The sequence below is a fragment of the Variovorax sp. Varisp36 genome, assembly GCF_047304235.1.
GTDB lineage: Bacteria > Pseudomonadota > Gammaproteobacteria > Burkholderiales > Burkholderiaceae_C > Variovorax.
Map to the genome: position 1 here is coordinate 1 of NZ_JBGLYU010000018.1, position 96,846 is coordinate 96,846.

Consider the following 96,846-nt stretch of genomic DNA (forward strand, 5'->3'; position numbering starts at 1 on the left):
GTGCAGCATTGGCCCGCCATGACGCCCGTCGAGAAGCGCGCCCCGTGGCGCCGCCGCACGATGGAAGATTACGCCTGGCGCGTCAACCGCTATGCCGAACGCGCACGCGAAGCCGAGCCCCCCCCCCCCACCCCGGCCGCGCCCGCAATAGCCCCCCCCCCCCCCCCCCCCCCCCCCCCCCCCCGGGCCCCCCCCCGCCCCCCCCCCCCCCCCCCCCCCCGGGCGCTTTGGCGCTCCGCTTCCCTCGTGGCGCCGCTTTTCCCGCCTCCTAGGACGACGACCGAGGGCTTACCCCATAACTCGGGCCCGCATATTGCTTAAGACTGTCGTCGGTTGACTGTCGACAGTTTGCAGTCAACCCGATGAACCCCAAACAAGGGCTTGGCCTGCCAGCCAGGCCGGTGAAAAGGAACGCGATATGCAACTGCACGCAGTGGACCGCAAGGCCCCGCCGGTCTCCGACGCCGAGCGCCAGGTTCGACAGGACCTGGCCGCGGCCTACCGGCTGGTGGCGCACTACGGCATGGACGACAGCATCTACACGCACATCTCCGCGCGTGTGCCGGGCACCGAAGACCAGTTCCTGATCAACCCCTTTGGGATGCTGTTTCGCGACATCACGGCCTCGTCGCTGGTCAAGATCGACCTTGCGGGCCGCATCCTCGACGACTCGCCCTACGACGTGAACCCGGCCGGCTTCACCATCCACAGCGCGGTGCACGGGGCGCGCCACGACGCGGCCTGCGTGCTGCACACGCACACGGTGGCCGGCGTGGCGGTGTCGTCGCTGGCCGGCGGGCTGCAGCCCTGCAACCAGTGGGCGCTGCAGTTCTACCAGCGCGTGGTCTATCACGACTTCGAGGGCATCGCGCTCGACCCCGAGGAGCGCGAGCGCCTCGTGGCCGACCTTGGCCCGACGGCGCGCGCGCTCATCCTGCGCAACCACGGCCTGGTGACGCTGGGCCGCACGGTGTCGGAGGCCTTCATCCTGATGCTGAACCTGGAGCGCGCCTGCCGCGTGCAGGTGGCCATCGAGTCGAGCGGCCAGCCGGTCTACCCGGTGCCGGCCGAGGTCTGCGAGAAGACCGCGCAGCAATACGAAGCTGGCGGCGGCAGCCACCTGCCCGGCCAGGCCGACCCGAACGCGCGCGAATGGCGCGCGCTGCTGCAGCGCATCGAGCCCGCGCCGGCCACCTCGTTCCGCGACTGATCGCCCCGCTTTCCCCTCCCGTTCCCTGACCCTGTCCACCACCTCGAAAGAGCCAGAAGGAGTTCGCCCCATGAAACGTCGCAACCTCATCCAGATGGGTGCCGCCGCCACCGCCGGCCTGACGCTGGCCGGCGTTCCCCTGCACCTTCTGGCCGCGGGCAGGAAGGGCGGCACGATCAACGCCGTCGTCCAGCCCGAACCGCCGGGGCTGATGCTGGGGATCACGCAGAACGGCCCGACGCAGATGATCTCCGGCAACATCTACGAAGGCCTGCTGCGCTACGACGAGAAGATCACGCCGCTGCCTTCGCTGGCCACCGCGTGGACCGTCAACAAGGAAGGCACGCTCTACACCTTCAAGCTCAAGCCCGGCGTCACCTGGCACGACGGCAAGCCCTTCACCTCGGCCGACGTGGTGTTCTCCGCCGACGTGTTCCTGCGCAAGACGCATGCGCGCCTGCGGGCCAACCTGGCTGCGGTGGAAAGCATCCGCGCAGTCGATCCGCTCACGGTCGAGTTCAAGCTCAAATACCCCTTCGGGCCCTTCATCGGCATCTTCGAGGTCGGCAGCATGCCGATGATCCCGAAGCACATCTACGAAGGCACCGACTTCGCGACCAACCCCGCCAACGCCACGCCCATCGGCACCGGGCCGTTCAAGTTCAAGGAGTGGGTCAAGGGCTCGTACATCCAGCTCGTGGCCAACGACAAGTACCACGTCAAGGACGTGCCGCTGGTCGACAGCGTCTACTTCCACGTCATTCCCGACGCGGCTTCGCGCGCGGCGGCGTTCGAGTCGGGCAAGGTCGACTTGGTGCCCGGCGGCGCGGTCGAGTACTTCGACGTGCAGCGGCTGTCCAAGCTGCCGGGCGTTGCCGTCACCACCAAGGGCTGGGAGTTCTTCGCGCCGCATTCGTGGCTGTGGCTGAACAACCGCAAGGCGCCGATGGACAACGTCAAGTTCCGCCAGGCCGTGATGTTCGCCATCGACCGCGAGGCCATGGCCAAGATCGCGTGGCAGGGCTTTGCCAAGCCGGCGACGGGGCCGTTCAACAGCAACATCAAATTCCACAGCACCGACGTCGCCAAGTACCCGCGCAACGTTGAGACGGCCAAAAAGCTGCTGGCCGAATCGGGCTACAAGGGCGAGACCCTGCGGCTGCTGCCGCTGCCCTATGGTGAGACATGGTCGCGCCAGGCCGAGATCCTGAAGCAGAACTTGGCCCAGGCCGGCATCAAGGTCGAGATGACCGCCACCGACGTTGCCGGCTGGAACCAGCGCCTGAACGACTGGGACTACGACCTCGCCTTCACCTACGTCTACCAGTACGGCGACCCGGCGCTGGGCGTGGCGCGCAACTACACCACCGCCAACATCGCCAAGGGCTCGCCGTTCAACAACGTCGAGGGCTACTCGAACCCGAAGCTCGACGAGCTGTTCGATGCCGGTGCGCGCGAGACCGATCCGGAAAAGCGCAAGGCCATCTACCTGCAGGCGCAAAAAATCCTGCTCGACGAGGTGCCCGTGGCCTGGCTGCTGGAGCTCAACTTCCCCACGCTCTACCGCACCAAGCTCAGCAACATCGTGAGCTCGGGCATCGGCCTCAACGACAGCCTCGGCAACGCAAGCGTCGGCTGACGCGCGGAGTGACGACCGAATGAAACGTACGCAGTTCATGTTGACCCGCGTGCTGCAGGGCCTGGTGGCGATCCTGCTGATCGCCACGGTCAACTTCATGCTGGTGCGCGCCGCGCCGGGCGATCCGGTGTCGGTGCTGGCGGGCGAGGCCGGCGCGTCCGATCCGCAGTTCGTCGCGCAGCTGCGCGCGCAGTTCGGGCTCGACCAGCCGCTGTCGACGCAGCTCGCCACTTATGTCGGCAAGGTGGTGCGGCTCGACCTCGGCTACTCGTACCGCCAGCAGCAGCCGGTGCTCAAACTCATCATGGACCGGCTGCCCGCAACGCTGCTGCTCACCGGCACAGCCTTCGCGCTCTCGCTGCTCTTCGGCATCACGCTGGGGGCGCTCTCGGCGCGGCGCGCGGGCACGTGGGTCGACAGCGCCATCACCGTGGTGGCGCTGCTGTTCTATGCCACGCCGCTGTACTGGCTCGCGTTGATGGCGGTGCTGGTGTTCACGGTGCAGCTCGAATGGCTGCCGGGCTTCGGGCTCCTGACCGTGGGCTCGGGTGCCACCGGCTTCGCGCTGGCGCTCGACGTCGCGAAGCACCTGGTGCTGCCGGCGCTCACGCTCGCACTGTTCTACATGGCCGTCTACGCACGCATGACGCGCGCTGCGATGCTCGAGGTGGCGCAGATGGACTTCGTGAAGACCGCGCGCGCCAAGGGCGTGAAACCCGGCCGCATCCTGCGCGCGCATGTACTGCGCAACGCGCTGCTGCCGGTGGTCACGCTGGCGGGCATCCAGGCCGGCGGAATGATCGGCGGCGCCGTGCTCACCGAGACCGTCTTCGCCTGGCCCGGCATCGGCCGCCTGATGTTCGACGCGCTGCTGCAGCGCGACTACAGCCTGCTGCTCGGCGCCTTCCTGGTGACGGCCGCGATGGCCGTGCTCTTCAACCTCATCACCGACCTGGTCTACACCCTGGTCGATCCGCGGATCGAGCTGACATGACGACGATGCAAAGCGATTTCTGGCGGCGCTTTCGCCGCAACAAGGGCGCCGTGGCCGGCATGGTGGTGCTGCTGATCGTGGCAGCCGTTGCACTGCTCGGACCCTGGCTCGCCACCAACGACCCGTGGGCCATGGTCGAGCAGCCCTTCGTGCGCCCCTGGACCGAGCCCGGCTTCCTGCTGGGCACAGACACGCTCGGACGCGACATCCTCGCGGGCCTGGTCTACGGTGCGCGCATTTCGCTCTTGATCGGCGTGGTGTCCACCATCGTGGCGCTGCTGATCGGCGTTACCTTCGGCGCAATCGCGGGCTACTTCGGCGGCTGGATCGACGCGGCGCTGATGCGCTTCACCGAGCTGTTCCAGGCGGTGCCGAGCTTCGCACTGGCCATCGTGCTGGTGGCGATCTTCGAGCCTTCGATCAAGTCCATCGTCGTGGCCATTGCCATCGTCTCGTGGCCGCCGGTGGCGCGCCTCGTGCGCAGCGAGTTCCTCACGCTGCGCCAGCGCGACTTCGTGCAGGCCGCGCTGCTCGCGGGGCAGTCGACGTCGCGCATCATCCTCACGCAGATATTGCCCAACGCCATGTCGCCCATCATCGTGATGGCCTCGCTGATGGTGGCCACGGCCATCCTGCTCGAAAGCAGCCTCAGCTTTCTGGGCCTGGGCGACCCGAACCAGATGAGCTGGGGCTACATGGTCGGCGCCGCGCGCACCGTGCTGCGCCAGGCCTGGTGGATGGCGCTGTTCCCGGGGCTGGCCATCGTACTGACCGTGCTTGCGCTCAATCTCGTGGGCGAGGGCCTGAGCGACGGGCTCAACACGCGGCTGCACGGAAAGGGCAAGTGAATGAACGCCACCGTCACGCCAATGAAACCCCTGCATCCCGTGCTCGACATCGTTGGCCTGAGCATCTCGCTGCCCTCGGGCGCCGACCGCGCGCTGGCCGTCGAAGGCGCCACGCTCTCGGTAATGCCGGGCCAGACGCTGTGCGTGGTCGGCGAGTCGGGCTCGGGCAAGTCGATGATCGCCAACGCGGTCATGGGCCTGTTGCCGCGCCCGCACGTGGCGCCGGTCGCGGGCCGGATCCTGTTCGATGGCCACGACCTGCTGCAGCTCACCGAGCCGCAGATGCGCGAGCTGCGCGGGCGGCGCATCGGCATGGTGTTCCAGGAGCCGATGACCGCGCTGAACCCTGTGATGCGCATCGGTGAGCAGATCGGCGAAGTGTTCGACGCACACGGCAGCGTGCCCGCGGCCGAGAAGAGACGCCGCATCCTCGCGGCGCTGGCCGACGTGGGCCTGCCCGACCCCGAGCTGCTGATCGACGCCTACCCCTTCCGCCTCTCGGGCGGCCAGCGCCAGCGCGTGATGATCGCCTGCGCCCTGGTGCTGGAGCCCGTGCTGCTGATCGCCGACGAGCCGACCACCGCGCTGGACGTCACCACCCAGGCGCAGATCCTCGCGCTGGTGCGCGAGCTGCAGCAGCGCCGCGGTACGGCCGTGCTCTTCATCACGCACGACTTCGGCGTGGTCTCCGAAATTGCCGACCACGTGGTGGTCATGCAGACCGGCCACGTGGTCGAAAGCGGCCCGGCCGCCCAGGTGCTCGGTGCGCCGCAGCATCCCTACACGCGCAAGCTCATCGCCGCCATTCCTGACGGCCAGGCGCAGACCGTGCCGCACGACGACCTGACGCGCGTGCTGCAGGTCCAGGACCTGTGCAAGACCTACCGTTCGAGCGGAGGCCTGTTCAAGCGCGGCCGCGCGGTGCAGGCGGCGAAGGACATCAGCTTCGAGCTGCACCGCGGCGAGACGCTGGGGCTGGTGGGTGAATCGGGTTCGGGCAAGTCGAGCGTGGGGCGCTGCCTGGTGGGGCTCGCGCCCTTCGACAGCGGACGCATTCTCTTCAAGGGCCGCAACCTCGCGCAGGGCAAGAGCTTCCGGCGCGCGGCGGCCGGCAAGATCCAGATGGTGTTCCAGGACCCGTATGCCTCGCTCAACCCGCGCCACCGCGTCGGCGCGGCCATCGCGGGCGGACCGATCGCACAAGGCGTGGGCAAGGCCGAGGCGATGGCGCGTGCCATGGAACTGCTGCAGCTCGTGGGCCTGGGCGCCGATGCGGCGCAGCGCTATCCGCACGAGTTCTCGGGCGGGCAGCGCCAGCGCATCGGCATCGCCCGCGCGCTCGCGATGCAGCCCGAGCTGCTGGTGGCCGACGAGCCGGTGTCGGCGCTCGACGTGTCGGTGCAGGCGCAGGTGCTGGAGCTCTTCGCGCAGGTGCGTGCGCAGTTCCAGCTCGCGATGGTCTTCATCACGCACGACCTGCGCGTGGCCGGCCAGATGTGCGACCGCATCGCGGTGATGCAGCGCGGCGAGGTGGTGGAATACGGCGAGACGCACAAGGTGCTCAACGATCCGCAGCACGCCTACACGCGCAAGCTGATCGACGCGGTGCCACGCCTCGCGGGGCAGGCCGATGTGTCTGCGAAGGTGGCCTGATGCCTTGCGTTGCGCTCTTGAGCGATGTGCTCGACATGCACTACCTTGCGCCCGCCTTTCGCCAGCACTGCCCCGATATCGACCTGCGGCTGGGCGCCGACCTCGGCCCGCTCGAACAGATCGATGCGGCCGTCTGCTGGTATCCGCCGCACGGCCTGCTGGCGAGCTTGCCGCGGCTGCAGCTGGTGCAGTCGCTGGCCGCGGGCGTCGACCACATCACGGCCGACCGGCAACTGCCGCGCGCGCTGCCGCTTTGCCGCATCGTCGATCCGGAGATGGCCACGGGCATGAAGGCCTACGTGTGCTGGGCCGTGATCCAGCATCAGCGGCAGATGCCTGCGTACCTTGCGAGCGCGGCCATGGGGGCATGGCAGGAGCAGCCGATGAGCCCGCCGGGGCGCCACCGCGTCGGCATCGCGGGGCTCGGCACCCTGGGGCTGGCCTGTGCCGAGGCATTGGCCGCAATCGGCTATGCGGTGCGCGGCTGGAGCCGCAGTGCGAAGGCCGGCCTGCCGGCCGGTGTCGCGGGCTTCCATGGCGATGCGCAGCTCGATGAATTCCTCGCGGGCTGCGACACGCTGGTGTGCCTGCTGCCGCTCACGCCGCAGACGCAGGGCTTTCTGAGCGCAGACCTGTTCGCGCGGCTGCCGCGCGGCGCGCACCTGGTCAATGTCGGACGCGGTGCACACCTTGTCGAGGCCGACCTGCTGCGCGCGCTCGACAACGGCCAGTTGTCCGCCGCCACGCTCGATGCCTTCACGCAGGAGCCGCTGCCGGCCGACCACCCTTTCTGGGGCGACCCGCGCATCCTGGTCACGCCGCACATCGCCACCCGGACCGACACGTCGGTGATTGCGCAGCAGACACTGCACAACCTCGCGCTCATACGGCGCGGCGAGCGGCCGGGAACGGCTGTCGACCTCGACCGGGGCTACTGAGCCGCCCTCGCATTTCAAGACAACGGAGCAGGCCACATGAACGCATCCATCCCTACCGCCGCGTTGCAAGCAGCACATGCAGAGCGCGCCGCAAACGACATCGCGGCCCACCTGCACCCCTTCACCGACCTCGCGGCGCATCCGCAAGTCGACCCGCTCGTGATGGAGCGCGGCGACGGCATCTACGTGGAGGACGACCAGGGCCGGCGCTATCTGGAGGCCATGTCGGGTCTGTGGTGTGTTTCGCTGGGCTTCAGCAATGCGCGCCTTGCCAAGGCCGGCAGCGACGCGCTGCACACGCTGCCCTGCTATCACACCTTCAACCACCGCTCGAATGCGGCGGCCATTGCGCTGGCCGAGAAGCTGTTGTCGATGGCGCCGGTGCCGATGTCCAAGGTGTTCTTCGCCAACTCGGGTTCGGAGGCCAACGACACCGCCGTCAAGCTGGTCTGGTATTACCACAACGCCATCGGCAAGCCCGGCAAGAAGAAGATCATCGCGCGCCGCAACGCGTACCACGGCGTCACCGTGGCGGCGGCCAGCTTGAGCGGGCTGGTGCCCAACCACCGCGATTTCGACCTGCCGATCGACCGCGTGCTGCACGTCGATTGCCCGCATCACTACCGCTACGCCGAGCCCGGCGAAACCGAAGAGGCCTTCGCCACGCGGCTGGCCGATGCGCTCGAGCAGCGCATCCTTGCCGAAGGGCCCGACACCGTGGGTGCCTTCATCGCGGAGCCGGTGATGGGCGCGGGCGGCGTGCTGGTGCCACCGGCCACCTATTTCGAAAAGGTGCAGGCGGTGCTGCGCAAGTACGAGGTGCTGTTGATCGCCGACGAGGTGATCTGCGGCTTCTGCCGTACCGGCGAGATGTTCGGCTCCACCACCTTCGGCCTGCGGCCCGACATCCTTACCGCGGCCAAGGCCCTGTCGTCGGGCTATGTGCCGATTTCGGCCGTCATGGTGTCCGAGCAGGTGCATGCGGCCGTGGCCGCCAACAGCGGAAAGATCGGCACCTTCGGCCACGGCTTCACCTACTCGGGCCATCCGGTGACTGCCGCGGTCGCGCTCGAAACGCTGCGCATCTACGAGGACGAGCAGGTGCTCGCGCATGTGCAGGCGGTGGCGCCGCAGTTCCAGGCCGGCCTGCGCCGCTACGCCGGCCATCCGCATGTGGGCGAGGTGCGTGGCGTGGGGTTGATCGGCGCGCTCGAACTTGCGGCCGATCCGGCGAAGCGCATGCCCTTCGATGCGGCGATGAAGGCCGGCGCACGGCTGGCCGAACTCGCGCTGCAGGAGGGCCTGATCGTGCGCGCCATGGGCGATGCCGTGGCCTTCTGTCCGCCGCTCATCATCACGCCCGCGCAGATCGACGAGATGTTCGAACGCTTCGATCGCGCGATGGTGCGCTTCGAGGCTTCGCTGGCGTGAACACCACCGCGAGCGCCGCAGTGCTGCTGCGCCCGCCGGGCTCCAGGAGCACCGGCGTTGCGCTGTTCTTCTGCGCGCTGGTGGCCTTTGCGAGCTACGACGCCTTCTGCAAGCACATGCTGCAGTTCTACCCCGCGCCTTTCGTCAACCTGATGCGCTACCTGTCGGTGATCTGCATTGCCTTCGCGATGCTGCTGCGCCACGGCGACTTGCGCATCTGGCGCGCGCCGCAGAAGAGGCTGCTGCTGTTGCGCGGCGTGATGCTCGCGACCGTGGCTACCTGCTTCATGACGGCGCTGATCTGGATGCCGCTGGCCGAAGCCACCGCCATCTACTTCACCGCACCGCTGCTCATGGTGGCGCTGTCGCCCTGGCTGGTGGGCGAGGCGGTGCAGCGCAGCCGCTGGGTGGCGGTGAGCGTGGGCTTCGCGGGCATGCTGCTGATCGTGCGGCCCGGCGGCAACCTGCCATGGGTGGGCACGATGCTGATGGCGGTGTCGGCCGTCTGCTATGCGATCTTCCAGCTGCTCACGCGCCGCCTTGCGGGGTGGGTCGCGAGCCCGGTGCAGTATGCGTACACGGCGCTGGTGTGCCTGGTCGTCACCGCCCTGCCCGCGCCCTTCTTCCTGCCGGCCGAGCGACCCGCTGCCGGTGCGGTGTTGTTGCTGCTCGCGGGCGGTGCCTGCAGCGGGCTGGCGCAGTGGCTGCTGCTGGCCGCCTTCGAGCGCGTCGAGGCCGCGACGCTGGCACCGCTCAACTACTTCCAGCTGCTGCTCGCGGTGGTCTTCAGCACTTTCTGGTTCCACAGGCCGCCCGATGGGCTGGCGATGGCGGGCATTGCGCTGATCATGGCCGCGGGGGTCTACCTGGCACGGCGGCCAATCAAGAATAAGGCCCCGCTACCCCTCACATGACGAGACAAACACCATGGTTTTTTCTTCTTCCACCGCCGACAGCACCGGCTTCGAGTCCGTCGAGGCGCCCGACCTGGTCGGGCTGGTCGAAGCGCAGCTGACGCGCGCCATCGTCGAAGGGCGCCTCGCGCCCGGCAGCCGTATCGTCGAGGCCGAGATCGCGCGCCGCATGGGCGTGAGCCGCGCCCCCGTGCGCGAGGCCGCGCGCCGGCTCGAGCGCCAGGGCGTGCTGGTGGCGCGCCCGCGCCACGGCTTCGCGGTGCGCACCATCAGCGTCCAGGAAATCGACGACCTGTTCGAAGTGCGCCTGAGCCTGGAGATGACCTCGGTCGAGCTGGCCTGCCGCAAGGCCGACGACGCGGGACTGCAGCGCCTGCGCACGCTGGTGGACGACATGGTGCGCGAGGCGCCCACGCAGCCGCAGCACGTGCGCATCGCGACCGACCTGGCCTTCCACACGCTGATCAGCGAGCTCTCGGGCAACGCGCACCTGCACCGCATCTTCTCGAACACCCAGACCGAGATGCAGATGATCATCGCGCTGATCGACGCGGTCTACCACGACCCCGAGACCATGGCCAACACGCACTACCCCATCGTCGATGCGCTGATGAGCCGCGACGTCGAGGCGTCACGCCTGGCCATGCGCGAACATCTCGACGACGCCTGGCAGCAGGTGCGCGCACTGTTCGTGAAGCAGCACGGCGACGTCGCCCTCACCACTTCCACGCAAGGACCCGCGAGATGAAGATCGTCTACAGCGACGCCCACAAGGACCACGACCCGCAGCTCTTCATGGTGCGCGGCCGCCTGAAGCGCAGCAACGAGCAGCCCGAGCGGGCCTTCCGCCTGCTGTCGGCGGTCGAGCACGATGGCCACGAGGTTGTCGCGGGCGAAGACTTCGGCGCCGGCCCGCGCGCCGCGATCCACACGCCGGAGTACCTGCGCTTCCTGGAGACGGCCTACGCGCGCTGGCGGCTGCTGGACGACCCGTCCGACGAGGTCATGCCCAACATCCATCCCTTTCCGGGCGAGCCCTGCACGTATCCGGAGAGCGTGGTCGGGCAGGCGGGCTTCCACATGGGCGACAACGCGTGCTCCATCGGCCCGCACACCTGGGCTGCGGCCGTGGGCTCGGCCCACGTGGCCACCCACGCGGCGCAGCTCGTGCTGCAGGGCGAGCGCGCGGCCTATGCGCTGTGCCGTCCGCCGGGCCACCACGCCTATGCCGACCGGGCCAACGGCTTCTGCTACCTGAACAACACGGCCATCGCGGCGCAGCACTTGCGCGCGGCGCACGATCGCGTGGCGATCCTCGACATCGACGTGCACCACGGCAACGGCACGCAGGGCATCTTCTACCACCGCGCCGACGTGCTGACGATTTCGCTGCACGGCGATCCGCGCAACTTCACGCCCTTTTTCACCGGCTATGCGCACGAGCGCGGCGAGGGCGCGGGCCTGGGCTACAACATCAACAAGCCGCTCGCGCTGGGCACCGACATCGACGGCTACCTGCCCGCGCTGCGCGATGCCTGCGAGAGCATCCGCGCCTTCGCGCCCGGCGCGCTGGTGGTGGCACTGGGCCTCGACACGCATGAGCGCGATCCCTACAAGGGCATGAAGATCACGACGCCCGGCTTCGCGCAACTGCTGGCCGAGATCGCGCGCCTGGGCCTGCCCACGGTGCTGGTGCAGGAAGGCGGCTACCTGTCGGACGACCTGGGCCCGAATCTCGCCAGCGCATTGCGCGGCTTCGCGAGCGCCGCATGACGGCAACGGCCGGGTTCGACGACGCGGAAGTCCTGAGCGAAGGCTCGCCCGAGCTCGACCCCGACTGGGTGCGCGCGTTCGCGCTGCGCCACTACGGCATCGAAGGCGAGATGCGGCCGCTGACCGGCGAGCGCGACCGCAATTACCGCCTTGAGTCCGCGCGGAGCGGCGAGCGCTTCATGCTCAAGATCTCGCACCCGTCTGAAACGCCGCTGGTGGCGGACTTTCAGACGCAGGCGCTGCTGCACATTGCAAGAGCCGATCCGGGGCTGCCCGTGCAGCGCATCGTGCCCACATGCGACGGCCAGCCTTCGTTGCTCTGCGATCCGGGCGACGGCCTGCCGCGCGTGGCACGGCTCTTCAGCTACCTGCCGGGCTTGCCCCTGCCCGAAGCGCCGCGTACTTCCGCGCAGCAACTGAACCTCGCGCGCGCGCTGGCCCGGCTCGACCTCGCGCTGCACGGCTTCGACCATCCGGCCGGCGCGCTTGCCCTGCCCTGGGACATCCAGCGCGCCGACAGCGTGCGTGGCCTGCTCGCGCACATCGCCGACCCGGCGCGGCGCGCGCTGGCCGAACGCTCGCTCGACCGCTTCGAGCGCGATGCAAAGCCGGTGCTGGCGGGCCTGCGCACACAGCCCATCCACAACGACTTCAACATCTACAACGTGCTGGTCGACCCCGGCGACACCGACCGCATTGCCGGCATCCTCGACTTCGGCGACATGGTGCGTGCACCGCTGATCGACGACCTCGCGGTGGCTGCGGCCTACCAGCTCGATCCGGCGGGCGATGCGCTGGCCGGCATCGTGCCCTTCGTCGCTGCGTATCACGCGGTGCTGCCGTTGACGCGCGAAGAAGTCGACGTGCTGTTCACGCTGATCACCGCGCGGCTCGTGATGGTGGTCGCCATCAGCGGCTGGCGCGCTGCGCGCCACCCCGGCAACGCGGCCTACCTGCTGCGCAACAACGCGCTTTCGTGGGCCCGCCTGCAGGCCTGCGACCGCATCGGCAACGACGTCGCGAGCGCCGCCTTCCGGCGCGCCTGCGGCATGAACCAGAGTCACGAACATGCCTGAAGAATCGCTCCTGGAACGCCGCGCGCGCCTGCTCGGCCCGGCCTACCGCCTGTTCTACGAAGCACCGCTGCACCCGGTGCGCGGCGAGGGCGTGTGGCTCGCCGATGCCGATGGCCGGCGCCATCTCGATGCGTACAACAACGTTGCGTCGGTGGGGCATTGCCATCCGCACGTGGTGGAGGCGATTGCACGGCAGGCCAGCGTGCTCAACACCCACACGCGCTACCTGCACGAAGGCGTGCTCGACTACGCCGAGCGCCTGCTGGCCACCATGCCGCGCGAGCTCGGCCATGCGATGTTCACCTGCACCGGCAGCGAGGCCAACGACCTTGCGATGCGCATCGCCAAGGCCCATACGAAGGCCGAAGGGCTGATCGTCACGCGCTTCGCGTACCACGGCGTGACGGAGTCGATCGCGCAGGCCTCGCCTTCGCTCGGGCGCTTCGTGCAGCTCGGCAAGACGGTGCGCACCGTGCCGCCGCCCGACAGCTACCGCGTGCCGCCCGAAGACCAGGGAAGGGCTTTCGCCGCCGGCGTGCGCGCCGCCATCGCCGACCTGCAGGCGCATGGCATGCGGCCGGCCGCGCTGATGGTCGACACCGTGTTCTCGAGCGACGGCATCTTCACCGACCCGGCGGGCTTCCTGAACGAAGCGGTCGCCGCGATCCGCGAGGCCGGCGGGATCTTCATCGCCGACGAAGTACAGCCCGGCCTGGGCCGCACCGGCGATGCCTTCTGGGGCTTCATGCGCCACGAGAGTCTGGTGCCCGACATCGTGACCATGGGCAAGCCGCTGGGCAACGGCCATCCATTGGCTGGGCTGGCGGTGCAGCCGGAGGTGCTGGCCGCGTTCGGCCGCGAGTGCCGCTACTTCAACACCTTCGGCGGCAACCCGGTGTCGATGGCGGCCGGCATGGCGGTGCTCGACGTGATCGAGCGCGAAGGATTGATGGCCAATGCGCAGCGCGTGGGCCGCCATCTGCGCGCCGGGCTCTCGAAGCTTGCCGAGCGCCACGAGTTGATCGGCGACGTGCGCGGCGCGGGCCTGTTCGTGGGTCTGGAGCTCGTGACAGACCGTCACGCGCGCACGCCTGCCACGGCCGAGACCGTGCGCGTCGTCAACGGCCTGCGCGAGCGGCAGGTGCTGCTGAGCGCCACCGGCGAACACGCCAACACGCTGAAGATCCGTCCGCCGCTGGTGTTCTCCGAAGCCAATGCCGATCTGCTGATCGGCACGCTGGACGAAGTGCTGGCCGGGCTTTGACCCGCTGTCATGGCGGCAAACGCCGCCTTGCGCCAGAATCGTCCGCCTCCCACGACAGTGCCCTCGCCGCCATGAACATCGCCGATTCCTTCCTTGCCAACGCCGCCCGTTTCGTCGAGATCCGGCGCGACATCCACGCCCATCCCGAACTCGGTTTCGAGGAGCACCGCACTTCCGAGAAGGTCGCGAACCTGCTGACCGGATGGGGCATCGAGGTGCACCGAGGCATCGCCGGCACGGGACTCGTCGGCGTGCTGCGCAAGGGCACGGGCTCGCACACCATCGGCCTGCGCGCCGACATGGACGCACTGCCGCTGCACGAGGCCAACGAGTTCGCCCACAAGTCGACCAATCCCGGCCGCATGCACGCCTGCGGCCACGACGGCCACACCACCATGCTGCTGGCCGCCGCGTGGCACCTGTCGCAGCAAGGGCCCGACGACTTCGACGGCACGGTGCATTTCATCTTCCAGCCCGCCGAGGAGATGGGCAAGGCCGGCGCGAAGAAGATGATCGACGAAGGCCTGTTCGAGCGCTTTCCGTGCGACGCGGTCTTCGGGCTGCACAACTTCCCCGTCGGCGACGTGGGCCGCTTTGCGCTCAACGAAGGCGCGCTGATGGCGTCGAGCAACACGTACAAGATCACGCTGCGTGGACGCGGCACGCATGCCTCGATGCCGCACACCGGCATCGACCCGGTGGCCGCGGTGGTCACGCTGGCGCAGCAACTGCAGACCATCGTGGCGCGCACCATTCCCAGCACCGAGCGCGCACTGCTTGCAGTCACGCAGCTGCAGGGCTCGGATGCGCCGAACGTGATTCCCGATGTGGCGACGGTGGGCGGCACGATCCGCACCTTTTCCATCGAAGCCATCGACAAGCTCGAGGCGCGGCTGCGCGAAGTGGCGGCCGGCGTGGCGGCGGCGCATGGCTGCACGGCCGAGGTGTACTTCAACCGCTCCTCGCCGCCGACTGTGAACCATCCGGCCGAGGCGCGCTTTGCCGCCGGCGTGATGCGCGAGGTGGTTGGCGACGACATGGTCACCGACAACTTCCCCGCCGTGATGGGCGCCGAGGACTTCGCCCACATGCTGCTCGCGCGGCCCGGCTGTTACGCCTTCCTGGGCAACGGCGACGGCGACCACCGGCTCGACGGCCACGGGCCCGGCCCCTGCATCATTCACAACACCTCGTTCGACTTCAACGACGAGATCATCCCGATCGGTGCCAGCTACTTCGTGAAGCTGGTGCAGCGCTGGCTGTCGCCGGGCGGTTGAAGTTGTTCCCTTCCTGTTGACGATGATCAAGAAAGTGGCCACACAGATGACCTCCACCCCGCTCACCCGACGTTCGTTGACCGCGCTTGCTGCTGCGGCGGTGCTTGGTGCCATCGCACCGGCCCATGCACAGCAGCGCGTGATCCACATCGTCGTGCCCTTCGCCACCGGCGCGGTGCAGGACACAGTGGCGCGCGCCTTCAACAACGAACTGGGTGTGGCGCTTGGCACCAGCGCCATCGTCGAGAACCGCGCGGGCGCGGGCGGCACCGTGGGCGCGGCCCTGGTGGCGCGCGCGCCGGCCGACGGCAGCACGCTGGTCCTCGCGGCGGCGAGCCACAACATCGCGGGTTTTCTCTACAACAAGCTGAGCTACGACCCGCTGAAGGATTTCGTCGGCGTGGCCAACGTCGGCAACGCGGGCTATGTGCTGGCGGTGGCGAGCGGCATGAACGTGTCGACCACGGCCGACTTCATCAAGGAGGTCAAGGCCAACCCCGGCAAGTACAACTACGCCTCGGCCGGCAACGGCAGCGCGACGCACCTTGCGATGGCGTCGTTCCTTGCGAAGGCCGGGCTGCAGATGACGCACATCCCGACCAAGTCGACCGGCGAGGCCGTCAACGAGGTGCTCGCGGGCCGCGTGCAGGCGGTGATCTCGTCGAGCATCGGCGTGATCGGCTTCCAGGACGATGCGCGCATCAAGCTGCTCGCGTCCACCGGCCAGTCGCGCAGCCCCTTCCTGCCGAAGCTGCCGACGGTGGCCGAGAGCGGCCTGCCGGGCTACGCCTTCGATTCGTGGATCGGCTTGCTCGCGCCGGCCGGCACGCCCAAGGCGGAAGTCGAGCGCATCAACGTCGCGGCCAACAAGGTGCTGGCCGACCCGGCGATCCAGGAACGCTTCAAGCGCCTGGGCGTGGAGCCGCGCAGTCAGAGCGCGGAGGAGTTCCAGAAGCTGCTGCGCTCGGACTGGGATGCGATGGGGGCGGTGGTGAAGGCTTCGGGGGCGAAGATCGATTAGGCGTGAATTACAAGCTGAGCCTTGTTTTGGGTTATTAAAAGCTCAAGCTTGTAAGCTGTAAAAATACTCTAAAGCTTATATATTGACAAAACAAGCCAGGGCCGATATCTTGCTTGCAAGATGGACTTCCCCCTTCGCTTCGTCGACCAGCTACGGCCACACCTGAAGGCGCTGCGGAAAAAACGCGGCCTGACGCAGGCGCAAGCGGGTGCCCTCGTCGGCGTCAGCCAGGCCCGGATCGCAGAGATCGAGGCGAATCCCGGTGCCGTCGGTTTCGAGCAGTTGACGAAGCTGCTGTCGGTGCTGGGGGCGTCCTTCTACCTGCGGGAAGAAACACCTTCAAGCGGCGGCCCCCTGTACGCGATGGAGGAGCGCGTGAAGTACGAGCCTCCACAGGACACGGCCGTGAAAGTCCCGCCAGGGTGGGAAACCCGGAAGATGAGTGGCGGCTCCGTGCTGGTGACGCTGGCCCCCGGGGAGTCGGGCACTCCGGCGCCGCCATCGTTCGAGGACGCGGCGGCTCAGGTTCCATCGACCGCGCCGGGTGCATTGCTCCGGCTGCTTCAAGCGCTGAACCCGGGCATGGACGTCAAGCCGACATCGCGCCGCAGCTTCGTCATCCGGCCAAAGACAGGTTCCTGGTGATGCAGGCGCTGAATGCGTGGATGAACGGGGAACTGGTCGGCACCTGGTCTGTCGATCGCGACTCCCACACCTTCAGGTATCACCCCGGGTGGCTGGAATCGCCGCGACAGCGGTCGCTGTCGCTGTCGATTCCGATCAACAGCACGCTCGAAGTTCAGGGCGAGGTGGTCAGGAACTACTTCGACAACCTGCTGCCCGACAACATCGGGATCCGCGCGCGCCTGGGCCATCGTTTCAAGCTCAAGGACATCAGCACCTTCGACCTGCTCGAAGCCATCGGGCGCGACTGTGTCGGCGCCGTGCAGTTACTGCCTGAAGGCGCCGCGCCCGAAGGCTGGAAGACCATGAACTGCGAGCCTCTCGACGAAGAGGAAATCGCCGAGTTGCTGCGGGCCGTTCCGTCCGACGCCACCCCCGAAAGCATGCGCGACGAAGACCTGTTCCGCATCTCCCTTGCCGGTGCCCAGGAGAAGACCGCCCTGACCCGCTGGAACGGCGCGTGGTGCCGCCCGCACGGCGCCACGCCCACCACGCACATCATCAAGCTGCCGCTCGGGCTCATCGGCGGCTCCAGGCGCGTGGATGCGTCCAACTCGGTGCAGAACGAATGGGTTTGCGCGCAGATCGTCGAGGCGCTCGGCTTGCTTGTGGCGCCCACATCCATGGCGAGCTTCGGCGGCCAGACGGTCCTGATGGTGGAGCGCTTCGATCGCGAGTGGATGGACGGCGGCACATGGATCGCGCGCCTGCCGCAAGAAGATTTTTGCCAGGCCATGGGACTGCCGTCGAACGAAAAGTACGAGCAGCATGGAGGCCCCGGCATGCCCAGGTGCCTGCAGCTCCTGCAGGGAAGCCGCAGCGCTGACGACGGCACCCGGTTCCTGCTGACCCAACTGGCCTTCTTTCTTCTCGCCGGGACGGACGGCCACGCCAAGAACTTTTCAGTCCGCCTGTATCAGGGCGACGTCTACGACATGACGCCGCTCTACGACATCATTTCGATGTGGCCCTATTTCGGCAACGGGCCCAACCATTTCCAGCCGCGGCAGGCGGGCCTGGCCATGGCGGTTCGCTCCAAGAGCAAGCACTACGTTTTTCACACCATCCAGGCGCGCCATTGGCACCAGCTGGCAATGAAGAACGGTGGCATCGACGTGTGGAACGCCATGCTGGAGATGGTGGCGTCGCTCGACCAGGCATTGGGCGAAGTCGAAGCCCTGTTGCCCGGCGACTTTCCCGCGCGGACCTGGGAAGCCATTTCGCAGGGCATGCGAAGCGAAGCCGGGCGCTTCCTCGGGGGGATAGAAAAATCTTGACGATATATCCTTAATATATTTAAAGTGCGCCTGATTTCCACCGCACACCATCAGGAGCACCATCCGTGACCAATCCCCGCTGGCAAGGAATCTTCCCCGCCATCACCACCAAGTTCCACGCCGACGAGAGCATTGATGCCGAGGGCACGGCCCGGCACATCGACTTCCAGATCCGCAACGGCATCCACGGCCTCGTCACCTGCGGCTCGCTCGGCGAAGCCAGCACGCTGACGCTGGAAGAAAAGCTGCAGGTCGCGAAGATCGCGCTGGACGCCGCCGACGGCCGCATCCCGGTGCTGGCCAATGTGTCGGAAACCAGCACGCGCGAAGCGCTGCGCTACGTGGACGGCGCCAACAAGCTCGGGGTGGCCGGCTTCATGGTGATGCCCTCGGTGATCTACGTGGCCGACGCGCGCGAGGCGATGCTCAATGTGCGCACCATCGCCAACGCCGCGCAGAAACCCATCATGGTCTACAACAACCCGGTGGCCTACCGCGTCGACCTCAAGCCCGAGCACATGGTCGAGCTGGCCGACTGCGAGTGGATCGCCGCCATCAAGGAGAGCACCGACGACATCCGCCGCATCACCGACCTGCGCAACACGGTGGGCGAGCGCTATCAGCTGTTCCTGGGCGTGGACGACCTGGCCTACGAAGGCCTGGCCCTGGGCTGCGACGGCCTGCTGGCCGGCGTGGGTTGCGCGTTCCCGCGCGAGACCGTCGCGCTGTACGACCTGATGAAGGCCGGCAAGTTCGCCGAGGCGCTCAAGCTCTACCAGTGGATGACGCCGATGCTGCACCTCGACGTGTCGACCAAGCTCGTGCAGAACCTCAAGCTCATCGACGTGCTGGTGGGCGTGGGCAGCGAGCACATGCGCCGTCCGCGCCTGCCGCTCATCGGCGAGGAGCGCGCCTTCATCGAAGCGATCGTCAAGAAGGCGCTCGCCACGCGGCCTGCGCAGTACCAATCGGTTATGTAATACGCCCCTCTTTTCATTGTCCCAACCTAGGAAGAAGCATGAAGTCAAAAGCAAACATGGTTTCGTTTCTCGGCCTCGTGGCCATCGCCATCGCAGGTCAGGCACAAGCACAGGAGCAGGTGGTCAAGATCGGTCACAGCGGTCCGCTGTCGGGCCCCAATGCCTTCGCGGGCAAGGACAATGAAAACGGCGTGCGCCTCGCCGTCGAGGAACTCAACGCGAAAAAACTCAGCGTCGGCGGCAAGACGCTGAAGTTCGAGCTGGTGTCCGAAGACGACCAGTGCGACGCCAAGACCGGTGTGAGCGTCGCGCAGAAGTTCGTGGACGACGGCGTCAAGTACGTCATGGGCCCGTACTGCTCCGGCGTGGCCATTCCGGCTTCGCGCATCTACAGCGAAGGCGGCACCATGGTCTCCACCGTGGGCACGAATCCGAAGGTCACGCAGGGCGGTTACAAGAACCTCTACCGCATCATCGCGAGCGACAACCAGATCGGCGGCGCCATGGCGGTCTACGCGGCCAAGGTGCTGAAGGTGACCAAGGTCGGCGTGATCGACGACCGCACCGCCTTCGGCCAGGGCCTCGCCGAAGAGTTCACCAAGGAAGCGAAGAAGCAGGGTCTGACCGTGGTCGGCCAGGAGTTCACCACCGACAAGGCCGTGGACTTCACCGCCATCCTGACCAACATGAAGGCCAAGGCGCCCGAGGCCATCTTCTTTGGCGGCTATGCACCGCAGGCCGCGCCCATGGCGCGCCAGATGAAGCAGCTCGCCGTACCCGGCAAGCTGCTGGGCGGCGACACCGTGTGCAGCCCGGCCACCGGCAAGCTCGGCGGCGACGCAGTCAACGACCTCGTGTTCTGCGCGCAGGGCGGCTCCATCCTCGAGAAGGCGCAAAGCGGCCCGGCCTTCAAGGAGAAGTTCAAGAAGCGCTTCAACGTCGATCCCGACGCGTACGCTGCTTCGTACTACGACCAGGTGCTGCTCATCGGCGAGTCGATGAAGAAGGCCAATTCCATCGACCCCGACAAGGTGGGCGCCGAGCTCTACAAGACCACCTACAAGGGCGTGGCCGCAACCTATTCGTACGACGACAAGGGCAACATGAAGCAGGCGCCCATCACCGTCTTCACTTTCAAGAACGCGGCGCCCGTTCCCCTCGCCAGCTACTGATCGGACCCAGCCACATGCAACGCATCCAGGTCATCGATTCGCACACGGGCGGCGAGCCCACGCGCCTTGTGATCGGCGGGTTTCCCGATCTGGGCGGCGGCAGCATGGCCGAGCGCCGTGCGCTGCTGGCCGAGCGGCACGACAAGTGGCGCGCGGCGGCCGTGCTGGAGCCGCGCGGTAGCGACGTGGTGGTGGGGGCGCTGCTTTGCGAGCCCGTGTCGCCGGATGCGGCCGCCGGCGTGGTCTTCTTCAACAACGCCGGCTACATCGGCATGTGCGGCCACGGCACCATCGGGCTGGTCGCGAGCCTTGCGCACATGGGACGCATCGGCGTGGGCGAGCACCGCATCGAGACGCCTGTAGGCACGGTCACGACCACGCTGCACGAAGACGGCTCGGTGAGCGTGCGCAACGTGCCGGCCTACCGGCATCTGCACCAGGTGGCGGTCGAGCTGCCGGGCCACGGCACCGTGCGCGGCGACGTGGCCTGGGGCGGCAACTGGTTCTTCCTGGTGAGCGAGCACGGCCAGCGCGTGGCGAGCGACAACCTCGCGGCGCTGACCGGCTACACCTCTGCCTTGCGCCGCGCACTGGCGGCGCAGGGGATCACGGGCGCGGACGGCGCGGAGATCGATCACGTCGAACTCTTTGCCAACGACGATGAAGGCGCGGACAGCCGCAACTTCGTGCTGTGCCCGGGCAACGCCTACGACCGTTCGCCCTGCGGCACCGGCACCAGCGCCAAGATCGCCTGCCTCGCGGCGGACGGCAAGCTCGCGCCGGGCGAAGTGTGGACGCAGGCCAGCGTGATCGGCAGCCGCTTCGAGGCCAGCTACGAGATGGCGGATGGCAAGGTCATTCCCACGCTGCGAGGCCGCGCGCACATCAGCGCCGAAGCGACGCTGCTGATTGACGACGAAGACCCGTTCGGCTGGGGCATCCGGCTCTGACATCGGGCGGCATGGACGCGGATGTCATCGTCATCGGCGCCGGCATCGTCGGCGCGGCGTGCGCACAGGCGCTCGCACAGGCGGGGCGCAGGGTGCTGGTGCTCGATGCGCGCATCGGCGGTGCCACCGGCGCGGGCATGGGCCACCTCGTGGTGATGGACGACAACGCGGCCGAGCTCGAACTGAGCCGCCATTCGGTCGCGCAATGGCGCGAGCTGGCGCCGCGCATGAGCGACGACTGCGCGTACAGCGCCTGCGGCACGCTCTGGATCGCCGCGAACGACGAAGAGATGGCGGAGGCCGAGCGCAAGCAACAGCGGCTGCGCACGCACGGCATCGGCAGCCGGCTGCTCGATGCGCGCGAACTGGCAAGCGCGGAGCCCGCGCTGCGCAAGGGGCTGTCGGGCGCTCTCGAAGTGCCGGGCGACGGCATCCTCTATGCGCCGAACGCCGCACGCTGGCTGCTCACCCACAACGCGGAATCGATCCGCGTCGAGCATGCGAAGGTCGAGGCCATCGAAGACGACGGCACGTTGCGCCTCGCCGACGGCAGCCGCCGCACAGCGCCGCAGGTCGTGCTGGCCAACGGCATCCAGGCGACGACGCTGTGCCCCGAACTGCCGATCCGCCCGAAGAAGGGCCATCTGCTGGTCACTGACCGCTATCCGGGCACGGTGCATCACCAACTGGTCGAGCTCGGCTACGTGACCAGCGCGCACCACAGCGAGGGCGACTCGGTCGCCTTCAACGTGCAGCCACGGCCCACGGGGCAGCTGCTGGTCGGCTCGTCGCGCCAGTTCGACACAACGGACCCGGCGGTCGAGGCGCCGATGCTCGCGCGCATGCTCCAGCGCACGCTGGACTACCTGCCGGGGCTTGCGAACCTCAACGCGGTGCGCTCGTGGACCGGCATGCGCGCGGCCTCGCCCGACGGGCTTCCGCTGCTGGGCAAGCACCCGTGGCGCGAGAAGCTCTGGCTCGCTGTCGGACATGAAGGGCTCGGTGTGACCACTGCGCCGGGCAGCGCGCATCTGCTTGCTGCCTTGATGACCGGCGCAACCCCCGACTTCGATGCGGCGCCCTACGCGCCGCGCAGCCTCCGGGAGTTCGCATGAGCAGCCACACCCTGTTGAACATCGACGGCCATCTGGTGCGCGTGAAGGCGGGCAGCTCGGTCGCCGCCGCGCTGCGCGTGGCCAGCAGCATGGGCGTGGCGCGCACTTCGGTCACGGGCCAGCCGCGCGCGCCGTTCTGCGGCATGGGCGTGTGCCAGGAATGCCGCGTGCTGGTCGATGGCCGGCGCAGGCTCGCCTGCCAAACCGTCTGCATCGAAGGCATGCGCGTGGAGACGACGGAATGACGACCCGCATGGCACAGGAAGAATGCGAGGTGCTCGTCGTCGGTGCAGGCCCGGCCGGCATGGCCGCGGCGGTGGCGGCTGCGCCCAGCGGTGCATCGATCGTCGTGATCGACGACAACCCCGTGCCCGGTGGGCAGATCTGGCGCGATGGCCCCGGCGCGGCATTGCCGCCTGCGGCGCGCAAATGGCGCGATGCGCTCGAGCGCCATGCCAACATCCGCGTGCGCAGCGGCACGCGCGTCGTCGCCGTGCCCTCGCCGCATGAACTGCTGCTCGAAGACGCCGAAGGCGCCACGCGCATGCGGTGGAAGAAGCTCATTCTCTGCACCGGGGCACGCGAACTTCTGCTGCCCTTCCCCGGATGGACGCTGCCCGGCGTGACCGGCGCGGGCGGGCTGCAGGCGCTCGTCAAGGCGGGCATGCCGGTCGAGGGCGAACGCATCGTCATCGCGGGCAGCGGGCCGCTGCTGCTTGCCGCCGCAGCCACCGCGCGCGCAGCCGGCGCGAAGGTGCTGCGCGTCGCGGAGCAGGCGTCGTTCGCTTCGGTCGCACGCTTCGGCGCCAGCCTCGCTCGCTGGCCCGGCAAGGCCGCGCAGGCGGTGACGTTGGCCGATCCGCAGTACCGCACTTCGTCGCGCATCATTGCGGCGCAGGGCACGGAGCGCGTCGAGTCGGTTCGGCTGCGGCAAGGCGGCAAGGAGACCGAGATTGCCTGCGACCGCATCGCCTGCGGTTTCGGCCTCACACCCAACACGCAGCTCGGCCAGCTGCTCGGCTGCGCGCTGAAGGCACAAGCCCTGTGGGTCGATGCCTTGCAAGCCACCAGCGTCCCCGGCATCCATGCAGCCGGCGAGTGCACCGGCTTCGGCGGCAGCGAACGCGCACTGGCGCAGGGCACGATCGCAGGCCATGCGGCCGTCGGCAACGAACACGCAGCCAAGGCGCACGAAGGCGAACGCGCCCGCTGGAACGCCTTCGCTGCGCAGCTGCACCGCAGCTTCGCGCTGGCGCCGGATATCAAGACGATGCCGCAGCCCGACACGCTCGTGTGCCGCTGCGAAGACGTTCCCTTCTCCGCGCTGGCAGGTTGCACCGGCTGGACCGACGCCAAGCTGCATCGCCGCTGCGGCATGGGTGCCTGCCAGGGCCGCGTCTGCGGCGACGCGGCGCATTTCCTCTTCGGATGGACGCCGCCCGTGCCGCGCCCGCCGCTGTCGCCGGCCCGCATCTCGACACTCGCAGGCTTGGCGAACGACGGCGACCCCCGACAATGACGCCGCCGCATCCGCAGAACAAGACCATGCCCGCCTCGAAGACCGCCTCCCGTCCACCGCCCAAGCGCCGCGCCGCCGACCTGGCCTACGACGCCATCGAGACGCTGCTGTCGACCATGCAGCTGCAGCCCGGCAGCCAGGTCGTCGAGGCCGAACTCGCCGAGCGCACGGGGCTCGGCCGCACGCCAGTGCGCGAGGCGCTGATGCGCATGGTGTCCATCGGACTCATCGTGCAGCAACCGCGCCGCGGGCTGCTCGTGTCGGCCATCGACCTGGCCGACCACCTCGACGTGATCCAGACCCGGCGCGTGCTCGAACGGCTGATCGCCGCCTGCTCGGCGCGCCGGGCCACCGCGCAGCAGCGCACCGACATCGTCCGCTGCGCCCGGACCATGGTCGAGGCCGCGGCACGAGGCGACCTCACCGGCTACATGCGCGCCGACCATGCACTCGACCTCGTCAATCACCAGGCGAGCCACAACGACTCGGCAGTGAGGGCGGTGATCCCGCCGATCGTCCAGTGCCGGCGCTTCTGGTATGCCTACCAGCACGAAGGGGAGATCGTCGAGGGCGCCAACGCGCACCTCGAGCTGGCGCAGGGCATCGCGACCGGCGACGAAGCTGCCGCCATCGCGGGCGCCGAGCGGCTGATGGACTACCTCGAAGTCTTCGCGCGCAAGATCATCGACAAGTAGGCCGAAGGGCCTCGCCTCCACTCGCCGCCGCACTGCGGGGAATTCCGCGTGCCTTGCCCGGGCCGGCGGCGCATACTGGCCCGCATGGCCGCCGCCCCCCGCGCCCAACCCGAAGAGTTCTTCACCGCCGAGGAATGGCAGTCGCTCACTGCGCGTTCGTCGTGGAAGGGCCTGTGGCTGGTGCTGCATTGCTGGGCCGTGATCGGCGCAGCCATGCTCGTGGGCATCGTGTGGCCATGGACCCTTCCGCTCGTGGTGCCGGTAGTGGGTGCGCGGCAGCTGGGGCTGTTCATCCTCATGCATGACGCGGCGCACGCGGGGCTGCACCGCAATCGCAAGGTCAACGACTGGGTGGGCCATTGGCTGTGCTCGTCGACGCTGCGCGACTACCGTCCGTATCACCTGCAGCACCACCGCTTCGTGCAGCAGACCGAAGATCCGGACCTCGTGCTGTCGGCGCCCTTCCCGATCACGCGCGCGTCGATGTGGCGCAAGGTGGTGCGCGACCTGAGCGGGCAGACTTTCTACAAGCAGCGCTTCGGGCATGTTGCCGAAGGCATCCGCAAGCGTGGGCCGGGCGAGTCGGTGCTCGAGGTGTTTGGCCGGGAGCTTGCGAAAGACAGGCGTTTTCTCATTGCCAACAGCCTCGGATTTCTGGCCTTCGCGCTCGCCGGCTGCTGGTGGGCATGGCTGCTGATGTGGCTGCTGCCCATGGCGACGTGGCTGCCGCTCGTGAGCCGCGTGCGCAACATCGCCGAGCATGCGCTGGTCGCGCAGAACGAGGCCGATCCGCTGCGTCAGGCCCGCACCACGCACGCCGGCTGGCTCGAACGCATCCTGGTGGCGCCCTACTGGGTCAACTACCACTGCGAGCACCACATGTTCACCAACCTGCCCTGCTGGGCCTTGCCGAAGGCGCATCGCCTGCTGCAGCGGCAGGGCGCCATCGCGCGCATGGAGGTGCAGCCCGGCTACCTGAGCCTGCTGAAGCGCGCGACTTCGCCCTCGGCTCAGCTGGCCTGACGCGCGGCCGGCACGGCCCGCACCACAGGCTGCGCCCCGCGCTGGCTGAGCCAGATGCTCGCAATGACGATGCCGATCCCCGTCACCTGCCACGCCGACAACGCCTGCTCCAGCAGCGCCCAGCCCAGGATCACCGCCGTCACGGGGCTCAGGAAAGCCAGCGGCGCGATCGCCGAGGGCTCCAGCCGCGCCACGCCGCGGAACCACACGATGTAGGTCAGCGCGGCGCCCACGAGGCCGAGCCAGCCGAAGCCGATCCAGTTCTGCGCCGTCAGCGCGGGCAGAGGCGGCTCCAGCAGCAGCGCCACCGGCAACAGCAGCAGGCCGCCAGCGGTGAGCTGCCACGCGGTGAAGGTGAGCGCCGACACCGGTGGCTGCCAGCGCCGGCTCAGCACCGTGCCGAAGGCCATCGACACCGCGGCGGCAATGGCCGCGGCAATGCCGATGGCATCGAGCGCCGCATTCGGCGTGAGCACCAGCAGTGCGACCCCGCCGATGCCGACCACCGCCGCTGCGACCGACAGCGCGCGCATCGGTGAGCCCAGGAAGACGCTGGCCAGGAACACCACGAGCAGCGGCTGCACCGAAGTGATGGTGGCCGCGACGCCGCCCGGCAGCCGGTATGCCGCCAGGAACAGCATCGCCCAGAGGATCGAGAAGTTCAGCGCGCCGAGGATGAGGATGCGCCCCCACCACGCGCGCTCGGGCAGCTTGCGCACGATCAGCAGCAACAGCAGGCCGGCGGGCAGCGCGCGCAGCAGGGCGACCGTCAGCGGGTAGTTCGGCGGCAGCAGCTCGGTCGTGACGATGTAGGTGCTGCCCCAGATCGCGGGCGCGGTCGCGGTGAGCAGGAGGTCGGTGGTGCGGCTTGTCATGGGTCGAATCTAGTGAATTGACCATGGGTTGTGAATGCCCGAATAATGAATTGATTCTTTACCGCCAGTCGTCAATTCAGCATGGACCATCTCACGGCTCTCAAGGTCTTCCGCACCACCGCCGCCACGGGCAGCTTCGCCGGCGCCGCGCGGCAAATGGGGCTGTCGGCGGCGGCCGTCAGCAAGAACATCGCGGAGCTGGAGGCGCATTTGAAGGTGCGGCTCATCAACCGCACCACGCGGCAGATGAGCCTGACAGAAGCGGGCGCTGCGTACTTCGAGCGCTTATCACGCATCCTCGACGAACTCACCGAGGCCGATGCCGCCCTTGCGCCCATGGGCAGCAGCCCCGGCGGTGTGCTGCGCGTGAGCGCGCCGCTGACTTTTGCGCTCACCTCGCTGTCGCCGGCCATTCCCGAATTCATGAAGCGCTACCCGAACCTGCGGCTCGAGCTGAACCTGCAGGACAGCCGCTCGGACATCATCGGCGAGGGCTACGACCTGGCCATCCGCGGCAGCGACCGGCTGGAGGATTCGAGCCTCGTCGCGCGCCGGCTCATGACCATGGACCATGTGCTGTGCGGCGCGCCCGGCTACTTCGCCGCCTTCGGCCGCCCCGCGCAGCCCGAAGACCTGAAGGCCCACGAGTGCGTGCAGTTCACGCTCTCGGGCCACGCGAACAAGTGGACCTTCAACCGCGCCGGCCGCAGCGTGGCCGTGGCCATCGACGGGCGCTACAAGGTCAGCTCCAGCATCGCCGTGCGTGACGCGCTGCTCGCGGGCTTCGGCCTGAGCCTGATCCCGCGCATCTACGTCGAGGCCGAGCTGGGCTGCGGCCGCCTGCAGGCCGTGCTCGAAGACTGGGAGGCGGACAGGACGCCGGTCTATGCCGTCTACCCCTCGCGCCACCTCCCGGCGAAGACGCGTGTCTTCGTGGATTTCCTTGAGGAACGCTTTTCAGGGCATTGAGTGCCCGGAGCCATCGTGCGACGGCGCGCGTGGCGTCAGTCGTCGGCCCGCTCGGGGCTTTCCCAGCCCAGCAGCTCGGCCAGGCGCTGCACGATCCACGTGGCCTCGGCCGCCGACACGCCCGATTCGGGCGCGGCGAGCCCGGCGTGGATGCGCCGCAGGATCTCGCTTTCGACCGGCACCTCGGTGTGGTGCTGGATCTGCGCGTGGCCCACAAGGTGGCTGGCGAGGTCTTCGCACATCTCGTAGCGCTCGCGCACCAGGCCGATCGGTTCGCTCAGGCGCTGGCGCGCGTCGGTGTAGACCGCGAAGAACGAGGGCGGGATGAGGATCTGGTTGTCGTCGGACATCGCTGCCTTATAGCTGCCCCAACGACAAAACGCGCCCGTGGGCGCGTTCGTCGTGGCTCCGGGGAGCCAGCGGGGGCCGGATCAGCCGCCCTTCTTGGCGCGCTTGCCAGGGTTCTTCTTGCTGCGCGTTGCGGTGCCGCGTTCGAGGCTGACCTTCTGGCCGCCACCGGAGCGAGGCACGGTGTAGCCGGGCATAGGCGTCGGCTTGGGGGTGGCAACGCGTTCGGCTTCGGTACGGAATGTCTTGGGCATGAAAAGCTCGGGTAAAAGTGATGTTCGAACCTGCAATTAGGCCACATCGGGAATTTCATATGCCAATAACCGCAACGGCGGGTGGTGTCGAGCGCGCGCGCTTCGTTTCGGGGTCGTTGATGCGCCATGTCTGCGTGATGGCGGGCACGGGGGCCATCGGGCTGATCGCGGTGTTCGCGGTCGACCTCATCAACCTGTTCTATATCTCGTTGCTTGGGGAGAAGGAGATTGCCGCGGCGGTCGGTTTCGCGGGCGTGATGGGCTTCTTCCATGCGTCGCTGTGCATCGGGCTGACCATCGGCATCGCGGCAGTGGTGTCGCGCACCGTGGGGGCCGGCCGTGGCGAGGACGCGCGCCGCATCGCCACATCGAGCCTGGTGCTGATGACGGCGGTGTCGGTGGTAGCGGGCACCGGCACGGCGTTCTTCCTGCATCCCGCGCTGCAGGCCCTGGGCGCCCAGGGCGAGACGGCGCGGCTCGCGCATCGCTACCTCTCGGTGACGGTGCACACGCTGCCGCTGCTGGGCATCGGCATGGCGACTTCGGCGCTGCTGCGTTCCATCGGCGATGCGCGCCGCTCGATGACGGTGACGCTCGGCGGCGCCTTCGTGACGGCGGTGCTCGACCCGATCCTGATCTTCGGCTTCGGCCTGGAACTCGACGGCGCCGCCATCAGCGCGGTAGTCTCGCGCATCGTGCTCGCGGCCATCGGGCTGCACGGCGTGACGGTGAGGCACCGCATGCTCGGGCGCTTCGAGCCGTCGCGACTGGGCGGCGATGCGCGCGCGCTCGGCAAGGTGGCCGCGCCGGCGGTGCTGACCAACCTCGCCACGCCGGTGGGCGCGGCCTTCGTCACGCATTCGGTCGCGCAGTTCGGGCCCTCGGCGGTGGCGGGCGCGGCCACCATCGACCGGCTGACGCCGGTGGCCTTCGGATTGGTCTATGCGCTCAGCGGCGCGGTCGGGCCGATCCTCGCGCAGAACCTGGGCGCGGGGCAGTTCCGTCGCGTGCAGGAAGGGCTGCGCGACAGCCTGTTGTTCATGATGGCGTCGGTGGCCGTGGCGTGGCTGGTGCTGGCGCTTGGGCAGGGCGTGCTGATCCGCGCGTTCTCGGCCGACGGGCAGGCGGCCGAGCTGATCTCGCTCTTCTGCAGCTGGACGGCCGCGAGCTTCTTCTTCGCGGGCGGGCTGTTCGTGGCGAACGCCTCCTTCAACAACCTCGGGCATCCGCTGCTGTCGACCGCATTCAACTGGGGGCGCGCCACGCTGGGCACGATTCCGTTCGCGTGGTGGGGCTCGCGCTACGGTGCGTCAGGCGTGCTGATCGGGCAGGCCGTGGGCTCGTCGATCTTCGGCCTGCTGGCGGTGATCGTGGCGTTCCGGCTGGCCGCGAAGCTGGCGCGGCAGGAGGCGCCTGCAGGCGCGGCCCCGGCGCTCGATGCGCCGCTGGCACCGACCTCGCCGCAGGCCGGTGCGGCGGCTACTGCTCCAGCAGCCGTACCTTGACCGACTTGCCCTTCACGCGGCCGGCCGACAGCTTGCGCGCGGCTTCTTCGGCGATGGCGCGGTCGACCGCCACATAGGTCGAGAACTCGTTGACGTTGATCTTGCCGACCTGGTCCTTGGCATAGCCGCAGTCGCCGGTCAACGCGCCCAGGACGTCGCCGGCGCGGATCTTTTCCTTGCGCCCGCCCACGATCTGCAGCGTGGCCATCGGCGGCTTCAGCGGCTCGCCCTTGCCCGGCGTGAGCTCGGCCAGTTCGTGCCATTCGGATTCGCGGCCCTGCAGCTGCTCGATCTTTCCGACGAAGCCCATCTCGTTCATGCTGGCCAGGTTCAGCGCCAGGCCTTCCGAGCCGCCCTGCTGGCCCACGCGGCCGGTGCGGCCGACGCGGTGAATGTGGATTTCGGAATCGGGCGTCACGTCGACGTTGATCACGGCTTCGAGGTGCGAAATGTCGAGACCGCGCGCCGCCACGTCGGTGGCAACCAGCACCGAGCAGCTGCGGTTGGCGAACTGCACCAGCACCTGGTCGCGCTCGCGCTGCTCCAGCTCGCCGAACAGCGCCAACGCGCTGAAGCCCTGGGCCTGCAGCACCTCGACGAGGTCGCGGCACTGCTGCTTGGTGTTGCAGAAGGCCAGCGTGCTGACGGGGCGGAAATGGTCGAGCAGCAGGCTCACGGTGTGCAGCCGCTCGCTGTCCTTCACCTGGTACCAGCGCTGGCGGATCTTGCTGCCTTCATGCTGCGCCTGCACCGTGATTTGTTCGGGGCTCTTCATGAACTGCTGCGCGAGCTTGGCGATGCCTTCGGGGTACGTGGCCGAGAACAGCAGCGTCTGGCGGGCCGAAGGGCACTGGCGCGCCACCGTCACGATGTCGTCGAAGAAGCCCATGTCCAGCATGCGGTCGGCCTCGTCGAGCACCAGCGTGTTGAGCGCCTCGAGGTTCAGGTTCTCGCGCTCGAGGTGGTCCATGATGCGGCCGGGCGTGCCGACGACGATGTGCGCGCCGTGCTCCAGGCTGGCGATCTGCCCACGCAGCGCAACGCCGCCGCAGAGCGTGACGACCTTGATGTTTTCTTCGGCACGCGCCAGGCGGCGGATTTCGGTCGTGACCTGGTCGGCCAGCTCGCGCGTCGGGCACAGCACCATCGCCTGGATGGCGAAGCGGCGCGGGTTCAGGTTGGAAAGCAGCGCCAGCGCAAAGGCGGCGGTCTTGCCGCTGCCGGTCTTGGCCTGCGCGATCAGGTCCTTGCCGAGCAGCGCCGGCGGCAGCGCGGCGGCCTGGATGGCCGTCATCTGCGTGTAACCGAGCTGGGTGAGGTTGGCCAGCATCTGGGGCGAGAGCGCCAGTGAGGCAAAGCCGTTGTCGGCTGGGGGGCCGCCGGCTGTGGGGTTGGGTGTGGTCATCGTTCAGCAGCCGGGAAGTGCAAAAAACAAAAGCCTTGCCGGTGCCCTTCGCGGGCACCGCAAGGCCTTTCGTCAGTTGCGGATCAGCGGCGGGGGGAGTTGTTGCCGCCGGTGGTCGGCGGCGGGCCGCGGCGTTCCAGGTGACGGAAGGTGATACGGCCCTTGGTCAGGTCGTAGGGCGAGAGTTCGAGCGACACCTTGTCACCCGCCAGGATGCGGATGTGGTGCTTGCGCATCTTGCCGCCGCTGTAGGCGATCAGCTGATGGCCGTTGTCCAGCGTGACGCGGTAGCGCGAGTCGGGCAGGACTTCGGTCACTGCGCCGTTCATTTCGATCAGTTCTTCCTTGGGCATATGTGGTTACCTCTGACTCGTTCGATGTTTGTTGGAGATGGAATTGGGCGTAATTGTTTCAGCCCGCGCACGGAAGCGCGAGAGGGGTCGTCTTCGAAACCTGGGGGGCGCGTTCGCGCACCCAGCCGAGGCCCTGGTCGATGGCGTAGCCGACGGCGGCGGCGTGGCTGGCAAAGCGCGGCGTGAAGCGCATCACGCGGTCGTGCATGCCGCTGCCGCGGCCGGAGCGGATCGAGACCGAAGCGGCGTACTTGCCGTCGTCCTGATGTCGGATGAGCGGGGAAACAAGGTACTTGCCCACCGCGATACTGTGTTGAATGATGTCCATGAAGCCTTGGCACAGCGCGCAGATGCAAAGCGCGAAGTGCCTGAAAAATAATTGAAAACGGGCGTGGGCCGGCCGGAATGGCGCGGCGGACGCGCTATTCGCTTCAACAGGAACGAAGGCAGTGGTGGCAATCATGGGCGCCCGGTCTGGCGCTCCAACACACTGTAAAAGCCGGCTTGGGAGTGAGAGGCCTGAAGAATCCAAGGGACAGTGCAGGTCAGCCGGCGGTATTGACGAAATTCTTCGTCGTGGTATCGAAACGAACCCGACATTATAGCTTGCAGGGCATGACAGTTGCTTGTCTTTAAAACAACGATCTCATGAAAAAGGCCCCGAAGGGCCGTTGTTCAAGCACTATTTGCTATCAAAAACATAGTTTGACGAGGCGTTGCGGGCCGCGCGCGGCGCGCGCAACAGCAGCATCAGCCCTGTGAACTGGCAGGCCGCCCCCACCCAGCCCACCGCGCCGACGCCGGCCAGTTCGATCGCCATGCCGCCCAGTGCCGAACCGGCCGCAATGCCGAGGTAGATCGCCGACGCGTTGAGCGACAGCGTCATCGGCGCGTGCTCCGGCGCCAGCCGGATCAGCCGCACCGCCTGCGCCGGGCCGAACCCCCAGCCCGCGAAGCCCCACAGCGCCGACAGCCCCACGATCAGCGGCAGTGCCAAACCGCGCGGCAGCATCTGCGCCGAGAACGAGAGCCCACCAAGGATCAGCACCAGCATCAGCGCGAAGCCCTGCGCCATGCGATCGGCGCCGAAGCGGTCGGTGGCCCAGCCGCCGGCCGCGGTGCCGATGGCTGCCGCCACGCCGATGGCGAAGAACACCGCGCTCGCGCCTTCGGCGCCGAAGCCCAGCGTCTCCGAGAGGAACAGTGCAATGTAGGTGTAGAAGCTGAAGCCGCCCGTGGCCCACAGCATGCTGATCAGCAAGGCCGGCAGCACGCCCGGCTCGCGGGCCACGGCAAAGGCCGGCGCGCGCTTTGCAGCCGCCGGGGCCTGCGCCAGCGTGCGCGGCAGCCCGAGGGCGAGGCCCAAGGTGGCAAGCGCCGCCGCAGCCGCGATCAGCAGGTAGGCCGTGCGCCAGCCGCCCCAGCCGGAGATCCACGCACCCAGCGGCACGCCCAGCGCCACTGCCACTGTGCCGCCGCCGGTCACGATGGCCAGCGCCCGGCCGCGCAGCGCGGGCGACACCATGGCGGCCGCCACCGCGCTCGCGGTTGGCAGGAACACGCCGGCCACCAGCCCCAGCGCGACCCTCGCGAATGCCAGCTGCGCAAAGCCGTGCGCCATCGATGCCGCCAGCGTCAGCGCCGAGAAGGCCGCGAGGCTGGCAATCAGCAGCGGCCGGCGACCGAAGCGCCCCAGCAGCGCCGCCATCACCGGCGAGCCGATCGCATAGCTCAGCGCGAACAGCAGCACCAACTGCCCGGCCCGTGCGGCACTGACCTGCAGGTCGGCCGCCAGCACCGGCAGCAGCCCCGCGACCATGAAGCTTTCGGTGCCGATGGCAAAGGCCCCCAGTGCGAGCCAACCCAGGCTCAGGGGCAGGCGTTCAGGCGGTCGCGAGGTCGGGAGATCGGTGCCGTTCATGAGGGACTCCGTTGAAGCTGTGTTCGAGGCCTCCAGAGTACGTTTGCAATTGGCCCTTCAAAAGAACCACAATTAACGAAGTTTATGGAGCCACTTTTCGAACTCGCCATCCACCTGCCGGGCGCCGGCTCGCGCGAACTGCTGCGCGAGGTGCACCGCCAGCTGCGCGGCGCCATCCTCGACGGCCGGCTGCAGCCCGGCGCGCGCCTGCCCGCCACGCGCGCGCTGGCGCAGCGCCTGGGCGTGTCGCGCAACACCATGCTCGCGGCCTACGACCTGCTGCTGAGCGAGGGCTACCTGCTGGCGCGCCCCGGCGCCGGCACCTACGTGGCCGACACGTTGCCGGCCTCCCGGCGTGGCCGCGCCACCAAAGCCTCGCCAGCCCGGCGCGACCCCCGTCTGGTGCCCCTCGCTGTTCCGGGCGCCGACCTCGTCCCCACGCTGCAGCCATCGCCAGCGCGCGACGACTTCCGCGTCGGCCTGCCCGACGTGAGCGTCTTTCCCTTCGACATCTGGCGCCGCGTGAGCGACCGCGCGCTGCGCCGCGTCGCACGCCAGACCGCCGACTACGCCGACCCGCAGGGCCAGGGCGCGCTGCGCGAGGCCATCGCGAAGCACGTGTCGTTCACCCGCGCCGTCGGCTGCACCGCCGGTGACATCGTGGTCACGGCCGGCGCGCAGCAGGCCTTCGGGCTGCTCGCGCGCATCCTCGTCGTGCCGGGGCGCACGGTGGTCGCGGTCGAGCAGCTGTTCTACCCCTCGCTGCGCGAAGCCATGCTGGCCGCTGGCGCGAAAGTGGTGACCGTGCCGACCGATGACGAAGGCATGTGCGTGGACCGCATTCCGCCCGGGGCCCGCGTGGTCTGCGTGACCCCCTCGCACCAATTCCCCACCGGCGTGGCGATGTCGCCGCCGCGCCGTGCCGCCCTGCTTGCCTTCGCGCGGGCGCGCAACGCGGTCGTCATCGAGGACGACTACGACGGCGAATTCCGCTTCGCCGGCCGCCCGCTCGATGCACTGCAGACGCTCGACCGCGCCGAGTCGGTCTTCTACATCGGCACCTTTTCCAAGAGCCTGTTCCCCGCGCTGCGGCTGGGCTTCGTGGTGGCGCCGCCCTGGGCCCGCGCGGCGCTGGTGCGCGCGCGCGAACTGGCCGACTGGCACGGCCCGGTGCTGGGCCAGGAGGCGCTGGCCGCCTTCATCGCCGAAGGGCACCTGGCGCGCCACATCCGCAAGATGCGCAGACTCTACGGCGCGCGGCGCACCGCATTGCTCGAGGCCCTGGCACGCCACGGTGCGGGCCGGCTCGAAGTGATTCCTTCGGACGCCGGCCTGCACCTGTCGGCCCGGCTGCACGGCGGTACGCGCGCCGATGCGGTGGTGGAGCGCGCCGCCGCGGCTGGCATCACGCTGCCGCCGCTCTCGCGTTTCGCGCTCGATCCGCACGCGCCCGGCGTGTCCAACGGCCTCGCATTCGGCTACGGGCTGATCGCCGAGCAGCAGATCGATGGCGCGATCCGTCGGCTGGTCGCGTTGCTCTGACGGTCAGGTCAGCCGATTCCGAGCGTCCGCCTGTTGGCCGCCACGTCCACCCCGCCCGCCGCGAAGTCGTCGAAGGCCCGGTCCGCCACCTGGATGATGTGGTCGGCGATGAACGTTGCGCCCTCGCGCGCGCCGTCTTCCGGGTGCTTGATGCAGCACTCCCACTCCAGCACCGCCCAGCCCGGAAAGTCGTACTGCGCCAGCTTCGAGAAGATGGCCTTGAAGTTCACCTGCCCATCACCCAGCGAGCGGAAGCGCCCGGCCCGGTTGATCCAGCTCTGGAAGCCGCCGTACACGCCCTGCTTGCCGGTCGGGTTGAACTCGGCGTCCTTCACGTGGAAGATCTTGATGCGCTCGTGGTAGTGGTCGATGTAGGCCAGGTAATCGAGCTGCTGCAGCATGAAGTGGCTCGGGTCGTACAGCAGGCAGGCGCGCGGGTGGTTGTTCACGCGCTCCAAAAACATCTCGTAGCTCACGCCGTCGTGCAGGTCTTCGCCGGGGTGGATCTCGTAGCCCACGTCCACGCCCACGGCGTCGAAGGCGTCGAGGATCGGCCGCCAGCGGCGCGCGAGTTCGTCGAAGGCTTGCTCGACGAGGCCCGGCGGGCGTGGCGGCCACGAATACAGGTACGGCCAGGCCAGCGCGCCCGAGAAGGTCGCGTGCGCCGTGAGGCCCAGGTTGGCCGAGGCCTTGGCCGCGAAGTGCAGCTGCTCGACCGCCCACTGCTGCCGCCGCACCGGGTCGCCGCGCACCTCGGGCGCCGCGAAGCCGTCGAAGCCCGCGTCGTAGGCCGGATGCACCGCCACCAGCTGGCCCTGGAGGTGCGTCGAGAGTTCGGTGATCTCCAAGCCATGCTTCGCCAGCGTGCCCTTCACCTCGTCGCAGTAGGTCTTGCTTTCGGCGGCGCGCCGGAGGTCGAACAGGCGCGCGTCCCAGCTCGGGATCTGCACGCCCCTGTAGCCCAGCCCGGCGGCCCAGCCGGCGATGCCGTCGAGCGTATCGAACGGGGCGGTGTCCCCCGCGAACTGGGCCAGAAAAATGGCGGGGCCCTTGATGGTTTTCATCGGCTTGTCTTCCTTCTTCGTTGGGGCGGCGTTGAAAGCATACTTGGCGTGTCGTCCGACCCCGTGCGAGAGGCCAACGAGCCAAAATGGACTTTCCTTTTCGCATCCATCGTCCGGTTCCCACTGACGACAGTCCCGCGATGACACAACCTGTTTCCGCCCGACTCAAGATCGGCCTGTCCGCCTGCTTCTCGCATGCCGACCCGGCCCGCTCGCTCTTCACCAACAAGACGCTGCAGTACGTCGAGCAATCGATCGCGCATTGGCTCATGTCCGCCGGCGCGATGGTGGTGATGGTGCCCTGCCCCACCGGCGAAACCGCGCGCGGCGACACCAAGCTTTCACACTACGCAGAGTGGCTCGACGGTGTCGTGATGCACGGCGGCGCCGACGTCTGGCCCGGCAGCTACGGCGAAGTGCCGCTCAAGGATGCGTGGATCGGCGACCAGATCCGCGACCTCTACGACCTCGCGCTGGTCGAGGCCTTCGAGCAGGCCGGCAAGCCGATCTTCGGCGTGTGCCGCGGGCTGCAGCTCATCAACGTGGCCTTCGGCGGCACGCTCTACCAGGACATCGAGGCCCAGCACGCTGGCGGCCTGCGCCACCGCGACCCGGTCACCTACGACCAGAACTTCCACGAGATCGAGCTGGTGCAGGGCACGCGGCTTTCCAAGCTCTTTCCGCAGGTGCAGAAGGCGCGCGTCAACAGCATCCACCACCAGGGCATCAAGGGGCTCGCACCGGGCTTCGAGATCGAGGCCTGGAGCCTGCCCGACCGCGTGCCCGAGGCCATCCGCCGCCGGTCCGACAAGGGCCGCAGCTACATCGCCGCGACCCAGTGGCATCCCGAGTTCCACAAGTACGGCAGCACCGAGACGGTCGACGACACGCCGATCCTGCATGACTTCTTGTGGGCCTGCGCGACCGCCAGGGTCGCGCCCAAGACGTCGCCGGGGTCCGGCCCCGCCAAGATCCGCGACCGCGCGGCGCGAGTGTTGCGACAGGCGCTGCTGCGGCGCTGACGCGATCGGGAGGATGGCCGCCCGGCCGGACCTAGCGCCGGTCGGAGCGGTTCGTGCTGCCGCTGACGCCGGCATCGATGGTGCCGAACACCGTGACACCACTGCCCGGCGACGCACCGGCGGAGCCCGACGATCCGGCCGAGCCCGTTCCGGCGCAGCCCGCCAGGACGGCCCCCATCGCAAGGGCGAACACAGCTGCAATGAATGACTTCACGGAAAACTCCAGGAGAGGGTGGAACTGCAGACCACTATAGGCCGCAGCCCCGGCTGGCCTTGTAACAGCCCCGGCCCTTGGTTGCTACTCCGGCTTCGCGCCAGAGGCCTTCACCGCCGCGCCCCAGACGCCGATCTCGCTCGCCACGAAGCGGTCGAACTCGGCCGGCGTCGTGGGCGCGGGCTCGGAACCGCGCTCGCGGATGAAACGCGCCATCTGCTCGCTCTTCAGGATGTCCGTGACTTCGCGGTTGAGCCGCTCGACGATGTCGGGTGGCGTGCCGCGCGGCGCCATCAGGCCGAGCCAGCCCACGGCCTCGAAGTTCTTCGTGCCCGCCACACCGCTTTCGCGCACGGTGGGCACGTCGGGCAATTGCGAGGAGCGTGTGGCCGAGGTCACGGCCAGCGCCACCGCCCTGCCCGACTTGATGTGCGGCAGCGCGGCCGTCACCGAGTCGACCATCAGCGGAATCTGGTTGCCCAGGAAGTCCGACTGCGCGGGTCCGCTGCCGCGGTACGGAATGTGCGTGATGAACACGTGCGCCGCCGACTTGTACATCTCGCCCGAAAGATGTTGCGTGCCGCCGATGCCGGCGCTCGCGTAGCTCAGCCGGCCGGGCTCGGCCTTGGCGCGCGTCGTGAGGTCGGCCAGCGTGCGGATGCCGCTCTCGGGCGTGGCGAGGAACACCAGCGGCACCTTGGCGATCAGCGAGATGCCGGCCAGGTCCTTGCGCGGGTCGAAGCCCGGCTTGGCATAGAGCGTCTGGTTCACCGCCATCGCGCTGCCGGCCACCACCAGCGTGTAGCCGTCGGGCTGTGAGCGCACCACGAACTCGGTGCCGATGTTGCTGCCGGCACCGGCCTTGTTGTCGACGATCACCGGCTGGCCCAGCCGTTTGCCGAGCTGTTCGGCGAGCGCGCGGGCGAAGATATCGGTGGCCTGTCCCGGCGGGAAGGGCACGATCAGCCTGACGGGCTTGTCAGGCCAGGCCGCGGCTTGTGCGAGGCAGGCTGTGCCCAGCAGCATCGCTGCAGCCAGGCCGGCGGCGAGATGTCGGCGCCGCATGGCTCAGGGCGCCGAAAGATGCTTGCCGACGATGCCCGCGAGCTCGAACATCGTCACCTGGTCCTTGCCGAACACCGGCTTGAGCTTGGCGTCGGCGTTGATCGCGCGCTTGTTGGCCGCATCCTGCAGGCCGTTTGCCTTGATGTAGTCCCACAGCTTCTTGATGACCTCGGTGCGCGCCACCGGTTCGGCGCCGATCACCGCGGCCAGCGAGTCGCTGGGCTTCAAGCCCGCGCCGGGCTTGCGCGGCGCGGCTGCCTTCTTCGCTGCCGGGGCCTTCTTCGCGGCGGGCGTCTTCTTCGCCGCCGCCTTCTTGGCCGCGGGCGCGGCCTTGCCGAAGGTCTTGCGCGGCGGGAACTTGCTGCCGCCCTCGCGCGGCGCGAACTCGAAGGTCACCTTGCCCTCTTCGGCGTTCCAGGTCAGGAAGGCCTTGAAGGCGCGGCGCGTGCGCATGCTCACGAACTTGTCGAGCAGGTCGGTCTTGCCGGTGGCGAGCAGCTTTTCCATCTGCGCGCGCTCCACCGGCTGTTGCAGGATGATCTTGCCGGTCTTGAAGGTGCAGCTGGGCGTCGGCTGCGCGTTCGTCGGCACCGACTTCTCGCAGACGTAGTTGCTGCCGTGCTCGAACACCGGCGCGCCGCACACCGGGCACGGGCCCACGGTGTCCTGCTCGCTGAAGTCGACGATCTCGCCGGTGTCGCCGTTCTTGTCGTCGCCGAAGTCGAACTCCAGCTTCCAGTTCTTCGCCTCCTCGTCGAACTTGAGAATGATCTCGGAGGTGAAGGGCCAGCCGGCCTTGGAGCGGAAGCCTTCCAGCGGGCCGATGTGCTTGTCGTGCAGCAGCGCCTCGGCCTCGGCCACCTCGAAGGTGCGCCCGGCCGGCGACTTGCCGAAGGAGAAGCCGCAGGCATCCTCGCCCGTGCCGCTCTTGCCGACGCAGCCGTAGCGGCGGTAGTTTTCCTTCACCACGCCGCCGCAGTTGGGGCACGGCGTCTGCAGGGTCGCATAGTCGCCCGGCACGGTGTCGCGGTCGTACTCTTTCGCCTTCTTGACGATGTGCTCCGTCATCTCGGCGATCTCGCGCATGAAGGCATCGCGGCTCAGCGCGCCCTTTTCCATCTGCGCGAGCTTGTACTCCCACTCGCCGGTCAGCTCGGCCTTGGAGAGTTCTTCCACACCCAGGCCGCGCAGCAGCGTCATGAGCTGGAAGGCCTTGGCCGTGGGGATCAGCTCGCGGCCTTCGCGCAGCATGTACTTCTCGGTGATCAGGCCTTCGATGGTGGCCGCGCGCGTGGCTGGCGTGCCCAGGCCCTTCTCCTGCATGGCCTCGCGCAGTTCGTCGTCGTCGATGGTCTTGCCCGCGCCTTCCATCGCGCCGAGCAGCGTGGCTTCGGAGTAGCGCGCCGGCGGGCGCGTCTTCAGGCCCTTGGTGTCGACCGACTCGGCCTTCACGATCTCGCCCGGCTTCACCGGCACGAGGCGCTTGCCGTCCTTGTCGTCTTCCTTCTCGTCGTCCTGGGCTTCCTTGCCGTAGATGGCCAGCCAGCCCGGCTTCACCAGCACCTTGCCGTCGGTGCGGAAGGGGTACTTCCTGCCGTCCTGCTCCACCGTGCTGATGCGCGTGGTCACCTGGTACTCGGCGCTCGGGAAGAACACCGACATGAAGCGGCGCACCACGAAGTCGTAGAGCTTCTGCTCGGCATCGCTCAGGCCGCTGGGCGCTTGCAGCGTCGGGATGATCGCAAAGTGATCCGACACCTTGGCGTTGTCGAAGATGCGCTTGTTGGGCTTCACGTAGTTGCCGTCGACCGCCTGCTGGGCGAACGGCGCCAGGTGCTTCATGCCGCTGTTGGCGAGCATGCCCATGGTCTGCTTGACGACGGGCAGATAGTCTTCCGGCAGCGCGCGCGAATCGGTACGCGGGTAGGTCAGCGCCTTGTGGCGCTCGTACAGGCTCTGCGCCAGCGCCAGCGTGGTCTTGGCCGAGAAGCCGAAGCGGCCGTTGGCCTCGCGCTGCAGCGAGGTCAGGTCGAACAGCATCGGCGAGGCTTGCGTGGTGGGCTTGCTCTCTTCCGTCACCGTGGCAGGCTTGCCGCGCGAGGCGTCGGCGATGGCGCGGGCGTCCTGCTCGTTCCACACGCGGTCGGCGCGCTGCTCGGGATCGGGTTCGCCGTTGGCCAGCAGCGGCGCGTTGGCCTTCTTCCAGTCGGGGTTGAACCACTTGCCCGGGTACTCGCCGGCCTCGGCCGCGAAGCTGGCGTGGATTTCCCAGTACTCGCGCGAGACGAACTTGCGGATCTGCTCCTCGCGCTCCACCACGACGGAAAGCGTCGGCGTCTGCACGCGGCCCACGGTCGTGAGGAAGAAGCCGCCGTCGCGCGAATTGAACGCCGTCATGGCGCGCGTGCCGTTGATGCCCACGAGCCAGTCGGCCTCGGAACGCGAACGCGCGGCGTCGGCCAGGCCCTGCATCTGCTTCTCGGTGCGCAGCGCGTCGAAGCCGTCGCGGATCGCCTGCGGCGTCATCGACTGCAGCCACAGCCGTTTCACCGGCTTGTGCAGGCCCGACTTGCCGCCGGCGTACTGCTCGATCAGGCGGAAGATCAGCTCGCCCTCGCGGCCCGCGTCGCAGGCGTTGATGAGCTGCGTCACGTCCTTGCGCTTGGCCTGCTTGACCACGGCGTTCAGGCGCGTCTTGGTCTTGTCGACCGGCTTCAGGTCGAAGTGCGGCGGGATCACGGGGAGATTGGCAAAGCTCCACTTGCCCCGCTTGACGTCGAACTCCTCGGGCGCCTGGATCTCGACCAGGTGGCCCACGGCGCTGGTCACGACGTAGCTTTCGTTCTCGAAATGCTCGTCGTGCTTGTCGAATTTCCCTGCCACCGGCGTGAGGGCGCGGACGATGTCCTGTGCCACCGACGGTTTTTCTGCGATTACCAAAGTCTTTGTCATCTAAGGGCTCTCTATACTCTGCGGCTTCCCGCGTGTGCACACGCGCACACGCGCATGTGTGCATATTCAAACTAACAGACTTCGGCGATGCCTTCCAAATCCCCACTTTCCGCCGGCCGCGAAACGGAAGCCCCCCATCCCCCCGAGGGGGAGGCGCGGCTTGCCTCGGGGCGGCCCAGCGGCCGCCGCATCCAGATGCGGCGCTCGGATGTCCACGGCAACGGTGTCTTCGCCGTGCAGGACCTGGCCGAAGGCGAGACGCTGATCGAATACAAGGGCGAGGTCATCAGCTGGAAAGAGGCGCTGCGCCGCCATCCGCACGACCCGGCCCAGCCGAACCACACCTTCTACTTCCACATCGACGACGGGCGTGTGATCGACGGCAACGTCAAGGGCAACGATGCGCGCTGGATCAATCACTCGTGCGAACCGAATTGCGAAGCAGACGAAGTCGATGGGCGCGTTTATATCAAGGCGCTGCGAAACATCTCTGCGGGCGAAGAACTCAATTACGACTACGGCCTGATCATCGACGAGCCGTACACGCCGAAACTCCTGTCCGAATTTCCCTGCTGGTGCGGCTCGGAGCAGTGCCGCGGCACGCTGTTGACGCCCAAGGACGACGAGAAGAAAAAGAAGAAGAAAGCCAGGAAGGCCGAAAAGAAAAAGGTCGAGAAAAAAGAAGCGAAGAAGGCTGAAAAGAAGGCCGAGAAAAAAGCCGGCAAGAAATCGGAGAAAAAGTCCGCGAAGAAGGACAAATCCGACAAGGATTGACCATGAGCAGCAGCACAACGGCCGACTGGTTCGAAGACCGGATCGCCGCGGCGGTTGCGCCGCTGCTGCCCGGTTTCGCCGTCGAGGCCGTGGCCGAAATCGATTCCACCAACACCGAGTTGATGCGCCGCGCGCGCGCCGGCCGTGTCGAGCCCGTGCTGCTCGTGGCCGAGCGCCAGACTGCGGGGCGCGGCCGCCTTGGGCGGCCCTGGCAGAGCGCGCAGCAGAACGAAGAGCCCGCGTCGCTGACCTTCTCTCTCGGCCTGCCGCTCGCGCCGGCCGACTGGTCGGGCCTGTCGCTGGCCGTCGGCGTTGCCGTGGCCGAAAGCCTCGACCCCTCGGGCGTTCACAAGACCGGCCTCAAGTGGCCCAACGACGTGTGGGTCGGCGACTGCAAGCTGGCCGGCATCCTCATCGAGACCGCGCTGCCGTCCACCGGCCGGCCGGATGCGTCGCGCTACCTCGTGATCGGCATCGGCATCAACATCGGCGCGCGCGAAGCCGATGGCATGCGCACGCCGCCGGCCTGGCTGCGCCAGTGGCGTCCCGAGGCCACCGCGCCCGAGGTGCTGCACGAACTGGCCGAGCCGCTGGTGCGCAGCGTGCTCGACTTCGAGGCCAGGGGCTTCGCGCCGTTCGCCGAGCGCTTTGCCGCACGCGACGTGCTGCGCGGCCGCGAAGTGGCGCTCAGCGACGGCACCGCCGGGCTGTGCGAAGGCGTGGCCTGGGGCGGCGAGCTGCAGGTGCGCACCGACGCCGGCCTGCAACTGGTCTCCAGCGACGAAGTCAGCGTGCGCCCTCGCGGCATGGGGTTCTGATCCGCATGAAGCTGCGCCTGTTGCTCGTCGTTCTGCTGATTGCCAACGCCGGCTATTTCCTGTGGGCGCGCGGCGAGCTCGCCGGCTTCGGCCTGGCGCCCGCCGCGCTCGGCGAACGCGAGCCGCAGCGCGTGGCGCGGCAGATCCATCCTGAATGGCTGCAGATCCGCAAGGAAGCTAGAACCGGCGCGCCGACGCCCTGATCCAGCGGGTCAGGAGGGCGTCTCGCTCTCGAAGCGCACCGTGAACAGCGCGCCCGGCGGCTGCTTGCCGGGATGCGCATCCTCCAGCTTCACCTGCGCGCGGTGCTGGTTCGCGATCTCCAGCACGATCGGCAGCCCCAGCCCCGAGCCGTCGGCCTCGTTGCCGAGCACGCGGTAAAAGGGCTCGAACACCAGCTCGCGGTCGCTCTCGGCGATGCCGGGGCCGTTGTCTTCCACCTGCAGCAGCAGCACGTGGCCGAAGGGGTCGGCCAGCACGCGCACGGTGATCAGTCCCGGGCGCTGCGGCGTCGAGGGCGTGTAGTTGATCGCGTTGTCGACGAGGTTGCGCACCAGCTCCTTCAGCAGCGTCGCGTTGCCGTCGAACACCACGCCCGGCGCCCCGGCCTCGGCGCCGTCGTAGCCCAGGTCGATGCGCTTCTCGATCGCGCGCGGCACGGCCTCGCGCACCACCTCGATGGTGAGCCGCGCCAGGTCGCAGGGCTGGTGGTGCGCGTTGGCGCTGTTGCCCTCGGCGCGAGCCAGCGACAGCAGCTGGTTCACGGTGTGCGTGGCGCGCTTGCTCGCACGGCCGATCTGCTTGAGCGACTGCTTCAGTTCGTCGGCATTGGCGCCTTCGCGCTGCGCCAAGTCGGCCTGCATGCGCAGGCCCGCCAGCGGCGTTTTCAGCTGATGCGCCGCGTCGGCCAGGAATCGCTTCTGCGTGCCGATCGAATCGTTGAGCTTGTCCAGCAGCTCGTTGACCGAGGACACCAGCGGCACCACTTCCTGCGGCACCGACGATTCGTCGAGCGGGCTCAGGTCGCCCGGGCGCCGCTCGCGGATGCGCGCCTCCACCACCGACAGCGGCTTGATGCCGCGCACCAGCGCCAGCCAGATCAGCAACACCGCCAGCGGCAGAATCGCGAACTGCGGCAGCAGCACGCCCTTGATGATCTCGGCCGCGAGCACCGACTGCTTCTCGCGCGTCTCGGCCAGCTGCAGCAGCGAGGGCGGCACGTCCTCGGCGCCGCTGGCGATCCACAGGGAGGCCACGCGCACCGGCTTGCCGTGCACGTCGCTGTTGTGCAGGAACACCTGGCCGGGCGGCAGCGGCTCGTCGAGCCCGGGCAGTGGGATGTCGCGCTCGCCGCTCAGCAGCGTGTCGTGCCCGTCGAACAGCTGGTAGTACACGTGGCCGGTGTCGTCGGCCCGCAGGATCTCGCGCGCCGACTGCGACAGCACGAACTGCGTGTGCCCGTCCTTCACCGTCACCAGCTCGGCCAGGGCCTTCACGTTGTGCTCGAGCGCGCGGTCGAAGGGCGCGTTGGCAATGCCCTGCGCCACCAGCCACGTGACGCCGATGCTCACGGGCACCAGCAGCAGAAGCGGCGTGAGCATCCAGTCGAGGATCTCGCCGAACAGGGAGCGCTGCGCGCGCTGGAAAAGCTTCACTGGGCTTGCCCCAAGGCTTCGCGCTTGGCAAGGAGCATCAGGGCTGGATCTTCTCGAGGCAGTAGCCCAGCCCGCGCACCGTCGCGATGCGCACGGGACCCTTCTCGATCTTCTTGCGCAGGCGGTGGATGTAGACCTCGATGGCGTTGAGGCTCACCTCCTCGCCCCATTCGCACAGGCGGTCGACCAGCTGGTCCTTGCTCACCAGCCGGCCGGCGCGCTGCAGCAGCACTTCGAGCAGGCCGAGTTCGCGTGCCGACAGCTCGATCATCTTGCCGTCGATGGTCGCCACGCGGCCGGCCTGGTCGTAGACCAGCGGGCCGTGGCGGATCGTGTTGCTGGTGGTGCCCATGCCGCGCCGGGTGAGGGCGCGTACGCGCGCCTCGAGTTCCTGCAGGCTGAAGGGCTTGGCCATGTAGTCGTCGGCGCCGTGGTCCAGGCCCTTGACGCGTTCCTCCACGCTGTCGGCCGCCGTGAGCACCAGCACCGGCAGCTGCGAGCCGCGCGCGCGCAGGCGCTTGAGGATCTCGATGCCGTGCAGGTTGGGCAGCCCGAGATCAAGGATCAGCAGGTCGAATTCGTCGTGCGTCATGAGGGCGGTGTCGGCCTGCGAGCCGTTCGCCACGTGGTCGACCGCCGCGCCCGAGGTGCGCAGGCTGCGCAGCAGGGCATCGGCCAGCACCTGGTCGTCTTCGGCAATCAGAATCCGCATATGCGCCACCTCCGGCTGTGTCGGCGCCCCTGGGCGCGCGTTGGTCTCCGCCTTGGAGTCTAGCCCGCCGTATAGGCTTCGAGTCCGATGGTTACCACGGTGGCAATGTCGTTTCCCACGCTGCCGCGGAACTCGCCTTCGGCCTGCGTCACCGCACTGCGGAAAGCGTCGAGCCAGGCCAGCCCGTCGGCCGTGAACAGCACGCGCCGCGCCCGCGCGTCGAGCGGGTCGGGACCGCGCGTCACCAGCCCCCAGGCCTCGCACTGGTCGACCAGCGCACCCATGGCCTGCTTGGTCATGCCGGCGCGCTCTGCCAGTTCGGTCAGGCGCGAGCCTTCGCGCGCCAGGTGGCGCGTGATGTGGATGTGCGCCGCACTCACCTGCGCGCGCGCCGCGAGGTTCGACAGGGCCAGCGGCACGCCGACGTCATGCGCCATCAGCTCCAGCACGCGCTCGTCGAAGCGGCGCATCGCGTGGCCCAGCAGGCGGCCCAGGTGGGTCTGGCGCCAGGCGTCGGGATCGGTCGGGAACGCGGCTTCGGACATGGCGCCAAATGGTAAAGCAAACTGACCAAAAAATGGGTTTACTCGAGTCAATGAACCCCTACACTACTGTTCAAGCATCCAGCCTGTAATTAAAAGCAGATGGATTGAAACCCAACACAAACCGTTGATATTCAAGGAGTTTCCACATGGACGCAGTCGTCAAGGGCGCAAGCATCTCGGTCGCCAACAGTGAAAAGGCCAAGGCCCTCCAGGCCGCACTGGCCCAGATCGAAAAGCAGTTCGGCAAGGGCACGATCATGCGGCTCGGCGAAGGCGAGGCGCTCGAAGACATCCAGGTGGTCTCCACCGGTTCGCTGGGCCTGGACATCGCGCTGGGCGTCGGCGGCCTGCCGCGCGGCCGCGTCATCGAGATCTACGGCCCTGAATCCTCGGGCAAGACCACGCTCACGCTGCAGGTCATCGCCGCCATGCAGAAGCAGGCCGGCACCTGCGCCTTCGTCGATGCCGAGCACGCGCTCGACGTGCAATACGCCCAGAAGCTCGGCGTGAATCTGTCCGACCTGCTCATCAGCCAGCCCGACACCGGCGAGCAGGCGCTCGAAATCGTCGACTCCCTGGTGCGCTCGGGCGCTGTTGACCTGATCGTGGTCGACTCCGTCGCCGCGCTCACGCCCAAGGCCGAAATCGAAGGCGAGATGGGCGACTCGCTGCCCGGCCTGCAGGCCCGCCTGATGAGCCAGGCGCTGCGCAAGCTCACCGCCACCATCAAGAAGACCAACTGCATGGTCATCTTCATCAACCAGATCCGCATGAAGATCGGCGTGATGTTCGGTTCGCCCGAAACCACCACCGGCGGCAATGCGCTGAAGTTCTACGCCTCGGTGCGCCTGGACATCCGCCGCATCGGCACCATCAAGAAGGGCGACGAGGCCATCGGCAACGAAACCAAGGTGAAGGTGGTGAAGAACAAGGTGTCGCCGCCGTTCAAGACGGCCGAGTTCGACATCCTGTTCGGCGAGGGCATCAGCCGCGAGGGCGAGATCATCGACATGGGCGTCACGGCCAAGATCGTCGACAAGTCGGGCGCCTGGTACGCCTACAACGGCGAGAAGATCGGCCAGGGCCGAGACAACGCCCGCGAGTTCCTGCGCGAGAATCCCGAGCTGTCGCGCGAGATCGAGAACAAGGTGCGCGAATCGCTGGGCATCCCGCTGCTGGCCGCCGATGCCGGCGCCACGCCCGAGAAGCCGCAGAAGGCCGCGAAGGCGGACAAGGCCGACAAGGGCGAGTAAGTACAGGCGCGGCTCCCCGGGGGCCGCGCGAGCGACCCCCGCATGGCATTCAACGCCCCGTCCCTCAAAGGCCGCGCACTGCGCCTGCTGAGCCAGCGCGAACATTCGCGCGCGGAACTGGAGCGCAAGCTGGCCAGGCATGAAGAAGAGCCCGGCACGCTGGCGAAGGCGCTCGACGAACTGGCCGCAAAGGACTTCATCAGCGAGCCGCGCGTGGTGGCCTCGGTGCTCAACCAGCGCGCCGCCCGCTCGGGTGCGCTGCGCGTCAAGCAGGAACTGCAGGCCAAGGGCATCGCGCCCGAGGCCATTGCCGAGGCGGTGGCCGGGTTGCAAGACACCGAAGTCGAGCGCGCCACCGCCCTGTGGCGGCGCCGCTTCGACGCCCCGCCCGCCGATGCGAAGGAGCGGGCGAAGCAGATGCGGTTCCTGATGGCGCGGGGCTTTTCAGGTGCCGTCGTGTCGAAGGTGCTCAGGAGCGATTTCGATGAGACCGGCGAATGACGCTGCGCAATCGTCCCGAGGCAGGCTGGATCAGTTCGCTTCGGGCACTTCGTCGAGCGAGGGCGTCTCGCTCTTGTGCGCGGCGATGTCGCGCACATTCTTCTGCACCGCGACCGCACCGAACAGGCTCAGCAGGAATGCCATGGCATAGAAGCCCTTCTCGCTGGCAGCCAGCGTGGCATTGAACAGGCCGACGGCGAGCAGGGCGACCGACAGCAGCAGCGAGATCCAGCACAGGCCGTAGTAGATGCCGGTCACGGTCGTGCCTTCGAGGCGGTCGCGCACGGTCTTCTGCAGCGACACGGCGGAGAACAGGCCGTACATCAGGATGGTGAAGTAGTAGCCCTTCTCGTTGAGCTGCATGGAGGCGTTCCACAGCCCGATCAGGTAGACGATGGCGCCGATGAGCAGCGCGGCCCAGGAAGCGGCGACGAATGCCGCGGTCGGCTTCTGGAATTTGATGGCCATGGAATCCTCCTCGTGTAGATGGGTGCGCGATTATGGTGTGGAGCGCCAATGGCATGATCCACCGCGCGCCGGCAGCTCGCACTGCAGCCCACAAGAAGGACCGGCCGTCACTTTTGGAGGAGCTTTTCCGTGTCACCTGAGCCCATCGGCCAGCCGTCTCTCGTTCGCACCGGCGCCAAGGCCGGCCTTTCCTTCGCCGGCTCCGTGATCAAGGGCAGTCTCCTCGGCCTGATTCTGGGCGGCGGCGTTTTCTTCTTCTATCTGGGCCAACTGCACGGGCCGGGCAACACGGCGGCGCGTGCCGGTGGGGCTGGCGCCATCCTTGCGCTCGTCACCTCGCCGCCGCTGCTGGTGGCCGTTTTGCTGCTGCTGTTCGTGGCCGTCTACGCGATGCTCGGCGTGCAGCAGGGCCGCGCGCGTGCAATGCAGCACCTGGTCGCGGCGCGTGGCGAGGCGGTGTCGCAGCGGCTCGGCGGCGCGATTGCCGGGCGCATCGAGGCGATGCCGCGTGCCCACGGCACCCTGCAGCGCGCAGCCGAATGGCTGTCGGTCGATGCCTTGAGCAAGCAGCTCGCGCCGGTGCTGGGCGAGGGCAGGGCGGTGCGCTCGGTGGTGAGCTTCGTGCTCGACCGGCTGCCGCTGAGCGAGATGCTCGCCGAGTGGCAGCAAAGCCGCGCCGAGCATGGCGAGCCGCCGGTGGGCGAGGGCGCTGCACAGGACCCGGCCCTGCGTGCCTTGCTCACGCGCCGCATCCGCGAGACGCTGCAGGACATGGCGACACCCTCGCGCAAGCCGCTCTACATCGCGCTGGGCGCGCACGCGGCGCTGCTGGGCGTCGGACTCTGGCTGGTGAGCTGACGAGGAAGCGCGGCGCTCAGAGCGCCAGCATCAGCTTCAGGTTCTGCACCGCGGCGCCGCTGGCGCCCTTGCCGAGGTTGTCGAGGCGGGCGATCACCACGGCATGGCGGTGGTCTTCGTTCGGGAACACGCGGATCTCGAGCTCGTTGGTGTCGTTGAGCGCCAACGCATCGAGCTTGCCGTCCTCGGTGGGCGGCAGCACCTTCACGAATTTTTCGGGCGTGTTGCTGCGCGCGTAGTGCGCGGCCAGCGCGTCCTGCAGGTCGCCGGCCTTCGGCTTGCCCGGGAGCAGGTCGAGGTGCAGCGGCAGTTGCACCAGCATGCCCTGCTTGAAGTTGCCCACCGACGGGATGAAGACCGGCCGGCGGGTGAGGCCGGTGTAGGTCATGATTTCGGGGATGTGCTTGTGCTTCAGGCCCAGCGCGTAGGTCTCGAACAGCGGGGCTTCGCCCTTTTCATGGGCCTCGATCATGGTCCGGCCGCCGCCCGAGTAGCCGCTCACCGATGGCAGCGAGATCGGGAAATCGGCGGGCAGCAGGCCCGCGTCGACCAGCGGACGCACCATGGCGATGGCGCCGGTGGCGTAGCAGCCCGGGTTGCCGACGCGCTCGGCCTTGGCCACGGCCTGCCAGTGGCCTTCCACCAGTTCGGGGAAGCCGAACACCCAACCCGGGGCGATGCGGTGCGCCGTGGAGGCGTCGATGATCTTGGGCTTCCTGCCGGGCAGCTGATCGATCAGTGCGACCGATTCGCGCGCCGCGTCGTCGTGCAGGCACAGCACCACCAGGTCGACGCCGGCCATCAGGTCGCGCTTGGCATTGGCGTCTTTTCGCAGCTCGGGCGCGATGCTCACGAGTTCGATCTGCGGCATCGCCTGGAGCCGTTCGCGAATCTGCAGGCCGGTGGTACCGGCTTCGCCGTCGATGAAAACCTTGGCCATGATGGAGTGTGCTCGGGTGGCTAGAAGAAAGTACGTATTGACCGCAAACCCGCGTACGGTATTGGTGCGGCGCACCATGATACAGTCCGCGGTTGTTCGCCGCCCCCAGCCGTCAGGCTGCCGTCGCCCGCGAGCAACAGAGCCAACGAAGCCTCAGACCCCAGATCTCCTGTTCTCAACCTCCTCCTTCCGAGAGACATCCCTCATGAAGATTCACGAGTACCAAGGCAAGGAAATCCTTGCCAAGTTCGGCGTGCCGGTGCCGCGCGGCATCCCGGCCTATACGGTTCAGGAGGCTGTCGAAGCCGCCCAGAAACTTGGAGGCCCGGTCTGGGTCGTCAAGGCCCAGATCCACGCGGGTGGCCGCGGCAAGGGCGGCGGCGTCAAAGTCGCCAAGTCCATCGAAGACGTCAAGAAGCTCGCCGGCGAAATCCTCGGCATGCAGCTCAAGACGCACCAGACCGGCCCCGAAGGCCAGAAGGTCCGCCGCCTCTACATCGAAGACGGCGCCGACATCAACAAGGAATACTACGTCTCGGCCGTGACCGACCGCGCCACCCAGAAGGTGGCCTTCATCGCTTCGAGCGAAGGCGGCATGGACATCGAGGAAGTGGCCCACTCCTCGCCCGAGAAGATCATCACCGTGTTCGCAGACCCCGAAAAGGGCCTGACCGACGAACAGGCCAAGCAGATCGCCGACGGCATCGGCATGCCCGCCGATTCGACCGCCCAGACGGTCGACATCCTCAAGAAGCTCTACACCTGCTACATGGAGACGGACGCCTCGCTGGTCGAGATCAACCCGCTCAACCGTGACAGCAAGGGCAAGGTCATGGCGCTGGACGCCAAGTTCAACTTCGACAGCAACGCGCTGTTCCGCCACCCCGAAATCGTGGCCCTGCGCGACCTCGACGAAGAAGACGCGGCCGAAGTGGAAGCCTCGAAGTTCGACCTCGCCTACATCAGCCTCGACGGCAACATCGGCTGCCTGGTGAACGGTGCCGGCCTGGCCATGGCCACCATGGACACCATCAAGCTGTTCGGCGGCGAGCCGGCCAACTTCCTGGACGTGGGCGGCGGCGCCACCCCCGAGAAGGTCACCGAAGCCTTCAAGATCATGCTGAAGAACAAGAACGTGGAAGCCATCCTCGTGAACATCTTCGGCGGCATCATGAAGTGCGACACCATCGCCACCGGCGTGATCGCGGCCTGCAAGGCCGTGAACCTGCAAGTGCCGCTGGTCGTGCGCATGAAGGGCACCAACGAAGTCGAAGGCAAGAAGCTGCTGGCCGATTCGGGCCTGCCGATCATCAGCGCCGACACCATGGCGGAAGCGGCCCAGAAGGTCGTGGCAGCAGTCAAGAAGGCCTAAGGAACAAGTCATGTCGATCTACATCAACAAAGACACCAAAGTCATCACGCAAGGCATCACCGGCAAGACCGGCCAGTTCCACACCGAAAAGTGCCAGGAATACGCGAACGGCAAGAACGCCTTCGTGGCGGGCGTGAACCCGAAGAAGGCCGGCGAGTCGATCTTCAACATCCCGATCTTCGGTTCGGTGAAGGAAGCTGCTTCGCAGACCGGCGCCACCGTGTCGGTGATCTACGTGCCGCCGGCAGGCGCCGCGGCCGCCATCTGGGAAGCCGTCGAGGCCGACCTGGACCTGGCGATCTGCATCACCGAGGGCATTCCCGTTCGCGACATGCTCGAAGTGCGCAACAAGATGAAGGCCAAGGAAGCGGCCGGCGGCAAGAAGACGCTGCTGCTGGGCCCGAACTGCCCCGGCCTGATCACGCCCGACGAAATCAAGATCGGCATCATGCCCGGCCACATCCACCGCAAGGGCCGCATCGGCGTGGTCTCCCGTTCGGGCACGCTGACGTACGAAGCCGTGGCTCAACTGACCGAAATCGGCCTGGGCCAGTCGTCGGCAGTCGGCATCGGCGGCGACCCGATCAACGGCCTGAAGCACATCGACGTGATGAAGGCCTTCAACGACGATCCGGACACCGACGCGGTCATCATGATCGGCGAAATCGGCGGCCCCGACGAAGCTGACGCAGCCCGCTGGTGCAAGGAACACATGAAGAAGCCGGTCGTCGGCTTCATCGCCGGTGTCACCGCCCCTCCCGGCAAGCGCATGGGCCACGCCGGCGCGCTGATCTCGGGCGGTGCCGACACGGCCGATGCCAAGCTGGCCATCATGGAAGAATGCGGCTTCACCGTGACGCGCAACTTCTCGGAACTGGCCAAGCTGCTCAAGGCGCAGCTCTAAGAGACGGCCCCGCGACACCGGCCGCAGAGCCGGGTCATGAGAGGACCACGCAGAAACAGAAAAGCGCCCGCACTCGATTGCGGGCGCTTTTTTCAATAAAACACAGTGGGATCAGAGACATGGAAATTCTTCAAAGCACCGATTTCTGGCTGGGTCTGCTCAAGATCGTCTGGATCAACATCATCCTGTCGGGGGACAACGCGGTGGTGATCGCCATGGCGGCGCGGTCGTTGCCGCCCGCGCAGCAGAAAAAGGCCGTGCTCTTCGGCTCGGGCGCGGCCGTGGTGCTGCGTATCGTGCTCACGGTGGTGGCAGCCAAGCTGCTCGCCCTGCCTTACCTGCAGATCATCGGCGGCCTGCTGCTGTTGTGGATCGGCCTGCAGCTGCTGAGCGAGGAAGACGAGGGCGAGGGCGAGTCCAAGGAATACGGCAGCATGATGGCCGCGGTGCGCACCATCCTGCTGGCCGACCTGGTGATGAGCCTGGACAACGTGATTGCCGTCGCGGCCGCCGCGCAGGGCAGCATGGTGCTGCTGGTCCTCGGCCTGGCGATCAGCATTCCCTTGGTGATTTTCGGCAGCACGCTCATGATCAAGCTCATGGAACGCTTCCCGATCATCGTCATGCTGGGTGCTGCGCTGATCGGCTGGGTCGGCGGCGAAACCATCGTGCAAGACGCGATCCTGCGCGACACGCTGGCGGCCAATCCCTGGTTGCACTACGCGGCTGCTGCTGCCGGTGCGGTGTTCGTCGTGGCTGGCGGCCGCTTGCTGCAACGGCGCGCACGTGCCGCTGCTCATTGAGTTTTCAAGAAGTCAGTACTGACAAACCATGGCGAGTGTCGGCGTTTCCATGTTCTCCACTCGCCCCGCGCTGACCTGGGAATTCGCCTCCCTGACCGACGTCGGGCGAACGCGCGCCCATAACGAGGACGCCGTGCACGTGGACCCCGCCCTCGGGCTGGCCTTGCTGGCCGACGGCATGGGCGGCTACAAGGGCGGCGAAGTGGCCAGCGCGATGGCCGTCTCCCTGATGCACGCCAGCTTCGGCCGCTGGTTCACCCAGGCCGGGATGCAGGCGCCTGCCCGCGTGGTCCGGCGGGCGCTGCAGGCAGCCACGGACGAGGCCAACGGCTCGATCCTGCATGCCGGCACGACCAACCCCGAACTGCAGGGCATGGGAACGACCCTGGTGCTGGCGGCATTCCGGCCGCAGCGCGTGGTGGTCGGCCACATCGGCGACTCGCGGTGCTACCGCGTGCGCAACAACAAGCTGGAACTGCTCACGCGTGATCACTCGCTGCGCCAGCAGCAGCTCGACGCCGGCGCCATCACCGCCGAGGAAGCCCTGAATTCGCCCACGCGCAACCTGGTGACCCGCGCCGTGGGCGTGGAGGCCCAGGTCTTGCTGGAAATGCACGAACACAGCGCAAGACCGGGCGATCTCTATATGCTCTGCTCCGACGGGCTCAGCGAGATGGTTTCGGACGAGCAGCTTTTCACGCTTCTAGGACACGATGTCGGGCTTCAGAAAAAAGCATCACTTTTGGTTGAAATTGCCAACGAGAATGGCGGACGGGACAACATCTCTGTTGTCCTGGCCAGCGCGAGCGTTGCATAGGCGCCTCGCACGGCCAGGTGGCAGGCTCCGGCGGCATCACGCCGATGCGCTTGTCGTCTTTCAAGCTTTGGATACCGGGGGGCGGCAATGCCGAGGATGATCATTTCGGTCGATGGCGTTGTCATCGGGCAAGTGGCGCTTGCCAAGGAGCGCACGACACTGGGACGCCGTGCCTACAACGACATCGTGATCGACAATCTGGCGGTCAGCGGCGAACACGCCGTGCTGCACATGAGCGGTGGCGAAGTCGAAATTGAAGATCTCAACAGCACCAACGGCACCTACGTCAATGCGCTCGCCATCCAGAAGCAGGCGCTCAAGGACAACGATGTCGTCGAGGTCGGCGGCTGCCGCATCCATTTCCGCGCGCGCAGCAACCTGGCCGTCAGCGCCAGCTCGGTCCGCACCGCATCGGCCGAGTTCCTGTCGGGGAACATGCCCCTGTCGTCGGCACCCACGGAATCGGGCGCGCTGGTCGAACTCGGCGTTCCGGTGCTGCGCGTGCTCTCCGGCGCCAACGAGGGACAGGACGTCGCGCTGCAGAAGGTCGTCACCACCATCGGCAAGCCCGGTGTCGCGGTGGCGGTGGTCACGCGCCGGCGCATGGGCTACGTGGCCGCGGGTGTCGAAGGACGCGTCATGCTCAACGGCCAGCAACTGGGGGCCGAAGCGGTCGCGCTGCAGGAGCACGACGTGCTCGAGCTCGGCGGTGCCACACGCATGCAGTTCGTGCGCATCTGAGCCGCTTTTTCTTCCGGCCTGTTGCGGCAAAGCCCATACGAGTGCAGCGCCGTGAGAGGGCTTCGACGGCACTGGCCGCGCATCGCCATCACGTTGCTGCCGGTGCTGTTGGCGCTGGCGCATGCCACCGGCGCGTGGCAGCTGAGCGCACTCGAACGCCTTGATCGGCTGATCTACGACATCCGCCTGCGTGCCACCATGCCGGGCACGTTCGATGCGCGCGTCGTGATCGTCGACGTCGACGACGCCAGCCTGGCACGCCAGGGGCAGTGGCCCTGGGCGCGCGACAAGATCGCCCGTCTCACCACGGAACTGATGGCCCGCCAGCAGGCGGCCGTGCTCGGTTTCGACGTCATGTTCCTCGAACCGGACCGCAGCTCCGGCCTCGACAGGCTGCGGGAAATCGCCAGCGGGCCGCTGGGCGGCATGCCGGGCCTGGCCGCCGAGGTCGAGCGGCTTGCACCCTCGCTCGATCACGATGCCACGCTCGCCGCGGCGCTCGAAGGCCAGCGCGTGGCGCTGGGCTACTACTTCACGCGGACCGAGACGCCGAGCGCCAAGGGACAGCTGCCTCCTGCCCCCTCGTTGCCGGAGGGGGCGTTCCCCCCGCGCGGCATTTACGCCACCAACTGGAATGGCTTCGGAGCCAGCCTGCCGGCGCTGGCGCAGGCCGCGCCCATTGCGGGATTCCTGAATACGCTGGTTGGCGCCACCGGCGACGGCGTCATTCGCAGCGTGCCGCTCATCGCCCGCTACGAGGGCGACAAGGCGCAGCCGGGCTACTACGAATCGCTCGCGCTCGCGGTCTACCGCCTCGCAAACGGATTGCCGCCCGTGCAGCCCGCCTTTGCGCCCGGCGGCGCCAAGCCGCAGCTCGAATCGCTGCGAGTGGGCCCCCTGCGCATACCGGTCGACGCAACGGGCAGCATGCAGGTGCCGTTCCGCGGCCCCGGCGGTGCCGACGGCGGGTCGTTCCGCTATGTGTCCGCCGCCGACGTGCTCGAGGGCCGGCTCGGGCCGGGCGAACTGAAGGGCAAGATCGTGCTCGTGGGCGCCACCGCCCCAGGCCTGCAAGACCTGCGCGCCACGCCGGTCGAGGCCGCATTTCCGGGCGTGGAAGTGCATGCCAACATCGTCTCCGGCCTGCTCGACCATCGGCTGCTCAGCGTGCCCGACTACGTCTCGGGCTACGAGACGCTGATGGTCGCCGTGACGGGGCTCGTGCTGGCCTTCGGGCTGTCGCTGCTGCCGGCGCCGCGCGCCGTGTTGCTGGCCGCGGGGGCGATCGCCGTGCTGATCGGCCTCAACACCTGGCTGTACGCGAGCCACGGCCTCGTGCTGCCGCTGGCGTCGGCCCTGGCCATGACGGCGCTTGCCTTCGCGCTCAACATGAGCTGGGGCTACCTCGTCGAATCGCGCGCGCGGCGCGGCCTGGTACGGCTTTTCGGCACCTACGTGCCGCCCCAGCTCGTCAACGAAATGATGGCGCACCCCGACCGCTACAGCATGCGCGCCGAGAGCAAGCCCATGACCGTCATGTTCTGCGACATGCGCGACTTCACCCGCCTGTCGGAGCAGATGGCGCCGGCCGAGCTGCAGGCCTTTCTCAACACCGTCTTCAGCCGGCTCACCAACGTCATCAGCGCCCACCGCGGCACCGTCGACAAGTACATGGGCGACTGCGTCATGGCCTTCTGGGGCGCGCCCATCGACACGCCCGACCACGCCACCCTCGCCGTGCGCGCCGCGCTCGACATGGCCGATGCCGTGCACGACATCAACCGCATCCACCGCGCCGGCGGCCGCCCCGAGATCAGCGTGGGCATCGGCATCAACAGCGGCGTGATGAGCGTGGGCGACATGGGCTCCACCGCGCGCCGCAGCTATACCGTGGTCGGCGATGCGGTCAACCTCGCATCCCGCCTCGAGGGCCTGAGTGGGCACTACGGAATGGAAATCGTCGCCAGCGGCGCCACCCGCGAGCTGGCGCCCGGCTACATCTGGCAAGAGCTCGACAGCGTGCTCGTCAAAGGCAAGGCACAGGCCGTTGCCGTTTTTACGCCCCTGGCCGCGCGCACGCCCGAAGCGGCGAAAGAGACTCAGCAGTTGCTCGACCGCTGGAGCGAAGTGCTCGCGGCCTACCGCCGGCAGGACTGGGCGGTGGGCCGAAACTTGCTGGCTCCCCTGCTCGCCGCGGATGCAAAAAAAGTCCTTTACCAGCTCTACGCCCAGCGTTTAGCCTCAATGGCGTTGCGCCCGCAAGACCCTGATTGGGACGGTGCAACCCGGTTCGAAACCAAATGACGGCAGACACATACGAGGGGTCTCTCACAATGCAGGTTCGTGTGCTGGGTTGCTCGGGCGCCATCGCCAAAGACTGCCGCACCACCTCGTTCCTGGTCGACACGGACCTGCTCGTCGATGCGGGCACCGGTGTCGGCGACCTTACGCTCGATGAGATGGCCCGCATCGACGACGTCGTGCTCACGCACAGCCACCTCGACCACATCGCCGCCCTGCCGCTGATGCTCGACGCCGTCGGCAGCCGCCGCACCCGGCCCCTGCGCGTGCATGCGCTGCGCGCCACCATCGAGGCGCTGCGCACGCACGTGTTCAACAACGTCATCTGGCCGAATTTCGAGAGCATTCCCAGCGCCGAGGCGCCCTTCGTGAGCTTTCACGACATCGCGGTGGGGCAGATGCTGCACCTGGGGAGCCGCGAGCCCAAGCTCGTCGAGGTGCTGCCGGCGGTTCATACGGTGCCGGCCTGCGGCTTTGCCGTGCGGCGGGCCGAAGGCGGCGCCCACTGGGTCTTCAGCGGCGACACAGAGCGCAACGCGCCGTTCTGGGAGCGCGTGAACGCGATCGACGTGGCGATGCTGGTGATTGAAACGGCCTTCAGCAGCCGAGAACAGGCGCTGGCCGAGCGCAGCCTGCATCTGTCGCCTGCGGTGCTGGCCGATGAGCTGACGCACATCGAGCCGGGGAAGCAATACCCGATCTACATCACGCACACCAAGCCGGCAGAGACGGACGAGATCATGAGCCAGATCGAGGCGCTGGCGGTCGAGCAGGTGGCAGGGTTGGCGCAGCGGGATATTCGCTGGTTGAAGGCGGATGGGGTGCTGACTTTCTGACCACTAGGGGTGCGGGGCATGACAAATTTGTCATTCCGGTAGCATCTCGAAGCAAGTTGTGTCACATGGTGTAACGCTGAAGTGAGCGAAGGTGACGGGTTCGGTCAGTTGAGGGCCCTGCGAACGGGTGGCACAGATGCTGCGGAAGGTACCTCGCTCCGGGCAGGTTCCCGGGCGTAACAACCAACCAACCTGGAGTTAGTTAAATGAACCGTCGTACCCTCGCTCGCCGCGCACAGGCCGGCTTTACCCTTATCGAACTGATGATCGTTGTGGCGATCATTGGTATCTTGGCTGCTATTGCTCTGCCGCAATACCAAAACTACACGGCTCGCGCACAGACTACCGAAGCAATGAATCTGCTTGCCGGCCTGAAGACTCCGGTCATGGATCTCGCTGGTAGCAATGGTTTGACTACGGCGTGCAGCACTGCCGACGCCGTGGCTGGGGATCCTGCAGCTAATCCGCCCGTGGCTCCCATTCCTGCCGGCGCTCTCAATACGTCCAACAATTTCACGCTGGCCGGCAAGTATGTTGCTTCCATCGTAGCTACCGCGAACGGCAATACCTCTTGCGCTCTGATGGCGACCTTCAAGACCACAGGCGTGAACGACAAGCTGTCGGGCAAGACCATTACCTTCACGTATACCGCTTCGAACGCTGATTGGGCTTGCACCTCCAATTTGGATGCATCGGTGCGTCCTAAGACTTGCTCGTGAACATAATGATCTGACTCCGATCATCATGGCTATGATCAAGCCGCCTTAGGGCGGCTTTTTTTGTCTATAAATTGCCGGAAAATAAGGGTCAGGTTCAAATTAAGCTGAGAATTCGGCATCCCCTCGCATTTGAGCCTGTGCGCGGCTTGACCCCCGATCAGCGGCGTCGCGATCTATCGATGCAAGGTACCGATGCAAGGCAAAGTCAACTCTGGTTTGACCTTCGCGTCGTACGTGCGTCGGCCACCCCTTGCGACAGATCGCCAGCCGGGCTTCGACTCCGAAATCATGCGGATATTGCCTTGCCATTTCCATGCGTGGGAACGTAGCTTCTTAACTTACCGCGTCGAGGCGAAGGCGCAGTTTATTGACGGCTTTATTGTTGAAGGCATTCATTGCGCTTCGCCTTCGCTGAGCGCAACTCGCAACGGTTGAATCGTGGTGTCGGCCGCTTCGATGCTTCGCTGAAGCTCCTCGTTGACCAGTCGCACCAACGCGCTGAATTCGGTGCGCGTCGGGCAGACCTCTTCCGTGTCGTTCACGCGCTGTGGAGCAATGAGTTTTTCGAGACACGCGTAGGCTCGCCGCACTGCGTGCAGGTTGTCGATGTCATCGCATGCCTGCAGCGCAAGAGATTCGGCGCGTGCGATTTCAGCGGCCTCAGGGTGAAGGCGCGTGTGCAGACGCGCCTGCGGACGTAGCCATGAACGGCCTCCAAGTGATTGCAGTTCTCAAAAACTGCCGTCCCGAGACCAATCGGGGCGGCAGCTCGACGGGTTGGTCTACCTGGCAACCGACAAAGCCGCAGACCCTGCGGGGAAACTGCGGCCTGTATCGCGGTGATTGCACGGCAGACCAATCCCGATTACGCCGTCTTTCGGCATGACCGGTGCGGTATAGCCATGCAGATGTGGTGTCGGCCGCGGATCCTCATCCGTACGCCCGTCACGAGCGCATGCTTGCGCATAAGGGGCCACGCTCACCCTCACCAAACTCGAAAGGCCGGTGGACCTTGCCCTTGCCCATGCGTTCCCCCTCCTGGGGGCGCAGGGCTCAGAGCATGCTCCTATCGACAGCCGAAGCAATTCGGCTGCTGCGCTCAATCCGCCGTCGGCACTTCCCGCCAGTTCAGCAGCCGCAGCGTGGTACCGGCCGGCGGCGTGAAGCCAACGTTGCGCAGGTCGCCGCGCACGTCGCCGGAGATCAGGCGCACCTTGCCGTCGACGCCCACGAACTTGAGATCGGTGATCGCGGTGCTGTACTGCGCGTACGCGAGGCCGCTCGCCAGCACTGTACGGCCGGTGTTGAAGTCGATGGCGTAGACCCGGCTCTGGCCCGAGGGGCTGCACGCATCGCCGCTGGTGAGCAGCGAAGAGAACGCCACGATGCCGTTGAAAGAGGTCGGGCTCGCCACCAGGCGCAGGCCGATGCGGCCTTCCGTGCCCAGGTCGAGGTACCACCCGGGCGAACTGGTGGGTACGACGGTGCCGCTCACGAGATCGGTGACCGCGGTGAGCGAACTGCGCGTCACGGGCATCGTGCTGTCGGCCGGCTTGAAGGCGGTGGCGGTTCCGTCGATGACGGCATAGAAGCTCTGCGCCGCGGCGGAGTTGATGTCGCTCGAATCGAGCAGCTGTCCGGTGCCCACCATCACGTAGCGCTTGCGGGTCGAGGGCTGGATCTGCACCAGGGGGCGCGAAGTGATGGGCTGGGCGTTCGGGGTCGTGGCGCCATCGGTGAAGAGGGCGATCTTGGCCGGCGCCGGATAGGCCGCGGTCGAGCCCGCGGGGGCGGTCACGTCGAAGCGCCAGAGCTGGCCGTTGAGGTCGCCGACGTAGATTGCGTCGGCCGTGCCGTCGGTCAGGTCGGAAATGAAGGCCGTGGCGTGGGTCATGCCGTTGGCTGTCGCGCCGGTGCTCACCTTCTGCAGCAGCGCGCCGGTTTGCGGATGCACGAAGTAAAGATAGCCGTTGTGGCTGCTGTTGTCGTTGTGGTAGCCCGAGGTCAGCACCACCACCCAGCCGTAGCGCTTGGTCTTCAGGACCAGGGGCGCGCCGTAGCTGAAGCCCATGTCCGCATCCGTGAACTCCCACAGCACCTTGCCCGCCACGATGGTTTCATCGGTCATCGCGGCCGGATCGGTCACGTCGATGGCGTAGAAGCTCTTGCCGCCCTTGCCGAGGCCGCCCACCAGCAGCGAATGCCAGTTCGACCCGGTGGCCGCGAAGGTGCCGCCGGCGCGGGCGAAGTCGACGTCGACCACCTCGGGCGTCGCATCGACGTAGTACTTGTGCAGGTAGTTCGGGTTGCCCAGTTGGGCCAGGCCATCTGCGGCAGGCGTGGCAGGGGAGCTGGGTCCGTTGAAGAGAGCGCTCGGCACATAGGCGAACTGTTCGAGGCCGGCGTTGGTGCCGGTGAGTTCGCCGCGGAATGCGTGCAGCATGCCGTCATTCGCGGCGGCGTAGACCATCGTGGGGCGCGCGGCCTTGGCAGTCTTGAAGGCTGCGTAGCCGGGGTTCACCGCGTCGGAGTAGCTCGATGCGGGCGGGCCGACGGGCTTCACCTTCGAGTTGACGATGTCGCCCAGTAGCTTGCTGCGAAGCCGGTAAGGCTTGGTCCCGTCGGACGCCGTCTTTTCCTGGCTGCGATCGCCGCGCAGGTAGTTCAGGTAGTTGGCGCTGTCGTCGCCGGAGACATAGAGCGTGTCGAGCGCGGCCGCCTGGCTGCCCGTGCCGGTGGTGAGGCTGCCGATGCGGAATGGCACGCCGGCCGTGCCGCTCCAGGTGGCGATGCGGCGGTTGGTGTCCCAGCCCGTGCCGGCGAACTGTGTCGCGAGCTTGTCGGTACTGCTCCATGCCGCCGTGAGCGAGGGCGTGCCGTCGGCGGCAAAGCTGATGCTGCTTGCGCTCACGACGCCGGTCCAGTCCTGGGCGTCGTATTGGGAGGCATACGAAGCCGAGCCGGTGGCCGCAACCTGCAGGGCCGAAAGCGAGAACGAAGTGGTGTACGCCTGGATGGCATTCACGATGCGCTCGAAGGCTTGCGTCAGGCCGCTCACCATGGTGTCGGGTCGGCCTGCGGCAAAGTAGTTGTCCGGACGCGGCTGCGTCAGGTTGGCGGCGCGCGCGTCGGTCAGTGTCTCGCCGCTGGTCGACCACCAGTCCAGCGGAATGGTGCCAGCGAAGGTGTAGGGGTCGAAGTTGGCCGGCAGTTTCTTCTGGTCCAGTCCGCCGAACTTGGCAGCGAGGTAGAACTGGTTGTTGTATTGGAAGGGCTGCTCCAGCACGTCCACCCAGTAGGTGCTGACGGTCTGCTTGCCGATGGTGTTGGCCTGCCCCGCCACGTCGGGACGGATGTCCTTTGTGTTGGCGTCGAAGGCCAGGCCCGCGATGTAGGCGGAGTTGTTGCGGCCGCTGTAGTCGTTGGTGTTGCCGAGGTCGCCCAGGCCCTGCAGCGCGCCGACGCGGTTGGTGGCCGTGACCGCGTTGACGGTGTTGTCGGCCGCCACCTCATCAGGCATGGCGGGCTCGCGGGTGCGGTAGGTGGTGTTGCCGGCCACGTTCTTGTCGACGTGGGTGTAGATGTCGCCGATGCCCAGCACGAAGTTGCGCTGGCACGAATACTGGATCGGATCGGCCCAGTTGGTGATCACGGGGAAGCCATCGACCCAGCTGGTCTTCGTGGGGGCATCGGCAGTCCCCATCGAGCTCCAGGCCGCGACGTTGCCGAGGTTCCTGTAATACCGCATGACCGCGTAGTAAAGCTCGCTGACCGGATCGTAGCTCTTGTAGTCGCCCGGAAGGATCTGGCCGAACTTGTTCAGGTAGTTCATCACGCCGCTGTCCGAGATGGCCACGCCGGTCGCCGTCGTAGTCGCGGCCGCATCGGCGGCGTCGGGGTTGCGGATGAAGGTGCCATCGACCTCGCTCCACTCCTTGCTCGCGTTGGCCGCGGGTGCCTGACCAGGTGTCGGCGCATTCGGCCCGACGAATTTCTGCTGGGCACGCAGCACGCCGCCGTCTCGCTGGTCACTGCTGTCGTTCAGGTAGCCGAAGGCGCTGAAGCGCATCTTGTTGGCGTACTTCTGGATCAGGCCTTCGGGTTTGTAGTTGGTGCCGTAGGCTTTGCAGTTGGCTTCGAGTCCACCGGCTGCGGCCGAAGGGTCGCACACTTTCACGCGCATCGTGAAATCGCCGTCGGCTGGCCCGGTCTGGGTGAATCGCGTGAAGGTGTTGTTCGACGAGGGGGTGCGCCACTGGAACTGCATTACTGCGCCGCCGGTCTTTTCGTAGTACTCGATCTGCACGCGAAACTGCTGGCCCGCGGTGAGAGCGATGGTCGCCGAATCGTTGGTGGTCGGTCCGTGATCGGTCCAGTTGTCGATGCGCAGGTCGTTGTTGCCGAAGTTGCCGTTGCCGGTCTTGACCCAGAGCCGAACGCCGTCGTCGCTGATGATGCGGAACGTGTAGTTTCCGGCCTCGGGTGCCGTATACGTGCCCGTGAATCTCGCCGAGAAGTTGTCGGCATTGATGCCGGCTACCGGAGCGCCGGTGCCCCAGTCGTGGTCGGCAGTGTCCGCGGTGACGGTGGCAATCACCGGGTTGCTGAGGTTGACGTTGTTGAAATACTGCGCCGTCATCGTGCGGTTGCCGCCCGTGGCGGTCATGTTCATCTTGAAGCCGCGGTTGGTGATGCTCGTTGTCAGCGCGGTGGCGCTGTTGAACGGCGTGGCGCCTGCAATGGCACTGGCTGGAACCGTACGATCGGGGAACAGGCCGCGATTGCCGTGCCAGGCTTTCTCGAGGATGGTGGTGGTGGCCGTGTCGACCACGCGCCGCCCGCCCGTCATGGCCCAGCGGAAGGGGTCGATGGTGGGGGTGGAGGCCCAGTTCAGGAAGTTGCCGCTCCACTTGTCGTCGTTGGCGCCGGTGCAGGTGCGGTTGGTGGCGGCACCGGCCGGGTAGAAGTAGCTGGAGTCGCCCTTGTCGGTGGTGCTGACGCCGTTGGCGGTGGTGTCGACCTGGTAAAGGTAGCACTTGCCCGGATCGAAGTAGCCCAGGTAATTGGTGTCGCTGGAGTAGTCGCCGACGTGCGCCGTGCGCGATGCCGTGGGCCACTCCACCGACAGCGCCAGAGCCAGGTTGCCCGGAACCTCCGAGGTCGAGAACACCGGCTGGTTGGCGAGGTTGGCCGCCGAGGCGATCAAGGTGCTGCAAAGCACCAGCCCGAGGCCGGTGGCGATGCCCGCGCGGCGCAATGCGCGAACGGACGAATGAATTCTTGTTTTCATGATTCGCCTGTGCCCTATTCGGGCTTGGTGAAGGAGGCTTGCAGGAATACCTGCGTGTCGCGCGGACCGTCGGCGCGAACGGAGATCCGGTAGATGGGCGGACTGGGAATGGACGGGCCGGGCGTGCTCAGCTGGCTCTGGTCGCCGCCCAGCGTTTCGGTGCTCGACGGGGTATAGACGCAGCCGCTCTTGCCGATGGTCGAGAAAGCGCCAGTGGTGTTGCACATGCGGTCGATCACGTAGCGCACGGTGACGCCGCCGCTGCCCGTGATGGCGCTGCCGGTCGGCGTGAAGGTGTTGCCGGCCACGTCGGGCCCGGTCAGCGTGGTCTTCTTCAGCAGAACCTGCGGGATGCCGTGTTCATTGGCCTGCAGCTGGACCGCGCTGTAGTTCGCCGTCGGCAGATTGGCGGCGGTCGCAGTCGTTTGGACGAGCGCGCCGCCGGTCTGGAACTCCGTCATCGCCTTCGCGATGGCGAGTTCGCCCTGGTTGACCAGATCGCGCTTGAAAGCGAGGTTGCCGGCTCCAAAGAGCGAGTTGCCCGTCGACCGCATGATGGCCACGCCACCGGCGAGCAGCACCACGAGGATGATCAGGCAGAACAGCAGCACCACACCGCGCTCGCGCGCCGGGCCGTGCATCTTGGAAAGTGTTTTCATGGGAAGGGCAGCAACAGCATGTTGCGAAGCGGGATGGTGGTGTCGATGACGCGGTAGCGGAAATTCCGGTCGGAGGTCGCGATGGTCAGGGTGCGCTGGCTCGCCGCGGCGAGATCGCCGAAGATGGTCAGGCTGGCCGGGGTGACGGGTTCCTTCTCGAACAGGCTGCCTCGCATGACCAGCGCAACGCGCGCCGCCACGATGTGGCGCATGGTGTCGGGCGCGAGCATGAGGGTGCCGATGGTGTAGCCCGCGGTGGCAGGATCGATCCATGTGTCGACGGTGCCATTGCTGTCGGTGTCGACGCCGTACACCGCGTACATGGCGACGACGCCGTCGGCCAGCGCCTGCATGGCCGAGGCGTCGGTGCCCTCGTCGCTGCCGGTGCCGGCCGCTCGCAGCAGGTCATAGGCGACGAGCGTGCGATTGGCGTTCACGCCGATCAGCTGGAACTGCAGGTTGTTGGCGCCCACATTGCCGAGTGGCGTGAAGAGCGCTGTGCCGTCCGCCGCGAGCGTGGCAAGCGATTTGGTGGCGCCGGTCGAGGTGAAGTAGCGCCCGCCCATGGGCAGGACTTCGTTGCCCGCCGCGGCGAATGCCGTCGCGTCCGTCACGTTCACCTGCTCGATCAGGCAGTCGGTCGTGCCTTCGAGGCTCACCAGTCCGATGTCGCCGTTGGCAAGGCCGATGGTGTTGTCCAGTCGCAGGTTGTTGTTGCCCGGGAAACCGGAGCGGATGCGGCGCGGCACGTCGCCCGCCGCTGCGTTGCCGCCCATGACCACGAGGGTGTCCGAGTCGCCGGCGTTGGCGCCCTTGGAAATCAGGAACGGCGCCAGCCGCAGATTGCCCGCCGCGGCGGCCCCTGAGCCGCCGAGCAGCGTGTCGAACGGCGCGGGAAACGCGGACGCGGTTCGCGGCAGGATGGTGGTGGCGGTGCCGCCGATGCTGCGCGCTGCGCTCAGCCGGCAACCGAACAGCCCGCGCGTTCCGGTTTGCGCGAAGCCGGAGCCGGCGCTTCGCAGTACGCGGTCGATCATGTACGTGGCATAGGAGCCGCTCTGGTTCATGTCGTTGGTTGAGGTGGTGCTGCGCTTGTGCGTCTCGCCGACCGTGACGACGCTGGTCACGGCGAGCACCACGACCAGGCCGATGACCAGCGCCACCAGCAGTTCGACCAGCGTCAGTCCGCGCTGCGCGGCGCGGGCAAAGGGCTTGGAACTGGCGTTCATGGTGTGAGCGGCAGCGCGACGCGCGTGGTGAGGCGGCTGTCCTGTTCGCTGCTTGTGCGCTGGGGGGGGCGCCAGGTGATGAGGATGTCGGCGGTATTGGTTGTGGTGTCTGCGGTGATCGTGACGCTGCCACCGGGCAGGCCGCCGGCTTGCGGGTTGCTGGCGCGGGCGTTCCACGAAGGGCTTCCGGCCGTGGGGTCGATCGACACTGTGCGCTTGGTCCACATGGTGGTCGCGATATCGTTGGCGATCAGGGCGGCGCGGTTGCGGTCTTCCGCATCGATCGACAGGCTGATCGCGCGCGCCTGCAGGCCGATCAGGCCCAGGATGCCCAGCGAGAACAGGAGGATCGAGATGAGGACTTCGATCAGCGCGACACCGGACTGCGAAGCGCGCGCGGAGGGGGGCGTGGGGTGTTGGTGTTTCATCACGCGGGACATCCGTCGGGCTGGGTGTTGGAAAGTGTCTTGGCCGGGTCGCACAGGCGCACTTGCCCGCCAAGGGCGACCAGCACGCGCATCGGACGATCGGCATTGGGGATCGTGATGTCGTAGGCCGCAGCCGCGGCGCTGCATGCCACGCCGGTGCCGGGCGTGGGGTTGTCGACCACGCGTCCCAGGGAGTTGAAGCACAGCGTCGCGGGGCCGGTGATCCGCACGTTCGGAGCCAGGCCGGTCAGGCCGCCGCCCTCGATGAACGTGGGGGCGTTCTCCTCGCCCGTGAGGAGCGGCACGAAGTTGACCGACCAATTGGCGCCGTTGGCCACGGCGGTGAGACCGTCCGAGGGATTCGTATCGGCCGTCAGCGAGAACACGGTCTGGCGGCTGCGCCGCAGGGCCTCGGTCTGCGCAAGGCGAAGGCCGTTCTGCAGCGCGTCCGCGACGGTGCGTATGCGGCTGTTGCGTATCCATTCATTCATCGCCGGGAACGCCAGCGCCATCAGGATGCTCAACAGCACCACCGTCACCATCATCTCGATCAGCGTGAAGCCGCGCGCGCCGTGCGGCGGATGGATGGGCGTCTTCATCAGCAACCCGACTTCTTCGTCGTCCAGCCGGTGGTGCACTGCGTCCAGCCCGAACCCACATGAGTCGTGGCGCGGGTGTTCTGCTGGTCCACAGTGAACGTGAAATCGTTGGTGGGACCGCTGCCCACGGCCTGAGCCGTGAACGTCGTGGCAGTCAGCGTCGGGCAGGAAATGGTGAAACTGCCCGCTGCAGGCGGCGCGGCGCACGGCGAAATGAACGTGGTGCCGACGGAGCTGTAGGTCCGGTTGTCCTGGAAGAACCGTTCCATGTTGGCGCGCAGCGTCGAAAGGGCGTTCTGGGCATCCACGAGCTGCCCGCGAAGCACGTAGTCCCGATAATTGGGGATCGCGATGGCAGCCAGGATCCCGATGATCGCTACGGTGATCATCACTTCGATCAGCGTGAAGCCGCTCGCAGGGAAGCGATGCGCGGCAACTCGATAGGGGGGCTTTTTGTTCATCAAGGGACACCTTCCGGGGGGCCAAAATGGCCGGGCGCGCATGAGGCGCAACAATTAAAAACAATTGTTAGAGAATGTCTCTCGCGGCTCTTTTTCGCAAAGCCGCTCGTCTCCCGTCCACGGCCATTCGTCGGCTCGCCCGGTCGGCACAATCGGCGGAATGACTTCCTGCGCAGCGCCTGCCGAGGCCGTCGCTCTCTCTTCGAAACCCATCGGCGCCGTATGCGCCGGGCTGGTCGCGTTTCCATTTCTCTGCCCGCTCGTGGCCGGTCCTTCGGTCCAGGCCTGGCAGTTGCTTGCCACCTGGGTCTGCCTCGCGGCGATGCTTCTGGCCATTCCTCCCGCAGTGCCGGCGCGCGGCATCTGGGCCTGGCTCGGCATCGCAACGGCGGTGGTCGTGCTTTTCTCCTCTCCATACGCCACAGCTGCTTCGTGGCTGCCCGCCATGGCGGCGGCAGCTTGCGCGGGGGCGGGGATGGCGCGCGGCGGGGCGGCCACTTCGAGGGGGCTGGCAATGGGCTTGCTCGTTGCCGGCCTGGTCAGCGCCGTCCTCGGCCTGCTCCAGTACTACGGCCTCGCCGAGCCCTTGGCCCCCTGGACCACCTCAACCCCGCTCGGCCAGGCCTACGGCAACCTGAGGCAGCGCAACCAGTTCGCCACGCTGATCAGCATGGCGCTCGTCGCGGCGCTGTGGCTCTACGCCGTGCAGGCTTCGCCGCGCAAACGGCGCGGGCTTGTACTTGCTGCCTTGCTGTTGCTGGCAGCCCAGGCGGCATCAACCTCCCGGACGGGTTTGCTGCAACTGCTGTCGATCATCGGCGTCGCGAGTGTTATCGCCTGGAGGGAGCGCCGGAGTGTTCCTGCATCGGCCGGCCCTCGTGTTTTCAGCTTGCCGCCACCGGCCGCGCTGCTGGCCGCGATTCCGCTCTATTTCGCCATCTGCTGGGTGCTGCCGCACCTGGTGGCTGGCGGCGGGGTGGAAGGAATGCTGCAGCGCCTCGAGAAGGGTGCGCCCGATGACCACAGCCGCCTGATCCTCTGGCACAACGTGCTTGCGCTGATTGCCGAACGTCCCTGGACGGGCTGGGGCTGGGGCGAACTGAGTTTTGCCCACTACAGCACGCTGTACCCGGGCCCGCGATTCTCCGAAATCCTGGACAACGCCCACAACCTGCCGCTGCACCTGGCCGTCGAGCTCGGCATTCCCGCGGCCGTGCTGATCTGCGGCGGCTTCGTCTGGATGGTGCTTGCCGCCAGGCCGTGGCGCGAGCGCGATCCGGCGCGCCTGATGGCCTGGGGCGTGCTGGCCATGATCGTGCTGCACAGCCTGCTCGAGTACCCGCTTTGGTACGGGCCGTTCCAGTTGGTGTTCGGCCTGTGTCTCGGCATGCTCTGGCCGGGCCGGACGCCTGCCCGATTCCCGAAGGTGCGGGGGGTGTCTGCCTTCGCTGCGGCAGCGCTCATGGCGATCGTCGTGTACGCAGGCTGGGACTACATCCGCATCAGCCAGATCTATATGCCGCGCAGCGAACGCCTGCCGGCGTACGAAGACGACACGCTCGCCAAGCTGCGAGGTTCGTGGCTCTTCGGGCGCCAGGTGGGTTTTGCCGAACTGACGCTCACGACGGTGACTCCTGCCAACGCGGCAGGGATGCACGCACTCGCCGAACGCACGCTGCACTTTTCACCGGAGCCGCGCGTCATCACCAAGCTGATCGAAAGCGCCGAGTTGCTTGGGCGCGAAGACGAAGCGCGGGCCCAGGCCGAGCGTTTCAGGATCGCCTTTCCCGCGGCGTTCAATCGCTGGCTCGAGGAGCCTGCGGGCGATGCGCCGGCGCCTTGAACATCGGGGACTTGCCCGGTGACTTAACCCGCCACCCAGCTCCCCGACTTTCCCCCATGCTTCTCCAGCACATGCACATCGGTAATCCGCATCCCCCGATCCACCGCCTTGCACATGTCATAGATTGTCAATAGCGCCACCTGCACCGCCGTCAGCGCTTCCATCTCCACCCCCGTCGGCCCGACGGTCTCGACGGTCGCCGTGCAGGCCACCTGAGGCGCCGCCCCCGCATCGGCGATCGCAAACGCCACCGCCACGCGCGTCAATGCCAGCGGATGGCACAGCGGGATCAGGTCGCTCGTCTTCTTCGCCGCCTGGATGCCCGCGACGCGCGCGATGCCGAGCACGTCGCCTTTCTTGGCCGTTCCGGACTCGATCAGCGCCAGCGTCGCCGGTTGCATCTCGATGCGGCCGGTGGCCACGGCCACGCGGTGGGTGGCGGGCTTGGCGGCCACGTCGACCATGTGGGCCTGCCCCTGGGCGTCAAAATGGGTGAGAGAGCTCATGTGTGAACGATCGGGTTGGAGGTGCATCATACGAGCCCGAGCCACAGACGAGGAATGCCGCGCTTGACTCCACGACACCCCAGAAAACGCCAGCTGAAGCCCGCCCTGCGGTCGCTGTGCGCTACGTTCCTGATAGCTTCACAGGTGCTGTTGCCAACTTCGGCCCTGGCGCAGATGCAGGTGCTGCCCGGCCTCGGCGACGGCGGCGAGATGACGGCCAGCGCCGAACGCCACCTCGGCGACCAGATCGCCCGCGAGCTGTACCGCGACACCGACTACATCGACGACCCGGTGATCGCCGCCTACGTGCAGGACATCTGGCAGCGCCTGCTGGCGGCGGCCCGCGCGCGCGGCGAGCTCACGCCCGAGCTCGACGAGCGCTTCGCCTGGACGATCCTGCTGGGCCGCGACCGCAACATCAATGCCTTCGCGCTGCCCGGCGGCTACCTGGGGCTCAACCTCGGCCTCGTCGCCGCGGTCGGCAGCCGCGACGAGCTGGCCACGGTGCTGGGGCACGAGCTTTCGCACGTCACGCAGCGCCATATCTCGCGCATCATGACCCGGCAGGGCAAGCAGATGCCGTTGATGCTCGCCGGCCTGATCCTCGGGATGATCGCGGCCGGCAAGAGCCGCAACGGCGATGCCGGCCAGGCCGTGATGATGGGCAGCCAGGCGCTCTTTGCGCAAAACCAGCTGAGCTTCTCGCGCGACATGGAGCGCGAGGCCGACCGCATCGGCTTCGGCGTGATGACACAGGCCGGCTTCGCGCCGCAGGGCGCGGCCGCGATGTTCGAGAAGCTGCAGTACGCCTCGCGCCTCAACGACAACGGCTCGTACCCCTACCTGCGCAGCCATCCACTGACCACCGAGCGCATCTCCGACATGCAGGGCCGCTTCCAGTTCCGCATGGACGCGGCGCCGCCGGTGCCGCTGGCGATGGACCACGCCATGATCGCCTCGCGCGCCCGCGTGCTGACGCGTCCGGGCGTCGACGTGCTCCGGCTCTGGGTCGAATCCGCCTCCAGCGGCGAGTTCGCGAAGAGTTCACCGGCCCAGCAGGCCGGCACGCTGTACGCGGCGGCGTTGTCGGCCAGGGAAATGCGCGACTACAAGACGGCCCGCGCGATGGCCGAGCGTTTGGCCGCGCGCACGGCGGACGATCCCGCCGCGGCGAAGCAGGCGCGCTGGCTCGGTGCGGAGATCGAGCTGGCCGCGGGCGCAGCGCCGAAGGCGGCCGCGCTTCTCGATGCCAGGTCGAAGGAGCGGCCCGAGATGCTGCTCGCGGCCGAAGCCGCGGCGGCAATGCGACAGCCCGCACCGATGGTTCCCGTGCTGCGCGACTGGGTCGCCGCGAACCCGCGCGATGCGGGGGCGTGGCATGCGCTCGCCACCCTCTACGGCGCGCAGAACGACACGCTGCGCGCGGTGCGCGCCGATGCCGAGGCGAACGTGGCGATCCTCGACTACCCGGCCGCGCGCGACCGCTTCAAGGCGGCCCAGGAAATCATCCGCCAGTCCAAGGTGGTCGATCACTACGAGGCGTCGATCGTCGACACCCGCGCACGGGCCGTGGAAGTGCTGGTGAAGGAGCAGGCGGCCGAGCCGCCGCTGAAGTAGCGGCTCCGCTCAGCGCCTGCCGGGTACCAGCCCGCCCAGCGCGGCCTCGATCAGCAGCCCCAGCAGCGAATACAGCAGCGAGCCGATCAGCGCGGCCAGGAAGCCGTTGACGTGGAAGCCGCCGAGCAGCCCCGACGCGGCCCAGAAAAGCAGCGCGTTGATCACGAACAGGAACAGCCCGAGCGTGACGACGGTGACTGGCAGCGTCAGCACCACCAGCACCGGCCGCACGACCATGTTGAGCAGGCCGATCACCGCGGCCGCGATCAGCGCGGAGCCGAAGCTGGCGACCTGGACGCCGCTGTAGAGATAAGCCACCGCCAGCAGCGCGACGGCGCTGAGCAGCCATTTGAGGATGATGCGCATATGGCAGGCAGGATACCCCAGGGCCTGCAAAACAACGAGCCCCGGTGCGTTGCCGTACCGGGGCTCGCCGAGGGAGTCGCGTCCTGCCTTACTCGGCCAGCTCGTTCGCCAGCACCAGCAGCGCACCCATGCCCATCACGGCGCCGGGAAAGGCCCAACCCGATTGGTGGGCCGGTGTCTGCTCCGGCGTCACCGGTTCCAGGTCGACGCCGATCTTCGGGCGGCGCGCATCGACCACGTGGACGGCCGAATGCTCGCGCTTGAGCTGTGCCGTCAGTTCGGCCAGCGGGCCCTTGGCCAGCACCGGCGTCACCTGGCCGCCATTGCGCTCCAGCAGCGGCAGCATCTGCGCCTGCACCTTGCTGAACCACTTGGCGCGCCAGTTCTCGCGCGCGCTGTGGCTCACCCACTTGCTGATGCGATGCGTCATGCGCGGCGCACAGGCCACCAGCACCCAATGGCGTGCCACGACGCTGTTCGCGTCCGGCGCAAGTTCGGCGAACTGCTCACAGGCGTAGGTGACGTCGTCGACATAAAGAATGACCTTTTCCATGGGTGCTCCTTCAGGTAGTTAGAGTGACAGAGACTGGTTCGGACACGAAGTTCGGGGCAGGGGAGCGACCACCGGCGTTCAGCCGGCCGTCACCGCCTGTTCTTCGGACTTGTTGCGGGCATGCCGCGCGGCCACCCACTTGCCGATCGCCAGCACCAGCAGCGCACCGGCCACACCGGCGGCGTACTTGACCACGTCGGTCTGCGGCACCTTCGGCACCCAGGTCCAGGCGGCGCTGTTCGCCAGCGCGGGGTCGGACACGGCCATCGTGCCGGCGATCCAGCCCAGCAGCATGCCGCCCAGCGTGATGATCATCGGGAAGCGGTCCATCAGCTTGATGACCAGCTGGCTGCCCCAGACGATGATCGGGATGCTCACGAGCAGGCCGAAGATCACGAGCGGCATCTGGTGGCTGTCGCCTGCACCTTGCGCGGCACCGGCAATGGCAATCACGTTGTCCACGCTCATCACGAGGTCGGCCACGATCACGGTCTTGACCGCGCCCCAGAGCTTGTCGCTGCCGGTGATGTTGCCGTGTGCGTCGTCATGATCGGGGGCCAGCAGCTTCACGCCGATCCACAGCAGCAGGATCGCGCCCACCAGCTTCAGGAACGGAATGGCCAGCAGGGTCAGCGCGAAGAAGATCAGGACCACGCGCAGCACGATGGCGCCGGCGGTACCCCACAGGATGCCCTTGGTGCGTTGGGCCGGCGGCAGCTTGCGGCAGGCCAGCGCGATGACGACGGCGTTGTCGCCGCCCAGCAGGATGTCGATCATGATGATCTGACCGACCGCGACCCAGAACTCCGGGGTCATGAACATTTCCATAGATTCCTCTTTTGTCTTCGCGCCCCTGTCTCTCCCTTCAGAGGCGACGACGGAGGCGCATGCAGATGCGTTTCGATTCATCCCATGCAGGGAAGGTCGAAAGCGAGGAATGAAGGCCGGGTGACACCGGGGGCTCCAGAGACTGGCGACGCTTCGACCAAACCTGCACAGGTTCAAATCGAAGGTCTCGCTCGACAGCGCTGCGTGCGAGTGCACGTACGTTGTCCGACAGGCCGGAAGTGTTTTGCTTCGTATTGACGACCTGACGATTCGCGCTGCTGTGGACAGCGGTCGGGAGCTACTCCCCTTCGTGGGGGAATTAGAGCATCGAAGTTCGCGGCGGCGCAATCGAAAGTTTTCAGGGATTTAAAGAGAACCGCTTCAAGAGGCGCATGAACATTGGTGGTGACGCTCTTGTTTTGGTAGCAATCTTGTCCCTTCGCCGCTTCGGGACATTGCCGGACTATGATCGCCGTCCGCTGCTTTTTCATGCCCCATGGCCGCCATACACATCACCGACATCGAGGCCGCCATCAACCACTGGCGAGAGAAGACGCCGTCGCCCGACGGCGTCACGCTCGGCCCTGAATTGCGCGCGCTGGCCGAGGTCTACGCGCTCATGGTCTTCCATCACGAGGACGAGGTCGATGAGCTCGGTTTCCCGCCCAAGGCCTGGGCCGCGTGGATGGCCTGGTACGAGAGCACGCCCGACACGCCCTGCATCGCGATCTGCTCGACCAGCCAGGGCGACGACGAATGCAAGGGCTGCGGCCGCAGCTTCGACGAGGTGCAGCATTGGCCCGCCATGACGCCCGTCGAGAAGCGCGCCACGTGGCGCCGCATCACGATGGAAGATTCCGCCTGGCGCTTCAACCGCTATGCCGAACGCGCACGCGAAGCCGAGCCCCCGCCGCCATCCGCGGCCGAGCCCGAATTCGACCCCGACGACGAGAAGAACTGGGCGCCCTGACCATGCGCCGCCTCGCGCAAGCCCCCAACCTCGCGATCGCGGCCGTGTGGGTGCACGCCTTGCGCGAAGAGGGCGTGGCCGCCACCGTGCAGCGCGAATTCCTCGGGGCGGTGATGGGCCAGCTGCCGCCCGACCAGTGCCTGCCCGAGATCTGGATCGACGACGAAACCCAGTTCGACCTGGCCAGGCGCCTGCTGCATGAACTGCAGCACCGCCCGCAGCGCAGCTGGCGGTGCGTGTGCGGCGAGCAGGTCGAAGGCGGCTTCGAGCAGTGCTGGCAGTGCGGCGCGATGATGCCGGCGGCTTAGCCGCGCGGGCCTACTTCCACTTGAGCAACTCGACGTCGATGCTGTTCACCCCGTCGCCCAGCGTCAGCGTGTTTTCCTGGATCGTCGCCTGCAGCTGCATGCTGCGCTGCGCCAGCGCGGCCAGCGCCTGCGAGGCATTCGTTGGCACGCGATAGACCTTCAGGTTCTGCGGCCGCGTGAGCTTGTTCTCGATGCCGCGCCACCAGATCTCGGCCGCGTGGTTGAAGCAGTAGACGATCACCTCGTCCGCCTTGCCGCAGGCCTTGATGATGGGCTTGTCTTCCGGCTGGCCGACCTCGATCCAGATCTTCACTTCGCCCGTGAAGTCGCGCAGCCAGACGTCGGGCTCGTCGACGTTCGACAAACCGGCGCCGAAGGCCAGCGTGCCGTCGCCGTTGCACACGTCCTGCAGCTGGTGCGCGTTGAGCGCGAGCGCGACGAGCCGGATCATCATGCGTTCGTCGGTCTCGCTGGGGTGGCGCGCCAGGGTCAGCGCATGGTCGGCGTAGTAGCCGTGGTCGATGTCGGCCACCGCGAGGGTGGCCTTGAAGATGGTGGATTTGAGGGCCATGGGTGCGCGAGTGTATTAGTTGGGCCCGATCGCGCACCCGGCGTGCGTCAGAACGCCACCGAAGCCTGCAGGTAGACCGTGCGCGGCTGTCCCACGTACTTGCCGCCGTTGTTGTCCACCGAGCGGTTGAAGTAGCGGCGGTCGAAGAGGTTCTTCACGCCCACGGCGAGCTTCAGGTTGCTCATCGATGGGCCGAAGTCGTAGGCCGCGCGCAGGTTCATCGTGGCGTAGCCGGGGATGTCGCCCAGCCGGCCGGTCGCGTCTTCCAGCGTGACGTACCTTGCACCGTCGTCCGGCGAACCCGGCGAGCGCTGCTTCGACTGCGCGTAGATGTCGGCGTTGAAGGTCCACGGCCCGCGCTCGTAGCGCGCGCCCAGCGTCGCCACCTGGCGCGAATAGAAGGGCAGATCGCGCCCGGCGAAGGCGCCGGCCTTCGAGATGGCCTGCGTGTACGTGTAGGTGCCGGACACCGACAGCCCCTTGAGCGAGTCGCTCAGCGTGCCGAGGTCGTAGCGCAGCGCCGACTCCAGCCCGCGGTGGCGCGTCGCGCCCAGGTCGGTCCACTGGCCGACGTCGCCGGTGATGGAGCGCGCCAGCAGCAGCTCCTTGTCGAAGTTGATGTTGAACAGCGTGAGCTCGCCGCTCCAGGCCTCGCCCTTGTAGTGCGTGCCGATCTCGTACGTCTTGGCCTTCTCGGGATGCAGCCCGGTGGTCGACTGCGCGAGTTGCGCGTACTGCTGCGGCCCGAACGAGACACCCGCGTTCGCGAACACCGACCAGCGATCGCTCATGCGATGGAGCACCGACAGCGTGGGCAGCCATTCGTCGGAGTCGATCTTCGGGTAGATCGCGTTGGTGACGCGGCCGTTGGTGAGGCTGTAGACGTCGTTGAACGAGCGGATCGATTCGTGGCGCACGCCGGGCGTGATCGTCCAGTTGCCGAAGTCGATGCGGTCGTCGATGTAGAACGCGTGCGCGGTCGTGCCCCCCTTGCTGGTCTGATAGGCCGGGTTGGCCAGGCCGAAGGCGTCGAAGCCCGGGCGCGGCTGGTAGTAGGCGCTGCGCGTCGCGACTTCGGAGGCCTCTTCCTTCAGGTAGCGGTAGCCGACGCTGACTTCCTGCACCACGCTGCCCGAATCGATCAGGCGCGAGTAGCGGGGTTCGACCGCGAAGGTCTTGTAGTTGCGCGGCGCCGAGGTGAGGCGGCGCCGGCCGCTGCTTGCGCCGGTGCCTTCCTGCTCGAGAAAGCTGCTGCGGTACGAGTCCGTGTAGTAGGTCAGCATCTCGAACTTGTTGATGCCGTCGTTGTGCGTGTACTTCACCGAGCCGTCGGTGCGGCGGCCCGTGAACTCGTCGAAGGGGCGGTCCGACTGGAAGGGGTTGGCCGCGAACTGCGCCGTCGTCAGGCCGCCGGGCATGAGGCCCTTGCCTTCGAAATGGTGCAGCGTGATGGCGACGTCGTCGGTCTTCGAGATGCGGTAGGCGCCCTTGAGCATCAGGTCGTCGATGCTGGTGTGGTCGTTGCTCTGGCGGAAGCCGTCGCCGTGCGTGCCCGAATACAGCAGCGCCAGGCCCAGGCCGTTCTCGTTGGTGCCGCCGATGAAGAGGTTGGGCGTGGTCTTGGTGCCGCCGCCGTGCCCGGCGCTTTCCACGCCCACGCTCACCTCGCCCGAAAACTGCTTCGGGATCGCGCGCGACACGAAGTTGATGATGCCGCCCACGTTCTGGGGGCCGTAGCGCACCGAGCCCGCGCCGCGCACCACGTCGACCGCTTCCAGGTTGCCCAGCGACAGCGGTGCCAGCGACAGCTGCGGCTGGCCGTAGGGCGCGTAGGCCAGCGGCACACCGTCGAGCAACACGGTGGAGCGCGGCGACAGCCGCGAGGTCAGGCCGCGCACGCCCACGTTGAGCGAGATGTCGCTGCCGCCGGTGCCGTTGCTCTCCTGAACCTGCACGCCGGGCATCTGGCGCAGCACGTCGCGCACGTTGGACGAGCCGCCTTCCTGGATCTGCTTGCGCTCGATGATGCTTCGGGCGCCGGGGTGCTCGAGCACCTTGGTTTCGCTGGGGCTGCCGAGCCAGTCGCCGGTGACGGTGACGGTTTCCAGCGACTTGGCCGCGTCGGCGGCAGCGGGCTCGGCCTCGGCGGCGAAGCCCTGCAGGCTCAGGGGAAGCAGCGCCATCGCGATGGCTGTGCGTTTGCGTGTGAACAACAAGGGAGATTCCTCCTGCGGTTTTTTGATGGTGAAGAAGTGGGTCGCGCGCGGCGTGGAGCCGTTCAGGGCGCCGTCCTGCCTCGGGCAAGCGTGTCGTTGTCGCGGGCGGCGCTCGCCACGGCGCGCCGGCGCCACCACAGCCAGACGCCGCTCAGGCCCAGGCCGCCGAGCGCCAGGCCCAGCAGCGCCGTGAGCGTCTCGTGCAGCGGGCCGCCCAGCTCGCCGGTGTGCAGTGGGTAGATCACCGCCACCGCGCCGTTGCCCGCGTCGAGGTCCTGCCACTTGCGCGCGGCCAGCACCTCGCCCGTCACAGGGTTCAGCCACACCGAGCCGATGCCGTTCGGATGCGGGTCGTCCGAGAGGCGGAAGCGCACCCGCATCGGCCGGCTGGTCTTGGCGGGCACCTGGATGAAGCCCATGGGCTGGCCCGGGTACACCTGCCGGGCGCGGGCCACGAGCTCGTCCAGCGGCAGGCGCGGGCCGGCCGCCGCACCCTTGGCGATCACCGGCGGCTTCAGCGGCTGCTGCCCCATCGCGCGGGAGATGGCATCGCCCAGCGGCCGCCACGCCATGTACGCGCCCGTGGCCACCGACACCGCGATCAGCAGCCCGAGCACCGCGCCGCCGGTGCGGTGCAGGTCGAACAAGCCGCGCAGCAGCCCGCGGTTCAGCACGATGCGCAGCGAGGGCGGCCAGCGCACCGGCCACCACAGCACGATGCCCGTGACCAGCAGGAACAGGTAGGCCAGCGCGGCGAAGGCGAGCACGCCCTTGCCGGCGTCGTCCAGCAGCAGGCTGCTGTGCAGCTCGAACAGGATGTTGTAGGCGCCCTCGTGCGTGCCGCGCCGCCCCTGTTCGGCGCCGGTGGCGGGGTCGAGGTAGAGCGTGCCTTCCCACTTGCCGCGCACCAGCACCCACAGCGTGTCGGTGGGCTTGCGCGGTGGGCGCAGCGTGAAGTTGGCGTCGGGGCCGAACTCGGCCGCGAGGTGCTGGCGCAGGGGCTCCAGCGGCAGCGCGGCCGTGGTGGCATCACCGGCCGAGCGGGCGATGAAGAAGTCGGGATGCGCCTGGCGGTCGAGCGGCAGCGCCATCACCAGCACGGCGCCGAGCAGGGCGGTGAGTGCGAGGATCGGACCGAGCGTGAGGCCGATCCAGCGATGAACCTTGAGCCAGAGGCGTCTCAGAGGGGTGCGCATGACCAACAGAGGAGCGGCGGGCCCCTCGGAGAATGTTGTTGGCTGGCGCCCCGCGGGGGCGTTGGCTGGAAAAGATAACCACCGACGCAAAACAGCCGCCTTCAGGCGGCTGGTGCATCGATACAGGAAGCCTAAATTCTACTGGCGAGTTCCGCCGCCTTGCCCACGTAGCTGGCGGGGGTCATGGCCAGCAGGCGGGCCTTTTCCTCCTCCGGAATGGCGAGCGAGCGGATCAGTCCGTGCAGCGCCTCGGCCGTCACGGTCTTGCCGCGCGTCACTTCCTTGAGCTGCTCGTAGGCGCCCTGCACGCCGAAGCGGCGCATCACCGTCTGGATCGGCTCGGCCAGCACTTCCCACGAGGCGTCGAGGTCTTCGGCCAGCGCTTCCTCGTTCAGTTCGAGCTTGCCCAGGCCAGTGGCCAGGCTCGCGTAGGCCAGCGTGGCGTAGCCGAAGGCCACGCCGATGTTGCGCAGCACCGTGCTGTCGGTCAGGTCGCGCTGCCAGCGGCTGATCGGCAGCTTCTCGCTCAGGTGGCGCAGCACCGCGTTGGCCAGGCCCAGGTTGCCTTCGGCGTTCTCGAAGTCGATCGGGTTGACCTTGTGCGGCATCGTCGAGGAGCCGATCTCGCCCTTCTTGAGCCGCTGCTTGAAATAGCCCAGGCTCACGTAGCCCCAGATGTCGCGCGAGAAGTCGATCAGGATCGTGTTGATGCGCGCGACGGCGTCGAACAGCTCGGCCATGTAGTCGTGCGGCTCGATCTGGATGCTGTACGGCTGGAAGTTCAGGCCCAGGCCCAGCGGCGCGGGCGTTTCGATCACCTTGCGGCTGAAGGCTTCCCAGTCGAAGTCAGGCCAGGCGGCCAGGTGGGCGTTGTAGTTGCCGACCGCGCCGTTCATCTTGCCCAGCAGCTGCACCGCGGCGATCTGCGCGCGGGCCTTCGACAGGCGCACCGTCACGTTGGCGATTTCCTTGCCGACCGTGGTCGGGCTGGCGGTCTGGCCGTGCGTGCGCGAGAGCATCGACACGCCGGCGAACTGGTGCGCCATTTCGCGCAGCTTGGTGATCAGGCCGTCGATGGCCGGCAGCACCACCTTGTCGCGCGCGGCCTGGATCTGCAGGGCGTGGCTGGTGTTGTTGATGTCCTCGCTGGTGCAGGCGAAGTGCACGAACTCGGCGGCTGCGAGCAGCTCGGGCCGGGCTTCGAACTTGGACTTGATCCAGTATTCGACCGCCTTCACGTCGTGGTTGGTGGTTTTCTCGATTTCCTTGATGGCCAGTGCGTCGGCCTCGGAAAAATGGGACACGAGGCCCAGCAGGTACTTGCGGGCGCCGCCCGTGAGGGGCTTGAATTCGGCGAAGCCGCAGTCGGACAGCGCAATGAACCACGCCACTTCGACTTGCACGCGGCGGTGCATATAGCCCTGTTCGCTCATCAGCGGGCGCAGTGCCGCGAGTTTGGCCGCATAGCGGCCGTCTAGGGGGGAGAGGGCGGAGACGGTGGAAAAGCTCATGCCCGAATTTTAGGCGGCCGCCGGTCCGTGGGGTGGTCCCGACAGATTGGGGCCGATTCGGGCTCCGGTTTCCTCGTTCACCTAAAATGACTCTCAACAAACGTCATTTAAGCAGGGAGAGAGTCTTCATGAAACTGATCGGATCCGCCGCCAGCCCTTATGTGCGCAAGGTGCGCGTGGTGCTGGCGGAGAAGCGGCTCGATTACCAGTTCGTGCTCGAGGACGTTTGGGCCTCCGACACCACGATCTCCCATTCCAACCCGCTCGGCAAGGTTCCCTGCCTGATCATGGAAGGCGGCGAGGCGATGTTCGACTCCCGCGTGATCGTCGAATACCTGGACACCCTCTCGCCGGTCGGCAAGCTGATTCCCCAGCAAGGCCGGGAGCGCGCCGAGGTCAAGACCTGGGAGGCGCTGGCCGATGGCGTCATGGACGCCGGCGTGCTCTGGCGCCTGGAAGCCACCTGGGCCGGGCGCAGCGACGGCGAGCGCAGCGCAGCCTGGATCGAGCGCCAGCGCAACAAGGTTGAGGGCGGCATTGCCGCGATGGCCAAGGGCCTGGGCGACAAGCCCTTCTGCAGCGGCATCCATCTGAGCCTGTCGGACATCGCGGTGGGCTGCACGCTGGGCTGGCTGGACCTGCGCTTTCCCGATATCGACTGGCGGGGGGAGCACGGCAACCTGGCCAAGCTGTACGACAAGCTGATGCTGCGGCCCAGCTTCATCGACACCAAACCCTGAAAAAAGGCGCCGCGAGGCGCCTTTTCAACGTCTGCGGCTGGAAGACAAAAATGCTGCGAGGCGCCCCGACGCGAAGGAGGGAGGGAGGGAGGAGGAGAAGAATCGCCTCGGGATTTCGACCGGACGACAAGCACCCGGAAGACCTCGCAACATGAAAACGGGTGGGCAATCGCTGCCCACGCGATTTAGGAGCGCGGCATCCGCTGCACGGTTCCCGCTCGTTTGGTAAACGTTTGTGTCGCCAAATTCACCACGACCGGACGTGTCGGTGTCAATTGGGTCCGAGCTGCTTCTCGATGACGTTCACGAAGCCGTTCTCGTCGGGCGCCGTCATGCTCGACCACGCCTGTACGACCTTGCCGTCGCGCCCGATCAGGTATTTGTAGAAATTCCACTTCGGCGTGGTGCCCGAGGCCTGCGCGAGCTGCTTGAACAGCGGATTGGCTTCGGTGCCGCGCACCGACGACTTGGCGAACATCGGGAATTTCACCCCGAAAGTGCTTTCGCAGAAGTCGGCAATTTCCTTGTTGGAGCCCGATTCCTGGGCGAAGTCGTTCGACGGAAAGCCCAGCACCACGAGCCCGCGCGCGCGATATTTCATGTCCAGCGACTCCAGCCCCTTGTATTGCGGGGTGAAACCGCAGAAGCTGGCCGTATTGACCACCAGAACCACTTTGCCGGAATACTGGCACAAAGACTGGGGTTTTTCGTCCTGCAGCCTTGGGAAGGTGTGTTGCAGGATTGCAGGACATCCCGCGGCCTCTGCCGGAGCGGGTGCCGCGGAGGCTGTCTGGGCGTGGGCCGGCAGCATCGAAACGAGGCCCGCCACGAGGGAAACCGCGGGGGCGCATCGCCAGAGCGTCGACAATAAGAAAAGGGTTCGCATCGCGGGATCCTGGTTCAAAAAGGAGATGTGCATCCGTGCCGCAGCGGCGCGTATATCCGCATCATCGCGCGTCTGTCATGGTCGCGCCAAACGGGCCGACTAAAATCGGCGGCCATAGAAAGACATTGATGCTCTATCCGGAACTCTTCAGACAACTCGAATCCGTCCGTTGGGACATGGACAAGGACATTCCCTGGCAGTCGTTCGACGCTTCCTTGCTGTCGGAAGAGCAGGCCCAGACCATCAAGATGAATGCCATCACCGAGTGGGCGGCGTTGCCGGCCACCGAGATGTTCCTGCGCGACAACCGCCACGATAGCGACTTTTCCGCTTTCATGTCGATCTGGTTCTTCGAGGAGCAAAAGCATTCGCTGGTGCTCATGGAATACCTGAAGCGCTTCAGCCCCAAGCACGCGCCCACCGAGCAGGAACTGCACGAAGTGCGCTTCGACTTCGACCCGGCCCCGCCGCTCGAAACCCTCATGCTGCATTTTTGCGGCGAAATCCGCCTCAACCACTGGTACCGCCGCGCCGCCCAGTGGCACACCGAGCCGGTCATCAAGCACATCTACACCACGCTGAGCCAGGACGAAGCCCGCCACGGCGGCGCCTACCTGCGATACATGAAGCGCGCGATGGAGAAGTTCGGCGACGAGGCCCGTGCCGCCTTCACCAAGGTCGGCGTGCTGATGGCCAGCGCGCGCCGTACCGCGCAGGCGCTGCATCCGACGAACCTGCACGTCAACAAGGCGCTGTTCCCCAACGACACCATCCAGAGCCGCATGCCCGACCCGGACTGGCTGGAGCACTGGCTCGACAAGCAGATCAAGTTCGACGCCGTCTGGGAAACCAAGGTCGGCGAGCGCATCCTGCACAACCTGAGCCTGCTGATGAACCGCAGCTTCAAGACCGTGCAGGAGCTGAACCGGTACCGCAAGGAAATCGCGGCCACCCTCGGCCCCAAGCCTGAATACCAAGGCGCATAGCTGTTGTTCGCCCCCAGGCTGCGCGCACTTCGTGTCGCTTCGCCAGCCCCCTGCGGCGGGCGGCCGTGCGCGGCGGCCCTGCCGGAAATGCCGCCCTCTCTTTAGGGGTTGTCACAAACCTCGGCTGTCATCCGTCTTATGGTCATGGACGACCCGACCCCCACCTTCGACAGCCACCGCGGCCGCCTGCAGGGCATCGCCTACCGCATGCTCGGCTCCATGGCCGAGGCCGAAGAGGTCGTTCAGGACGCCTGGCTGCGCTGGCACGAAGCCGACAAGGCCAGCTTCGACAGCGCCGAAGCCTGGCTCGTGACCGTCGTCACCCGCCTGTCGATCGACCGGCTGCGCGCCGCCAAGGTCCAGCGCGAGCACTACATCGGCGCCTGGATGCCCGAGCCTGTGCTGACCGATGCGCCGGAAAGCCCCGAACAGCTGCTCGAGCGCGCCGACAACATCTCCGTTGCCTTCCTCGCGGTGCTGGAGCGCCTCGCGCCCGAGGCCCGCGCCGCCTTCCTGCTGCGCGAAGTGTTCGACGCCGACTACGACGAAATCGCCCGCACGCTCGGCAAGAGCGAGGCCGCCTGCCGCCAGCTCGTGCACCGCGCCAAGGCGCAGGTGCAGGAGGGGCGCCCGCGCTTCAGCGTGCCGCGCGAAACGCAGCAGCGCCTGCTGCGCGCCTTCGCCGACGCCGCCGCGCGCGGCAGCCTGCAGGACCTGAAGGCGCTGATGGCCGAGGACGTCGAACTCATTGGCGACGGCGGCGGCAAGGTGCAGAGCTTCAGCAAGATCCTGCGCGGCAGCCAGCGCCTGGCGCAGCTCTACTTCGCGCTCTGGCGCCGCCTGGGGCCGGCGGTGCGCATGGAGCTGGTCGAGATCAACGGCGAGCCCGGGCTGCTGCGCTTCGTCGACGGCGCACTCGAATCGGCCCAGACCTTCGAGATCGAGGACGAGCGGATCGTGCGCATCCGCGCGCAGCGCAACCCGGACAAGCTGGCGCACATCGCACGCCTGTATTTTTCTTCGCCGAAAGAATAATTTCGCGCGATGTGTCACAAGGCGCTCGGCCGGCACGTCTTCAGGGGGTAGGCAGATTCGTTTCAACCCACTCATTGGAGTCAGAGCACCATGAACAGCACCCCCCGTCTCAACTGGTACAAGACCGTCCCCAAGGCCTTCCAGGCCATGCTCGGCGTGAACGGCGCCTACGAGGCCACCACGCTCGGCAAGACGCTGCTCGACCTGGTCTACGCCCGTGTCTCGCAGATCAACGGCTGCGCCTATTGCCTCGACATGCACGTGCGCGACCTGCGCCAGCAGGGCGAAGACTGGCAGCGCATCAACAGCCTCGCGACCTGGCGCGAAGTGAGCTTCTTCAGCGAGCGCGAGCGTGCCGCCTTCGCCTGGGCCGAAACGCTGACGCGCCTGTCCGAGCATCATGGCGGCCGCGACGCCGAGTTCGAGGCGCTGCGGGCGCATTTCAGCGAAGTCGAGATCGCCGAGCTTTCCGTCGCCATCGCGCAGATCAATGCCTGGAACCGCATGGGCGTCGGCATGCGCATGCCGGTGGCCGTCAAGGCCATGCCCTGAGCCGTCGCCGAGGCGGCCTCGGGGCAGCGCTCAGTGGCGCTCCACCACCATCGGCGAGATGCGCAGGCTCTCGCGCAGCTGCGTGACCGCCTCGCCGGCCGCATTGCGCGAGGTGAAGGGACCGGCCTGCAGCCGGTGCGTGCCAGCCTCGCTGAAAACCCGCAGCTGCGATGCCAGCGAAGGCACGCCGCGGGACGCCTGGTTCTGCAGGCTCTCGGCACCTTCGCGCTCACGGAACGCGCCGAGCTGAACCCAGAAGCCCGGCAGGGCGGTGGACGGTGCGGGCGCTCCGGCTGCCGGCAGCGCGGATGGTGAAGGTGCGGCCTGCAGCGGCGCGAGGTCGTTCACCACGATGGCCTGGCGTGGCGGCGTGGAAGGCGGCCACTGTGCCGATTCGGTTTCGGTGCCGGGCGGATTGCCCGTCGCCATCGGTGTCTGCGGCGCGACCGGCATCGTCGACGCGGGCGGCGGCATGTCGTTGTCCGCCGCGGCTATCGGCGCCACCCATTCGGCCGGCACCCGCACTTGCTGCGCGCTCGCCGCACGTGCCGCCGGCACCCGCGCGGAGACGGGCACGGGGGCGGGCGCAGCGGCGTAGGCCGTGCCGGCGTCGCGCCGCCATGCGCCGGTGCGGATGTCCTCGTTCGTGATCCGCTCGATCTCCACCGGCGCTACGCCGCGCAGCAGGTCGAGCTTCAGCGCGGCCGTGTAGCTCAGGTCGATGACGCGGCCGTCCACGAAGGGCCCGCGGTCGTTCACGCGCACGATCACCTCGCGCCCGTTGGCGGGGTTGCGCACGCGCACGTAGCTCGGCAGCGGCAGCGTCTTGTGCGCGGCGGTCATTGCGTACATGTCGTAGGGCTCGCCGCTCGAAGTGGATGCCGCATGGAACTTGCGGCCATACCAGGAGGCCAGCCCCGATTCGCGGAAGGGCCGGTCGTCGGTGATCGGCTGGTAGCCGCGGCCCAGCACGGTGTACGGCTTGCTGGTGCCGCCGCTGGCACGGATGGATTCGATGCGGGGCTCGGCGTCGGGCACGCTGGCGAGGTCCGGCGGAATGTTCGTGCCTGCCCCGTCGCGGCCGCTGGCAACGCCGCCGCGCGGACCGCCGGCGCAGCCCGCAAGAAGGATGGCGACGGCGACCGCGCACGCGGCCAGCGCGGTGGTGGCGGGAGAACGGACGCCGTCAGCCAAATACGGCCTTCCATAGTGCCAGCATCGCGTCGCGCTCGGCGGCCAGTGCGGGCGGTGTGACCTGGGTCGGCTCTTCGTTCAGGCGCGCGCGATGCTGCACGCGGCGCAGCTCGCGATAGGCCCGTGCCGCATTGCGGCCCACGCCTTCAGGCAGCAGTCCCGCGAGTTCGGCGCGCAGCAGCAGGGCGATGTTGCCCACGTTCGGAATCAGCTCGGGGTGCTCGCCCGACGACGACAGCACCAGGAACTGCACCGCGAATTCGGCGTCGACCATGCCGCCGGGGCTGTGCTTCACGTCGAACCGGTCGGCCTTCACGGGCCGCGCGCCACGCAGCTTGTCGCGCATCGCGATGATCTCGGCCTTCAGCGCCTCGCGGTCGCGCGGCGACACCAGCACGGCCTCGCGCACCTGGTCGAAACGCGCGCCGAGTTCGGCGCCGTGGTCCTCGCTGCCGAGCACGAAGCGCGCGCGCGTCATGGCCTGGTGTTCCCAGGTCCACGCGGTATTGCTGCCGCGGCCGAGCTGGTACTTTTCGTAGGCTTCGAAGCTGGTGGTCAGCAGGCCCGAGTTGCCGTTGGGACGCAAGGCGGTATCGATCTCGAACAGGTCGCCTTCGCGCGTCTTCACCGTGAGCCAGTTGATGAGCTTGCGCACATAGGCGGCGTAGACCTCGCCGGCGCGCTCGTCGTCGTCGTCATAGACGAACACGATGTCGAGGTCGCTGCCGTAGCCCAGTTCCTTCCCGCCCAGCTTGCCGTAGCCGATGATCGCGAACTGCGGCACCTCGCGGTGCCGGTTGCGCACGTGCGGCCAGCACCAGTGGGCGGTCACGCGCAAAGTGGTGTCGGCCAGCGCGCTCAGGTCGTCGGCCACCTGCTCGACCGTGATGCGGCCATCGACGTCGCGTGCCAGCGTGCGGAACACCTCGGCGTGGTGGGCGTGGCGCAGCAGGTTCAGCAGGCGCTCTTCGTCGGCTTCGCCGGTGCGGGTGAGCGAGGCGTGGCGCGCCTCGAGCTCGCGCTCGAACTCGGCGGCCACGAAGCGGCCCGACAGCATTTCGTCGCTCGCCAGCTCGTCGATCACGCCCGGGTGCTGCATCAAGTAGCGCGCGGGCCACTTCGCGGCGCCGAGCAGGCGCAGCAGGCGTTGCTGCACGGCCGGGCGTTCGACCAGCAGCGCGAGGTAGCTCTCGCGGCGCAGCAGCGGTTCGATCCAGTCGGCCCAGCGCAAGGCCGCGTCGACATGGCGCGGCGTTTGTCCCGGGCCGTCGCCATCGGGCTCCTTGAGCCATTGGCCGGTGCGCTGCACCAGCTGGCGCAGCCGCCCGCGCGTTTCCTCGCGCAGGGCGAGCACGCGCGGCGTTTCGCACCAGTCGCGGATGCGGTCGGCGAAGGCGGCTGGCAGATCGTCGAGCAGATCGGCGAGATCGGCCGGCGCGGCAGAGGCCTTCTTGCCATTGCACTTGCCGTTGCAGGGCTTCTCGCCGCCGAGCAGCTTGTCGAACTCCTGCGCGACGAACTCGCGGTGCGTGTCGAGCTGCTCGAGGAAGGCGCAGCAGTCGTAGCCCATGGTCTGGGCAATCCAGCGCAGGTCGTCGTCGGACACCGGCAGCGCGTGGGTCTGCTGGTCGTCGAGGTACTGGATGCGGTGCTCCACGCGGCGCAGGAACTCATAGGCCGCCGCCAGCGCATCGGCGGTTTCCTGCGGCATGAGGTTGGCGCGCGCGAGGCGCTGCAGCGCATCGAGCGTGGGCCGCGTGCGCAGTTCGGGGAACTGGCCGCCGCGCACCACCTGCAGCAGCTGCACGGTGAACTCGATTTCGCGGATGCCGCCGCGCGACAGCTTCACGTCGTTGGCGCGCTCAGGCCGCCCGGCGCTGCGGCGCGCCGACTGCTCGCGGATCTGCCGGTGCAGCACGCGCAGCGAATCGAACACGCTGTAGTCGAGGTAGCGCCGGAACACGAAAGGCAGCACCGCGCCGCGCAGCCCCTGGGCCTGGCCCGCGAGCACGATGTCGCGCGGCGCCACCACCCGGCTCTTCATCCAGGCGAAGCGCTCCCACTCGCGGCCCTGCACCTGGAAATATTCTTCGAGCGCATCGAGCGAGACCACGCTCGGGCCCGAATTGCCGTTGGGCCGCAGCGCCAGGTCGACACGGAACACGAAGCCGTGCTCGGTGGTGTCGCCCACCAGCGCGTAGATGCGCTTCACGGCGCGCCCGAAGTATTCCTGGTTCGACAACCGGCCGCGGCCGTCGGCATCGCCGGCGGTTTCGCCGTCGACGTCGTAGAGGTAGATCAGGTCGATGTCGCTCGACACGTTGAGCTCGCGCGCGCCGAGCTTGCCCATGCCGACGATCCACAGCTGCGAGCGCTGGCCTTCGGGGCCAAGCGGGGCGCCGTGCGCGGTGTCGAGTTCGTGGCAGGCGTCCTGGCACGCAATATCGAGTGCCAGCTCGGCCAGTTCGGTGACGGCGGTGGTCACCACGGCCAGCGGCGCCTGTTCGTCGCAGTCGAGGGTCACGAGCCGCTCCATCACGAGCTGCCGCACAATCCGCAGTGCATCGCCGACGTTGTCCCCACGCCGGCGCAATGCCTCGTAAGCCACCATCATCGACTCGCGCCGCGGCGCACCAGGGGGAAGCAATGAAAGCTCGGCCGCATACCTGCGACGCAGGCGCTGCACGAAGCGTGAGTAAGAAGATGACGCGGCCTGCGTCGAAGTGTCTGGCAAGTGGTTCACACTGATGCTGGTTTCCGTGGAACCCCTCTGAATGCTGGCGGTCATAATTCCCGACACAGCGCGATCCTCAATGAACGACACGGCGTCTTCCCCTTCACGTCTGCTCAAATTAACCGCTGTGACAGCGCGCTGGCTGCTGAGTCTGTTGATCGCTGCATGGCTTCTGCTGGCGCTGTCAGTCGTTGTCCTACACGCGTGGATTGTGCCGCGAATCGGCGATTTCCGCGGTGCACTGGAGACACAGGCTAGCAAGGCGATCGGCGTGCCGGTCCGCATTGGATCGATCACCGCCCGCTCCGAAGGGCTTTTCCCGGCCTTCGAATTGCGCGACGTGGTGCTGCTCGACGCCGGCAAGCGCGAGGCCCTGCGCCTCGTGCGCGTGGTGGCCAGCGTGTCGCCGCGCTCGCTCTGGAGGCTCAACTTCGAGCAGCTCTACATCGAGGGACCGCAACTCGACGTGCGTCGCGACACTCAGGGAAAACTCCATGTGGCCGGTTTGCACATGGCGACCGACACGAGCGGAGAAACTCGCGGTGCCGACTGGTTTTTTGCCCAGCGCGAACTGGTCATCGAAGGCGGCACCGTGCGCTGGACCGACGAGCAGCGCCAGGCCGAACCGCTGCTGCTGACGGACGTGCGCTTCGTCGCGCGCAACAGCGCCCGGCGCCACGGGCTGCGGCTCGACGCCACGCCGCCGGCCGGCTGGGGCCAGCGCTTCACCCTGCGCGGCCAGTTCCGCCAGCCGCTGCTGTCCATCCGCAGCGGCCACTGGCAGACCTGGGACGGCCAGCTCTATGCCGACCTGCCCTACATCGACGTGACCCGGCTGGGCCAGTACGTGTCGCTCGACGCCCGCATCCGCGAAGGCAACGGCGCGCTGCGCGTGTGGGCCGACGTGGACGACGGCCAGGTCGTCGGCGGCGCGGCCGACCTGGGGCTCGACAAGGTCGACGTGTCGCTCGACAAGGGCCTGCAGCCGCTGGTGCTGCGCACCGTCACCGGCCGCCTCGCGGGGCAGCTCACCGAGGAGACGCTGGAGTTCTCGACCACCGCGCTGCAGTTCGACACCAGCGACGGCCTGCGCTGGCCCGGCGGCAACCTGTGGCTGCAGCACACGCCGAACCGGGGCCGCACGCCCGAGCACGGCGCGCTGCGAGCCGACCGCCTCGACCTGGCTGCGCTGGCCCTCATCGCCGACCGGCTGCCATTGGGCGATGCCACGCACCGCATGCTCGACGCCTACGCGCCGCGCGGCCTCGTCGAGCGTGTCGACCTGAACTGGCAGGGCCCGCTGGGGGCGCCCAGCCGCTACCAGGCCAAGGGCCGCGTCAGCGGCCTGCGCATCGCCTCGCAGCCCGGCAGGCTGGATGCGGCGGCCACACCGCCCAAGACCCGTCCCGGCACCCCCGGCCTGAGCGGCGCCGCGGTCGACTTCGACGCCTCCCACACCGGCGGCACCGCCACGCTCGCCATCGCACAGGGCACGCTCGAATTCCCGGGCGTGTTCGAAGAGCCGGTCATTCCCATCGACCGGCTCTCGGCGCAGCTGCAATGGAAGCTCGACAACGGCAACGCGCAGCTGCAGCTGTCGAAGCTGCGCTTCGCCAACACCGACGCCGAGGGCGATGCCGAAGCCACCTGGCGCACCAGCGACCCGGCCGTCTCCAGCGGCCACGGACGCTTTCCCGGCGTGCTCGACCTGCAGGGCAAGCTGACCCGCGCCGACGGCACGCGCGTGTTCCGCTACCTGCCGCTCGACATTCCGCAGCACACGCGCGACTATGTGCGCAACGCCGTCACCAAGGGCGTCGCCAGCAGCGTCGACTTCCGCGTGCGCGGCGACCTGCACGACATGCCCTTCATGGACCCGAAGCAGGGCGACTTCCGCATCGCCGCCAAGGTGGCCGACGTCAACTACGCCTACGTGCCGCCGTCCTCCGCGCCGCTGCGCAACGGCACGCCCGCCCCGGTGTGGCCGCCGCTCACCGGCCTGTCGGGCGAGCTCGTGTTCGAGCGCGCCGGCATGCTGGTGCGCAACGCGCGCGGCCGGATCGTCGGTGCACCCGGTGTCGAGATCACCAAGGCCGAGGCGCAGATCGCCGACATGTCGCACCATGCCTCGATGCTGCGCGTCGATGCGCAGGCCAAGGGGCCGCTCGGCGAGGTGCTGCGCGCGGGCGCGCCGCTGGCCGGCGAAACCGGCGAGATCATGCGGACCGCGCGCGCCACCGGTTCGGCCGACTACAAGCTGCACCTCGAACTGCCCCTCGCGGCCATGGAAAACGCCAAGGTGCAGGCCACTGTGGCGCTGGCCGACAACGAGCTGCAAGTCGTGCCCGAGGCGCCTTCGCTCACGCAGGCCAAGGGCACGCTCAGCTTCACCGAAACCGGCTTTTCCCTGGCCGGCGTGCAGGCCAGGCTACTCGGCGGCGACATCCGCGTCGAAGGCCGCGGCCGCTTCACCGGCCCGAATCGCGAGGTGGCCCTGAAGGCGCAGGGCACGGCCACGGCCGAGGGCCTGCGCGGTGCGCGCGAGGTCGACTGGCTCGCTCGCCTCGCGAAGAAGGCGACCGGCAGTACACCCTATGCGGCCACTTTCTCGATGCGCGACGGCACGCCCGAGTTCTCGCTCACCAGCAGCCTGCAGGGCCTGGCGCTGCAGCTGCCGCCGCCGCTCGTGAAGACGGCCGAAGAGCAGATGCCGCTGCGCATCGAGAAGAAGGTGCTCGCGCGCGAAACCACGAAACAAGGTGCCATCGTCGCCACGCAGGACCAGCTCTCGCTCGACCTCGGCCGCGTCGGCGCCGTCCAGTACGTGCGCGATCTCGCTGGCAACGAGGCGCGCGTGCTGCGCGGCAGCATCGGCGTCGGCCTCGCGGCCGGCGAGACGGCCAGCCTGCCCGACAAAGGCGTGTTCGCGAACGTCAACGTCGCCAAGCTCGACATGGCGGCATGGCAGGCGCTGCTCGGCGAGGCGACCGGCACCGGCACCGAGACGGCGGAGCGCACCGACGACCCCTCGCAGGCCTACCTGCCCACGCGCATCGCGGTGCGCGCGCAGCAGCTCGGCATCGCGGGCCGCACGCTGCACAACGTGGTGCTCGGCGGTACGCGCGACGGCGCTGTCTGGCGCGCCAACATCGACGCCACCGAACTCAGCGGCTATGCGGAATACCGCCACGCGCAGGCCGGGCGCCTCCATGCGCGGCTCGCGCGGCTGAAGATCGCACCGGCCGAGGCCACGCAGGTCGAGACCCTGCTCGACGAGCAGCCCGGCACCCTGCCGGCGCTCGACATCGTGATCGACGATTTCGAGTTGCTCGGCAAGCGCCTGGGCCGCGCCGAGATCGACGCGGTCAACCGCGGGGGTGCGAGCCGCGAATGGGCGCTCAACAAGCTGACCTTCACCATGCCCGAGGCCAGCTTCGCGGCCAAGGGCAGCTGGGCGGCGGTGCCTGGTGCCGCGGCCGGCCAGCGCCGCACCGCCATGACGTTCAAGCTCGACATCAGCGATGCCGGCGACCTGCTCACGCGCTTCGGCATGCCGGGCGTGCTGCTGCGCGGCCGCGGGCGGATCGAGGGCGATGTCAACTGGCGCGGTTCGCCGTTCTCGCTCGACTACCCGAGCCTGGGCGGGCAGCTGCAGGTCGACGTGGAGCAGGGCCAGTTCCTCAAGGCCGACCCGGGCCTGGCCAAGCTGCTCGGCGTGCTGAGCCTGCAGGCGCTGCCGCGCCGGCTCACGCTCGACTTCCGCGACGTCTTCAGCCAGGGCTTCGCCTTCGACTTCATTCGCGGCGACGCGAAGATCAACAAGGGCATCGCCAGCACCAACAACCTGCAGATGAAGGGCGTCAACGCCGCCGCGCTGATGGACGGCTCGGCCGACATCGTGCGCGAGACGCAGAACCTGCGCGTGGTGGTGGTGCCCGAGATCAATGCGGGCACGGCCGCGCTCGTGGCCACCGCCATCAACCCGGCCATCGGCCTGGGCACCTTCCTCGCCCAATGGGTATTGAGCAAGCCGCTGGCGGCGGCCGCTACGCAGGAGTTCCATATCGAAGGCACCTGGGCCGACCCCAAAATAGCGAAGGTGCCGCGCACGCTGCAACTGCTGCCCCAGAGCATTCCGGCCATCCCCGGCCTGCCGGGTTCGCCGGCCGCGAACGAAGGCAAGAAAACGGAGACCACGCAATGAAAGTCGCAGCCATCCAGATGGTGTCGGCCATCGCCCGCGAAGCCAACCTCGCTCGCGCCCACGGCCTGCTCGCGCAGGCGGCCGCGGCCGGCGCCGAGCTGGCGGTGCTGCCCGAGTATTTCTGCATGATGGGCGCGCGCGACACCGACAAGCTGGGCCTGCGCGAGACCGCCGGCGCAGGCGCGGTGCAGGGCTTCCTGGCCGACGCGGCGCGCGAGTTCGGCCTGTGGATCGTCGGCGGCACGCTGCCCATCGAGAGCGCCGACGCCGAGCACGTGTTCAACAGCTCGCTGGCCTTCTCGCCCGAGGGGCGGTGCGTGGCGCGCTACGACAAGATCCATCTCTTCTTCTTCGACAACGGCACCGAGCGCTACGACGAGCGCCGCGTCATCGCGCCCGGCACGCAGCCCGTGGTGTTCGACCTGCCCTCGCGCGACGGCCACAGCTGGCGCGTGGGCATGAGCGTGTGCTACGACCTGCGCTTTCCCGAGCTCTACCGCGCGCTCGCGAAGCAGGGCGCCGACCTGCTGCTGGTGCCCAGCGCCTTCACGCGCACTACCGGCGCCGCCCACTGGGAGGTGCTGCTGCGCGCCCGCGCCATCGAGAACCTGGCCTGGGTGGTCGCACCCGCGCAGGGCGGCACGCACGAGAACGGCCGCCGGACCTGGGGCCAGTCGCTGGTCGTCGACCCCTGGGGCGCGGTGGTCGCGCAGCAGGCCAGCGAAGAAGGCGTGGTGCTGTTCGACATCGATGCCGCGAGGGTCGAAAGCACGCGCGCGCAGCTGCCCGTGCTTTCGCACCGCGTTCTCTAGCGATGTCCGATGCGCTGCTGACCGTCGCACCGCAGCGGTGGGCGCTGCTGGCGTTCGCGCGGCTGCGCTCGCTGTGGCAGCGCTGGTTCCTGTGGCTGCTGATGGCGGTGCTGGTGTCGGTATTGCTGGTGACGGTGGTGTGGCTCGCCGGCCGGCACGAGGTCGAGCAGGTGCAGGCCGCGCTCGACCGCGACACCGCCGACGCGGTCTCCGACCTGCGCAGCGGCTTCCAGCGCAATGCGCAGAGCCTGCGCGCCACGCAGGCCCCGGGCGCCGACCGCACACAATGGTCCACGGCCGCGGCCGCGCTGCTGCGCGAGCACCGCGAATGGCTGCGGCTCGAATGGCGCGATGCCGCCATGCGCACGCAGCAGGCCGTCAACACGCCCTACCGCATGCGCCTCCTCGACGAGGAGAGCCGCGGCCCCGAGCAGTCCGACGTGATGCTGGCCTGCGCCGCCGCGCGCAAGCTCGGCGCGCCGGCCTATTCGCCGAGCCACTACGTGCCGATCGCCGGTGGCGGCGGCATCGAGGTGATGGAGCTGTGCCTGCCGATCGATGGCGGCGGCTACCTCGTGGCGAGCTACTCGCTGCGCGATGCGCTGATCGAGCTGGTCGGCCCCACGCTCACGCGCGGCCAGGAAGTGGCATTCACCGAGGCCGACGGCACGCGGCTGGTGGCGCTCGGCAGTTCGCGGCGAGTCGGTACGCGGGTGTTCACCTCGCAGCAGCTGATCGACCTGCCGGGCGCCGCGCTGATGCTGCGCGTCGACGGCTGGCGCGCCGCGCCCGACCTGTTCCCGAACATGCTCACCGCGCTGGTCACGGCAATCTCGATCGCGCTGGTGTCGGTGCTGGTGCTGCTCGCGCGCGACACGCGCAGGCGCCTGCGCGCCGAGCGCGACCTGGCCGACGCGCTGGCCTTCCGCAAGGCGATGGAAGACTCGGTCATCACCGGCCTGCGCGCGCGCGACCTGCAGGGCCGCATCACCTACGTGAACCCGGCCTTCTGCGAGATGGTCGGCTTCAGCCCCGAGGAGCTCATGGCGGACAGCGCCGACGCACCCTATTGGCCGACCGAACTGGCGCACGAGTATCAGCAGCGGCAGGCCCGGCGCCTTGCCGGCGGCATGCCGCCGCGCGAAGGCTTCGAGTCGGTCTTCATGCGCAAGGACGGCACGCGCTTTCCGGTGCTGATCTTCGAAGCGCCGCTGATCAACGCCCACAAGGTGCAGACCGGCTGGATGAGCGCGTTCATCGACGTGAGCGAGCAGCGCCGCATCGAGGAGCTCTCGCGCGCCAGCCAGGAGCGGCTGCAGGCCAGCGCACGGCTGGCGACCGTCGGCGAGATGGCATCGTTGCTGAGCCACGAGCTCACGCAGCCGCTGGCCGCCATCGCCAGCTATGCGAGCGGCTCGCTCAACCTGCTCGGCCCGCATGCGAAGGGCGACCAGGGCGAAGTGGCGATGGCGGTGAAGCGCATCGCCGAGCAGGCCGACCGCGCGGGCCAGGTCATTCGCAGCGTGCACGACTTCGTGCGCCGGCGCGACCGCACGCGCGAGGCCGTCGCGCCGCAGGCGCTGATCGACGCGGTGCTGCCCCTGGTGCGGCTGCAGGCGCGCAAGCTCGGCGTGACCATCGAGGTGGTGCTCGAGGACCGCCTGCCGGCGGCCATGTGCGACCGCACGCTGGTCGAGCAGGTGCTGCTGAACCTCGCGCGCAATGCGATGCAGGCCATGGACGGCCCCGACAACGCCGGCAGCCGCGTGCTGCGGCTGCGCGTGGCGCGCGCTGTCGCGGTGGGGGGCACGGGACAGGAAGACGGGCGGCGCTGGCTCGAATTCTCGGTGGCCGACCTGGGTAGCGGCATCGGCGAGGACGTGGCCGAGCGGCTCTTCACCCCCTTCTTCACCACGCGCGCCGACGGCATGGGGCTCGGCCTGAGCCTGTGCCGCACGGTGGTGGAGCAGCACGGCGGGGCGCTGGTGTTCGAGCCGAACAAGCCGCGCGGCACCGTATTCCGTTTCACGCTGCCGGCCGCTTGACGGCGCCCTTCAGACAATCAATCTTCTGCTGGATCCCATGACATGCAACCACTGATCGACGGCTTGATCTTCATCGTGGACGACGACGCCAGCGTGCGCGAGGCGCTGGCCTGGCTGCTGCGCTCGCGCCGCCTGGCCAGCGAGCACTTCGGCAGTGCCGAGGCGTTCGAGCAGTTCCTCGACCAGGGCCCGCTGCCCGCACAGCCGCTGTGCCTGCTGCTCGATGTGCGCATGCCCGGCACCAGCGGGCTGGTGCTGTTCGACCGGCTGGCCGAGCGCGGCCTGCTGCCAGCGATGCCGGTGATCTTCCTGACCGGCCACGCCGACGTGCCGACGGCCGTCGATGCGGTGAAGCGCGGTGCCTTCGATTTCTGCGAGAAGCCGTTCTCGGACAACGCGCTCGTCGACCGCATCGAGCATGCGTTGAGTGCGTCGCTGCAGGCGCTGGAAGTGCAGCGCCTGCGCCGCGGGCTGAGCGAGCGCATCGCCGAGCTGACTGATCGCGAGCGCGACGTGATGCGGCTCGTGGTCGAGGGCCTGCCGAACAAGCTGATCGCCGACCAGCTCGCGATCAGCGTGCGCACGGTGGAAGTCCACCGCGCGCGCGTGTTCGAAAAAATGGAAGTGAAGTCAGCCGTAGAACTAGCCAACCGCCTCAGAGATCTTTAACGGCGGCGCCCGGCCTTTTCCAAGCGAACACCGCGGAACCGGCTTTGCCGGGCCGCAGGTGTTGCCCCCTGAAAGGGGGTTGGCGAAGCGACACGAAGTGCGCGAAGCCTGGGGGTCAGGCTTTCTCGGCGACGAAGATCTCGACGCGGCGATTCTGTGCGCGGCCTGCGACCGTGCCGTTGTCGGCCAGCGGCTCGCGCGAGCCGCGGCCATCGGTCGTGATGGCCGTGGTCGACACGCCGCGGCTCACGAGGTGGTTGCGCACGCTGTCCGCGCGGCTCACCGAGAGGCGCTCGTTGCCTTCCTCGCTGCCGGTGTTGTCGGTATGGCCCACCACGCGCACGCTGGCGGCGGTGGCGCTCTTCAGGCCTTCGGCGACCTTGTCGAGCACCTGCGCGAGGTTGCGCTTGACGTTGGCGCGGCCGGAGTCGAACGACAGCTCGTTCGGGATCACCACGTGCAGCTGGTTGTCGGCGGTCTGCTCGATCACCGCGCCCGTGCCCTTGGTGGAGGTTTCGAGATCAGTCTTCAACGCGGCCAGGCGGGCCGTCCAGCTGTTGGCTGGCGCGGCCGTTGCGGCGGCCGGCGCGGCGGTGGCCGGTGGCTGCGACTGCGAAGCGCAGCCCGCGATGAAAAGCAACGCGGCCGCGGCCGCACTCGAAACAACGAACTTCCTCATGAGATTCCCTCTTAATGGACCAATGGAACGGTAGTGGCGGGAACCGGCCTTTCAGCGCGGCCGGTTTCCCCATGCGGTGAACGCTCAGCCTCGCGGCCCGCGCTCACCCATGTAGATTTCGACGCGGCGATTCTGCGCCCGGCCTGCGTCGCTGTTGTTGTCGGCAATGGGTTCGTGCGAACCGCGGCCCTCGATGCGGAAGATCGCCGCGTTCACGCCGTGCGCCACGAGGTAGTCGCGCGTGCTGGCCGCGCGTTCGACCGACAGCGGGTTGTTGATGGCGTCCGAGCCGGTGCTGTCGGTGTGGCCGATGATGCGCACCTCGGCGTTCGGGTTGTTGCGCAGGCCGTTGGCGAACTGGTCGAGCACCGGCGCGAAGTTCGGCTTGATGTTGGCGCGGCCCACGTCGAAGGACACGTCGCTCGGAATCTGCAGCTTCAGCTCGTTGTTGGGTGTCTGGGTCACGGCGACGCCGGTGCCCTGCGTGGCGGCTTCCATCTGGCGCTTCTGGTTTTCCATGCGCTGCGACCACAGGTAGCCGCCGAGCGCGCCGGCGGCCGCGCCGACCACCGCGCCCGTGCCGATGGCACCGCGGTTGCCGCCGGTGGCCGAACCGATGGCGGCGCCGCCCAGCGCGCCGATGCCGGCGCCGATGCCGGTGTTGCGCTGCGTGTCAGTCATGCCGCCGGCGCAGCCGGACAGGATGAGCGCCGTGGCGGTGGTTGCGAGTACGAACTTTTTCATGGCAATCCCTTTCAAGGATGATTCAGGCGGGCCACAGCTTAGCTTCCGGGCGTACGCGATGGTACGGGCTCAAAGCCCTGGGGAAAATAAGAAAAGTTTCGCCATCGCGCGTCAATGCTGCGATGATTGCTACTAAAGTAATAGCAATGGGGCGATTGTCCGACATGGCTGCGCGGCGCGGGACTGCGCAAGCAATTCACGTTTCCGGCGGCGGGTTCCCGTTGGTGGCGTCGCGGCCGGCTTCGGGTGGGTCGTCGTCGTGCAATTCGCCCTTGTTACGGCCGGAAAACATGGTCCACCAGATGATCAAGATGAACACGAGTCCCGCGGCGAGGGCTTCAAGCAGAATCAAACCCATGAGAAATGGACTCCAGTGGCTGGTCGGGCTTGTGATCGTAGCAACGCTCGCCGCCTGTTCCACCGGCCCGCGCCCGCGCCCGCACCTGCCGCTGCGAT

92 protein-coding genes are annotated in these 96,846 nt (G+C 67.7%); 56 read left to right on the forward strand and 36 right to left on the reverse strand.

What is annotated here, in order from left to right; genetic code table 11:
- Window positions 1–418: 418 nt before the first annotated feature.
- The 24 genes from ACCD11_RS12985 (at window position 419) to ACCD11_RS13100 (ending at window position 25,453) form a co-directional block, all read left to right on the forward strand.
- Window positions 419–1,210: a class II aldolase/adducin family protein gene (locus ACCD11_RS12985; RefSeq protein WP_413314153.1), complete on the forward strand. Its 792-nt coding sequence runs from the start codon at window positions 419–421 to the stop codon at window positions 1,208–1,210.
- 70 nt (window positions 1,211–1,280) lie between these two features.
- Entirely contained in the window at window positions 1,281–2,849 is a 1,569-nt protein-coding gene (locus ACCD11_RS12990; protein WP_413314154.1) for an ABC transporter substrate-binding protein, read from the forward strand.
- 19 nt (window positions 2,850–2,868) lie between these two features.
- A complete protein-coding gene (locus tag ACCD11_RS12995; RefSeq protein ID WP_413314155.1) occupies window positions 2,869–3,843 on the forward strand; it encodes an ABC transporter permease in 975 nt (324 codons plus the stop codon).
- Window positions 3,840–4,691 carry an ABC transporter permease gene (locus ACCD11_RS13000; RefSeq protein WP_413314156.1) on the forward strand — a complete coding sequence of 284 codons (852 nt, stop codon included), beginning with the start codon at window positions 3,840–3,842 and terminating at the stop codon, window positions 4,689–4,691. Before ACCD11_RS12995 ends, ACCD11_RS13000 begins: the two co-directional genes overlap by 4 nt.
- Complete coding sequence (locus ACCD11_RS13005) at window positions 4,692–6,344, forward strand: ABC transporter ATP-binding protein (protein ID WP_413314158.1); 1,653 nt, start codon at window positions 4,692–4,694, stop codon at window positions 6,342–6,344.
- Window positions 6,344–7,282, forward strand: coding sequence for a 2-hydroxyacid dehydrogenase (locus ACCD11_RS13010; protein WP_413314159.1), 939 nt, complete (start codon window positions 6,344–6,346; stop codon window positions 7,280–7,282). Before ACCD11_RS13005 ends, ACCD11_RS13010 begins: the two co-directional genes overlap by 1 nt.
- A gap of 36 nt (window positions 7,283–7,318) precedes the next feature.
- Complete coding sequence (locus ACCD11_RS13015; protein WP_413314161.1) at window positions 7,319–8,713, forward strand: aspartate aminotransferase family protein; 1,395 nt, start codon at window positions 7,319–7,321, stop codon at window positions 8,711–8,713.
- Complete coding sequence (locus tag ACCD11_RS13020; protein WP_413314163.1) at window positions 8,710–9,627, forward strand: DMT family transporter; 918 nt, start codon at window positions 8,710–8,712, stop codon at window positions 9,625–9,627. The genes ACCD11_RS13015 and ACCD11_RS13020 overlap by 4 nt, the downstream gene beginning before the upstream one ends.
- A gap of 13 nt (window positions 9,628–9,640) precedes the next feature.
- A complete protein-coding gene (locus ACCD11_RS13025; protein ID WP_413314164.1) occupies window positions 9,641–10,375 on the forward strand; it encodes a GntR family transcriptional regulator in 735 nt (244 codons plus the stop codon).
- Window positions 10,372–11,400: a histone deacetylase family protein gene (locus ACCD11_RS13030; RefSeq protein ID WP_413314166.1), complete on the forward strand. Its 1,029-nt coding sequence runs from the start codon at window positions 10,372–10,374 to the stop codon at window positions 11,398–11,400. The genes ACCD11_RS13025 and ACCD11_RS13030 overlap by 4 nt, the downstream gene beginning before the upstream one ends.
- Window positions 11,397–12,476 (forward strand): phosphotransferase, encoded by a 1,080-nt coding sequence (locus ACCD11_RS13035; protein ID WP_413314168.1) that lies wholly within the window; start codon window positions 11,397–11,399, stop codon window positions 12,474–12,476. Before ACCD11_RS13030 ends, ACCD11_RS13035 begins: the two co-directional genes overlap by 4 nt.
- On the forward strand, window positions 12,469–13,740 hold the full coding sequence (locus ACCD11_RS13040) for an aspartate aminotransferase family protein (RefSeq protein WP_413314171.1): 1,272 nt from the start codon (window positions 12,469–12,471) through the stop codon (window positions 13,738–13,740). Before ACCD11_RS13035 ends, ACCD11_RS13040 begins: the two co-directional genes overlap by 8 nt.
- 71 nt (window positions 13,741–13,811) lie before the next feature.
- The gene (locus ACCD11_RS13045) at window positions 13,812–15,017 is read left to right on the forward strand and encodes a M20 aminoacylase family protein (RefSeq protein WP_413314172.1); all 1,206 of its coding nucleotides are present in this window, start codon (window positions 13,812–13,814) and stop codon (window positions 15,015–15,017) included.
- Window positions 15,018–15,039: 22 nt separating this feature from the next.
- A complete protein-coding gene (locus tag ACCD11_RS13050; RefSeq protein WP_413314173.1) occupies window positions 15,040–16,038 on the forward strand; it encodes a tripartite tricarboxylate transporter substrate-binding protein in 999 nt (332 codons plus the stop codon).
- 120 nt (window positions 16,039–16,158) lie between these two features.
- A complete protein-coding gene (locus tag ACCD11_RS13055; protein WP_413314174.1) occupies window positions 16,159–16,683 on the forward strand; it encodes a helix-turn-helix domain-containing protein in 525 nt (174 codons plus the stop codon).
- Entirely contained in the window at window positions 16,683–17,999 is a 1,317-nt protein-coding gene (locus tag ACCD11_RS13060; RefSeq protein WP_413314175.1) for a type II toxin-antitoxin system HipA family toxin, read from the forward strand. Before ACCD11_RS13055 ends, ACCD11_RS13060 begins: the two co-directional genes overlap by 1 nt.
- A gap of 65 nt (window positions 18,000–18,064) precedes the next feature.
- On the forward strand, window positions 18,065–18,979 hold the full coding sequence (locus tag ACCD11_RS13065) for a dihydrodipicolinate synthase family protein (protein ID WP_413314176.1): 915 nt from the start codon (window positions 18,065–18,067) through the stop codon (window positions 18,977–18,979).
- 38 nt (window positions 18,980–19,017) lie between these two features.
- Window positions 19,018–20,151 (forward strand): branched-chain amino acid ABC transporter substrate-binding protein, encoded by a 1,134-nt coding sequence (locus tag ACCD11_RS13070; RefSeq protein ID WP_413314177.1) that lies wholly within the window; start codon window positions 19,018–19,020, stop codon window positions 20,149–20,151.
- Between the two features lie 14 nt (window positions 20,152–20,165).
- On the forward strand, window positions 20,166–21,101 hold the full coding sequence (locus ACCD11_RS13075; RefSeq protein WP_413314179.1) for a 4-hydroxyproline epimerase: 936 nt from the start codon (window positions 20,166–20,168) through the stop codon (window positions 21,099–21,101).
- A gap of 11 nt (window positions 21,102–21,112) precedes the next feature.
- Window positions 21,113–22,216, forward strand: a complete 1,104-nt coding sequence (locus ACCD11_RS13080; protein ID WP_413314180.1) for an NAD(P)/FAD-dependent oxidoreductase — start codon at window positions 21,113–21,115, stop codon at window positions 22,214–22,216.
- A complete protein-coding gene (locus tag ACCD11_RS13085; RefSeq protein WP_413314181.1) occupies window positions 22,213–22,461 on the forward strand; it encodes a (2Fe-2S)-binding protein in 249 nt (82 codons plus the stop codon). The genes ACCD11_RS13080 and ACCD11_RS13085 overlap by 4 nt, the downstream gene beginning before the upstream one ends.
- A complete protein-coding gene (locus ACCD11_RS13090) occupies window positions 22,458–23,735 on the forward strand; it encodes an FAD-dependent oxidoreductase (RefSeq protein WP_413314182.1) in 1,278 nt (425 codons plus the stop codon). The genes ACCD11_RS13085 and ACCD11_RS13090 overlap by 4 nt, the downstream gene beginning before the upstream one ends.
- A gap of 26 nt (window positions 23,736–23,761) precedes the next feature.
- Window positions 23,762–24,430, forward strand: a complete 669-nt coding sequence (locus tag ACCD11_RS13095) for a GntR family transcriptional regulator (RefSeq protein WP_157632108.1) — start codon at window positions 23,762–23,764, stop codon at window positions 24,428–24,430.
- An 84-nt stretch (window positions 24,431–24,514) separates the two neighbouring features.
- Entirely contained in the window at window positions 24,515–25,453 is a 939-nt protein-coding gene (locus ACCD11_RS13100; RefSeq protein WP_413314183.1) for a fatty acid desaturase family protein, read from the forward strand.
- On the opposite strand, the gene ACCD11_RS13105 is transcribed toward ACCD11_RS13100, so the two are convergent.
- Window positions 25,441–26,328 carry an EamA family transporter gene (locus ACCD11_RS13105; RefSeq protein WP_413314185.1) on the reverse strand — a complete coding sequence of 296 codons (888 nt, stop codon included), beginning with the start codon at window positions 26,326–26,328 and terminating at the stop codon, window positions 25,441–25,443. The two genes, ACCD11_RS13100 and ACCD11_RS13105, sit on opposite strands and share 13 nt — an antisense overlap.
- Window positions 26,329–26,409: 81 nt before the next feature.
- Here ACCD11_RS13105 and ACCD11_RS13110 point away from each other — a divergent pair, with 81 nt between their 5' ends.
- On the forward strand, window positions 26,410–27,297 hold the full coding sequence (locus ACCD11_RS13110; RefSeq protein ID WP_413314186.1) for a LysR substrate-binding domain-containing protein: 888 nt from the start codon (window positions 26,410–26,412) through the stop codon (window positions 27,295–27,297).
- 35 nt (window positions 27,298–27,332) lie between these two features.
- Here the strand turns inward: ACCD11_RS13110 and ACCD11_RS13115 are convergent, their stop codons facing one another.
- Together ACCD11_RS13115 and ACCD11_RS13120 are read right to left on the reverse strand one after the other, a co-directional pair.
- Window positions 27,333–27,647, reverse strand: a complete 315-nt coding sequence (locus tag ACCD11_RS13115; protein WP_007828645.1) for a hypothetical protein — start codon at window positions 27,645–27,647, stop codon at window positions 27,333–27,335.
- A gap of 81 nt (window positions 27,648–27,728) precedes the next feature.
- Window positions 27,729–27,899, reverse strand: coding sequence for a hypothetical protein (locus tag ACCD11_RS13120; RefSeq protein ID WP_007828646.1), 171 nt, complete (start codon window positions 27,897–27,899; stop codon window positions 27,729–27,731).
- 59 nt (window positions 27,900–27,958) lie between these two features.
- On the opposite strand from ACCD11_RS13120, the gene ACCD11_RS13125 reads away from it, so the two are divergent.
- Complete coding sequence (locus ACCD11_RS13125; RefSeq protein ID WP_413314187.1) at window positions 27,959–29,404, forward strand: MATE family efflux transporter; 1,446 nt, start codon at window positions 27,959–27,961, stop codon at window positions 29,402–29,404.
- Here ACCD11_RS13125 and dbpA read toward each other — a convergent pair.
- From dbpA to ACCD11_RS13145, 4 genes are all read right to left on the reverse strand, one after another.
- Window positions 29,379–30,809 (reverse strand): ATP-dependent RNA helicase DbpA, encoded by a 1,431-nt coding sequence (dbpA, locus tag ACCD11_RS13130; protein ID WP_413314188.1) that lies wholly within the window; start codon window positions 30,807–30,809, stop codon window positions 29,379–29,381. The two genes, ACCD11_RS13125 and dbpA, sit on opposite strands and share 26 nt — an antisense overlap.
- 83 nt (window positions 30,810–30,892) lie before the next feature.
- A complete protein-coding gene (infA, locus tag ACCD11_RS13135) occupies window positions 30,893–31,162 on the reverse strand; it encodes a translation initiation factor IF-1 (protein WP_007828652.1) in 270 nt (89 codons plus the stop codon).
- Window positions 31,163–31,220: 58 nt separating this feature from the next.
- Entirely contained in the window at window positions 31,221–31,490 is a 270-nt protein-coding gene (locus ACCD11_RS13140; RefSeq protein WP_413314241.1) for a hypothetical protein, read from the reverse strand.
- Between the two features lie 354 nt (window positions 31,491–31,844).
- Complete coding sequence (locus tag ACCD11_RS13145) at window positions 31,845–33,083, reverse strand: MFS transporter (protein WP_413314189.1); 1,239 nt, start codon at window positions 33,081–33,083, stop codon at window positions 31,845–31,847.
- A gap of 84 nt (window positions 33,084–33,167) precedes the next feature.
- Here ACCD11_RS13145 and ACCD11_RS13150 point away from each other — a divergent pair, with 84 nt between their 5' ends.
- Window positions 33,168–34,625, forward strand: a complete 1,458-nt coding sequence (locus ACCD11_RS13150) for a PLP-dependent aminotransferase family protein (protein WP_413314191.1) — start codon at window positions 33,168–33,170, stop codon at window positions 34,623–34,625.
- An 8-nt stretch (window positions 34,626–34,633) separates the two neighbouring features.
- Here the strand turns inward: ACCD11_RS13150 and ACCD11_RS13155 are convergent, their stop codons facing one another.
- On the reverse strand, window positions 34,634–35,689 hold the full coding sequence (locus tag ACCD11_RS13155) for a sugar phosphate isomerase/epimerase family protein (protein WP_413314193.1): 1,056 nt from the start codon (window positions 35,687–35,689) through the stop codon (window positions 34,634–34,636).
- Window positions 35,690–35,829: 140 nt separating this feature from the next.
- On the opposite strand from ACCD11_RS13155, the gene ACCD11_RS13160 reads away from it, so the two are divergent.
- Complete coding sequence (locus ACCD11_RS13160; protein WP_042672665.1) at window positions 35,830–36,711, forward strand: gamma-glutamyl-gamma-aminobutyrate hydrolase family protein; 882 nt, start codon at window positions 35,830–35,832, stop codon at window positions 36,709–36,711.
- A 31-nt stretch (window positions 36,712–36,742) separates the two neighbouring features.
- Here the strand turns inward: ACCD11_RS13160 and ACCD11_RS13165 are convergent, their stop codons facing one another.
- From ACCD11_RS13165 to ACCD11_RS13175, 3 genes are all read right to left on the reverse strand, one after another.
- Window positions 36,743–36,925 carry a hypothetical protein gene (locus ACCD11_RS13165; RefSeq protein WP_007828680.1) on the reverse strand — a complete coding sequence of 61 codons (183 nt, stop codon included), beginning with the start codon at window positions 36,923–36,925 and terminating at the stop codon, window positions 36,743–36,745.
- 84 nt (window positions 36,926–37,009) lie between these two features.
- A complete protein-coding gene (locus ACCD11_RS13170) occupies window positions 37,010–37,990 on the reverse strand; it encodes a tripartite tricarboxylate transporter substrate binding protein (RefSeq protein ID WP_413314196.1) in 981 nt (326 codons plus the stop codon).
- Window positions 37,991–37,993: 3 nt separating this feature from the next.
- A complete protein-coding gene (locus ACCD11_RS13175; RefSeq protein WP_413314198.1) occupies window positions 37,994–40,942 on the reverse strand; it encodes a DNA topoisomerase III in 2,949 nt (982 codons plus the stop codon).
- Between the two features lie 87 nt (window positions 40,943–41,029).
- Here ACCD11_RS13175 and ACCD11_RS13180 point away from each other — a divergent pair, with 87 nt between their 5' ends.
- Genes ACCD11_RS13180 through ACCD11_RS13190 form a run of 3 tightly spaced genes read left to right on the forward strand, consistent with a single transcriptional unit; the run spans window position 41,030 to window position 42,737 of the window.
- A complete protein-coding gene (locus ACCD11_RS13180) occupies window positions 41,030–41,716 on the forward strand; it encodes an SET domain-containing protein (RefSeq protein WP_413314200.1) in 687 nt (228 codons plus the stop codon).
- A 2-nt stretch (window positions 41,717–41,718) separates the two neighbouring features.
- Entirely contained in the window at window positions 41,719–42,534 is an 816-nt protein-coding gene (locus ACCD11_RS13185; protein ID WP_413314202.1) for a biotin--[acetyl-CoA-carboxylase] ligase, read from the forward strand.
- Between the two features lie 5 nt (window positions 42,535–42,539).
- Window positions 42,540–42,737, forward strand: a complete 198-nt coding sequence (locus ACCD11_RS13190) for a sporulation protein (RefSeq protein ID WP_413314204.1) — start codon at window positions 42,540–42,542, stop codon at window positions 42,735–42,737.
- 9 nt (window positions 42,738–42,746) lie between these two features.
- On the opposite strand, the gene ACCD11_RS13195 is transcribed toward ACCD11_RS13190, so the two are convergent.
- Genes ACCD11_RS13195 through ACCD11_RS13205 form a run of 3 tightly spaced genes read right to left on the reverse strand, consistent with a single transcriptional unit; the run spans window position 42,747 to window position 45,446 of the window.
- Window positions 42,747–44,189, reverse strand: a complete 1,443-nt coding sequence (locus ACCD11_RS13195) for a sensor histidine kinase N-terminal domain-containing protein (protein ID WP_413314206.1) — start codon at window positions 44,187–44,189, stop codon at window positions 42,747–42,749.
- 37 nt (window positions 44,190–44,226) lie between these two features.
- A complete protein-coding gene (locus ACCD11_RS13200; RefSeq protein WP_007828698.1) occupies window positions 44,227–44,901 on the reverse strand; it encodes a response regulator transcription factor in 675 nt (224 codons plus the stop codon).
- 59 nt (window positions 44,902–44,960) lie between these two features.
- The gene (locus tag ACCD11_RS13205; protein ID WP_007828700.1) at window positions 44,961–45,446 is read right to left on the reverse strand and encodes a MarR family winged helix-turn-helix transcriptional regulator; all 486 of its coding nucleotides are present in this window, start codon (window positions 45,444–45,446) and stop codon (window positions 44,961–44,963) included.
- A gap of 146 nt (window positions 45,447–45,592) precedes the next feature.
- Between ACCD11_RS13205 and recA the strand changes: the two genes are divergently transcribed.
- Entirely contained in the window at window positions 45,593–46,699 is a 1,107-nt protein-coding gene (gene recA, locus ACCD11_RS13210; protein ID WP_007828702.1) for a recombinase RecA, read from the forward strand.
- Window positions 46,700–46,741: 42 nt separating this feature from the next.
- Complete coding sequence (recX, locus tag ACCD11_RS13215) at window positions 46,742–47,200, forward strand: recombination regulator RecX (RefSeq protein WP_056593201.1); 459 nt, start codon at window positions 46,742–46,744, stop codon at window positions 47,198–47,200.
- Between the two features lie 30 nt (window positions 47,201–47,230).
- Here recX and yiaA read toward each other — a convergent pair whose 3' ends face one another.
- Window positions 47,231–47,668, reverse strand: a complete 438-nt coding sequence (gene yiaA, locus ACCD11_RS13220) for an inner membrane protein YiaA (protein WP_007828706.1) — start codon at window positions 47,666–47,668, stop codon at window positions 47,231–47,233.
- Between the two features lie 129 nt (window positions 47,669–47,797).
- Here yiaA and ACCD11_RS13225 point away from each other — a divergent pair, with 129 nt between their 5' ends.
- Window positions 47,798–48,526, forward strand: a complete 729-nt coding sequence (locus ACCD11_RS13225; RefSeq protein WP_413314210.1) for a hypothetical protein — start codon at window positions 47,798–47,800, stop codon at window positions 48,524–48,526.
- Between the two features lie 16 nt (window positions 48,527–48,542).
- On the opposite strand, the gene argC is transcribed toward ACCD11_RS13225, so the two are convergent.
- Window positions 48,543–49,466 (reverse strand): N-acetyl-gamma-glutamyl-phosphate reductase, encoded by a 924-nt coding sequence (gene argC / locus ACCD11_RS13230; protein WP_413314212.1) that lies wholly within the window; start codon window positions 49,464–49,466, stop codon window positions 48,543–48,545.
- 205 nt (window positions 49,467–49,671) lie between these two features.
- Between argC and sucC the strand changes: the two genes are divergently transcribed.
- From sucC to ACCD11_RS13280, 10 genes are all read left to right on the forward strand, one after another.
- The gene (sucC, locus tag ACCD11_RS13235; RefSeq protein ID WP_007828709.1) at window positions 49,672–50,838 is read left to right on the forward strand and encodes an ADP-forming succinate--CoA ligase subunit beta; all 1,167 of its coding nucleotides are present in this window, start codon (window positions 49,672–49,674) and stop codon (window positions 50,836–50,838) included.
- A gap of 10 nt (window positions 50,839–50,848) precedes the next feature.
- Window positions 50,849–51,742: a succinate--CoA ligase subunit alpha gene (sucD, locus tag ACCD11_RS13240; RefSeq protein WP_007828710.1), complete on the forward strand. Its 894-nt coding sequence runs from the start codon at window positions 50,849–50,851 to the stop codon at window positions 51,740–51,742.
- Between the two features lie 119 nt (window positions 51,743–51,861).
- Window positions 51,862–52,545, forward strand: a complete 684-nt coding sequence (locus tag ACCD11_RS13245) for a TerC family protein (RefSeq protein ID WP_007828712.1) — start codon at window positions 51,862–51,864, stop codon at window positions 52,543–52,545.
- Between the two features lie 28 nt (window positions 52,546–52,573).
- Window positions 52,574–53,362 (forward strand): Stp1/IreP family PP2C-type Ser/Thr phosphatase, encoded by a 789-nt coding sequence (locus tag ACCD11_RS13250; protein WP_413314215.1) that lies wholly within the window; start codon window positions 52,574–52,576, stop codon window positions 53,360–53,362.
- 87 nt (window positions 53,363–53,449) lie between these two features.
- Window positions 53,450–54,103, forward strand: coding sequence for an FHA domain-containing protein (locus tag ACCD11_RS13255; protein WP_413314217.1), 654 nt, complete (start codon window positions 53,450–53,452; stop codon window positions 54,101–54,103).
- 51 nt (window positions 54,104–54,154) lie between these two features.
- The gene (locus tag ACCD11_RS13260; RefSeq protein WP_413314218.1) at window positions 54,155–56,407 is read left to right on the forward strand and encodes a CHASE2 domain-containing protein; all 2,253 of its coding nucleotides are present in this window, start codon (window positions 54,155–54,157) and stop codon (window positions 56,405–56,407) included.
- 29 nt (window positions 56,408–56,436) lie between these two features.
- Window positions 56,437–57,240, forward strand: coding sequence for a 3',5'-cyclic-nucleotide phosphodiesterase (locus tag ACCD11_RS13265; RefSeq protein WP_413314242.1), 804 nt, complete (start codon window positions 56,437–56,439; stop codon window positions 57,238–57,240).
- 206 nt (window positions 57,241–57,446) lie between these two features.
- Window positions 57,447–57,959, forward strand: a complete 513-nt coding sequence (locus tag ACCD11_RS13270; RefSeq protein WP_413314219.1) for a pilin — start codon at window positions 57,447–57,449, stop codon at window positions 57,957–57,959.
- 192 nt (window positions 57,960–58,151) lie between these two features.
- Window positions 58,152–58,394 (forward strand): hypothetical protein, encoded by a 243-nt coding sequence (locus ACCD11_RS13275; RefSeq protein ID WP_413314220.1) that lies wholly within the window; start codon window positions 58,152–58,154, stop codon window positions 58,392–58,394.
- A complete protein-coding gene (locus tag ACCD11_RS13280; RefSeq protein WP_413314221.1) occupies window positions 58,355–58,660 on the forward strand; it encodes a hypothetical protein in 306 nt (101 codons plus the stop codon). The genes ACCD11_RS13275 and ACCD11_RS13280 overlap by 40 nt, the downstream gene beginning before the upstream one ends.
- 398 nt (window positions 58,661–59,058) lie before the next feature.
- On the opposite strand, the gene ACCD11_RS13285 is transcribed toward ACCD11_RS13280, so the two are convergent.
- The 6 genes from ACCD11_RS13285 to ACCD11_RS13310 are packed head-to-tail and all read right to left on the reverse strand — an operon-like array spanning window position 59,059 to window position 66,625.
- Entirely contained in the window at window positions 59,059–63,249 is a 4,191-nt protein-coding gene (locus tag ACCD11_RS13285; protein ID WP_413314222.1) for a PilC/PilY family type IV pilus protein, read from the reverse strand.
- Window positions 63,250–63,263: 14 nt separating this feature from the next.
- Entirely contained in the window at window positions 63,264–63,908 is a 645-nt protein-coding gene (locus ACCD11_RS13290) for a hypothetical protein (RefSeq protein WP_007828748.1), read from the reverse strand.
- Window positions 63,905–65,137 (reverse strand): PilW family protein, encoded by a 1,233-nt coding sequence (locus ACCD11_RS13295; protein ID WP_413314223.1) that lies wholly within the window; start codon window positions 65,135–65,137, stop codon window positions 63,905–63,907. Before ACCD11_RS13295 ends, ACCD11_RS13290 begins: the two co-directional genes overlap by 4 nt.
- Window positions 65,134–65,565, reverse strand: coding sequence for a type IV pilus modification protein PilV (pilV, locus tag ACCD11_RS13300; protein ID WP_413314224.1), 432 nt, complete (start codon window positions 65,563–65,565; stop codon window positions 65,134–65,136). The genes ACCD11_RS13295 and pilV overlap by 4 nt, the downstream gene beginning before the upstream one ends.
- On the reverse strand, window positions 65,565–66,164 hold the full coding sequence (locus tag ACCD11_RS13305) for a GspH/FimT family pseudopilin (RefSeq protein ID WP_413314225.1): 600 nt from the start codon (window positions 66,162–66,164) through the stop codon (window positions 65,565–65,567). The genes pilV and ACCD11_RS13305 overlap by 1 nt, the downstream gene beginning before the upstream one ends.
- A complete protein-coding gene (locus ACCD11_RS13310; RefSeq protein WP_413314226.1) occupies window positions 66,164–66,625 on the reverse strand; it encodes a type IV pilin protein in 462 nt (153 codons plus the stop codon). The genes ACCD11_RS13305 and ACCD11_RS13310 overlap by 1 nt, the downstream gene beginning before the upstream one ends.
- 160 nt (window positions 66,626–66,785) lie before the next feature.
- On the opposite strand from ACCD11_RS13310, the gene ACCD11_RS13315 reads away from it, so the two are divergent.
- Entirely contained in the window at window positions 66,786–68,468 is a 1,683-nt protein-coding gene (locus ACCD11_RS13315; protein WP_413314227.1) for a PglL family O-oligosaccharyltransferase, read from the forward strand.
- 23 nt (window positions 68,469–68,491) lie between these two features.
- Here ACCD11_RS13315 and moaC read toward each other — a convergent pair whose 3' ends face one another.
- The gene (gene moaC, locus ACCD11_RS13320; RefSeq protein WP_413314228.1) at window positions 68,492–68,974 is read right to left on the reverse strand and encodes a cyclic pyranopterin monophosphate synthase MoaC; all 483 of its coding nucleotides are present in this window, start codon (window positions 68,972–68,974) and stop codon (window positions 68,492–68,494) included.
- A gap of 54 nt (window positions 68,975–69,028) precedes the next feature.
- On the opposite strand from moaC, the gene ACCD11_RS13325 reads away from it, so the two are divergent.
- Window positions 69,029–70,591, forward strand: coding sequence for a M48 family metalloprotease (locus tag ACCD11_RS13325; protein ID WP_413314229.1), 1,563 nt, complete (start codon window positions 69,029–69,031; stop codon window positions 70,589–70,591).
- 9 nt (window positions 70,592–70,600) lie between these two features.
- Here ACCD11_RS13325 and ACCD11_RS13330 read toward each other — a convergent pair whose 3' ends face one another.
- From ACCD11_RS13330 to ACCD11_RS13340, 3 genes are all read right to left on the reverse strand, one after another.
- Entirely contained in the window at window positions 70,601–70,957 is a 357-nt protein-coding gene (locus tag ACCD11_RS13330) for a phage holin family protein (RefSeq protein ID WP_413314230.1), read from the reverse strand.
- An 88-nt stretch (window positions 70,958–71,045) separates the two neighbouring features.
- Window positions 71,046–71,510 carry a hypothetical protein gene (locus tag ACCD11_RS13335; RefSeq protein WP_007828775.1) on the reverse strand — a complete coding sequence of 155 codons (465 nt, stop codon included), beginning with the start codon at window positions 71,508–71,510 and terminating at the stop codon, window positions 71,046–71,048.
- Window positions 71,511–71,588: 78 nt separating this feature from the next.
- Complete coding sequence (locus ACCD11_RS13340; protein ID WP_042672689.1) at window positions 71,589–72,338, reverse strand: TerC family protein; 750 nt, start codon at window positions 72,336–72,338, stop codon at window positions 71,589–71,591.
- A gap of 496 nt (window positions 72,339–72,834) precedes the next feature.
- Between ACCD11_RS13340 and ACCD11_RS13345 the strand changes: the two genes are divergently transcribed.
- Both ACCD11_RS13345 and ACCD11_RS13350 read left to right on the forward strand, forming a co-directional pair.
- Complete coding sequence (locus ACCD11_RS13345) at window positions 72,835–73,308, forward strand: DUF3717 domain-containing protein (RefSeq protein ID WP_007828781.1); 474 nt, start codon at window positions 72,835–72,837, stop codon at window positions 73,306–73,308.
- Between the two features lie 2 nt (window positions 73,309–73,310).
- Entirely contained in the window at window positions 73,311–73,616 is a 306-nt protein-coding gene (locus ACCD11_RS13350) for a putative signal transducing protein (RefSeq protein WP_413314231.1), read from the forward strand.
- Window positions 73,617–73,626: 10 nt separating this feature from the next.
- Here the strand turns inward: ACCD11_RS13350 and ACCD11_RS13355 are convergent, their stop codons facing one another.
- From ACCD11_RS13355 to purB, 4 genes are all read right to left on the reverse strand, one after another.
- Window positions 73,627–74,187 carry a YaeQ family protein gene (locus ACCD11_RS13355; RefSeq protein ID WP_007828784.1) on the reverse strand — a complete coding sequence of 187 codons (561 nt, stop codon included), beginning with the start codon at window positions 74,185–74,187 and terminating at the stop codon, window positions 73,627–73,629.
- Between the two features lie 47 nt (window positions 74,188–74,234).
- On the reverse strand, window positions 74,235–76,370 hold the full coding sequence (locus tag ACCD11_RS13360; protein WP_413314232.1) for a TonB-dependent receptor family protein: 2,136 nt from the start codon (window positions 76,368–76,370) through the stop codon (window positions 74,235–74,237).
- Window positions 76,371–76,465: 95 nt separating this feature from the next.
- Window positions 76,466–77,599, reverse strand: coding sequence for a PepSY-associated TM helix domain-containing protein (locus tag ACCD11_RS13365; protein ID WP_413314233.1), 1,134 nt, complete (start codon window positions 77,597–77,599; stop codon window positions 76,466–76,468).
- Between the two features lie 131 nt (window positions 77,600–77,730).
- Window positions 77,731–79,110, reverse strand: a complete 1,380-nt coding sequence (gene purB, locus ACCD11_RS13370) for an adenylosuccinate lyase (protein ID WP_007828788.1) — start codon at window positions 79,108–79,110, stop codon at window positions 77,731–77,733.
- A gap of 128 nt (window positions 79,111–79,238) precedes the next feature.
- Here purB and ACCD11_RS13375 point away from each other — a divergent pair, with 128 nt between their 5' ends.
- Window positions 79,239–79,850 (forward strand): glutathione S-transferase N-terminal domain-containing protein, encoded by a 612-nt coding sequence (locus tag ACCD11_RS13375; RefSeq protein WP_007828789.1) that lies wholly within the window; start codon window positions 79,239–79,241, stop codon window positions 79,848–79,850.
- Window positions 79,851–80,121: 271 nt separating this feature from the next.
- Here the strand turns inward: ACCD11_RS13375 and ACCD11_RS13380 are convergent, their stop codons facing one another.
- A complete protein-coding gene (locus tag ACCD11_RS13380; RefSeq protein WP_413314243.1) occupies window positions 80,122–80,736 on the reverse strand; it encodes a glutathione peroxidase in 615 nt (204 codons plus the stop codon).
- Window positions 80,737–80,864: 128 nt separating this feature from the next.
- Between ACCD11_RS13380 and ACCD11_RS13385 the strand changes: the two genes are divergently transcribed.
- The 3 genes from ACCD11_RS13385 (at window position 80,865) to ACCD11_RS13395 (ending at window position 83,309) form a co-directional block, all read left to right on the forward strand.
- Complete coding sequence (locus ACCD11_RS13385) at window positions 80,865–81,722, forward strand: ferritin (protein ID WP_042672690.1); 858 nt, start codon at window positions 80,865–80,867, stop codon at window positions 81,720–81,722.
- A gap of 144 nt (window positions 81,723–81,866) precedes the next feature.
- Window positions 81,867–82,757, forward strand: coding sequence for an RNA polymerase sigma-70 factor (locus ACCD11_RS13390; RefSeq protein WP_413314235.1), 891 nt, complete (start codon window positions 81,867–81,869; stop codon window positions 82,755–82,757).
- 90 nt (window positions 82,758–82,847) lie between these two features.
- On the forward strand, window positions 82,848–83,309 hold the full coding sequence (locus tag ACCD11_RS13395) for a carboxymuconolactone decarboxylase family protein (protein WP_007828797.1): 462 nt from the start codon (window positions 82,848–82,850) through the stop codon (window positions 83,307–83,309).
- Window positions 83,310–83,339: 30 nt separating this feature from the next.
- Here ACCD11_RS13395 and ACCD11_RS13400 read toward each other — a convergent pair whose 3' ends face one another.
- Window positions 83,340–84,503, reverse strand: coding sequence for a septal ring lytic transglycosylase RlpA family protein (locus tag ACCD11_RS13400; protein WP_413314236.1), 1,164 nt, complete (start codon window positions 84,501–84,503; stop codon window positions 83,340–83,342).
- Window positions 84,496–87,291, reverse strand: coding sequence for a bifunctional [glutamate--ammonia ligase]-adenylyl-L-tyrosine phosphorylase/[glutamate--ammonia-ligase] adenylyltransferase (glnE, locus tag ACCD11_RS13405; RefSeq protein WP_042672691.1), 2,796 nt, complete (start codon window positions 87,289–87,291; stop codon window positions 84,496–84,498). Before glnE ends, ACCD11_RS13400 begins: the two co-directional genes overlap by 8 nt.
- A gap of 25 nt (window positions 87,292–87,316) precedes the next feature.
- Between glnE and ACCD11_RS13410 the strand changes: the two genes are divergently transcribed.
- Genes ACCD11_RS13410 through ACCD11_RS13425 form a run of 4 tightly spaced genes read left to right on the forward strand, consistent with a single transcriptional unit; the run spans window position 87,317 to window position 94,967 of the window.
- Window positions 87,317–91,441, forward strand: coding sequence for a YhdP family protein (locus tag ACCD11_RS13410; RefSeq protein ID WP_413314237.1), 4,125 nt, complete (start codon window positions 87,317–87,319; stop codon window positions 91,439–91,441).
- Window positions 91,438–92,253, forward strand: a complete 816-nt coding sequence (locus tag ACCD11_RS13415) for a carbon-nitrogen hydrolase family protein (protein ID WP_413314238.1) — start codon at window positions 91,438–91,440, stop codon at window positions 92,251–92,253. Before ACCD11_RS13410 ends, ACCD11_RS13415 begins: the two co-directional genes overlap by 4 nt.
- Before the next feature lie 2 nt (window positions 92,254–92,255).
- Complete coding sequence (locus tag ACCD11_RS13420; RefSeq protein ID WP_413314239.1) at window positions 92,256–94,298, forward strand: two-component system sensor histidine kinase NtrB; 2,043 nt, start codon at window positions 92,256–92,258, stop codon at window positions 94,296–94,298.
- Between the two features lie 42 nt (window positions 94,299–94,340).
- On the forward strand, window positions 94,341–94,967 hold the full coding sequence (locus tag ACCD11_RS13425; RefSeq protein ID WP_007828807.1) for a response regulator transcription factor: 627 nt from the start codon (window positions 94,341–94,343) through the stop codon (window positions 94,965–94,967).
- A gap of 115 nt (window positions 94,968–95,082) precedes the next feature.
- Here the strand turns inward: ACCD11_RS13425 and ACCD11_RS13430 are convergent, their stop codons facing one another.
- The 3 genes from ACCD11_RS13430 to ACCD11_RS13440 all read right to left on the reverse strand — a co-directional run bounded on the left by ACCD11_RS13430 (window position 95,083) and on the right by ACCD11_RS13440 (window position 96,748).
- Window positions 95,083–95,646 carry an OmpA family protein gene (locus ACCD11_RS13430; RefSeq protein ID WP_007829163.1) on the reverse strand — a complete coding sequence of 188 codons (564 nt, stop codon included), beginning with the start codon at window positions 95,644–95,646 and terminating at the stop codon, window positions 95,083–95,085.
- Between the two features lie 84 nt (window positions 95,647–95,730).
- On the reverse strand, window positions 95,731–96,390 hold the full coding sequence (locus ACCD11_RS13435; RefSeq protein ID WP_413314240.1) for an OmpA family protein: 660 nt from the start codon (window positions 96,388–96,390) through the stop codon (window positions 95,731–95,733).
- Window positions 96,391–96,586: 196 nt separating this feature from the next.
- Window positions 96,587–96,748, reverse strand: a complete 162-nt coding sequence (locus ACCD11_RS13440) for a hypothetical protein (RefSeq protein ID WP_007829159.1) — start codon at window positions 96,746–96,748, stop codon at window positions 96,587–96,589.
- Window positions 96,749–96,846: the final 98 nt, after the last annotated feature.

Coding starts and splice junctions, on each gene's coding strand:
- ACCD11_RS12985 (WP_413314153.1), top strand. CDS start 419: ATGCAACTGCACGCAGTGGACCGCAAGGCCCCGCCGGTCTCCGACGCC.
- ACCD11_RS12990 (WP_413314154.1), top strand. CDS start 1,281: ATGAAACGTCGCAACCTCATCCAGATGGGTGCCGCCGCCACCGCCGGC.
- ACCD11_RS12995 (WP_413314155.1), top strand. CDS start 2,869: ATGAAACGTACGCAGTTCATGTTGACCCGCGTGCTGCAGGGCCTGGTG.
- ACCD11_RS13000 (WP_413314156.1), top strand. CDS start 3,840: ATGACGACGATGCAAAGCGATTTCTGGCGGCGCTTTCGCCGCAACAAG.
- ACCD11_RS13005 (WP_413314158.1), top strand. CDS start 4,692: ATGAACGCCACCGTCACGCCAATGAAACCCCTGCATCCCGTGCTCGAC.
- ACCD11_RS13010 (WP_413314159.1), top strand. CDS start 6,344: ATGCCTTGCGTTGCGCTCTTGAGCGATGTGCTCGACATGCACTACCTT.
- ACCD11_RS13015 (WP_413314161.1), top strand. CDS start 7,319: ATGAACGCATCCATCCCTACCGCCGCGTTGCAAGCAGCACATGCAGAG.
- ACCD11_RS13025 (WP_413314164.1), top strand. CDS start 9,641: ATGGTTTTTTCTTCTTCCACCGCCGACAGCACCGGCTTCGAGTCCGTC.
- ACCD11_RS13030 (WP_413314166.1), top strand. CDS start 10,372: ATGAAGATCGTCTACAGCGACGCCCACAAGGACCACGACCCGCAGCTC.
- ACCD11_RS13035 (WP_413314168.1), top strand. CDS start 11,397: ATGACGGCAACGGCCGGGTTCGACGACGCGGAAGTCCTGAGCGAAGGC.
- ACCD11_RS13040 (WP_413314171.1), top strand. CDS start 12,469: ATGCCTGAAGAATCGCTCCTGGAACGCCGCGCGCGCCTGCTCGGCCCG.
- ACCD11_RS13045 (WP_413314172.1), top strand. CDS start 13,812: ATGAACATCGCCGATTCCTTCCTTGCCAACGCCGCCCGTTTCGTCGAG.
- ACCD11_RS13050 (WP_413314173.1), top strand. CDS start 15,040: ATGATCAAGAAAGTGGCCACACAGATGACCTCCACCCCGCTCACCCGA.
- ACCD11_RS13055 (WP_413314174.1), top strand. CDS start 16,159: ATGGACTTCCCCCTTCGCTTCGTCGACCAGCTACGGCCACACCTGAAG.
- ACCD11_RS13060 (WP_413314175.1), top strand. CDS start 16,683: ATGCAGGCGCTGAATGCGTGGATGAACGGGGAACTGGTCGGCACCTGG.
- ACCD11_RS13070 (WP_413314177.1), top strand. CDS start 19,018: ATGAAGTCAAAAGCAAACATGGTTTCGTTTCTCGGCCTCGTGGCCATC.
- ACCD11_RS13075 (WP_413314179.1), top strand. CDS start 20,166: ATGCAACGCATCCAGGTCATCGATTCGCACACGGGCGGCGAGCCCACG.
- ACCD11_RS13080 (WP_413314180.1), top strand. CDS start 21,113: ATGGACGCGGATGTCATCGTCATCGGCGCCGGCATCGTCGGCGCGGCG.
- ACCD11_RS13085 (WP_413314181.1), top strand. CDS start 22,213: ATGAGCAGCCACACCCTGTTGAACATCGACGGCCATCTGGTGCGCGTG.
- ACCD11_RS13090 (WP_413314182.1), top strand. CDS start 22,458: ATGACGACCCGCATGGCACAGGAAGAATGCGAGGTGCTCGTCGTCGGT.
- ACCD11_RS13095 (WP_157632108.1), top strand. CDS start 23,762: ATGCCCGCCTCGAAGACCGCCTCCCGTCCACCGCCCAAGCGCCGCGCC.
- ACCD11_RS13100 (WP_413314183.1), top strand. CDS start 24,515: ATGGCCGCCGCCCCCCGCGCCCAACCCGAAGAGTTCTTCACCGCCGAG.
- ACCD11_RS13105 (WP_413314185.1), bottom strand. CDS start 26,328: ATGACAAGCCGCACCACCGACCTCCTGCTCACCGCGACCGCGCCCGCG.
- ACCD11_RS13110 (WP_413314186.1), top strand. CDS start 26,410: ATGGACCATCTCACGGCTCTCAAGGTCTTCCGCACCACCGCCGCCACG.
- ACCD11_RS13115 (WP_007828645.1), bottom strand. CDS start 27,647: ATGTCCGACGACAACCAGATCCTCATCCCGCCCTCGTTCTTCGCGGTC.
- ACCD11_RS13120 (WP_007828646.1), bottom strand. CDS start 27,899: ATGCCCAAGACATTCCGTACCGAAGCCGAACGCGTTGCCACCCCCAAG.
- ACCD11_RS13125 (WP_413314187.1), top strand. CDS start 27,959: ATGCCAATAACCGCAACGGCGGGTGGTGTCGAGCGCGCGCGCTTCGTT.
- dbpA (WP_413314188.1), bottom strand. CDS start 30,809: ATGACCACACCCAACCCCACAGCCGGCGGCCCCCCAGCCGACAACGGC.
- infA (WP_007828652.1), bottom strand. CDS start 31,162: ATGCCCAAGGAAGAACTGATCGAAATGAACGGCGCAGTGACCGAAGTC.
- ACCD11_RS13140 (WP_413314241.1), bottom strand. CDS start 31,490: ATGGACATCATTCAACACAGTATCGCGGTGGGCAAGTACCTTGTTTCC.
- ACCD11_RS13145 (WP_413314189.1), bottom strand. CDS start 33,083: ATGAACGGCACCGATCTCCCGACCTCGCGACCGCCTGAACGCCTGCCC.
- ACCD11_RS13150 (WP_413314191.1), top strand. CDS start 33,168: ATGGAGCCACTTTTCGAACTCGCCATCCACCTGCCGGGCGCCGGCTCG.
- ACCD11_RS13155 (WP_413314193.1), bottom strand. CDS start 35,689: ATGAAAACCATCAAGGGCCCCGCCATTTTTCTGGCCCAGTTCGCGGGG.
- ACCD11_RS13160 (WP_042672665.1), top strand. CDS start 35,830: ATGACACAACCTGTTTCCGCCCGACTCAAGATCGGCCTGTCCGCCTGC.
- ACCD11_RS13170 (WP_413314196.1), bottom strand. CDS start 37,990: ATGCGGCGCCGACATCTCGCCGCCGGCCTGGCTGCAGCGATGCTGCTG.
- ACCD11_RS13175 (WP_413314198.1), bottom strand. CDS start 40,942: ATGACAAAGACTTTGGTAATCGCAGAAAAACCGTCGGTGGCACAGGAC.
- ACCD11_RS13180 (WP_413314200.1), top strand. CDS start 41,030: ATGCCTTCCAAATCCCCACTTTCCGCCGGCCGCGAAACGGAAGCCCCC.
- ACCD11_RS13185 (WP_413314202.1), top strand. CDS start 41,719: ATGAGCAGCAGCACAACGGCCGACTGGTTCGAAGACCGGATCGCCGCG.
- ACCD11_RS13190 (WP_413314204.1), top strand. CDS start 42,540: ATGAAGCTGCGCCTGTTGCTCGTCGTTCTGCTGATTGCCAACGCCGGC.
- ACCD11_RS13200 (WP_007828698.1), bottom strand. CDS start 44,901: ATGCGGATTCTGATTGCCGAAGACGACCAGGTGCTGGCCGATGCCCTG.
- ACCD11_RS13205 (WP_007828700.1), bottom strand. CDS start 45,446: ATGTCCGAAGCCGCGTTCCCGACCGATCCCGACGCCTGGCGCCAGACC.
- recA (WP_007828702.1), top strand. CDS start 45,593: ATGGACGCAGTCGTCAAGGGCGCAAGCATCTCGGTCGCCAACAGTGAA.
- recX (WP_056593201.1), top strand. CDS start 46,742: ATGGCATTCAACGCCCCGTCCCTCAAAGGCCGCGCACTGCGCCTGCTG.
- yiaA (WP_007828706.1), bottom strand. CDS start 47,668: ATGGCCATCAAATTCCAGAAGCCGACCGCGGCATTCGTCGCCGCTTCC.
- argC (WP_413314212.1), bottom strand. CDS start 49,466: ATGGCCAAGGTTTTCATCGACGGCGAAGCCGGTACCACCGGCCTGCAG.
- sucC (WP_007828709.1), top strand. CDS start 49,672: ATGAAGATTCACGAGTACCAAGGCAAGGAAATCCTTGCCAAGTTCGGC.
- sucD (WP_007828710.1), top strand. CDS start 50,849: ATGTCGATCTACATCAACAAAGACACCAAAGTCATCACGCAAGGCATC.
- ACCD11_RS13245 (WP_007828712.1), top strand. CDS start 51,862: ATGGAAATTCTTCAAAGCACCGATTTCTGGCTGGGTCTGCTCAAGATC.
- ACCD11_RS13250 (WP_413314215.1), top strand. CDS start 52,574: ATGGCGAGTGTCGGCGTTTCCATGTTCTCCACTCGCCCCGCGCTGACC.
- ACCD11_RS13255 (WP_413314217.1), top strand. CDS start 53,450: ATGCCGAGGATGATCATTTCGGTCGATGGCGTTGTCATCGGGCAAGTG.
- ACCD11_RS13265 (WP_413314242.1), top strand. CDS start 56,437: ATGCAGGTTCGTGTGCTGGGTTGCTCGGGCGCCATCGCCAAAGACTGC.
- ACCD11_RS13270 (WP_413314219.1), top strand. CDS start 57,447: ATGAACCGTCGTACCCTCGCTCGCCGCGCACAGGCCGGCTTTACCCTT.
- ACCD11_RS13275 (WP_413314220.1), top strand. CDS start 58,152: ATGCAAGGCAAAGTCAACTCTGGTTTGACCTTCGCGTCGTACGTGCGT.
- ACCD11_RS13285 (WP_413314222.1), bottom strand. CDS start 63,249: ATGAAAACAAGAATTCATTCGTCCGTTCGCGCATTGCGCCGCGCGGGC.
- ACCD11_RS13290 (WP_007828748.1), bottom strand. CDS start 63,908: ATGAAAACACTTTCCAAGATGCACGGCCCGGCGCGCGAGCGCGGTGTG.
- ACCD11_RS13295 (WP_413314223.1), bottom strand. CDS start 65,137: ATGAACGCCAGTTCCAAGCCCTTTGCCCGCGCCGCGCAGCGCGGACTG.
- pilV (WP_413314224.1), bottom strand. CDS start 65,565: ATGAAACACCAACACCCCACGCCCCCCTCCGCGCGCGCTTCGCAGTCC.
- ACCD11_RS13305 (WP_413314225.1), bottom strand. CDS start 66,164: ATGAAGACGCCCATCCATCCGCCGCACGGCGCGCGCGGCTTCACGCTG.
- ACCD11_RS13310 (WP_413314226.1), bottom strand. CDS start 66,625: ATGAACAAAAAGCCCCCCTATCGAGTTGCCGCGCATCGCTTCCCTGCG.
- ACCD11_RS13315 (WP_413314227.1), top strand. CDS start 66,786: ATGACTTCCTGCGCAGCGCCTGCCGAGGCCGTCGCTCTCTCTTCGAAA.
- moaC (WP_413314228.1), bottom strand. CDS start 68,974: ATGAGCTCTCTCACCCATTTTGACGCCCAGGGGCAGGCCCACATGGTC.
- ACCD11_RS13325 (WP_413314229.1), top strand. CDS start 69,029: ATGCCGCGCTTGACTCCACGACACCCCAGAAAACGCCAGCTGAAGCCC.
- ACCD11_RS13330 (WP_413314230.1), bottom strand. CDS start 70,957: ATGCGCATCATCCTCAAATGGCTGCTCAGCGCCGTCGCGCTGCTGGCG.
- ACCD11_RS13335 (WP_007828775.1), bottom strand. CDS start 71,510: ATGGAAAAGGTCATTCTTTATGTCGACGACGTCACCTACGCCTGTGAG.
- ACCD11_RS13340 (WP_042672689.1), bottom strand. CDS start 72,338: ATGGAAATGTTCATGACCCCGGAGTTCTGGGTCGCGGTCGGTCAGATC.
- ACCD11_RS13345 (WP_007828781.1), top strand. CDS start 72,835: ATGGCCGCCATACACATCACCGACATCGAGGCCGCCATCAACCACTGG.
- ACCD11_RS13350 (WP_413314231.1), top strand. CDS start 73,311: ATGCGCCGCCTCGCGCAAGCCCCCAACCTCGCGATCGCGGCCGTGTGG.
- ACCD11_RS13355 (WP_007828784.1), bottom strand. CDS start 74,187: ATGGCCCTCAAATCCACCATCTTCAAGGCCACCCTCGCGGTGGCCGAC.
- ACCD11_RS13360 (WP_413314232.1), bottom strand. CDS start 76,370: ATGGCGCTGCTTCCCCTGAGCCTGCAGGGCTTCGCCGCCGAGGCCGAG.
- ACCD11_RS13365 (WP_413314233.1), bottom strand. CDS start 77,599: ATGCGCACCCCTCTGAGACGCCTCTGGCTCAAGGTTCATCGCTGGATC.
- purB (WP_007828788.1), bottom strand. CDS start 79,110: ATGAGCTTTTCCACCGTCTCCGCCCTCTCCCCCCTAGACGGCCGCTAT.
- ACCD11_RS13375 (WP_007828789.1), top strand. CDS start 79,239: ATGAAACTGATCGGATCCGCCGCCAGCCCTTATGTGCGCAAGGTGCGC.
- ACCD11_RS13380 (WP_413314243.1), bottom strand. CDS start 80,736: ATGCGAACCCTTTTCTTATTGTCGACGCTCTGGCGATGCGCCCCCGCG.
- ACCD11_RS13385 (WP_042672690.1), top strand. CDS start 80,865: ATGCTCTATCCGGAACTCTTCAGACAACTCGAATCCGTCCGTTGGGAC.
- ACCD11_RS13390 (WP_413314235.1), top strand. CDS start 81,867: ATGGACGACCCGACCCCCACCTTCGACAGCCACCGCGGCCGCCTGCAG.
- ACCD11_RS13395 (WP_007828797.1), top strand. CDS start 82,848: ATGAACAGCACCCCCCGTCTCAACTGGTACAAGACCGTCCCCAAGGCC.
- glnE (WP_042672691.1), bottom strand. CDS start 87,291: ATGACCGCCAGCATTCAGAGGGGTTCCACGGAAACCAGCATCAGTGTG.
- ACCD11_RS13410 (WP_413314237.1), top strand. CDS start 87,317: ATGAACGACACGGCGTCTTCCCCTTCACGTCTGCTCAAATTAACCGCT.
- ACCD11_RS13415 (WP_413314238.1), top strand. CDS start 91,438: ATGAAAGTCGCAGCCATCCAGATGGTGTCGGCCATCGCCCGCGAAGCC.
- ACCD11_RS13420 (WP_413314239.1), top strand. CDS start 92,256: ATGTCCGATGCGCTGCTGACCGTCGCACCGCAGCGGTGGGCGCTGCTG.
- ACCD11_RS13425 (WP_007828807.1), top strand. CDS start 94,341: ATGCAACCACTGATCGACGGCTTGATCTTCATCGTGGACGACGACGCC.
- ACCD11_RS13430 (WP_007829163.1), bottom strand. CDS start 95,646: ATGAGGAAGTTCGTTGTTTCGAGTGCGGCCGCGGCCGCGTTGCTTTTC.
- ACCD11_RS13435 (WP_413314240.1), bottom strand. CDS start 96,390: ATGAAAAAGTTCGTACTCGCAACCACCGCCACGGCGCTCATCCTGTCC.
- ACCD11_RS13440 (WP_007829159.1), bottom strand. CDS start 96,748: ATGGGTTTGATTCTGCTTGAAGCCCTCGCCGCGGGACTCGTGTTCATC.